102 protein-coding genes are annotated in these 99,758 nt (G+C 59.0%); 42 read left to right on the plus strand and 60 right to left on the minus strand.

Going from position 1 to position 99,758, the window contains the following annotated elements:
• The first annotated feature begins 85 nt into the window (after nt 1-85).
• The 4 genes from pta to I9185_RS18670 all read left to right on the plus strand — a co-directional run bounded on the left by pta (nt 86) and on the right by I9185_RS18670 (nt 5,734).
• Nucleotides 86-1,093: a phosphate acetyltransferase gene (pta, locus tag I9185_RS18655; protein WP_171724943.1), complete on the plus strand. Its 1,008-nt coding sequence runs from the start codon at nt 86-88 to the stop codon at nt 1,091-1,093.
• Nucleotides 1,094-1,183: 90 nt separating this feature from the next.
• On the plus strand, nt 1,184-4,003 hold the full coding sequence (locus I9185_RS18660; protein WP_210093805.1) for a molybdopterin oxidoreductase family protein: 2,820 nt from the start codon (nt 1,184-1,186) through the stop codon (nt 4,001-4,003).
• A 109-nt stretch (nt 4,004-4,112) separates the two neighbouring features.
• Complete coding sequence (locus tag I9185_RS18665) at nt 4,113-4,862, plus strand: 4Fe-4S dicluster domain-containing protein (protein WP_171172200.1); 750 nt, start codon at nt 4,113-4,115, stop codon at nt 4,860-4,862.
• Nucleotides 4,862-5,734: a DmsC/YnfH family molybdoenzyme membrane anchor subunit gene (locus tag I9185_RS18670; protein ID WP_171637691.1), complete on the plus strand. Its 873-nt coding sequence runs from the start codon at nt 4,862-4,864 to the stop codon at nt 5,732-5,734. The genes I9185_RS18665 and I9185_RS18670 overlap by 1 nt, the downstream gene beginning before the upstream one ends.
• Nucleotides 5,735-5,868: 134 nt before the next feature.
• Here the strand turns inward: I9185_RS18670 and dapA are convergent, their stop codons facing one another.
• Nucleotides 5,869-6,741 (minus strand): 4-hydroxy-tetrahydrodipicolinate synthase, encoded by an 873-nt coding sequence (dapA, locus tag I9185_RS18675; protein WP_171637693.1) that lies wholly within the window; start codon nt 6,739-6,741, stop codon nt 5,869-5,871.
• 134 nt (nt 6,742-6,875) lie between these two features.
• Between dapA and I9185_RS18680 the strand changes: the two genes are divergently transcribed.
• Nucleotides 6,876-8,849: a lytic transglycosylase domain-containing protein gene (locus I9185_RS18680; protein WP_210093806.1), complete on the plus strand. Its 1,974-nt coding sequence runs from the start codon at nt 6,876-6,878 to the stop codon at nt 8,847-8,849.
• On the opposite strand, the gene I9185_RS18685 is transcribed toward I9185_RS18680, so the two are convergent.
• Nucleotides 8,823-9,692 (minus strand): DMT family transporter, encoded by an 870-nt coding sequence (locus I9185_RS18685; RefSeq protein WP_210093807.1) that lies wholly within the window; start codon nt 9,690-9,692, stop codon nt 8,823-8,825. The genes I9185_RS18680 and I9185_RS18685 overlap by 27 nt on opposite strands.
• Nucleotides 9,689-10,354, minus strand: coding sequence for a tRNA (5-methylaminomethyl-2-thiouridine)(34)-methyltransferase MnmD (gene mnmD / locus I9185_RS18690; RefSeq protein WP_171642202.1), 666 nt, complete (start codon nt 10,352-10,354; stop codon nt 9,689-9,691). Before mnmD ends, I9185_RS18685 begins: the two co-directional genes overlap by 4 nt.
• Before the next feature lie 55 nt (nt 10,355-10,409).
• Between mnmD and I9185_RS18695 the strand changes: the two genes are divergently transcribed.
• A complete protein-coding gene (locus I9185_RS18695; RefSeq protein WP_210093808.1) occupies nt 10,410-11,444 on the plus strand; it encodes an FAD-dependent oxidoreductase in 1,035 nt (344 codons plus the stop codon).
• On the opposite strand, the gene I9185_RS18700 is transcribed toward I9185_RS18695, so the two are convergent.
• The 4 genes from I9185_RS18700 to I9185_RS18715 all read right to left on the minus strand — a co-directional run bounded on the left by I9185_RS18700 (nt 11,436) and on the right by I9185_RS18715 (nt 14,408).
• Complete coding sequence (locus tag I9185_RS18700) at nt 11,436-12,227, minus strand: acyl dehydratase (protein WP_210093809.1); 792 nt, start codon at nt 12,225-12,227, stop codon at nt 11,436-11,438. The two genes, I9185_RS18695 and I9185_RS18700, sit on opposite strands and share 9 nt — an antisense overlap.
• A 15-nt stretch (nt 12,228-12,242) precedes the next feature.
• Nucleotides 12,243-12,785, minus strand: coding sequence for an NAD(P)H-dependent oxidoreductase (locus I9185_RS18705; RefSeq protein ID WP_171637702.1), 543 nt, complete (start codon nt 12,783-12,785; stop codon nt 12,243-12,245).
• Nucleotides 12,786-12,917: 132 nt separating this feature from the next.
• Nucleotides 12,918-13,589, minus strand: a complete 672-nt coding sequence (locus tag I9185_RS18710) for an OmpA family protein (protein ID WP_210093810.1) — start codon at nt 13,587-13,589, stop codon at nt 12,918-12,920.
• Nucleotides 13,590-13,715: 126 nt separating this feature from the next.
• Nucleotides 13,716-14,408 carry a YafY family protein gene (locus I9185_RS18715; RefSeq protein WP_171637703.1) on the minus strand — a complete coding sequence of 231 codons (693 nt, stop codon included), beginning with the start codon at nt 14,406-14,408 and terminating at the stop codon, nt 13,716-13,718.
• A 106-nt stretch (nt 14,409-14,514) separates the two neighbouring features.
• Between I9185_RS18715 and I9185_RS18720 the strand changes: the two genes are divergently transcribed.
• Nucleotides 14,515-14,706, plus strand: a complete 192-nt coding sequence (locus tag I9185_RS18720) for a hypothetical protein (protein WP_170345624.1) — start codon at nt 14,515-14,517, stop codon at nt 14,704-14,706.
• A 2-nt stretch (nt 14,707-14,708) separates the two neighbouring features.
• Here the strand turns inward: I9185_RS18720 and I9185_RS18725 are convergent, their stop codons facing one another.
• Nucleotides 14,709-15,356 carry an RluA family pseudouridine synthase gene (locus tag I9185_RS18725; protein ID WP_210093811.1) on the minus strand — a complete coding sequence of 216 codons (648 nt, stop codon included), beginning with the start codon at nt 15,354-15,356 and terminating at the stop codon, nt 14,709-14,711.
• Nucleotides 15,357-15,452: 96 nt separating this feature from the next.
• Here I9185_RS18725 and I9185_RS18730 point away from each other — a divergent pair, with 96 nt between their 5' ends.
• Together I9185_RS18730 and I9185_RS18735 are read left to right on the plus strand one after the other, a co-directional pair.
• Nucleotides 15,453-15,863: a nuclear transport factor 2 family protein gene (locus I9185_RS18730; RefSeq protein WP_210093812.1), complete on the plus strand. Its 411-nt coding sequence runs from the start codon at nt 15,453-15,455 to the stop codon at nt 15,861-15,863.
• Nucleotides 15,864-15,865: 2 nt separating this feature from the next.
• The gene (locus I9185_RS18735) at nt 15,866-16,576 is read left to right on the plus strand and encodes an SGNH/GDSL hydrolase family protein (protein ID WP_171724933.1); all 711 of its coding nucleotides are present in this window, start codon (nt 15,866-15,868) and stop codon (nt 16,574-16,576) included.
• Here the strand turns inward: I9185_RS18735 and rarD are convergent.
• The 13 genes from rarD to I9185_RS18800 all read right to left on the minus strand — a co-directional run bounded on the left by rarD (nt 16,567) and on the right by I9185_RS18800 (nt 30,490).
• Nucleotides 16,567-17,472, minus strand: a complete 906-nt coding sequence (rarD, locus tag I9185_RS18740) for an EamA family transporter RarD (protein WP_171724932.1) — start codon at nt 17,470-17,472, stop codon at nt 16,567-16,569. The genes I9185_RS18735 and rarD overlap by 10 nt on opposite strands.
• Nucleotides 17,473-17,734: 262 nt before the next feature.
• Entirely contained in the window at nt 17,735-20,188 is a 2,454-nt protein-coding gene (locus I9185_RS18745) for an FAD-dependent oxidoreductase (protein WP_210093813.1), read from the minus strand.
• Between the two features lie 89 nt (nt 20,189-20,277).
• Nucleotides 20,278-21,255 carry a helix-turn-helix domain-containing protein gene (locus tag I9185_RS18750; RefSeq protein WP_171724930.1) on the minus strand — a complete coding sequence of 326 codons (978 nt, stop codon included), beginning with the start codon at nt 21,253-21,255 and terminating at the stop codon, nt 20,278-20,280.
• Between the two features lie 5 nt (nt 21,256-21,260).
• Complete coding sequence (locus tag I9185_RS18755; RefSeq protein WP_171724929.1) at nt 21,261-22,154, minus strand: homocysteine S-methyltransferase family protein; 894 nt, start codon at nt 22,152-22,154, stop codon at nt 21,261-21,263.
• An 11-nt stretch (nt 22,155-22,165) separates the two neighbouring features.
• Nucleotides 22,166-23,218, minus strand: a complete 1,053-nt coding sequence (locus I9185_RS18760; RefSeq protein ID WP_210093814.1) for an alcohol dehydrogenase family protein — start codon at nt 23,216-23,218, stop codon at nt 22,166-22,168.
• A gap of 55 nt (nt 23,219-23,273) precedes the next feature.
• Nucleotides 23,274-23,507, minus strand: a complete 234-nt coding sequence (locus I9185_RS18765) for a hypothetical protein (protein WP_210093815.1) — start codon at nt 23,505-23,507, stop codon at nt 23,274-23,276.
• A 15-nt stretch (nt 23,508-23,522) separates the two neighbouring features.
• Nucleotides 23,523-25,973, minus strand: a complete 2,451-nt coding sequence (locus I9185_RS18770) for an FAD-dependent oxidoreductase (protein WP_210093816.1) — start codon at nt 25,971-25,973, stop codon at nt 23,523-23,525.
• A 15-nt stretch (nt 25,974-25,988) separates the two neighbouring features.
• Nucleotides 25,989-26,369, minus strand: coding sequence for a GFA family protein (locus I9185_RS18775; protein WP_171724927.1), 381 nt, complete (start codon nt 26,367-26,369; stop codon nt 25,989-25,991).
• A gap of 4 nt (nt 26,370-26,373) precedes the next feature.
• Nucleotides 26,374-26,997: a LysE family transporter gene (locus I9185_RS18780; protein ID WP_171724926.1), complete on the minus strand. Its 624-nt coding sequence runs from the start codon at nt 26,995-26,997 to the stop codon at nt 26,374-26,376.
• Nucleotides 26,997-27,566, minus strand: coding sequence for an XRE family transcriptional regulator (locus I9185_RS18785; protein ID WP_171331727.1), 570 nt, complete (start codon nt 27,564-27,566; stop codon nt 26,997-26,999). Before I9185_RS18785 ends, I9185_RS18780 begins: the two co-directional genes overlap by 1 nt.
• Before the next feature lie 332 nt (nt 27,567-27,898).
• A complete protein-coding gene (locus I9185_RS18790) occupies nt 27,899-28,579 on the minus strand; it encodes a hypothetical protein (RefSeq protein ID WP_210093817.1) in 681 nt (226 codons plus the stop codon).
• Nucleotides 28,580-28,789: 210 nt separating this feature from the next.
• Nucleotides 28,790-29,245: a GAF domain-containing protein gene (locus I9185_RS18795; RefSeq protein ID WP_171724925.1), complete on the minus strand. Its 456-nt coding sequence runs from the start codon at nt 29,243-29,245 to the stop codon at nt 28,790-28,792.
• Between the two features lie 72 nt (nt 29,246-29,317).
• Complete coding sequence (locus I9185_RS18800) at nt 29,318-30,490, minus strand: acetyl-CoA C-acyltransferase (protein ID WP_171724924.1); 1,173 nt, start codon at nt 30,488-30,490, stop codon at nt 29,318-29,320.
• Nucleotides 30,491-30,592: 102 nt separating this feature from the next.
• Between I9185_RS18800 and I9185_RS18805 the strand changes: the two genes are divergently transcribed.
• The 3 genes from I9185_RS18805 (at nt 30,593) to ggt (ending at nt 33,196) form a co-directional block, all read left to right on the plus strand.
• Nucleotides 30,593-30,931: an STAS domain-containing protein gene (locus I9185_RS18805; RefSeq protein WP_171637735.1), complete on the plus strand. Its 339-nt coding sequence runs from the start codon at nt 30,593-30,595 to the stop codon at nt 30,929-30,931.
• 21 nt (nt 30,932-30,952) lie between these two features.
• On the plus strand, nt 30,953-31,402 hold the full coding sequence (locus I9185_RS18810) for an ATP-binding protein (RefSeq protein ID WP_171637737.1): 450 nt from the start codon (nt 30,953-30,955) through the stop codon (nt 31,400-31,402).
• A 216-nt stretch (nt 31,403-31,618) separates the two neighbouring features.
• Nucleotides 31,619-33,196: a gamma-glutamyltransferase gene (gene ggt, locus I9185_RS18815; protein WP_210093818.1), complete on the plus strand. Its 1,578-nt coding sequence runs from the start codon at nt 31,619-31,621 to the stop codon at nt 33,194-33,196.
• A 35-nt stretch (nt 33,197-33,231) separates the two neighbouring features.
• Here the strand turns inward: ggt and hspQ are convergent, their stop codons facing one another.
• Entirely contained in the window at nt 33,232-33,558 is a 327-nt protein-coding gene (gene hspQ, locus I9185_RS18820) for a heat shock protein HspQ (protein WP_050604943.1), read from the minus strand.
• An 80-nt stretch (nt 33,559-33,638) separates the two neighbouring features.
• Between hspQ and I9185_RS18825 the strand changes: the two genes are divergently transcribed.
• Both I9185_RS18825 and I9185_RS18830 read left to right on the plus strand, forming a co-directional pair.
• Nucleotides 33,639-34,520 carry an AEC family transporter gene (locus tag I9185_RS18825; protein WP_210093819.1) on the plus strand — a complete coding sequence of 294 codons (882 nt, stop codon included), beginning with the start codon at nt 33,639-33,641 and terminating at the stop codon, nt 34,518-34,520.
• A gap of 61 nt (nt 34,521-34,581) precedes the next feature.
• Nucleotides 34,582-35,163, plus strand: coding sequence for a lytic transglycosylase (locus I9185_RS18830; protein ID WP_152459251.1), 582 nt, complete (start codon nt 34,582-34,584; stop codon nt 35,161-35,163).
• A gap of 14 nt (nt 35,164-35,177) precedes the next feature.
• Here the strand turns inward: I9185_RS18830 and I9185_RS18835 are convergent, their stop codons facing one another.
• From I9185_RS18835 to I9185_RS18850, 4 genes are all read right to left on the minus strand, one after another.
• A complete protein-coding gene (locus I9185_RS18835) occupies nt 35,178-35,774 on the minus strand; it encodes an outer membrane lipoprotein carrier protein LolA (protein ID WP_170345603.1) in 597 nt (198 codons plus the stop codon).
• A gap of 39 nt (nt 35,775-35,813) precedes the next feature.
• Complete coding sequence (locus tag I9185_RS18840; protein ID WP_210093820.1) at nt 35,814-38,735, minus strand: DNA translocase FtsK; 2,922 nt, start codon at nt 38,733-38,735, stop codon at nt 35,814-35,816.
• Between the two features lie 14 nt (nt 38,736-38,749).
• Nucleotides 38,750-39,931: an aminotransferase class I/II-fold pyridoxal phosphate-dependent enzyme gene (locus I9185_RS18845; RefSeq protein ID WP_210093821.1), complete on the minus strand. Its 1,182-nt coding sequence runs from the start codon at nt 39,929-39,931 to the stop codon at nt 38,750-38,752.
• Nucleotides 39,932-40,039: 108 nt separating this feature from the next.
• Nucleotides 40,040-41,368 (minus strand): amidase family protein, encoded by a 1,329-nt coding sequence (locus I9185_RS18850; protein WP_210093822.1) that lies wholly within the window; start codon nt 41,366-41,368, stop codon nt 40,040-40,042.
• A 52-nt stretch (nt 41,369-41,420) separates the two neighbouring features.
• On the opposite strand from I9185_RS18850, the gene I9185_RS18855 reads away from it, so the two are divergent.
• Nucleotides 41,421-42,683 (plus strand): FAD-dependent monooxygenase, encoded by a 1,263-nt coding sequence (locus tag I9185_RS18855; RefSeq protein WP_245223640.1) that lies wholly within the window; start codon nt 41,421-41,423, stop codon nt 42,681-42,683.
• Here I9185_RS18855 and I9185_RS18860 read toward each other — a convergent pair.
• From I9185_RS18860 to I9185_RS18875, 4 genes are all read right to left on the minus strand, one after another.
• On the minus strand, nt 42,680-42,865 hold the full coding sequence (locus I9185_RS18860; protein WP_170345599.1) for a Trm112 family protein: 186 nt from the start codon (nt 42,863-42,865) through the stop codon (nt 42,680-42,682). The genes I9185_RS18855 and I9185_RS18860 overlap by 4 nt on opposite strands.
• On the minus strand, nt 42,862-43,503 hold the full coding sequence (locus tag I9185_RS18865; protein WP_210093823.1) for an LON peptidase substrate-binding domain-containing protein: 642 nt from the start codon (nt 43,501-43,503) through the stop codon (nt 42,862-42,864). Before I9185_RS18865 ends, I9185_RS18860 begins: the two co-directional genes overlap by 4 nt.
• A gap of 27 nt (nt 43,504-43,530) precedes the next feature.
• The gene (trxA, locus tag I9185_RS18870) at nt 43,531-44,445 is read right to left on the minus strand and encodes a thioredoxin (protein WP_210093824.1); all 915 of its coding nucleotides are present in this window, start codon (nt 44,443-44,445) and stop codon (nt 43,531-43,533) included.
• A 75-nt stretch (nt 44,446-44,520) separates the two neighbouring features.
• Nucleotides 44,521-45,309 (minus strand): exodeoxyribonuclease III, encoded by a 789-nt coding sequence (locus tag I9185_RS18875; protein WP_210093825.1) that lies wholly within the window; start codon nt 45,307-45,309, stop codon nt 44,521-44,523.
• Nucleotides 45,310-45,552: 243 nt separating this feature from the next.
• On the opposite strand from I9185_RS18875, the gene I9185_RS18880 reads away from it, so the two are divergent.
• Entirely contained in the window at nt 45,553-46,371 is an 819-nt protein-coding gene (locus I9185_RS18880; RefSeq protein WP_171637758.1) for a DUF2189 domain-containing protein, read from the plus strand.
• Nucleotides 46,372-46,588: 217 nt separating this feature from the next.
• On the opposite strand, the gene I9185_RS18885 is transcribed toward I9185_RS18880, so the two are convergent.
• Nucleotides 46,589-47,275, minus strand: coding sequence for a response regulator transcription factor (locus tag I9185_RS18885; protein ID WP_117872957.1), 687 nt, complete (start codon nt 47,273-47,275; stop codon nt 46,589-46,591).
• Nucleotides 47,276-47,437: 162 nt separating this feature from the next.
• On the opposite strand from I9185_RS18885, the gene ribA reads away from it, so the two are divergent.
• Nucleotides 47,438-48,529: a GTP cyclohydrolase II gene (gene ribA, locus I9185_RS18890; protein WP_152459261.1), complete on the plus strand. Its 1,092-nt coding sequence runs from the start codon at nt 47,438-47,440 to the stop codon at nt 48,527-48,529.
• Complete coding sequence (locus I9185_RS18895) at nt 48,526-49,026, plus strand: L,D-transpeptidase family protein (RefSeq protein WP_171637761.1); 501 nt, start codon at nt 48,526-48,528, stop codon at nt 49,024-49,026. The genes ribA and I9185_RS18895 overlap by 4 nt, the downstream gene beginning before the upstream one ends.
• On the opposite strand, the gene I9185_RS18900 is transcribed toward I9185_RS18895, so the two are convergent.
• Together I9185_RS18900 and I9185_RS18905 are read right to left on the minus strand one after the other, a co-directional pair.
• A complete protein-coding gene (locus I9185_RS18900; protein WP_209835449.1) occupies nt 49,010-49,669 on the minus strand; it encodes a YggS family pyridoxal phosphate-dependent enzyme in 660 nt (219 codons plus the stop codon). The two genes, I9185_RS18895 and I9185_RS18900, sit on opposite strands and share 17 nt — an antisense overlap.
• A 101-nt stretch (nt 49,670-49,770) precedes the next feature.
• Complete coding sequence (locus tag I9185_RS18905; RefSeq protein WP_210093826.1) at nt 49,771-50,856, minus strand: porin; 1,086 nt, start codon at nt 50,854-50,856, stop codon at nt 49,771-49,773.
• A gap of 285 nt (nt 50,857-51,141) precedes the next feature.
• On the opposite strand from I9185_RS18905, the gene I9185_RS18910 reads away from it, so the two are divergent.
• From I9185_RS18910 to holA, 4 genes are all read left to right on the plus strand, one after another.
• Entirely contained in the window at nt 51,142-51,624 is a 483-nt protein-coding gene (locus I9185_RS18910; protein WP_152459265.1) for a DUF3576 domain-containing protein, read from the plus strand.
• 72 nt (nt 51,625-51,696) lie between these two features.
• Nucleotides 51,697-54,234 (plus strand): leucine--tRNA ligase, encoded by a 2,538-nt coding sequence (leuS, locus tag I9185_RS18915; RefSeq protein WP_210093827.1) that lies wholly within the window; start codon nt 51,697-51,699, stop codon nt 54,232-54,234.
• Nucleotides 54,221-54,712 (plus strand): LPS assembly lipoprotein LptE, encoded by a 492-nt coding sequence (gene lptE / locus I9185_RS18920; protein ID WP_210093828.1) that lies wholly within the window; start codon nt 54,221-54,223, stop codon nt 54,710-54,712. Before leuS ends, lptE begins: the two co-directional genes overlap by 14 nt.
• Complete coding sequence (gene holA / locus I9185_RS18925) at nt 54,709-55,737, plus strand: DNA polymerase III subunit delta (RefSeq protein ID WP_210093829.1); 1,029 nt, start codon at nt 54,709-54,711, stop codon at nt 55,735-55,737. Before lptE ends, holA begins: the two co-directional genes overlap by 4 nt.
• A gap of 1 nt (nt 55,738) precedes the next feature.
• On the opposite strand, the gene I9185_RS18930 is transcribed toward holA, so the two are convergent.
• Entirely contained in the window at nt 55,739-56,923 is a 1,185-nt protein-coding gene (locus I9185_RS18930; protein WP_210093830.1) for a TIGR03862 family flavoprotein, read from the minus strand.
• A 48-nt stretch (nt 56,924-56,971) separates the two neighbouring features.
• On the opposite strand from I9185_RS18930, the gene I9185_RS18935 reads away from it, so the two are divergent.
• Nucleotides 56,972-57,268, plus strand: a complete 297-nt coding sequence (locus tag I9185_RS18935; protein WP_171637775.1) for an HNH endonuclease — start codon at nt 56,972-56,974, stop codon at nt 57,266-57,268.
• Here the strand turns inward: I9185_RS18935 and I9185_RS18940 are convergent, their stop codons facing one another.
• Genes I9185_RS18940 through I9185_RS18950 form a run of 3 tightly spaced genes read right to left on the minus strand, consistent with a single transcriptional unit; the run spans nt 57,269 to nt 59,351 of the window.
• Nucleotides 57,269-58,006 (minus strand): VOC family protein, encoded by a 738-nt coding sequence (locus I9185_RS18940; protein ID WP_210093831.1) that lies wholly within the window; start codon nt 58,004-58,006, stop codon nt 57,269-57,271.
• On the minus strand, nt 58,003-58,611 hold the full coding sequence (locus tag I9185_RS18945) for an enoyl-CoA hydratase/isomerase family protein (protein ID WP_171637777.1): 609 nt from the start codon (nt 58,609-58,611) through the stop codon (nt 58,003-58,005). Before I9185_RS18945 ends, I9185_RS18940 begins: the two co-directional genes overlap by 4 nt.
• On the minus strand, nt 58,608-59,351 hold the full coding sequence (locus tag I9185_RS18950) for an SDR family oxidoreductase (RefSeq protein WP_171637778.1): 744 nt from the start codon (nt 59,349-59,351) through the stop codon (nt 58,608-58,610). The genes I9185_RS18945 and I9185_RS18950 overlap by 4 nt, the downstream gene beginning before the upstream one ends.
• A gap of 140 nt (nt 59,352-59,491) precedes the next feature.
• Between I9185_RS18950 and I9185_RS18955 the strand changes: the two genes are divergently transcribed.
• The 5 genes from I9185_RS18955 (at nt 59,492) to lpxK (ending at nt 65,535) form a co-directional block, all read left to right on the plus strand.
• Nucleotides 59,492-61,006 carry a DUF2125 domain-containing protein gene (locus tag I9185_RS18955; RefSeq protein ID WP_210093832.1) on the plus strand — a complete coding sequence of 505 codons (1,515 nt, stop codon included), beginning with the start codon at nt 59,492-59,494 and terminating at the stop codon, nt 61,004-61,006.
• A 172-nt stretch (nt 61,007-61,178) separates the two neighbouring features.
• Nucleotides 61,179-62,525 carry a TldD/PmbA family protein gene (locus I9185_RS18960; RefSeq protein WP_210093833.1) on the plus strand — a complete coding sequence of 449 codons (1,347 nt, stop codon included), beginning with the start codon at nt 61,179-61,181 and terminating at the stop codon, nt 62,523-62,525.
• A complete protein-coding gene (locus I9185_RS18965; protein WP_171724904.1) occupies nt 62,512-63,312 on the plus strand; it encodes a 3'(2'),5'-bisphosphate nucleotidase CysQ in 801 nt (266 codons plus the stop codon). The genes I9185_RS18960 and I9185_RS18965 overlap by 14 nt, the downstream gene beginning before the upstream one ends.
• A complete protein-coding gene (locus tag I9185_RS18970; RefSeq protein ID WP_210093834.1) occupies nt 63,309-64,547 on the plus strand; it encodes a glycosyltransferase N-terminal domain-containing protein in 1,239 nt (412 codons plus the stop codon). The genes I9185_RS18965 and I9185_RS18970 overlap by 4 nt, the downstream gene beginning before the upstream one ends.
• On the plus strand, nt 64,534-65,535 hold the full coding sequence (gene lpxK, locus I9185_RS18975; protein ID WP_210093835.1) for a tetraacyldisaccharide 4'-kinase: 1,002 nt from the start codon (nt 64,534-64,536) through the stop codon (nt 65,533-65,535). Before I9185_RS18970 ends, lpxK begins: the two co-directional genes overlap by 14 nt.
• 39 nt (nt 65,536-65,574) lie before the next feature.
• On the opposite strand, the gene I9185_RS18980 is transcribed toward lpxK, so the two are convergent.
• A complete protein-coding gene (locus I9185_RS18980) occupies nt 65,575-66,237 on the minus strand; it encodes a DsbA family protein (protein ID WP_171724901.1) in 663 nt (220 codons plus the stop codon).
• Between the two features lie 13 nt (nt 66,238-66,250).
• A complete protein-coding gene (locus tag I9185_RS18985) occupies nt 66,251-66,757 on the minus strand; it encodes a DciA family protein (protein ID WP_210093836.1) in 507 nt (168 codons plus the stop codon).
• 81 nt (nt 66,758-66,838) lie between these two features.
• On the opposite strand from I9185_RS18985, the gene mutY reads away from it, so the two are divergent.
• Nucleotides 66,839-67,894, plus strand: coding sequence for an A/G-specific adenine glycosylase (gene mutY, locus I9185_RS18990; protein ID WP_210093837.1), 1,056 nt, complete (start codon nt 66,839-66,841; stop codon nt 67,892-67,894).
• A gap of 61 nt (nt 67,895-67,955) precedes the next feature.
• Nucleotides 67,956-69,092, plus strand: coding sequence for an alkane 1-monooxygenase (locus I9185_RS18995; RefSeq protein ID WP_210093838.1), 1,137 nt, complete (start codon nt 67,956-67,958; stop codon nt 69,090-69,092).
• Between the two features lie 79 nt (nt 69,093-69,171).
• On the opposite strand, the gene I9185_RS19000 is transcribed toward I9185_RS18995, so the two are convergent.
• The 4 genes from I9185_RS19000 to I9185_RS19015 form a co-directional block, all read right to left on the minus strand.
• The gene (locus I9185_RS19000; protein WP_171637795.1) at nt 69,172-70,554 is read right to left on the minus strand and encodes an adenylate/guanylate cyclase domain-containing protein; all 1,383 of its coding nucleotides are present in this window, start codon (nt 70,552-70,554) and stop codon (nt 69,172-69,174) included.
• A 140-nt stretch (nt 70,555-70,694) separates the two neighbouring features.
• Nucleotides 70,695-71,795 carry a site-specific DNA-methyltransferase gene (locus I9185_RS19005; RefSeq protein WP_170427508.1) on the minus strand — a complete coding sequence of 367 codons (1,101 nt, stop codon included), beginning with the start codon at nt 71,793-71,795 and terminating at the stop codon, nt 70,695-70,697.
• 107 nt (nt 71,796-71,902) lie between these two features.
• Nucleotides 71,903-72,520: a ribonuclease HII gene (locus I9185_RS19010; RefSeq protein ID WP_171637799.1), complete on the minus strand. Its 618-nt coding sequence runs from the start codon at nt 72,518-72,520 to the stop codon at nt 71,903-71,905.
• 110 nt (nt 72,521-72,630) lie between these two features.
• Nucleotides 72,631-73,089: a hypothetical protein gene (locus tag I9185_RS19015; protein WP_171637801.1), complete on the minus strand. Its 459-nt coding sequence runs from the start codon at nt 73,087-73,089 to the stop codon at nt 72,631-72,633.
• Nucleotides 73,090-73,265: 176 nt separating this feature from the next.
• Between I9185_RS19015 and I9185_RS19020 the strand changes: the two genes are divergently transcribed.
• The 3 genes from I9185_RS19020 (at nt 73,266) to I9185_RS19030 (ending at nt 75,907) form a co-directional block, all read left to right on the plus strand.
• Entirely contained in the window at nt 73,266-73,553 is a 288-nt protein-coding gene (locus I9185_RS19020) for a hypothetical protein (protein ID WP_210093839.1), read from the plus strand.
• The gene (locus I9185_RS19025) at nt 73,525-74,226 is read left to right on the plus strand and encodes a helix-turn-helix domain-containing protein (RefSeq protein WP_210093840.1); all 702 of its coding nucleotides are present in this window, start codon (nt 73,525-73,527) and stop codon (nt 74,224-74,226) included. Before I9185_RS19020 ends, I9185_RS19025 begins: the two co-directional genes overlap by 29 nt.
• Nucleotides 74,227-74,332: 106 nt before the next feature.
• On the plus strand, nt 74,333-75,907 hold the full coding sequence (locus tag I9185_RS19030) for a DUF427 domain-containing protein (RefSeq protein ID WP_210093841.1): 1,575 nt from the start codon (nt 74,333-74,335) through the stop codon (nt 75,905-75,907).
• Between the two features lie 101 nt (nt 75,908-76,008).
• On the opposite strand, the gene I9185_RS19035 is transcribed toward I9185_RS19030, so the two are convergent.
• The 6 genes from I9185_RS19035 to I9185_RS19060 all read right to left on the minus strand — a co-directional run bounded on the left by I9185_RS19035 (nt 76,009) and on the right by I9185_RS19060 (nt 79,697).
• A complete protein-coding gene (locus tag I9185_RS19035; RefSeq protein ID WP_171724894.1) occupies nt 76,009-76,803 on the minus strand; it encodes a DUF1217 domain-containing protein in 795 nt (264 codons plus the stop codon).
• Nucleotides 76,800-77,201 (minus strand): flagellar biosynthesis repressor FlbT, encoded by a 402-nt coding sequence (gene flbT / locus I9185_RS19040; protein WP_171637811.1) that lies wholly within the window; start codon nt 77,199-77,201, stop codon nt 76,800-76,802. The genes I9185_RS19035 and flbT overlap by 4 nt, the downstream gene beginning before the upstream one ends.
• Nucleotides 77,201-77,575 (minus strand): flagellar biosynthesis regulator FlaF, encoded by a 375-nt coding sequence (flaF, locus tag I9185_RS19045; protein ID WP_171637813.1) that lies wholly within the window; start codon nt 77,573-77,575, stop codon nt 77,201-77,203. Before flaF ends, flbT begins: the two co-directional genes overlap by 1 nt.
• A gap of 77 nt (nt 77,576-77,652) precedes the next feature.
• Nucleotides 77,653-78,864 (minus strand): flagellin, encoded by a 1,212-nt coding sequence (locus tag I9185_RS19050; RefSeq protein ID WP_171724893.1) that lies wholly within the window; start codon nt 78,862-78,864, stop codon nt 77,653-77,655.
• Nucleotides 78,865-79,072: 208 nt separating this feature from the next.
• A complete protein-coding gene (locus I9185_RS19055) occupies nt 79,073-79,432 on the minus strand; it encodes a flagellar biosynthesis protein FlgN (RefSeq protein WP_152459294.1) in 360 nt (119 codons plus the stop codon).
• Nucleotides 79,422-79,697: a rod-binding protein gene (locus tag I9185_RS19060; RefSeq protein WP_171637817.1), complete on the minus strand. Its 276-nt coding sequence runs from the start codon at nt 79,695-79,697 to the stop codon at nt 79,422-79,424. Before I9185_RS19060 ends, I9185_RS19055 begins: the two co-directional genes overlap by 11 nt.
• 110 nt (nt 79,698-79,807) lie before the next feature.
• Between I9185_RS19060 and I9185_RS19065 the strand changes: the two genes are divergently transcribed.
• Genes I9185_RS19065 through I9185_RS19075 form a run of 3 tightly spaced genes read left to right on the plus strand, consistent with a single transcriptional unit; the run spans nt 79,808 to nt 82,617 of the window.
• Nucleotides 79,808-81,031, plus strand: coding sequence for a flagellar hook-length control protein FliK (locus I9185_RS19065; protein WP_210093842.1), 1,224 nt, complete (start codon nt 79,808-79,810; stop codon nt 81,029-81,031).
• A gap of 3 nt (nt 81,032-81,034) precedes the next feature.
• Entirely contained in the window at nt 81,035-81,697 is a 663-nt protein-coding gene (locus tag I9185_RS19070) for a flagellar hook capping FlgD N-terminal domain-containing protein (RefSeq protein ID WP_171637821.1), read from the plus strand.
• Nucleotides 81,698-81,750: 53 nt separating this feature from the next.
• Nucleotides 81,751-82,617 (plus strand): aminoglycoside phosphotransferase family protein, encoded by an 867-nt coding sequence (locus I9185_RS19075; protein ID WP_171724891.1) that lies wholly within the window; start codon nt 81,751-81,753, stop codon nt 82,615-82,617.
• 9 nt (nt 82,618-82,626) lie between these two features.
• On the opposite strand, the gene I9185_RS19080 is transcribed toward I9185_RS19075, so the two are convergent.
• From I9185_RS19080 to I9185_RS19100, 5 genes are all read right to left on the minus strand, one after another.
• On the minus strand, nt 82,627-83,928 hold the full coding sequence (locus I9185_RS19080; protein WP_210093843.1) for an FAD-binding oxidoreductase: 1,302 nt from the start codon (nt 83,926-83,928) through the stop codon (nt 82,627-82,629).
• The gene (locus I9185_RS19085) at nt 83,925-84,743 is read right to left on the minus strand and encodes an ABC transporter permease subunit (RefSeq protein WP_152459300.1); all 819 of its coding nucleotides are present in this window, start codon (nt 84,741-84,743) and stop codon (nt 83,925-83,927) included. The genes I9185_RS19080 and I9185_RS19085 overlap by 4 nt, the downstream gene beginning before the upstream one ends.
• Nucleotides 84,740-85,630 (minus strand): ABC transporter permease subunit, encoded by an 891-nt coding sequence (locus I9185_RS19090; RefSeq protein WP_171637827.1) that lies wholly within the window; start codon nt 85,628-85,630, stop codon nt 84,740-84,742. The genes I9185_RS19085 and I9185_RS19090 overlap by 4 nt, the downstream gene beginning before the upstream one ends.
• The gene (locus I9185_RS19095; RefSeq protein ID WP_171205253.1) at nt 85,630-86,757 is read right to left on the minus strand and encodes an ABC transporter ATP-binding protein; all 1,128 of its coding nucleotides are present in this window, start codon (nt 86,755-86,757) and stop codon (nt 85,630-85,632) included. The genes I9185_RS19090 and I9185_RS19095 overlap by 1 nt, the downstream gene beginning before the upstream one ends.
• Nucleotides 86,758-86,832: 75 nt before the next feature.
• Nucleotides 86,833-87,918, minus strand: coding sequence for a polyamine ABC transporter substrate-binding protein (locus tag I9185_RS19100; RefSeq protein ID WP_171724889.1), 1,086 nt, complete (start codon nt 87,916-87,918; stop codon nt 86,833-86,835).
• 140 nt (nt 87,919-88,058) lie between these two features.
• On the opposite strand from I9185_RS19100, the gene I9185_RS19105 reads away from it, so the two are divergent.
• Together I9185_RS19105 and I9185_RS19110 are read left to right on the plus strand one after the other, a co-directional pair.
• Nucleotides 88,059-88,742 (plus strand): GntR family transcriptional regulator, encoded by a 684-nt coding sequence (locus tag I9185_RS19105; RefSeq protein ID WP_171637831.1) that lies wholly within the window; start codon nt 88,059-88,061, stop codon nt 88,740-88,742.
• 77 nt (nt 88,743-88,819) lie between these two features.
• The gene (locus I9185_RS19110) at nt 88,820-90,217 is read left to right on the plus strand and encodes an aspartate aminotransferase family protein (protein ID WP_152459305.1); all 1,398 of its coding nucleotides are present in this window, start codon (nt 88,820-88,822) and stop codon (nt 90,215-90,217) included.
• Nucleotides 90,218-90,270: 53 nt separating this feature from the next.
• Here the strand turns inward: I9185_RS19110 and I9185_RS19115 are convergent, their stop codons facing one another.
• Nucleotides 90,271-91,587, minus strand: coding sequence for a lytic murein transglycosylase (locus tag I9185_RS19115; RefSeq protein ID WP_210093844.1), 1,317 nt, complete (start codon nt 91,585-91,587; stop codon nt 90,271-90,273).
• 62 nt (nt 91,588-91,649) lie between these two features.
• The gene (locus I9185_RS19120) at nt 91,650-92,363 is read right to left on the minus strand and encodes a YafY family protein (RefSeq protein ID WP_171637837.1); all 714 of its coding nucleotides are present in this window, start codon (nt 92,361-92,363) and stop codon (nt 91,650-91,652) included.
• 85 nt (nt 92,364-92,448) lie between these two features.
• On the opposite strand from I9185_RS19120, the gene I9185_RS19125 reads away from it, so the two are divergent.
• Together I9185_RS19125 and I9185_RS19130 are read left to right on the plus strand one after the other, a co-directional pair.
• On the plus strand, nt 92,449-93,147 hold the full coding sequence (locus I9185_RS19125) for a glutathione S-transferase family protein (protein WP_210093845.1): 699 nt from the start codon (nt 92,449-92,451) through the stop codon (nt 93,145-93,147).
• Nucleotides 93,144-93,530 carry a DUF1801 domain-containing protein gene (locus I9185_RS19130; protein WP_210093846.1) on the plus strand — a complete coding sequence of 129 codons (387 nt, stop codon included), beginning with the start codon at nt 93,144-93,146 and terminating at the stop codon, nt 93,528-93,530. Before I9185_RS19125 ends, I9185_RS19130 begins: the two co-directional genes overlap by 4 nt.
• On the opposite strand, the gene rnr is transcribed toward I9185_RS19130, so the two are convergent.
• From rnr to dapE, 3 genes are read right to left on the minus strand one after another with little or no spacing between them, the layout of a single operon-like run.
• Nucleotides 93,521-95,779, minus strand: a complete 2,259-nt coding sequence (gene rnr, locus I9185_RS19135) for a ribonuclease R (RefSeq protein WP_210093847.1) — start codon at nt 95,777-95,779, stop codon at nt 93,521-93,523. The genes I9185_RS19130 and rnr overlap by 10 nt on opposite strands.
• Before the next feature lie 47 nt (nt 95,780-95,826).
• The gene (locus I9185_RS19140; RefSeq protein WP_210093848.1) at nt 95,827-96,402 is read right to left on the minus strand and encodes a TIGR04282 family arsenosugar biosynthesis glycosyltransferase; all 576 of its coding nucleotides are present in this window, start codon (nt 96,400-96,402) and stop codon (nt 95,827-95,829) included.
• A 3-nt stretch (nt 96,403-96,405) separates the two neighbouring features.
• Nucleotides 96,406-97,545, minus strand: a complete 1,140-nt coding sequence (gene dapE / locus I9185_RS19145) for a succinyl-diaminopimelate desuccinylase (RefSeq protein WP_210093849.1) — start codon at nt 97,543-97,545, stop codon at nt 96,406-96,408.
• A 210-nt stretch (nt 97,546-97,755) separates the two neighbouring features.
• On the opposite strand from dapE, the gene I9185_RS19150 reads away from it, so the two are divergent.
• Nucleotides 97,756-98,814, plus strand: coding sequence for a transporter substrate-binding domain-containing protein (locus I9185_RS19150; protein ID WP_210093850.1), 1,059 nt, complete (start codon nt 97,756-97,758; stop codon nt 98,812-98,814).
• On the opposite strand, the gene I9185_RS19155 is transcribed toward I9185_RS19150, so the two are convergent.
• Nucleotides 98,811-99,155, minus strand: a complete 345-nt coding sequence (locus tag I9185_RS19155; RefSeq protein WP_171637852.1) for a hypothetical protein — start codon at nt 99,153-99,155, stop codon at nt 98,811-98,813. The two genes, I9185_RS19150 and I9185_RS19155, sit on opposite strands and share 4 nt — an antisense overlap.
• A gap of 338 nt (nt 99,156-99,493) precedes the next feature.
• On the opposite strand from I9185_RS19155, the gene I9185_RS19160 reads away from it, so the two are divergent.
• A partial coding sequence (locus I9185_RS19160; protein WP_210093851.1) for a hypothetical protein occupies nt 99,494-99,758 on the plus strand: 265 nt, incomplete at its 3' end.

Here is a 99,758-nt window from a genome sequence, read left to right on the forward strand (position 1 = left end):
ATGAAAAAACCCGTCGCCGTCGCCGGAATCTCCGCCGATGACATGAAAGCTCAGGAAGCGTAATCAAAGGACGAGGCCACAGCGCATGACAATGACACCAATTGAACTGTTGCGTCAGAGCGCCCCGGCCTCGCGCCCTGTGATTTCTTTATGCGAAGGCAGTGATCCCCGCGTTGTTGCGGGGGCGCTGGCCGCCCAACAAGCCGGACTGGCCGATGTCATTCTGGTCGGTCCACAAGCCGAGGTCGACGCCGCCCTCAAAAACCAGAACGCCACTCGCTCTGACGGCGTCATGGTTCACGACCCGGCAACCTCGGACCTGACCGAAGAGTTTGCTCAAACCTATTTTGAACTGCGCCAACACAAGGGCGTCGATCCGGCCAAGGCCCGAGCCGCCGTTGAAACACCGCCAGTCTATGCCGCCATGCTGGTACGCAGCGGGCGGGCCACTGGAACCGTAGGTGGAGCCGTTCACACGACCGGAGACATTGTACGCGCGGCCATTCAGGTGATCGGCATGGCCCCCGATGCCGGAATGGTATCATCCTTTTTCCTGATGTACCCGCCGGAAGACGCTCAACCCGGAGCGCGGGCGATGCTCTATTCGGACTGCGGCCTGGTCATCGATCCCAGCCCTGACGAGTTGAGCAAAATTGCCGTCGCCTCGGCCAGATCGGCGCGCGCACTGCTGCGGGTTGACCCCAAGATCGCCATGCTCAGCTTTTCGACCAAAGGCAGCGCAAAGCATCCCGATGTCGACAAGGTGATCGAGGCCACTGAAACACTGCGTCAAAGTTCCCCGGATCTCGAGGTCGACGGCGAGCTTCAGTTCGACGCGGCCTTCGTGCCCTCGGTCGGGGATCGCAAATCGCCCGGATCTTCGGTCGCCGGTCAGGCCAACGTGATGATCTTTCCCAATCTCGACGCGGGCAATATCGGCTACAAGATCACGCAACGACTGGGGGGTTACACCGCAATCGGCCCGGTTCTGCAGGGGCTGGCCCGACCCGCCAACGATCTTTCCCGCGGATGCAGCGCCGAAGACGTGACCCAGATGATCGCCGTGACGGCACTGCAAGCTATCAGGGAATAAAACTCAGAACTCGCGTCGTCTTCAGAACGATGTTCTCAAATCGGAAGGAAAGTGAAACAATCCTCCCGACATAACCGACAGGACCCGCCAATGACCCATCAGCAGCCGATCCTTGAAACGTCTCCGAAAGTTTCGGACGAGGTCCGCAAAACCACCTGTTATATGTGCGCCTGCCGCTGCGGCATCAACGTTCACATTAAAGATGGCAAGGTAGCCTATATCGAAGGAAACCGGAACCACCCGGTCAACAAGGGTGTGTTGTGCGCCAAGGGCTCTGCCGGGATCATGCAGGTCAACGCCCCCTCTCGCCTGCGCAAACCGCTGAAGCGTGTCGGCCCACGCGGCTCGGGTGAATTTCGCGAAATCGAGTGGGACGAGGCGCTCAGCACTGCCGTGGGCTGGCTGAACGAACTGCATGAAACCGCACCGCAGAAGCTGGCTTTCTTCACTGGCCGCGACCAGAGCCAGAGCTTCACCAGTTTCTGGGCCCAGAATTTCGGCACTCCGAACTACGCAGCCCACGGCGGCTTCTGCTCGGTCAATATGGCGGCCGGTGGCATTTACACGATGGGCGGCGCTTTTTGGGAGTTTGGGCAACCCGACTGGGATCACACCAAACTGTTCATGCTGTTCGGCGTCGCCGAGGATCATGACAGCAACCCGATAAAAATGGGGATCGGCAAGATCAAGGCGCGCGGCGCACGGGTGATCGGAGTGAATCCGATCCGGTCGGGCTATAACGCAGTTGCCGATGACTGGGTCGGCATCACACCCGGAACAGACGGGCTGTTCATTTTGTCGCTGATCCACGTCCTGATGAAAGCTGGCAAGATCGATCTGGATTACCTGAGCCGCTATACCAATGCGCCGGTTCTGGTGAACGCAAGCGAGGGTGCGGAAAAGGGCCTGTTCCTGCGCGACGAGGATGGCAAGCCGCTGGTTATTGATCGCAAGACGGGCAAGCCAACCGCATTCGACAAGCCCGGCGTGCGCCCGGACCTGTCGGCGACCTATGACAAGGACGGTGTAACGCACCGTCCCGTTTTCCACTTGATGGCCGAGAAATACCTCAGCAACGAACACGCGCCCGAGGCGGTAGCCGATCGCTGCGGCATTCCCGCCAAACGTATCCGGGCTATTGCCGCCGAAATCGCCAGGGTCGCTTTTGACGAGGCGATCCAACTGAATCAAGAATGGGTTGATTTTCGGGGTGAAAAGCACTCGAAGATGATTGGTCGTCCCGTCAGCTTCCATGCCATGCGGGGCATTTCGGCCCATGCCAACGGATTCCAGACCTGCCGCGCACTGCACGTGCTTCAGATCCTGCTGGGAACAGTCGAGGTGCCGGGCGGTTTCCGCTTCAAGCCACCCTATCCCAAACCGGTCGAAGCACACCCGACGCCTCATGGCGACAGGCGTCCGGGACGCCCGCTGAACGGCCCGCATCTGGGCTTTCCACGTGGTCCCGAAGACCTGCTGCTGGACGACTGCGGCACGCCGCAACGCATCGACAAGGCATTCACCTGGGAAAACCCGATGTCCGCGCACGGGTTGATGCATATGGTGATTTCGAACGCGGCTGCCGGTGATCCCTACAAGATCGACACGCTGTTCATGTATATGGCGAACATGTCGTGGAACTCCTCCATGAACACAAAAGGTGTGATGGAGATGCTGACGGCCAAGGCCGAAGACGGCAATTACATCATCCCGCGCATCATCTACTCCGATGCCTATTCTTCTGAAATGGTGGCCTATGCCGACCTGATCCTGCCCGACACCACCTATCTTGAGCGGCACGACTGTATCTCCCTGCTGGATCGCCCGATCTGCGAGGCCGACGCCGCAGCAGACGCCATTCGCTGGCCGGTGGTCAAACCCGACCGTGACGTGCGTGGTTTCCAGTCGGTTCTGATCGAGCTGGCCAACCGTATGAGCCTGCCGGGTTTCACGAATGAAGACGGCAGCCCAAAGTGGAATGACTACGCAGATTACATTGTCAACCACGAACGACGCCCTGGCATCGGCCCGCTGGCCGGCTTCCGGGGTCCAGACGGCGACAAGGAAGGCCGCGGCGAGGTCAATCCGGATCAGCTGAACCGGTATATCGAAAACGGCGGATTTTATGTGGCGCATATCCCGGAAGGCGCGGATTACTACAAACCGTGGAACACCGCCTATCAGGACTGGGCCGTCGGGATGGGCATCTATGACAGCCCTCAGCCCTATCTGTTCCAACTCTATTCCGAACCGATGCGCCGGTTCCAGCTGGCTGCCGAAGGTCACGGAGACCGCCAGCCGCCCGAGCACCTGCGCCAGCGCATCAAGGACACCATGGATCCGTTGCCGATCTGGTACGAAACCGATCAGCAGGGCAATGAAGGCTTCACCGTCAACGCCCTGACGCAGCGCCCAATGGCCATGTATCACAGTTGGGGCACACAGAACGCATGGCTGCGCCAGTTGCACGGGCAAAACCCGCTGTACGTCCCGACCAAACTGATGCGGGAACACAACCTGCAAGACGGAGACTGGGCAAAAGTCAGCTCCCCCCACGGTGAGATCACCGTGCCGGTGATGGAGATGGCCGCGCTGAACGACAACACGGTCTGGACATGGAACGCCATCGGCAAACGCAAGGGCGCCTGGGCCTTGCAGGACGGCGCACCAGAAGCGACCAAAGGTTTCCTGCTCAATCACCTGATTCACGAATTGCTGCCGTCCAAAGATGATGGAATGCGCTGGGCCAACTCGGACCCGATCACTGGTCAGGCGGCATGGTTCGACCTGAAGGTCAAAATCGAAAAAGCCGACGCACCTGCCGATGCGCAAAGCCAGCCGAATTTCGACCCGATCAAATCTCCTGTCGGAACCGGCCCTGAGAACCTGGCCTGGAAGGTGGGCAAATGACCCGGATCCGCACTTCATCTGGCCAAAAATATCCCGGGGGTGAATTGAGCCGCAGGCTCAAGAGGGGGCTGGCCCCCTCACCTGCCCTCCACAGCAGAGGTTCACTGACATGACCCAGCTACCAAACTCCACTGACCGCAAGATGGGCCTGGTCATCGACCTGGACACCTGTGTCGGCTGCCACGCCTGCGTTATTTCCTGCAAAGGCTGGAACACAGAAAATTATGGCGCCCCTCTTTCGGATCAGGACGCCTACGGTGCAAACCCTTCGGGCACCTTTCTCAACCGCGTGCATTCCTACGAAGTGCAACCTGCCGATGGGCATGCCCAGCTGATCCACTTCCCGAAATCCTGCCTGCATTGCGAAGACGCGCCCTGTGTTACCGTTTGCCCCACCGGCGCCAGCTACAAGCGGGTCGAGGATGGCATCGTCCTGGTCAATGAAAGCGATTGCATCGGATGCGGCCTGTGCGCCTGGTCCTGCCCTTACGGTGCGCGGGAACTGGATGTGGCCGAAGGTGTGATGAAGAAATGCACACTTTGCGTGGACCGCATCTACAACGAAAACCTCCCCGAGGTCGACCGTATCCCCTCCTGTGTTCGCACCTGCCCTGCGGGCGCAAGGCACTTTGGTGATCTGGGCGACCCTGACAGCGATGTCAGCCAGCTGGTTGCAGAACGGGGTGGCATGGACCTGATGCCGGAAATGGGTACAAAACCCGTCAACAAATACCTGCCCCCGCGCCCCAAGGACACCGTGGAAGACCAGATCGACATACTGGCCCCCCTGCTGGCCCCCATCGCTGACGAGCCCAAAGGGTTCCTCGGCTGGCTCGACAAGACGTTGGAGAAACTCTGATGCATCCCGCACCCTCCGTCATTCTGTTCACCACCCTGTCCGGTCTGGGATTTGGACTGCTGTTCTTTCTTGGCCTGGGGTTTCCGGCTGTTTCGGGTTGGGTGGCTTTTGTGTTCTTCGCCATTGCCTATGGTCTGGCCGTCGGCGGGCTTTTGGCTTCGACCTTCCACCTGGGCCATCCGGAACGGGCCTTGAAAGCCTTCACTCAATGGAAAACCAGCTGGCTCAGCCGTGAAGGTTGGTGTGCCGTACTCGCGCTGGTCGTCATGGGGCTCTATGCAATTGGCGTGGTGTTTCTGGACCAGCGCTGGGGTTTTCTGGGCTGGATCGGCGCAGGGTTGTCGCTGGCCACAGTGTTCACGACATCGATGATCTACACGCAGCTCAAGACCATCCCACGCTGGAACATGAACCTGACACCTGCCATGTTCCTCAGCTTCAGCCTGGCCGGTGGTGCCTTGCTGGCAGGTCAGACAAGTGCAGCTCTGCCGCTGCTGCTGATCGCGGCGCTGGTGCAGATACTGTACTGGCGCAAAGGGGATCAGGCGTTTGCATCATCGGGAACTGATCTGGGTACAGCCACCGGGCTTGGCGCACGCGGTTCCGTCCGCGCCTTTGAGCCGCCCCATACCGGCACCAATTATCTGCTGCGAGAGTTTGTTCACGTGGTCGGGCGCAAACACGCCGAAAAACTGCGGCTGATCTCGTTCGTTCTGGCATTCGTGCTGCCGGTTCTGCTGTTGTTGTTGCCGTTCAATCACGTCTTCGCCCTGCTGGCCGTGGCCTCGCATCTGGCAGGTGTTGCAACGTCGCGCTGGCTGTTCTTTGCGCAGGCCGAACATGTCGTGGGGCTGTATTACGGCAAACGCTGAGGGGGCTCTGCCCCCGCCGCGGCAAGCCGCGACTCCCCCGGGATATTTTTAGCCAGATGAAGTCTGGATATATGGAGAAGAAAGGGCGGCGCTCGAGGTTCGAGGCCGCCCTTCGTTGTATTCTGAAATACCAGTCAGATCAGGCCAGCATGGGCCATTGCGGCCTCGATTGCATCCTTGGTGCTGTTTTCCAGCTCGGTCAGGGGTGAGCGGACTTCGGTGCTGCAAAGGCCCAGTTTGCTGAGTGCATATTTGGCACCGACCAGGCCCGGCTCGATGAAGATCGCCTCATGCAGCGGCATCAGTTTGTCCTGATACTCCAGCGCTTTTGCGTAATCCCCTGCCAGTGTCGCCTGCTGGAATTCGGCGCAGAGCCTGGGGGCCACGTTTGCGGTGACCGAAATGCAGCCAACACCGCCGTGTGCGTTGAAGCCAAGTGCGGTGGCGTCTTCGCCGGACAATTGGCAGAAATCTGCGCCGCAAGTTGCACGCTGCTGGCTGACACGGGCCAGATCGCCCGTTGCATCCTTGACCCCGACGATACGGGGAAGCTTGGCCAGTTCACCCATCGTGGCAGGTGTCATGTCAATGACTGAGCGGCCCGGAATGTTGTAGATGATGATCGGGATATCCGCGGCCGCATGCAGCGCCTCGAAATGCGCGATCAGGCCACGCTGAGTCGGTTTGTTGTAATACGGCGTAACGACCAGTGCCGCATCCGCTCCGACTTTTTCCGCGAACTGAACGAAGCGGACAGCTTCGACCGTGTTGTTCGACCCGGCACCGGCAATGACCGGAACGCGGCCCGCAGCGGTTTTGACGACCTCTTCGATCACTGTTTCATGCTCTTCGTGGCTGAGCGTCGGGCTTTCGCCGGTTGTTCCCACAGGCACCAGCCCGGTCGAGCCTTCGGATATCTGCCAGTCCACCAGATGTTTGAGCGTCTTCAGGTCCAACTCGCCGTTGTTGAACGGGGTGACGAGGGCTGGCATCGAGCCTTTGAACATGACACGCTCCTTCAAGGTGCATTTTGCAATTTTTACGCCGCGGTCCCTCACGTTTCCAGCTTTGTGAGTTGATCCCGGCGACGCACGGTTTATCCTCACAGGCTCTATCCTCGGTTGGTTGGGAAATGCAAGGGATGACACGCTTTCTGGCACTGTTGACTGCTGTGATTCTGTATTCGGTGACTGCGACGCATTCAGCACGGGCAGATGCTGCTGCTGATTTGCGCGCTGGACTTACCGAAATGCGCAAAGGCGACTGGAACGCAGCGTTGCGCGTATCCGGCCAGCGTGGTTCTGTATCGCGCGATATCATTGTCTGGCACTGGCTGCGCGAGGGCTTCGGCAGCTCTGGCGACGTGTTGGTGTTTCTCGAACGTCGCCCGGACTGGCCCGGGCTGGCATGGTTGCGCCGCAAGAGCGAGCCTGTTTTCACCGGTGCCGATCCAGACAGGGTTCTGAAATTCTATGCCGGCATGCCGCCTCAGACGGCAGAGGGCGCGTTGAACTTTGCCGTCGCTCTGAAAGCCAAGGGACGCATCGGAGAAGCGGAGGCCGACATTGTGACCGCTTGGCGCACCATGCCAATGGGTTCGGGTCTGCAAAAAAGCTATCTGGAGAACTTTGCCAAACTTCTGAAGCCGCATCACGCGGCGCGCTTGGACAGAATGCTGTGGGACGGTCATCTTGTAAGCGCCGGGCAGATGTTGCCTTTGGTCGGTTCAGACGAACGCAAACTGGCCGAAGCACGGATAGCATTGCAGAAACGCCAACCCGGTGTGGACACCAAGGTGGCAGCAGTTCCCAAGTCTCTGGCGGATGCGCCCGGGCTGGCCTTCGATCGTTTTGTCTGGCGCGACAAGAAAGAACTGGATGACAGCGCCGTCGATCTGATGCTGGCACGCTCTACCGGGCCTGACGCCCTGGGTGAGCCTGACAAATGGGCCGAGGGACGGCGCCGTCTTGCACGGCTTGAGATGCGATCGGGCCGTGCGGCGCGCGCATATGACGTGGCCGCCAATCATCACATGACCCCCGAAATGGGTTACGGCTATGCCGATCTTGAATGGCTGGCCGGTTTTCTGGCGCTTCGCAAACTGAATGATCCTGCCACCGCCATTCGCCACTTCCAGAACTTTTCGGACGCCGTGAAATCTCCGATCTCGAAAGGCCGTGGTGGCTATTGGCTTGGGCGCGCTTACGCGGCATTGGGTGACGCGGACAAGGCGTATGACGCCTATGCGATGGGGGCCGACTACCAGACCTCATTCTACGGTCTGTTAGCCGCAGAACGGATCGGACGACCGTTTGATGCAGAACTGGCCAATCCGCGGCGCGCGCCGCATTGGCGGCAGGCGGAATTTGCCGATTCCAGCGTTTTGGAGGCCGGATTGCTGTTGCTGAAAGCCGGAGAAGCAAACCTGTCCGAACGGTTCCTGACCCATCTGGTCGAAAGCCTTGATCCAGTACAGGCCAATCAATTGGGCGATCTGGTGATCGAACTGAAACAGCCGCATCTGGCCGTGATGATCGCCAAACGGGCGGCAACCACGGGCACCGTTCTGCCCGCAGCCTATTACCCGGTTCATCCCGTTGCAGATATGCGATTGCCGATGGCCAAGGAAATGACATTGGCCATCGCGCGCCGTGAAAGCGAGTTCGACCCGGTCGTCGTCAGCGGTGCGGGTGCACGCGGCCTGATGCAGGTAATGCCCGCCACGGCCAAGCTGGTCGCGGGCGAGCTGGGCATTCTCAGCGTCCATCAGACGGGACGATTGACCACGGACTGGCAATACAACGCAAAGCTTGGGGCCAACTATCTTTCTGGTCTGGCGGCCGATTTCAACGGCAACGTTGTGATGATGGCGGCGGGGTACAATGCGGGGCCACGGCGCCCGATCTCGTGGATGGAACGCTATGGTGATCCGCGCACAGGCGAGGTCGATATCGTCGACTGGATCGAGACGATCCCGTTCAACGAAACGCGAAACTACGTGATGCGCGTGACCGAAAGCCTGCCGGTCTACCGTGCCCGCCTGGGGCAACCCGCCCTTCCGGTTCCTTTCTCGCAGGAGCTGATCGGATCATCTCTGGCGGCGTTCGCGCCATAAGGTGAACAAACCTGCGGCCACGACGATGGTTGCGCCCGCCACGACTTCGGGGCGCAACGTTTCGCCAAAGATCGAAATACCCAGGATCGCGCTCCAGACCAGGTGAAAATATGCAAAGGGTTGAACCGCACTGGCTTCGGCCATCTCATAGCACTTGATCAACAGCCAGTGCCCGAACACCCCACTGACACAAAGCAGCGCCATCCAGAGCCAGTCGCCGCGCGCCATCGGCTCCCAGAACCACATGCCAAACACGGTCATCGCCACGGCACCGGCGACACCGGTCCAGAAAAAGCTGGTCGCCGCGCTGTCCTGACGGGCGACATATCGCGTCAAAAGACCATAGATCGCAAACAGCAAAGCGGAAATCAAAGGTATGACAGCCCATGGGTTAAAGACCCCGGCGCCCGGTTGCAGGATGATCAGAACGCCGATGCAGCCGACACCGATCGCGGCCCATCGCCGCCATCCGACCTTTTCGCCCAGCACCGGCCCGCTCAGCGCGGCGACAAGCAAAGGATAGCAGATGAAGACGGCCATACTGTCGATCAGGCCAAGGACCGTAAAGCCGAACACCGCAATGCAGATCTCGGCCGCCAGCAACAAGCCCCGCACGATCTGCAAACCCAACTGACTTGTCTTTGTGGCCGCCTTCAGCCCACCGGGGGCCCGCGCGGCCAGAGCGATAACAAAAGCCGCAAAGAACCAATAGCGGATCATGACCACCATGTAGGTGTTGTAGGTTCCGGCCAGATGGCGCGAGATACCGTCCTGCAACGCAAAGACAATTGTCGCGCCCACCATCAAAGCGATGCCCGCGCCGACATTGTTCTTCTGGGTCATGCTTTGTGTGCCCGTGTCATGTGCCGCTTGCGACCATAGCCGGGCATGCGGGTTACGTTGAAACCTGCACTCTCAAGTCCCCGGCGCACGAAACCCGCGGCCGTATACGTGGCCGCGGTACCGCCCGTGACAGTGTGGCTTGCCACGTCCTGCAACAGGTCCGCGCCCCACAATTCGGGGTTCTTGGCTGGTGAAAACCCGTCGAGGAACCAGGCATCTGCCATTCCGTCCCAGTTCGGCAATGTCTTGCGTGCATCGCCGATCACCACCTCAAACCGAAGCGAATCCAACATACATGTGCGCCCTGTCCAATGCGCCAAAAACCGGCTGCTCCACGGATGCAATTCGGGAAAGGCCCCAAGCGCGCGCTGCATGTCGTCCGGTGCCATGGGAAAGGCTTCGAAACTGGTAAAGCGCAATGGCCCTTTGTGACCGGATGCCTCCCATTCCGACCAGGCGGTCAGCAGGTTCAGGCCGGTGCCGAAACCCAACTCGGCAATATGAAACCCCGGTGCAAACCGCGCAGGCAAATCATTTCCCGCCAGAAACACATGGCGCGTCTCTTCCAGCCCGTTCTGCAACGAGTAATATGGGTCGTCGAAGCGGTCCGAGACCGGTATCTGATCTTCGGTCCACGTCAATTCGGCGCGCTGGTCTGCCATTGGGGAATCCTGTAGCTAAGCGTCGCGACACTGAACAAGGAAAAGGGAATTGGCAATGGTCGATGTGACGGTTCGCGGCGCAGGAATTTTCGGCCTGTCCATCGCCTGGATTTGTGCGCGCCGCGGTGCGAAAGTGCAGGTTGTCGATCCGTCCGGTCCCGGCGCCGGGTCCAGCGGAGGTCTGGTCGGCGCATTGGCCCCGCATGTGCCGGAAAACTGGAACGCCAAGAAAGCATTTCAGTTCGACAGTCTGATCATGGCTGAGCCATTCTGGCGACAGATCGAAGACACTGGCGGGGTCTCCCCCGGCTATGGCCAGCTGGGCCGCCTGCAGCCGATCCCGGACGCGCGTGGTCTGGAACTGGCCCGCCAGCGCGAAGGCACCGCAGATGAGCTTTGGCAAGGCCGGGCGGAATGGCGTGTCATCACCACGGCCCAAGCGGGTTCTTGGTGCCCACCCAGCCCCACAGGCTTTGTCATTCGCGATACGCTGACGGCACGAATGCACCCCCGGCGGGCCTGTGCCGCGCTGGTCGCAGCCCTGGAGGTCATGGGCGTCCACATTGTCAGTGAAGCCGAGGACAAGGGGCAGGTCATCCACGCCACGGGCCTTGTAGGATTGCAGGAACTGAACGACGCCTACGGCAAGACCGTCGGAAATGGTGTCAAAGGGCAGGCCGCCCTGTTGCGCTTCGACGCGGGGGAAGTGCCGCAACTATTCGCCGACGCGATTCACATTGTCCCGCATGCAGACGGAACACTTGCGATCGGATCGACCTCGGAACGGAATTATGAGGACCCGACCAGCACGGACGAAGCTCTGGACGACGTGATAGACCGCGCCACGCGCGTCCTGCCCCTGTTGCACGGGGCCGAGGTGATCGAACGCTGGGCCGGTGTGCGCCCGCGCAGCAAAAGCCGTGCGCCGATGTTGGGCGCCCATCCCCTGCATCAGGGGCAGTTCATCGCCAATGGCGGGTTCAAAATCGGTTTCGGCATGGCCCCCAAAATCGCCGAGGTCATGGCCGATCTTATGCTTGAAGATCGGGATACGATCCCTGATGAGTTCCGGCCCGAAGCCTCATTGTGACTGCACGACGGCTTGCATGCATTGCCGCCCGCCAGGGCCGCGCACCCACACGTTTTCACCCCTCCGGCACAACTGGGCAGTTTCGAAATGCATCAATGGCGAAGTCGCGCGGAACGAAAACGAGGCGAGCGGACCGATCAGGTCAACCGCGAAAAGCATCAGAAGCTGCGCCAGAAGCGGCCCGTGCACGACCAGCCCGCCATATCCTTCAACATCGCGCGCATAGTCCAGATCATAGTGAATACGGTGGCCATTGAAAGTCAGGGCCGAGTATCGAAACAACAACGTTGAATCGAACCCGACTTCGCGGCAATCGGTCTCATCGGTGCGCGCTCTGGGCGGTTGGGGCATTTCAGCATCCGGCGCAGGATCTTCGCGATAAACGAGATCCTGCCACTCTGTCACGCGCAACTGACCGTTCTGCCAGATCTCGTGCCGCAAAGTGACAAAGCCCAACAGGCCGGACCGCCCCACCTTGGCGCTTTGACTTTCAAGAACCGATTTCTTTTCAGCGGTGATCCCTGCGATCAGAGGAGCGTGAAAGGTCAACCGCCCGCCGGCCCACATTCTGCGCGGCAACCCCATATCCGGGATCAAGCCCCCAACCTTGGGATGCCCATCCCGACCCAATGCGGCGGCCGGTTGCGGGGTCCAGAAATAAAGCTGATGGAAGAAGGGCGGCAATTCCGAACCACTGGCGATCGTTGGCACACCACCCAGCGCGACCTGAAATGCGGCCGCGCGGGCCGGATCCAAGAGATCGGTCTGTCGCTCTTGCGTCATTTGCCTGACCCGCGATCAGAAACCGGCCTCGGCCCGGAGTTTCTGCATCAAGTCATGCAAGGACTTTTCGTACCGGTCCGAACGCAGCTTTCCCTGATCGTCGAATTCGTTCGAACTGTTCGCCAGATGGATTTCGGGCCCTTGCAGGATGCGCGGCTGAAATGGAACCATACAGGCCCGCAGGATCATCTGCGCCCGTTCCCCGCCTGCACGACCAGCGGCCGCCGACATTACCGCAACCGGTTTGTCGGCCCATGGATTGCCTTGCGTTCGGCTGACCCAGTCCAGCGCGTTTTTCAGAACGCCTGATGGACCCTTGTTGTACTCTGGTGTCGAAATGATCACCGCATCGGCCTGTGCGATCTGATTGGCTAGCGTATGAACCGCCTGGGGAATCCCTTCTTTGTCTTCCAGATCACCGTCGTAGAGGGGCAGGTTCAAATCCGCTTCGACAAAGCTTGCCGGATCGAACAACCGTGCCGCCTCGCGCAGAAGCTTACGGTTGGTCGCGTTCTGGCGCAGGGACCCGGACAGGCCAAGAAGGGTCGGTTGGGACATCGGGAAAGCTCCGTTTCTGTGTTTGGCGCAAGTTAGACCGAGATCACCCCGATCCAAACCCCATTTGACGCAAAGTCATTGCGCAAACCGAGCCGCCCATTGGGCGGCCCCGCTGTTCACGCCGCGCAGTGGTTACGCGTTCCCGCTGGGCACCACGACAATCTCGACACGCCGGTTTTGCGATTTTCCTTCCGGCGTCAGGTTGGACGCGACAGGGTTGTTTTCGCCCTGCCCGATCGTGCGAATACGGTTGTAGCCGACACCGTTGGCCTGAAGGATATCGGCCACGGCATTCGCGCGGCGCTCTGACAGGCCCTGATTGTAGGTTGCGTCGCCGTCGCTGTCAGTGTGCCCGATGATCTGCACGTTCGAATTCGGGTAGTTGACCAGATTCTGGCCCACTTTCACCAGATCAGACCGCAACGCCGGGCGCACAGTCGAACTGTCGGTGTCAAAGGTGATGTCATTCGGGACCGTCACAATCAGGCGATCGCCTGCGTTGACGATTGTAATTCCGTCATTTGCCAGTTGTTGGCGCAGCTCCGCAGCCTGCTTGTCCAGTTGATTGCCGATCACGCCGCCCCCGGCAGCACCGATTGCAGCACCGGCCAACGCGCCCAGACCGGGGTTCGAATTATTGGCAATCGCCCCGATTCCAGCGCCGACCAGCCCACCCAGAACGGCGCCCTGTTTGGCGTTCTGGTTCGGGTCGTCCTGTACTTTCAGCGTGCCCGGGTCGGTACAGGCCGCCAACACAAGGGCTGAACACAAACCTGTGGCCACGAAAAACTTGGAAATCGTCATGATATCACCTTCTGCTCCAGCACCCGTTATTCGGGCGTGCTTCGTTTTCCTCAGTATATCACTGTGCAGGCTTGGCGGCTCAAGCTACAATGCGGTGAAGTCGGCGAATACCCGCCAAACACTTATTCAAACCGCTTCAACGAACGTTTCTGCATTCTGCTGTTCCTGCCAGAGCTCGCGCAATGACCTGCTTTGTCCTGAAAAGCTATCTTCGGTGCATTCACTGGACCAGATACGGTCGGTGCGGAAATGGCGAAACCCGTTGCGCAATTCGCACCAGCCTGCCAACATCGTGCATTCGATGTGATAGATCAGCGCCACAGGGCGCACGACCCGAACCGTGCGTTCGCCTTCGCTATCTTCATAGGTGATACGGATTTTCCGCTCTGCCCTGATGGCTTCGCGGTAATGCGCGATCGAAACGCAACCCTTGTTTGGATCATCCGCCGGGGCACCCCATGGGGCAACCTGCAACCAATCCGCTGGGCAATGCAATGCGTCGATCTTCTGGCATATCCGGCTGGCGGCCCTTTGAAGGTGACTGTCGCCGGTACGCGCAAGAAGAGACAGGCCAACCCACAAGGCCTCAACTTCTTCTGCATCGAAATTGAGCGGCGGCAGATCATAGCCGCGCCGCATCACGTACCCGATACCGGCCTCACCTTCGATGGGCGTCCGTTGCGCCTGCAACTCGGCAATATCCCGATAAACCGTGCGCACGGACACCTCCAACCTTGCGGCCAGGGCCTCTGCCGTGACCGGAGCGCCCGCAGCCCGCAGGATCTGGATGATTTCAAACAATCGGGTCGAACGGCGCATTGCATCCTCCTGTCACCATGCTGACACCCTAGCACACCCCACTGACAAGAGGGTGTCAGGAGTGATGGGCCAGATTGAATTGGCATCGAAAGAAGGAGCACGAAAAATGCCATACCTCGACACCCATGTCATGATGACACTCAGGCTGGGGCAATGGTCTCAGGACCATACCCTGCGCGCCTTCGAGATCGAGCGCGAAATCGCCATGGCCCGGCAGTGCAAGCAGCCCGTTTCAAAGAAACGATCCAGACGATTTTCTTTGGGAAATCTGAAGATGCTCTGGACCAGCACGGCCTGAGATCAGAATTCGGGCCGGGCCCGAAACTTCATCGAAACCCCACCTTCCGGGTGTTTCAGGCGCAGCTCTTCCGAATGCAGCATCAATCTGGGGAAGTCCAGCGCATCGCCCGTCGCATAAAATGGATCGCCCAGGATCGGGTGGCCCAGCGCCTGCATATGAACGCGAAGTTGATGCGACCGGCCCGTTTTGGGAAACAGACGCACACGCGTCGTATTGCCTTCGGTCTTCACGACACGCCAGTCCGTCACGGCAGGTTTGCCCGTCGTATGGCAAACCATCTGTCTGGGCCGGTTGGGCCAGTCCACGATCAGAGGCAAGTCCACGGTGCCGGTCTTAGGTTCCAGCTGCCCCCAGACACGGGCGACATAGGTTTTGCGGGTCTGACGCTGCTCGAATTGCATGCTCAGGTTGCGCTGCGCGTGCGGCGTCTGGGCAAAGACCATGACACCGGACGTGTCCCGGTCCAGCCGGTGCACCAGCAGTGCTTGTGGAAATGCATCCTGCACCCGGGTCAACAGACAATCTGACAGATTCGCGCCCCGCCCCGGAACCGAAAGCAGGCCCGATGGTTTGTTCACCACGATCAGCTGTGCATCTTCATGCAACACATCCAGTGGGGTTTGAGGGGGTTCATAGGTGTCGCTCATGCAGGGTGCCTATCGCAGCTCGTGACCTCCCGCAACGTCGTCCTTGCATGCCCGCCGATGTTCGGTGACCTTCTCTTTAAAAGCAGAGGAGATGCCATGCACCCGACAATTGAACGCATGCAAGAGGTTGTCGCAAAGGGCGATGAGGCCTTGATCCATCAGCTCCTGGCCGAAGATGTGCAGTTCCTGCCGCCCACATACTACAGCACCTGGACAGGGCGCGCTCCGGTCGCTGCCGTTCTGGGGCATGTCGGGCAGGTGTTTTCAGATTTTCGTTATCGGCGCGTCATGGGCGACGGGAAAGACTGGGCATTGGAGTTTCAATGCAAAGTCGGTGATCTGGATGGTATCGGCGTGGATCTTGTTACATTGAATGACGACGGGTTGATCCAGGTTTTCGAGGTCGTCATGCGCCCCCACAAAACGGTAGGTGCCTTGCGCGATGCCATGATGGCGCGGGTCATGACAGACGCTCGTTTTCTGGAATTCAAAAACGCGCTGAGCTGACAATGCCTCGTTCCCTAGCTGCCGATCAGATTTTGCGGGTTCCGTTGCTTCCGGTGCTTGCCACGCAGGGGCTATCGGTGCGAAGGAACGCGCAGTTGCTGCCGGAACCGACTGGCCCGCGCGAAGGCCGCACAGGGCGCGGGCCACGTCTGCGGCTTTTGATCACCGGTGACAGCTCGGCTGCCGGAGTGGGCGCAGGCACGCAAGATCAGGCGTTATCCGGTCATCTGGTCAACCGTCTGGCCGGCCACTATGCGGTCGAATGGCGGCTGGAAGCGACAACCGGGCACACCACCCAGGACACGATCGACCGCCTGTCGCAAATGGACGGCGAGTTCGATGCTGTCGTTACGGCACTCGGAGTCAATGATGTCACCCGTGCCGTAACACGCCAGCAATTTGCGCGCCGTCAGACCCGCCTTATCCGCTTGCTTTCAGAAAACCTGGGGGCTCGTCGCATCGTCGTAACCGCTGTCCCGCAGATGAACAGGTTTCCGGCCCTACCACAGCCGCTGGCCTGGGTGCTTGGATGCCAGGCCGCGCGCCTGGATCAGGGGTTGCAAGAGGTTGCGGCTGCATTTCCGCATGTTCAACATCTGCCACTCGACCTGCCGGACGACCCGGCATTGGCTGCACCGGATGGCTACCATCCCAGCCCACGGGCGTATGCGCTCTGGGCGGATGCAGCCGCGCGTATGTTGCTTCAGGCCTGACCGCGCGCCTGCCGGATCATAGGGATCGAGTAAACGACCAGAGCCGCCCAGATCAGTGGGAACGCGATCATCCGGCCCGTGTCTATCTTCTCGCCGAACAGGGTTATCGCTGTAATGAAGATCATGGTCGGCGCGATGTATTGCAGGATGCCCATCGTGGACAGACGCACCAGTTTGGCGCCATTTGCATAAACCAGCAATGGCACCGCCGTCACGACCCCTGCACAGGACAACAACAAGGTGTCCGACATCGCGACACCGAAATGACCAGTGCCCCGCACACCCAGAAACGTGACATAGACCAGCGCCGGGATCAAAAGGATCAGGACCTCAAGCAGGAAACCCTGGTTCGGCCCAATCGGCAGCGAGCGCTTGAAGAACGCGTAGAATCCCCAACTGATCATCAACCCAAGAGCCGCCCAAGGCAAACGACCGGCTTCCACCACAAGTACCACCACACCCAGCGCGGCCAATCCGACCGCGAACAGTTGTGTCCGTGTCAGGGGTTCTCTCAACAGGATTGCCCCCAGCGCGATACTGAATAGGGGGTTGATGTAATACCCCAACGCCGCATCCAGTGCGTTGCCCGTGGAAATGGCCCATACGTAAATCGCCCAGTTCACGGAAATAAGCGCAGCGGTCAAAGCGGCCATACCCAACATCTTCGGATTGACAAGCGCGGCCTTCAGATCCCGGGTTCGGCCCAGGACAACCAGCAACAACCCGGCCACAGGCACTGACCAGATAACACGGTGCGCCACAACCTCGACCGCGCCCATATGATCCAGCGCTTTCATGTACAGAGGCAAGAACCCCCACAGGACATAGGCCGTGACTGCCAGCGCAAGCCCTTTTGGTGTGTCCGTGTTCTGTGAAGGTAGAAGCGTGTCTGCCACATCGGATCTCCGGTTGATACCGGTTCGGTTTAAGGCAGAAATGAACGGGTTGAAAACTCTGAAAACAGTGAAGTGTCACATAACAATGTTTGATGAGTTGTCAGACCACGCTTTTCAGGTGAGGTCTGAAATGCGAGGCTCTGCCTCGCGCTCCGGGATATTTGTGGCCAGATGAACAAGGGACCCGCTCTTCATCTGGCCGAAAATATCCCGGGGGAGTCGCCGAAGGCGGCGGGGGCAGCGCCCCCACCAAAACCCGTGGTCACACCTTCACCCGTTCGGATTTCGGATCATACATCGGCTTGAGCGACGCTTCGGCTTTGACCTTCACGCCACACACATCGATCTCGTAGCTCGAGGCCAGCACGTCGGCAGCCTTTTCCCCCTCGCAAGGCACATAGCCCATGCCAATCGCGCCTCCCAGCGTGTGGCCATAGTTGCCCGAGCTGAGATAGCCCACATACTCGCCATCGCGGATGATCGGTTCATTGTGGAACAGCAGCGGCTCGGGATCGGTCAGGCGGAATTGCACCAGGCGCGATTTCGGCCCGCTTTCCTTGCGAGCGATCACCGCCTCGCGGCCGATGAAGTCGCAGCCCTTGTCCACCTTGACGGCAAAGCCCAGCCCGGCGTCCACCACGTGATCTTCGCAGGTGATGTCATGGCCGAAATGGCGGAAACCCTTTTCGATCCGGCAGCTGTCCATCATGTGCATGCCGCAAAGCTTCAACCCCATGTCCTGCCCTGCCTCGTGCAGCGTTTCAAAGACGTGGCCCGCCATGTCGGACGAGACGTAGATCTCCCAACCCAGCTCGCCCACATAGGTGACGCGGTGGGCGCGGGCGAGGCCCATACCGATCTCGATCTCCTGCGCGGTGCCGAAGGGGTTTGCCGCGTTCGAGAAATCGTTGGGCGAAACCTTTTCCAGCAGGGCCCGCGTATTCGGACCCATCACCGCCAGAACGCCTTCACCCGCCGTGACATCGGTGATGACCACGTTGAAGTTCCCCGAATGACGCATCATCCACGCCTGGTCCGCCAGGCGCGTCGCCGCCGGGGTGACCACCAGATAGGCGGTCTCGGAAAGGCGGGTCACGGTGACATCCGCCTCGATCCCGCCGGAACGGTTCAGAAACTGCGTGTAGACGATCTTGCCATTGGGCACCGCATAATCGCCGCCACCGATATAGTTCATGAACTTCTCGACATCGGGGCCTTCGACCCGGATCTTGCCGAAGGAGGACATGTCATACATGCCCACGTTCTCGCGCGCCGCGCGGTGTTCGGTGGCCGAGTTCTCGAACCAGTTCTGACGCTTCCAGCTGTAGCTGTATTCGCGTTCCTGCCCTTCGTTGGCGAACCAGTTGGCGCGCTCCCACCCGGCCAGTTCGCCGAACACGGCACCGTGTTCATTCAGGTGGTGATGGAATGGCGTCCGGCGCACGCCCCGCGCCGTGGCTTTCTGGCGATAGGGATAGTGATCAGCGTAGAGCAATCCCAACGTTTCTTTTGAGCGTTCATAAAGGTATTTCTTATTGCCCTGAAACGGCTGCATCCGACCGATATCCACATCGCCCAGGTCAAAGGGTTTTTCACCGGCATCCATCCACTCGGCCAGCGACATGCCCGCGCCACCGGCGGACTGGATACCGATCGAGTTGAACCCGGCCGCGACCCAGACATTGTCCATCTCGGGTGCCAGACCCAGGTGATAGGCGTCGTCGGGAGTAAAGGATTCGGGGCCGTTGAAGAAGGTGTGAATACCCGCCTCGGACAGCATTGGCATCCGGTTGCACGCCGCTTCGAGGATCGGTTCGAAGTGGTCGAAATCCTCGGGCAGTTGGTCGAACTCGAAGCTGTCGGGAATACCGTTCATGGCCCAGGGTTTGGCATTGGGCTCGAATGCGCCCAACATCATTTTGCCCGCATCTTCCTTGTAGTAGGCGCATTCATCTGGCACCCGCAGAACCGGCATCTGGCTCAACCCTTCAATGGGTTCAGAGACGATGTAGAAATGCTCGCAGGCGTGCAGCGGCACATTCACGCCGGCCATCTTGCCTACCTCGCGCCCCCACATTCCCGCGCAATTGACAACCATATCACAGGCGATATGCCCTTGGGATTGCCCGTCATCACTGACCCAGTCGACACCGGTCGCGCGCCGTCCGTGCCGGGAAATCCCGGTCACCTTCACCCGTTCCTTGATCAACCCACCGCGTTGACGCGCACCCTTGGCCAACGCCAAGGCAATATTAGCAGGATCTGCCTGGCCATCGGTTGGCAACCAAACGCCACCTGCCACGCCGTCGAGGTTGATATGCTCATATCGCTCTTTGACTTCGGTCGGAGAAAGCTCTTCGACCGGCACGCCAAAGGCGCGGGCCATTGCCGCATTTCGGTGAAGCTCCTCCAACCGCTCACTGGTCAGGGCGACCGAAACGGACCCGACCTGACGTAGGCCGGTGGCGACACCGGTCTCTTCCTCAAGGCCCAGATAGAGCTCTGCGGAATAACGCGCCAGTTTGGTCATGTTGGAAGACGCGCGCAGTTGCCCGATCAGGCCCGCCGCGTGCCAGGTGGTGCCACTGGTCAGTTGCTTGCGTTCTAGCAGAACAACATCGGTCCAGCCCTTCTTGGTCAAATGATATGCAACCGAGCATCCGATGACGCCACCGCCGATGATGACCACTCGGGCCTTGCTGGGAAGATCAACCATCCTGAAATCTCCGCTGTGTCAGGTTTGGCACAGATTGCCATGAAAGATCGACGACAAATGCATCAAAAGCGTCACAGAATCCGCAGTTTTCACCGATGTGATGCGGCTCGCTTTTGCCGGCGTACGACAAAGGGCGTGACCCCGAAGAAGCTTTTGTACACGGACGAAAACCCGTTCGGAAAACCACAGGCCAATCCAATTTCGCGTACGCTCATCGTGGTGTTCAGCAACAGGTTATTTGCCTTGGCCAGTCGCATTTCCCGGTAGAATCCGTTGGGAGTGGTTCCAAAAAAGGTTTTGAACTTGCGCTCGAGGGACCGGTTCGACAGGTGCAGCGATTCGACGATCTGATTGATCGGCAGGGGGTCTTCGATATTGGCCTGCATGAGCTTTATGCACTGATCCAGCTTCGAATCGCCGGTCGCCGTCAACTTGGCCCCCGAGAACGGTTGCATCGAAGCGAAATCGCGGATGTTCTCATGCAGCATGATGTCGGCCACGGTCATCTTCGCAGGCCCCGAGATATGGCGCCCGATCACCGCCAAGGCGATATCCGTCGTGGCCTCCATCCCGGCGCATGTCACAACCGCGCCCTGTTCGGTTGCGATCGACAGCTTGGCTTCGAACCGGGCACCGCGTTCCCGCAGGAACGATGCGTTTTCCCAATGGGTTGCCAAGTCGGCTGTTCCCTGCTCGTCGATATAGCGGCTGGCGGCTTCGGCCAGCAGGAACACCTTGGCGTCCCGGAAGGTATAGTCCGACACCACCCGCCCCAACGACAAATCCGGATGGTCCGGATCTGAATTGCCGATTACGAACAGGTAATCCGCCCTTGGCTGTGACGGCACCGCTTCTGTTTGAACCACGGCGTCACTGCTGCTGGCAATCGGGCCACCTTTGAGCGAGCGATAGGTGAAGGAGAACGGAGGGCTTGGGCATACGCGGTTGGCCAGCCTCAATACCTCTACCAACGACGCCAGCTCCAACAGCACGAAACCCGGCGCGACAAGGATGTCGAAATGCCGGATGGCCTGCTTTGGAGCGTCCGAAGTAGATTTTGCCGCCATTTTCTTCAAACGATGTTATGACCGGCGGCCCGCAACCGGTTCGCCAGTTCTTCGATATGATCCGGCCCGATTTCGCAGCACCCGCCAACAATCGTTGCCCCCTGATTGATCCACCGCATCACCTGATCCGCATAAGCCCTGGGGCCAAGGTCATGCCGTTCTTGCAGGGAATCCACGGTCGGCGCATCCTGAAGGAAATCATCCGTAATATGCGTGAAGCCATTGGCGTAGGCCCCGTAAGGCCGGTTCATGCCGGACAGAACCTCGAGCGCCGCCGGGATCGCCTCGGGGCGCGAACAGTTGATTAACACGGCATCGGGCGAAAACTCCTCCATCAACGGTGCAATGTCCGCCAACGGTTCGCCGGACCTGAGAAGGCTGCCATCGTCATCATTGACCGACAGGGACAGCCAAACCGGTTTTCCGCATCCGACCGTGCCACGCAATGCGCCCTCGGCCTCTTGCACCGAGGACACGGTTTCGATCAAAAACAGATCGACCCGCGCGGCCATCATGGCCACAAGTTCAGCGAACTTTTCAGCCGCATCCGCAGGGTCCGGGTTAAGGTCGGGGCGATATGAAGCGAGCAATGGCCCCAGTGCACCCGCAATCCGCCCCCCGGTTGCCGAGCGGGCACGTTCGGCCTGCGTCAAGGCAGTGTCGATCAGGGTGGGCATCTGATCCTCCATCCCCACCCGCACCAGGCGAGAGCGATGCACGGCATAAGTATTGGTTGTCGCGACCGTCGCACCCCGGCTGAAATAGTCGCGGTGCACTTCCGCAACCAAATCGGGGTGATCGATCATCACGCGCGTCGACCACAGCGGTGTCGCCCGGTCGCCACTGCGTTTTACCAGTTCCTGCCCGATAGAGCCGTCCAAAAGAGTGATATCTGCCATGTCATTACTCCTCAGGGCACCAATACCAGTTTTCCCGGAAGAGTCTTTGACTGAAAATCAGCCTGTGCAATACCAATATCCTTCAACGGATAGGTCCGGGAAACCAGTGGCTTGATCCGTCCGGTATTCACCAGTTCGACAAGACGGGCAAAGACTTCGGGCGCCTGGTGCGTGCACCCATGTATGGTGATGTCGCGCAGATATATGTCCCGCAGATCAGCTTCGACAATCGGGCCTGCTATTGCCCCCGAAACGGCATAGTGCCCGCCGGATTTCAGGGAAAGGATCAGCGACGGCCAGGCCGGGCCACCCACAACATCGATCACCACATCGAACTTATCCTGCGGCAGCGGGTCGTTCCGGTCAAACGTATTCTCGGCCCCCTGGGATTTCACGATCTCGGCTTTCGTGCCCGCTGTTACAGCCCAAACCGACGCCCCGCGCAGGGCGGCCAGTTGCACCGCCGCCAGCCCGACGCCGCCCGAGGCGCCGGTGATCAGAACCTTGTGCCCGGCAGTCACGCCTGCGCGGGTCAGCAGGTTTTCCGCCGTCCCGAAGGCGCAAGGAATGGCGGCGATTTCCACGTCCGAAAGGGGCGAGGCGCTGACGTCATAGAGATCATCGGCTTCAACCAGACAATACTGGGCAAAGGCCCCATCGATTTCGGATCCAAGCGCAATGAAGCCCTGCGGGTTTCCCGGGCGCGGACGCGGCAGGTTTATCGGACAGGTCACGCGCTGCCCGGGTTTGAAGGCAACACCCGGCCCAACCTGTTCCACGATGCCACAAAGATCTCCGCCCTGAATGCGGGGAAAGTGCAATGCACCGCCCCAACCGCCCGCTTCGACCTTCTGATCAACGGCATCCGTCGCACCGGTGACGCCCGAGGAATACCAACCGACCCGTGTGTTGATATCCGTGTTGTTCACACCTGCGGCAGCGACCCGAACAAGAACTTGTCCTGCCCCGGGTTCAGGAACCGGAATATCATCACGCCATTCCAGAACCTCGGGTCCACCGTGACCGGTCAGGTAGACGCCCGACATGGTATTGGGAATCGTCATCTCAGACCTCACCATCAGAATGTTTCGGACCGTGGCTCGTGATCCTCAGCCCACATCAACGCGATCCACCATCAACAAAGAAACCAACCCCGCCTTCCGGAAAACAGAAAACCTCGGCATGGCTGTTGTGGCGATGAAGGCCAAGCGTACAGCTGGCCTTCACGTTGTCTTCCATCAAGGTGTAGGCCCCGCGCGTGCCCCAACCGGAAACCTTCACGAAGGTATGGTCGTTTTCCCAGTCAAAGTTGGGACCCTCACCGGGTTCCAGCCTGGAATATTGCGGACGCATGGGGGCCTCCTTAGGTCAGGCGCGCAGCCGCTCATTTGCGGGATCCCACAGCGGCTGATCCTGCTGCACCACGGCGCGACACTTCTGGCCGTAGATTTCCACCTCGAGTTCGGTACCGGGGTTTGCATGTTCTGACTTGATCATGCCCAGCGCGATGGATTTGCCGACACGGTACCCCCATGCGCCCGAAGTGGTCTCGCCCACGATCTGATCGCCCTGCCAGATGCACGACATGTAAGGCGCATCGCAATCACCTGCATCGACAGTCAGGGTGACGAACGACTTCTTCACGCCCTGCTGCTTTTCGTTCAGGATGGCGGCCTTTCCGGGGAAGTCCTGCGGCTTGTCCAGTTTGACAAACCGCTCCAAGCCCGCTTCCAGCAGCGAGTAGTCGGTGCTCAGATCACCCTTCCACGCGCGGTATCCCTTTTCGATGCGCAGTGAGTTCAGCGCATACATGCCGAACGGCTTGGCCCCGGCGGCAAGGATCGCGTCATAGATCGCGGGCATGTGCTCGTTCAGCGCGTGCACCTCCCAGCCCAGTTCGCCAGCAAAGGACACGCGGATCAGGTGGGCGGGTTGCCCGGCCACGGTGGCCGCCTGATGGGTCAGCCAGCCCAGCGAGAGGTCTGCATCGGTCAGGCCCGACAGGATCTCGCGCGATTTCGGCCCGGTCACGATCAGCGTGTCGCGGGCGGTGGTCACGTCCTCGACGGTGACGCCCGCAGGCATCGCGTTCCTCAGGATGTCGCGGTCGTGCCATTGCGCGGTGGCGGCGGTGATCATCACGAAATCATCCTCGCCCAGGCGCATGCAGGACATCTCGGTCAGGATGCGGCCACGGTCGTCGGCGATGTAGACCAGGTTGATCCGCCCCACCTTGGGCAGGCCACCGGTGACCAACCCGCGCAGCGCCTCGGCCGCGCCTTCGCCCTTGACGATGAAGCGCGAGAAACCCGGCAGGTCGAGCACGCCGCAATGGTCGCGCACGGCCTCGCATTCTTCCTTGATCCGCTGCTCCCACGGGCCGGACCGGCCCCAGGTGTGGGTGCCTTCCTCGGAGGTATCGTCGCCCGGCTGCGCGAACCAGTTGGCGCGCTCCCAGCCGTTGTAGACGCCCATGACGCCGCCCAGTTCCTTGACCTTGGCGTGAACCGGCGACAGCTTCTTGTCGCGCGCGGCGGGCCATTCATGATGCGGGAAGTGCATGGCGTATTCGTTGCCGTACACTTCCATACCCTTACGGTTGCAGTAGTCCTGATCGGTGTAGTCGGTAAAGCGGCGCGGATCGACGGCCCACATGTCCCATTCCGTGGCGCCATCCACGATCCATTCGGCCAGCACCTTGCCCGCGCCGCCGCCCTGGGCGATACCGAAGGTGAAGGTATGCGCCTCGAAGGCGTTCTTGACGCCGGGCATCGGGCCGATCAGCGGCAGGCCGTCGGGCGCATAGGGGATCGGCCCGTTGATCACGCGGCCCACGCCCGAGGTCGCCATCAGCGGCACCCGCTCCATCGCGTCGGTGACGATATCCTCGATGCGGTCCAGATCATCGTTCCAAAGCTGGAAGCTGAAATCCTCGGGCATCGGGTCATCCTCGGTCATCCAATGGCCCTTGCAGTTGGGCTCGTAGGGGCCGAGATTGAAGCCGTTCTTTTCCTGCCGCAGGTAGTAGGAGATATCCACGTCGCGCAGCAGCGGCAGCTTCCTGCCGCCGTTCTTCTTGGACCATTCTTCAACTTCCGGCACTTCGTCGGTCAGCAGATACTGGTGGCTCATGACCATTGCGGGCACGGTGCGGCCGCCATAGGGTTTGAACCACTCGCCGACGCGTTGCGCATAGTATCCGGCAGCGTTGACGACATAGTCGCAGTCGATGTCGCCCTTCTCGGTGTGGACGGTCCAGGTGCCGTCTTCATGCTGGGTGACGCCGGTGGCGGGGCAGAACCGGATGATCTTCTGCCCCATGTCGCGCGCGCCCTTGGCCAGCGCCTGGGTCAGCTGCGCGGGGTCGATATCGCCATCGGTCGGGTCATACAGAACACCCTCAAGATCATGAGTTTCCAGGAACGGGTAGCGTTCCTTGGCCTGCTCCGGCGTCCACATTTCCATCGGGATTCCCTGATAGCGGCCCATCGACATGGCCCGCTGGAACTCCTGCATCCGCTCTTTGCTGTGCGCCAGACGGATCGACCCCGAAACATGGTAGTTCATCGGATAGTCGACCTCTTCGCCCAGACGCGAATACAGCTCGGTCGAATAGCGCTGCATGTTCATGATCGCCCACGAGGTCGAGAAGGTCGGAACGTTACCGGCCGCGTGCCAGGTCGAGCCTGCGGTCAGTTCGTTCTTTTCCAGCAGAACGCAGTCGGTCCAGCCTTTCTTGGCCAGATGATACAGCGAGGAAGCCCCCACCACACCGCCACCGATAATGACCACGCGTGCTTTTGTCGGAAAATCACTCATGAGTTTTGGTCCCTGTTACTGTGCCCGTTGGGGCAGATCGTCCGTGATGTCGTAATAGTCGCCCTTGTCAGCCACAAAGATGTGCCTCGAGAGCTTTTGGCCCGTGGGCGCATCGAACGCGCCCATGGCAATCGAAATCGTGTCCTCTTCGGTATGTTGCCAGAAGAGGAATGAACCGCATTTGCTGCAAAACCCGCGCCGTGCGATGTCTGATGCACGGAACCACTTCAGCGTGTCGCGGGCCGAGAAACTCAGGTTGTCCTGATGGGTCGTGGTCGAGGCCCAGACGTGGCCGGATTGCTTTCGACACTGCCCGCAATGGCAGGCTGAAGGCGGAGAAAGGTCTCCGTCGATGGTGAAAGCAACTGAACCGCAAAGGCAGGACCCTCTGTACATAAGATTACCCCCTTGCCGCAGGCGCGGTGCTGGTTCCCAACAACACGCCGTAGATTATGAAACAGGCCGCCATCACCCGGCGCACCCAGATGTTGAATACTGCGCCTAGTGCCGCCTTGCCCATCAAAGCGCCCAAAACGGTAAAACCGGTATAGCTGAGCGTTGTGATTAATAGTGCGGTTGGCATAATCACGACCATCTGCTGCCAGATCGGCACGTCCGGCTGCACGAATTGCGAAAACGCGGCCAGATAGCCCGCGACGCTTTTTGGGTTGATCGTGGCCACTGCCAGCGCGTGCAGATAAACGTGCCGGGCCGGGCGTTCCGAGACCGGAGCGGGCTTGCCGGCATTCATCCATCCCCGCAGGCCCAACCAGATCAGAAAGCCCGCACCGACCAACTTGGCCACGAAAAACCCGGTCGGAGAAGCCGCAATCAGGGCTGTGACGCCCAGCGCGGATAGGATCAAAAACATGCTGGCCTGCGTCAGTATGGCCAATACACCCATCATGGCCTTTGGAAACGGCAGGCTCATCCCGTTCGAGATGCAGTTGACCGCGTTAGGCCCCGGTGTGGTGACGAATACCACCCAGAACAGCGCGAAAATGGACCACGCCTCGAATGACATCAGTACACCGGCGGAGCAATGACCCAGATGGCCACTGCAGGCTCTTCATAGGGGTTGGCCCATTGATAAGGTTCATGTTTGATCCGAAAACTGTCGCCCGGCCCCACCAGGAATTCACGCGACCCGATCGTCAGATTCAATCGACCTGAAATCATATAGCCCACTTCCTGAGTCGGGCGGTTGGCCGGTGTCTGCATCCGTGAATTTGGCTCGAAAGTGGAATGCACCATTTCGAAATCATCAGTCAGATCCGGCGACAGCAACTCTTCGATCAGCCCTTCTTCGCCCGACCCCATCGGGCGACGCGACCCGGCGCGCACAACGTAGCCCAATTCGTTCGCAGGGGCGGCTGAATGCGCAAACAGCATCGACATTGGCACGCCGAGGCATTCGGCAATCTGGCGCAGGTCCGAGATTGAAGGCTCGGACAAATCGCGCTCGACCTGGCTCAACCAACCGACAGAGCGATCCAGCCGAGTTGCGATCTCGGTCAGGGTCAACCCTCGGGCCTTGCGCAAGGCCCTCAGGTCAGCACCAAGGGTCGCGCTTTGGGGGGCTTGGCTGTTCACAGGCCGCTCCGAATCTTGTGAAATTCTTCCTTCGTTTTTCACGATGAAGCAAGCCGGTGAAATTTCCAAGCGTTTTTTCACGCCCGGTTTCATTTGGGTGTCGATCATCATCGTGTGCGAAAGACAGAATTGAGGAGCAGAAGGCGCACAGGCCCCTGAAACACCAGAAAAACCGCAGGGGCGCAGCAGCCGGATTTCAGTGTTTGCCGTACAAGGGCTTCATTTCAAAAAACAGCACATATCGTTGCCCCGTCGTGCTGCGGCGACATGCGAAACCCTTCGCGACAGAAACAGATCTGGAAAAACCTGGATCGTGCAAAGCCCGCCCGGCCTTAGAATTGAAGACCGGCAAAAACCTTCACTTCATCCAACACATGTTGAGGCCAACGACGGGTGAAACTGTCGGCGATCGTTTCGCGCTTTTCCGGCTCAAGCCCGGCAAGCAAGCTGGGAAAGCGGCGACGATTTCTGGGCAGCGTCCACATTTCGATACCATTTTCGAAACAGTAACGGGCAAAACGCACATCGACGAACTTCTCGCTGCCTTCCATGTATTCCAGTGTCGGGAACAGCGACCCGGACACCATGACGGTTCCGGTTCCCAGCTGGTGCACCCTGGTCGAGTAGGTCAGCCGTTGGTTCATACGCAACAACGTGCGCTGCCGTATCGACTTGGGCGTCGGGTTTGTGAACGTCGTGGCATGATAGCCGAAGACACGCTTTTCCAGTCCGACGCCCCGCGCCCGGCGTATGGTCTGACGGACATAGTTGTCCGCATATTCGATATCATCGTCGACCAGAAAAACGGTATCTGCCGGATCCGGTTGGAAAATGAACTTGCCGACATCCTTGTAATCCCGGTCGGGGATCACGGCGGTGACGTTGTCGAACTCACCCAGAAAATCGGGAACTTCCTGATATTCGTTCAGGCAGATGAAAACTCTGTCGACCTGATGCGCGATGCTTGCCACTGAATGGGGCAATACGCCGATGCGATCCGGGAATGTCGCCATATGGGCGCGTCTGATCCCTTTTCGAGGCGCTTCATCTGCGACCGTCGGATTGATGTCAGACTCTTGCATCCCTGAGAAACACCCCAAAACGAAACTTCGCTATGGATTCTGATAGGAGATCGCTTCGAAGCCTGCAAGATGAAGTCAGCCGGGCCCTTCATTCGCCCGGGAATCCCTTGGGTTGATGCACATCCGCAACGACCGCAGCGGTCAGTGCCCGGCAAACACTGCGGTCAAAATGCCTTCCAGATTTTGCGCATCCTGTTGCGTGAAAGCATCCGGCTGGTCGCTGTCAATGTCAAAAACGGCGATGACTTGTCCCGACGAATCCCGCACGGGCAGAACCAGTTCGGACCGGGTTGAGCTGGCGCAGGCGATGTGACCCGGAAACGCATCGACATCCGGCACCAGTTGCGTTTCGCCCGTTCTTGCGGCGGCACCGCAGACGCCCCGTTCGAACGGGATGACCAAACAACCATGCCCACCCTGATAAGGGCCGATCTTCAGAACGCCCGGTTCGGTGACACGATAAAACCCGGTCCAGTCAAACCGATCGTCGGAATGGTGAACCTCGCAGGCGACAGTCGCCATAAGAGCAACCTGGTCCGTTTCGCCTTCGGTCAGGGCCGCGATGGTTTTGGCAAGCGTTTCATAATCGGCAGTCATTGATTGCAACCCCTTCGGATGGTCGGGGGCACGGCCCCCGAACCCCCGGAGTATTTGGAAAAAGATGAAGGGTCAAACGCGTTCGATGGCAATGGCCGTGCCTTCCCCCCCGCCAATGCAGATCGCCGCGACGCCCCGTTTGAGGTTACGTTTTTCCAGCGCATTCAACAACGTAACGATGATGCGGGCACCCGAGGCACCGATGGGATGGCCTAGGGCGCAGGCACCGCCATTCACATTCACCTTGTCTCGTGGCAAGCCCATTTCGTGCATGAAAGCCATCGGCACAACCGCGAAGGCCTCGTTCACTTCCCACAGGTCGACGTCATCCTTGCTCCAGCCAATGCGTGACAAGAGCTTCTGCGCCGCCGGAACCGGAGCCGTCGTGAAAAGGCCGGGGGCCTGAGCATGACTCGCATGCCCCAAAATCCGGGCCCGAACCGTCATGCCCCGCGCTTCGGCGGTTTCTGCCGACGCAAGAACCAGCGCCGCCGCGCCGTCCGAAATCGAAGACGAGTTGGCGGCCGTCACCGTACCGTCCTTGCGGAACGCAGGCTTCAGCGTCGGGATCTTCTCGGGGCGGGCGGATTTTGGCTGCTCATCTGTCTCCAGCAGAATTTCACCTTTGCGCGTCCGGACGGTAACGGGTGTGATTTCCTGATCGAATGCGCCATTTTCCTGCGCAGACAGCGCGTTGGACAAAGATTGCAGCGCGTATTCATCCTGTGCTTCACGGGTGAACTGATACGCCTCGGCACAGTCTTCGGCGAAAGTCCCCATCAGGCGGCCTTTGTCATAGGCATCTTCAAGGCCGTCGAGGAACATGTGATCAACCACCTGACCGTGGCCAATGCGGGCACCGCCGCGCATCTTGGGAAGAAGATAGGGCGCGTTGGTCATGCTTTCCATGCCGCCCGCAACCATCGTATCTGCATGACCCAATGCAATTTGGTCGAAGGACATCATAGCGGCCTTCATCCCCGAACCGCACATTTTGTTCAGCGTCGTGGCGGGTACCTCTTCGCCCAATCCCGCCGCGAATCCGGCCTGCCGCGCAGGTGCCTGGCCCTGCCCCGCCGGCAAAACGCAGCCCATCAGCACTTCGTCGACCGTCTGCACCCCTGCCTGCTGCAAAGCCGCGCGGATTGCTTCGCCCCCGAGGTCAGCCGCAGCAACACCGTCAAACATGCCCTGAAACCCGCCCATCGGTGTACGGGCGGCCCCTGCTATAACAACGTCTCTCATCCGGGTTTTCCTCCTGCTTTCGGGCTCTTGAATACCGAATGGTAAGAATTGCCGTCTAGCGTATTTCTACGACTCAATTTCAGTTTGGAAGGCGGCAGGATCATGGGGTTGACCAGCAAGACAACCGGCGAAACTCAGATCATCACCGTTCATGCCGACCGGATCGATGCTGCAATGGCCATTCAGTTCAAGGAAGACATGCGCACCAATACCGAGGACAGCGCTCATCGCGTTGTGCTGGATCTGTCCGATGTCGAGTTCATTGACTCCAGCGGTCTGGGTGCAATCGTTGCTTCAATGAAACAGCTGGGAAAAGACCGGAGGCTTGATCTGGCCGGGTTGCAGCCAGTGGTCGAAAAAGTCTTTCGCCTGACACGCATGGATACGGTTTTCAGACTTTTTGAAACTCTGGATGACGCGTTGTCAGAGACAGACGCCTGACGGCAGCAGGGGATAGATGGCGTGGAGCCGATTGAAAACAAGACCTGCCTGGAATTGACCTTCCCTGCGACGGAATCAGAGGCCAGCGAGGGCATTGCAAAGCTTAGTGTCGGTCTGGCGGAACGGGGATTGCCCCCGCATAAAGCCGGCGATGTGAAGATTGCTTTGGCTGAAGCCATCAACAACGTCGTGGAACACGCTTACAATGGCATCGCCGCGGCCAAGGTTCAGGTCACCTGCCGGCTGGACAGGGATCTTCTGGACATCTTGATCTCGGATACGGGGCGCCCGCTGCCTGGATACCGACTTCCGGATGGCACCCCTGCTCCGATGGGAACGGATCTACAGGACCTCCCCGAAGGTGGGTTCGGCTGGTTCCTGATCCATCGCCTCACCAGTGATATCCGGTACGAGCGGCGCGGTGGATGCAATCGTCTGTCCCTGCGGTTTGATTTTGAACCCAACGGGTGATCGACCACAATTGGTCACAATAAGGTCATTTTCGAAACATTGTCGCGCCGCAAACAACCACCATACAGTGACTCGTAGCTCAGATAGCTTCCCTCGGCGCCACATATCACAGCCCCCACCCAGTGAATGGCGCCGAGGAACTTCCCATCCTGAAATCGCTGGACAATCGCTGATCAGTGAATAGCTTTCTCTTGTTCTAACGAGAGAGAATTCGCCATGCGTGATCTGCATAATCCGGGCCGATCCGAAGTTTTTGCCACGCAAGGCATGTGCGCGACGTCGCATCCGCTGGCGGCCAAAGTGGCCATCGATATCTTGGGCCAGGGCGGCAACGCGATGGATGCCGCGATTGCCGGGGCTGTTCTTTTGGGGATTTGCGAACCACAGATGACCGGATTGGGCGGCGATTGCTTCGTTCTGTTCAATCGTGCCGGCGAAAGCAGGATACGCGCGCTCAACGGATCGGGCCGCGCACCGGCTGCCGCGCAGTCCCAGATGTTGCGCAATCAGGGCCTGTCATCCGTACCTTTGGGCGTGCCGGATGCCGTGACCATTCCCGGAGCCGTCGATGCCTTTTGCCACCTGGCCCAGACCGAGGGTCGCCTGGGGTTGGGCGCGATTTTGAAACCGGCGATTCATTATGCTGAAGCGGGTGTTCCGGTGGCTCCTCGGGTCGCTTTCGATTGGAAATCAGGTGCCGCAACACTTCAGGGCGCCGCCCGCGACCACTATCTGATTGACGGGCAAGCCCCGTCGATCGGGCAGGTTTTCCGTGCGCCGGGACAGGCGAAGGTATTGCGCCAGATCGCGGCCCACGGGCGCGACGCGTTCTATTCAGGTGAAATCGCCGATGATATGATCACCGCGCTTTCGGAAAGGGGTGGTGTCCATTCCGCTGAGGATTTTCATCACACAAGATGTACTGAAACGCAGCCGATACATGGGGCCTACAAAGGTGTGGATCTGGTGGAACATCCGCCGAACGGCCAGGGCGCAACCGCGATTTTGCTACTGAATATCCTCAAGCATTTTGACATGGCCTCGATGGATCCATTCGGAGCGGAGCGTATTCATATCGAAGCCGAGGCCACCAAACTGGCCTATGACGCTCGAAACCGGTTCATCGCGGATCCCGACCACATGGCAAGAGTAGAGCGCTTTCTGGATCCGGATATCGCTGCCAGACTGGCTGTTTTGATCGACCCCCAAAAGGCGATGCCTGCTGCGGCGCCTCTGACCGAAGCGGTTCACAAGGACACGGTTTACATCACCGTCGTCGACCGCGACCAAATGGCTGTTTCGTTGATCTATTCGATCTTTCACAGCTTTGGATCCGGTATCGCGTCGGGAAAATACGGCATATTGCTGCAAAACCGCGGGGCAGGATTCACATTGCAGCCCGGCCACCCCAACGAACTGGGCGGCGGCAAACGCCCGATGCACACGATCATTCCGGGAATGTTGGCGCAGAACGGTCGGGTCACGATGCCATTTGGTGTCATGGGCGGCGCCTATCAGCCAACCGGACACGCGCGCTTCGTGTCAAATCTTGTCGATTTCGGGCTTGGGTTGCAGGAAAGCATCGATGCGCCACGCGCCTTCTTTGACGGATCGGTTCTGAAACTGGAGCGTGGCTACAGCGACGAGACCGCGAAACAATTGTCCGATATCGGCCATAATATTGAGATGCCGGAAACACCACTTGGCGGAGCGCAAGCGATCCGAATCCGAAAAGACGGTGTTTTGGAGGGTGCCAGCGACCCACGCAAGGATGGCTGCGCCCTTGGATACTGATCTGCGGCAGACCTACGCCCGCCGGTTCGGCGCACTTAGTTCAGGTGGAAATGCAGGGGGTATGCACCATCTTCGAACGGTCCGAACATATTGGGAATATCCGGGTGCTCGACCGGTTCGCCTGAATAGTCTGCAACCAGATTTTGTTCTGAAACATAAGCAACATAGAAGGATTGGTCGTTCTCGGCCAGCAGATGGTAGAACGGTTGCTCTTTCCTTGGGCGGCTGTCTTCCGGAATGGCCTGATACCATTCTTCGGTATTCGAAAACTCGGGATCCACGTCAAAAATCACCCCTCGAAAAGGGTGTTTCTTGTGACGAACCACCTGGCCCAAGCCGTATTTTGCACGTGTCTTTAGCATTGTATCAGCCCCCAACGCTTTTTTTACCCGTTTCTGGGCGGAAAAGCCAATCATTGATGTGAAAATCAGGGAAACAGTCTGTGAACCTTATACTGACAGTGTTCGAAATCGTGGCGCCGGTTTTTCTATTGGCGGCTGTTGGTTTTACATGGGTTAAGCTGGATTTCGAATACCGCCTGCAATTCGTCACCCGCTTTGCAACGATGCTGGCAATGCCCAGTCTGATCTTTGTTGCCCTGATGCAAACCGAGATCCCGGGCAATGATCTGTCACGCTTCACAATGGCGACACTGGTCGCAAATCTGCTGCTGGCGGTGTTGTTCTGGCTGATCGTTCGAGGGCTGAGACTGGACCCGCGAACATACCTGTCGCCTTTGATCTTCGGCAATACCGGAAATCTGGGCCTGCCGCTGTGCATCTTTGCCTTTGGTCAGATTGGTCTGGGATATGCTGTTGTCTTTCTGTCAGTTACCGCATTGTTTTCTTTCACTTACGGGATTTATCTGGTCGCCGGGAAAGGGGCGTGGGGACAGGTTGCGCGCCAACCAATGGCCTGGGCGACGATCCTTGGCGCAGTGTTTTTGTGGCAAGGATGGCAGACGCCGACATTTCTGACCAACACGCTGGAGCTTTTGGGGCAAATGGCCGTCCCGCTGATGTTGGTCACGTTGGGTGTGGCAATCGCCCGCCTGACTTCGCACAGCCTGGGGCGGGCGCTGTGGCTGTCAGCGCTGAAACTGGCGGTGTGCTTTGCGCTGGGATGGGGAATCGGACGATGGTTTGATCTGGATACGATCGCATTTGGCGTTCTGGTTCTTCAAATCTGTACGCCGGTTGCCGTAACCTCTTACCTGTTGGCCGAACGGTTTGGGGCCGATTCCGACGCCGTCGCCGGCATGGTCATGGTGTCCACCGTGCTTTCCGTTGCGGCGTTACCGGCTATTCTGGCTATCATTTTATAGCGATTGTGATTTCCTAAGCGCTCAATCTGCGCTAGAATACACAAAAAAAGGCACGAGGCACATGAGCAGAATTCTTTTCGTACTCCTAGGGGTGCTGCTTCTGGCATCCTGTGGGGGCGGCTCTAAACAGCCGCCCAGCAGATTAAACGATGCGTGCAGTATTGCGCGTGAAAAACCCGACTATATCAAAGCCTTCAAGAACACCGAGCGCAAATGGGGCGTTCCGGTTCACGTTCAGATGGCGACCATCTATCAGGAAAGCCGGTACAGGCATGATGCGCGCACTCCGCATAGATATGTATTGGGCGTCATCCCAATGGGCCGTCAAAGCAGCGCTTACGGCTATGGTCAGGCACTGGACGGCACGTGGGAACAATATCAGCGCGAAACAGGAAAACGTCGGGCCAAGCGCGATCGCATTCGCGACGCCTCGGATTTTATCGGCTGGTACATGAACAAAAGCTACGAGCGTAACGGTATCCACCCGGCAGATACGCGCAATCAGTACCTGGCCTATCACGAAGGCCATACAGGCTACGCCCGTGGCAGCTACAACAGCAAATCCTGGTTGTTGAACGTTGCCAATGACGTGGACGCACGCGCACAACTATATCAGGCACAGTTGGCGAACTGCCGGTATTGATACGTACAAGCGGGTCAGCGATTGCCTGACCCGCTTCTCTTTTTGTCCGAGAACAGCTTCTGATCAAGGCGACCGCCTTCATTCAGGGCGCCCAGCAATACCGTCGTCTGGCTGCCCGCATTGTCGTGAATCACCCACTTGCGCAGCTCGACCGGATTGTCCGTGAACATCAGTTCGATCCGACCCGCTTCGGGGTTCTTGGGATCCTGCGCGGTGACGACGGTGGCCGTGCCGTCAAAGCTGTGACCTACAACCATATTTGCCTGGCTCAGGTTCACGTTTCGCGCCAGCACGATGGACAGTGGTGTGCGCTTAAGCGGGTATTGCTCGGGCGGCTGGTTCGATTTCGGATCAAAGATCTGAACACTACCGGATCTTGCCAGCACCACGGCACTGTTGGGCGGGTCATATTCAAACCGCATCTTGCCGGGGCGCTGCATCCACAGCTTGCCGGTGCTCAGCGAGCCATCGTCATTCACCTGGGTGAATGTTGTCTGAACCGTCTTCAACCCGTTCAGGTAATTGGAAATCTGCGAGAGCGGCAGCTTCTCCGCCGCCCATGCGGCGGGTGCGGCCAGTGTCAAAGCAAGGGCAAAAGCAATCTGTTTCATGCGGTACAGATAGGTCTTCTGCCCTTGTTATTAAATATCCTATTGCTCGGGGACGAGGATTTCGCGTTTCCCGACATGATTTGCTGACGAAACAACACCTTCGTCTTCCATTTGCTCAACAAGCCGTGCAGCTTTGTTGTAGCCGATGGCAAGTTTTCGCTGAATATACGAGGTCGAGCATTTGCGATCCTTGATCACGATTGCCACCGCCTGATCGTACAACGCGTCCTCTCCGTTCGTATTGCCGCCAGTGTTCAGGCCCAAAACGGCATCGATATTGTCAGCCTTTTCTTCGGCCGGACCGTCGACAACACCGCCAATGTAGTCCGGTGGACCAAACTGTTTCAGGTGGTTGACGACTTCCTCGACCTCTTCATCCGAGACAAAGGGCCCGTGGCAGCGGGTAATCTTGGCACCGCCAGCCATGTAAAGCATGTCGCCCTGCCCCAGCAGCTGTTCGGCCCCCATTTCACCCAGAATGGTGCGGCTGTCGACTTTCGACGTCACCTGGAAGGAAATCCGCGTTGGGAAGTTCGCCTTGATCGTACCGGTGATCACGTCGACCGAGGGGCGCTGTGTGGCCATGATCAGGTGAATGCCCGAGGCCCGCGCCATCTGTGCCAGACGCTGGATGCAGGCTTCGATTTCCTTTCCCGCCACCATCATCAGGTCGGCCATCTCATCGACGATGACAACGATATAGGGCATCGCTTCGGGCGCGAATTCTTCAGTCTCGAACGTTGGTTCACCGGTTTCATCGTCAAACCCGGTTTGCACCGTGCGGCTGAACATCTCGCCTTTTGCCAACGCATCCTTCACCCGGCCGTTATAGCCTGCGATGTTGCGGACGCCCATTTTGGACATCTTGCGATAGCGATCTTCCATCTCGCCCACGACCCATTTCAGGGCGACCACCGCCTTTTTCGGGTCGGTCACAACAGGCGACAGCAGATGCGGGATACCGTCGTAGACCGACAGTTCCAACATTTTCGGGTCGATCATGATCAGGCGGCATTCATCCGGTGTCAGCTTGTACAGCAGTGACAGGATCATCGTGTTGATCGCCACTGATTTACCCGAACCCGTGGTTCCCGCAATCAGCAAGTGCGGCATCTTCGCCAGGTTCGCCACGACGGACTCGCCGCCGATATCCTTGCCCAAGGCCAACGGCAGTGCCTGGTTGCCATCGCCGAAATCACGGCTGGCCAGGATTTCGCGCAGAACCACCATTTCGCGATTTTCGTTCGGTAGTTCGATACCGATAACCGAACGGCCCGGTAGGGTCGAAACCCGCGCCGACAGGGCCGACATCGAACGTGCGATGTCATCGGCCAGGCCGATCACGCGGCTTGCCTTCAGCCCCGGAGCGGGCTCCAGTTCGTACATGGTGACGACCGGGCCCGGGCGAACGCTGACGATCTCACCCTTCACGCCGTAATCATCCAGCACGTTTTCCAGCATCCGCGCGTTTTCTTCCAAGGCTTCATCGCTCAGATGGTGGCGCTGAATGCTGGCCGGATTCGACAAAAGGCCCAGAGGTGGCAGTTCGAAATCCGAGTGCCGCTCTTCAAAGGATAGTGCAGGCTGTGCCTCGGCCTGTGCGCGGCGAGACGGTTGCGGTGTACGGCGTACCGGTTGCGCGACCACGGGCTTGCGCGGTTCGGCTACCGGGATTTTCATCGCCGGGCGCGGTTGCAAAACAGCTTCTTCGACATCCTCGAATACCTCATCCTCCACATCCGGCTCGGGCGCATAGGGGGTCTGCATAGGCGCGGGCGCGTTTTCAACCGGCGTGGATTCTTGCCACTCTGGCTTATCACCCGCTGTTACGGGTGGCTCGGGCGGCAGTCCTGCTGCTGTCACCGGCGGTTCCGCCGGCAAGCCATCGGGCTGGCTTGTGTTCAGGATCAGCGGCCCCGGGCGGCGGCCACGGCCTTTGGTCAGCGGAAGGTTCGGGTCGGGTTCGGGCGTCAACTCACCTGTGGCCACTTTGCGATTGCGCACAGCAGCCGAGATTTTCGAACGGATGCGATCCTCGCCCGGCATTTCGTCGAAACCCGCGATTGGTTCCGGATCGACCAGCTCTGGCTCGGGCATGGGATCGGGGCGTCTGATAAGTGACGGCATGCGCGCCAACAGACCGGACTTGACCGGAGGTTCGGGACTTTCCAGTTCGGGTTCTTCAAAGATTGGATCGGCATAAGCCAGATCATCCTCGAACACGGCTTCGGCCGCTGCGGTTCGCGCAAGTTTGCGCTCTTCCCATTGCGCGCGGCGATCTCGTGCTGCCTGCGCAGCCGAGGCTGCACCACGGCCCATCAGGGTCATCAGCATGTCATATGCCATCACCAGACCCAGCAAGAAGGCGCGGAAACCCCGCTTGACATCGGTTTTGGTGAAACCCAGCACAAAAATACCCAGCGCAATCATCCCGACCGCCATGGCCAGCGACATCAGCTTCACCAGAAAATGCGACGAAATCGGCAACAGCGTCAGCAATGCGCCCATGACCGTATCGCCGAACAAACCGCCCAGACCATAGCTGTGGGTCGCGCGCCAGCCTGCATCAGGAACGAGGGTCGCGGCATACACCGAGACGACGGCGATCCAGATCGGCGCAAAAATCAGACGCGCAATGGCGCGATCTTCCCCGAAATGGCCCGCAAACCGAAAACCCCAACCAATCAGAACCATTGCGATGCCCCAGCTTCCCCAGCCGACGATCATGAACAAGGGTGCGGCGATCGAGGCCCCAATCCGCCCCATCCAGTTCTGCACCGGCGCGTCGGTGGACACCATCCAGTTCGGATCATCGGGCGTGTAGGACCAGATCATCGCGGCCGCAGCCAAACCCAGCAGGATCAGGGCGATGCCAATCAACTCCTTGCTGCGTCGCTCCAGGGCTGCCTGCGTTGTGCTGTCCAGCAATGGATCGCGGTTGCGCGCGTTATATGATGCCATTTTGCCCTCGTACCTCACGAATAGATGCAGTCGCGGAGTGTGATCAGACCACGCTGCAACTCTGTTTTTGGGGCCACCAATGCAGCCCGGATAAATCCTTCGCCCGGGTTCTTTCCCGGATCGCCTTGTGAAAGATATGCGCCCGGCAGGACCCGGACACCGGTTTCCTTCCAGACTTTCAATGCGGTGTCTTCACCATTCTCGACCGGCAGCCACAGAAAGAATCCGGCCTCGGGCGCCATATAGCCCTGCACGCCTGCGAATACCTCATCCGCAATGGCGTATTTTTCCTGATACAGCGCGCGGTTTTCGCGAACGTGTTCCTCATCCGCCCAAACCTTTGCTGCGGCGGCTTGCAAGGGCAGAGGCAGAGGCGACCCGGCATAGGTGCGCAGCTGCTTGACCTGTTTGATCGTCTTTGGACCACCGGCGATAAACCCCGACCGCATACCGGCCAGATTCGAACGTTTAGAAAGTGAGTTGAACAGCGTGATCCGTTCAGGATCAGCGCCCAGTTCCTGCGCGACAGTCAGAATACCTGTCGGGGCTTCGTCACGGTAAATCTCGGAATAACACTCATCCGCAAAAATACGGAAATCGTACTGCTCGGCCAGACGGATCAGGTCGGCCCAATACTCGCGCGAGGCAACGGCCCCCTGCGGATTGGCGGGTGAACAGATATAGGCCACGGCGGTGCGGTTCAGCACGTCCGCAGGCAGGCCGGCATAGTCCGGCAGATGGCCCGTCGCGGCGGTGGCGGGCACAAAATAAGGCTGCGCGCCCACCGACAGCGAGGCGACCATGTAGACCTGATAAAACGGGTTCGGGCACAGGATGATCGGCTGCTGACCGTTCTTCTGTTCCGGGCACAAAGCCATGGCCGCGTTGTATAGCCCCTCGCGCGTGCCGTTCAGCGCCATCACGTTGGCATCAGGGTCCATCTGAACCCCATATCGCCGTTTGATCCAATCCGTGATCGCCGTGCGCAGGTCATCCGACCCTTCGTTCGGGGGATACCCTTGGAACCCTGCGGCGTTTTCCAAGATGACATCCGTCACCCAAGCCGGAAAATCATGTGTCGGCGCACCAATGGTCATGTGAACGACATCACCGCCCGGCTGGTGGTGATCCAACAGGGCGCGCAGACGCGGGAATGCATAAGCCGGTAGGTTCGAAAACCGCTCGGGGAAATCCATAATACTGCCTCAATATCGGGGTCATTGGCGCCCCGTTTTTTTGGCAGATTACAGCCCGGGTCCCTCTTCGTCCAGACAAAGAGGTTCCGAATCAGGGGATTGTGGCATTCAGGCCAGCACCGTTTCCGCTGCCGAACCCAGCCGCAACAACGCCTCTTCCGAGCCGGGATAGCCCAGCATCATCAACCCGCAGCCGGGCGTTCCGTTGGGCAGGCTCAGCGCCGCCAGCCCCATCAGATTGCCAATCCGCGTGTTCCGCAGGGCCAGAAGATTCTCGGTTACGTAATAGTCATGATCGCTGAGCAAGCGCTCCAGATTGGGCGGCAAAATCGGCGCTGTCGGCGCCAGAACCGCATCAAACCCGGCGGTTGCCGCGTCCCAGGCGCTGCGGCATGCCTTGAGTTTGGCCCAGGCCGCCACATAGTCGGGGCCCGAATAACCCATGCCAATGCGGAAGCGTTCGAGTATCTCGGGATACATCGCGTCGGGATTGGCCTTGATCACATCGCGCCACAGCCCATAGGCCTCGGTCGTGTATACGATGCTGGTCAACGTCATGGCCTCGTTCAACTCGGGCACTTCCAACGGCACGATCTCGGCCCCCGCGTCCGCAAGTTTGGCAACGGCTTCGTCATATGCTTTGCGCGGTGTGTCGCGCAGATCGTCTTTGGCGATGTTCTGCAAATCGGCAAAACGGCGTCCTTTCAGCGAAGCGCCACGCAGATCGGCAGGCGTCCCCCCCTCGAGCAGAGCCAGAACATGCGCCGCATCCTCGACCGAACGCGCCACAGGTCCAACCGTGTCAAACCGCAGGCAAAGCGGTACCACACCTTCCAGGCTGAGCCGCCCCGCAGTGGTTTTCAGCCCCACCAGATCATTCCATGCCGCCGGGATACGCACCGACCCGCCCGTGTCCGAGCCGATGCCACACGCCGCCAACCCCCAGGCGACCGAGGCCGCCGCCCCTGAAGACGACCCCCCGGGCACTGCTGCCTCGTCATGAATGCAGGGCGGGGTTTCGGTGATCGGATTCAACCCGAGGCCGGAAAAGGCCAGCTCGCTCATATGCGTCTTGCCCAGACAAACCGTTCCCATCTGAGTCGCGTTGCGCAGCACCAGAGCATCCGCTTCCGGTACGCGATCCTTCAACAGAGCCGAACCGGCCTCGGTCACGGTGCCGGCGGTGTCGAACAGGTCTTTCCAACTGATCGGGACCCCGTCCAGCAACGACCGGCGCAGGCCCAGTTGCGCGCGTTGCCGAGCGGCTTCAGCCTCAGCCCGGGCACGGTCATGGGTGACGCGGGCATAGATGCGGTCCCGATGCGGATGAGCGTCAATAGCGGACAGGTAGGTTTCCGTCAGTTCGACCGGATCGATCTGGCCCATGCCAATGCCACGGCCCAAATCACACGCGGTCATGGTCAACCAGTCCTGCATCTCATCCCTCCTGATTTTTAGGCTTTGGGTGACGGTAGCGACAGGACTGCACATGGACAATCCCGAAAGGGCGCGCATATTGCAGGGCATGACACAGGCTTCTGACATTCTGATCGTGGGCGGCGGGTTGAACGGCCCTGCTTTGGCGCTGGCACTGGCACAAACCGGTCATTCGGTCACGGTGATCGATGCGCTGGTCGAAAAGGCGCGCAAGAACGCGGCATTCGACGGGCGTGCCTATGCGCTGGCTCTGGCCTCACAGCGGTTGTTGGATGCCATCGGTATTTGGGACCGCGTCGCGCAGCACGCCCAACCGATGCTGGAAATCAAGGTCACAGATGGCCATGCCGGAACAGGACCATCACCTTTTTTCATGCATTTCGACCATGCCGAGATCGAAGAAGGCCCGATGGGGTACATGGTCGAGGATCGCCACCTGCGCCGTGCTTTTCTGGACGCGATGGCCGAAGAGCCGCGCATCACCCAGGTAAGCGGCAAATCCGTCGTTTCGCAACAGGCCGACACTGCCAACGTGACCGTGACGTTGGATGACGGCACAACCCTGGGCGGCATCCTGCTGGTTGGCTGTGACGGTCGCCGCAGCGGAACCGCGTCTCGGGCCGGCATCAAACGCACCGGTTGGGATTATGGCCAGACGGCATTGGTCTGCGCCATCGAACATGAGCTGCCGCATATTGGCATTGCGCATCAGTTTTTCATGCCACCCGGTCCGCTGGCGATTCTGCCGTTGACTGGCAATCGCAGTTCCATCGTCTGGAGCGAACGCACCGAAACCGCACAGCACATCAACGCCCTGCCCGAAGATGATTACGTGCAAGTGCTACGCCCGAGATTTGGCGATTTTCTTGGCAAAATCAGTCTGGCGGGTGATCGTTTCACTTACCCGCTGAACCTGACCATCGCCAATGCCTTCATCAGTGATCGCATGGCGCTGGTTGGGGATGCCGCGCACGGAATGCACCCCATTGCCGGTCAGGGCCTGAATGCTGGCCTGCGCGATGTCGGCGCTCTGGCTGAAGTTCTGACTTTGGCGGGACGGCGCGGCGAGGATATCGGCTCGCTCATGGTGCTGGAGCGCTATCAGGAATGGCGCCGTTTCGACACGGCCTCGCTGGCAATGGCGACAGATGTCTTCAACAAGATGTTTTCAAACGACAATCCGTTGCTGCGCCTTGGTCGTGACATTGGCATGGGAGTTGTCGGCGCTTTGCCCGGGCTGCGTCGCGGCTTCGTTCGCGAGGCTGCCGGGCTGACCGGCGATCTGCCCAAGCTGTTGCAAGGGCGCCCGATTTAATCCAGCTGCCGGGCCTCGTCGACCAGCATGACCGGAATCCCGTTGCGGATGGGAAAAGCCAAACCCGCCGCTTTTGAAACAAGTTCCCGCCTTTCGGCGTCATAGTGCAGGGTCGTATGTGTCTGCGGGCAGATCATCGCCTCGAGCATGTGACGATCAAAGGCGTGTTCAGGGTCGGTCATTGCAGTTTTTCCTCATTCGATCCGCCTCGCATGGCGAATTCAATCAGCGTCACCAACGTCTCGCGCCGGGTGCGCAGGCAAGGGGCTTCCAGCAGGGCCTGTTTGTCCTCGGGGTCGAAATCCAAAAGCATCGACAGGGAATTCACCAAAAGCTCATCCTCGGCATCTTTGAGCGAATCCCAGTCGGTGGACAATTGACGGGATGAAAAGAAACGCTCCAACAGTGTCAGGAACGCGTTGCGGTCAAACCCGTTGTCTTTCTCGGCCTTTCCCAGATCACGATCGAACCCGTCCCACGAGACCGCACACCTCCGGTAGGGCGTGAACGCGTCCAGCTCTGACAGGACCCTGAACCGGGATATACCGGTCAACGTGATCAGATACCGGCCATCTTCGGTTTCCGAAAACTGCGTCACCCGCCCTGCGCATCCAATACGGTGCAGTTTGTCCTCGTCTTTGACCGAAGGATTCGGCTGAACCATTGCGATCAACCGTTCCTTGGTTTTCAGCGCGTCGTCCAGCATCTGAAGATAGCGCGGCTCGAATATGTGAAGCGGCAAGCGCGAGCGGGGCAGCAGCAGTGCCCCGGGCAATGGAAAAACAGATACCGTTTCCGGCAGGTCGGCGGGATGCATCATGTACCCGACTCTAGCTCTGATGAGAGATTAGGCAAATATCATCGAACTGAGTTTGCGACGTCCGTTCAGAACAATCGGGTCATTGGGCTTGAGCGCATCGAAGATGGTGAAAAGCTGTGTCTTGGCTGCACCTCCATTCCATTCACGATCCCGGTGGAACAGTTCCAGCAATTGTGCCACGGCTTCTTCCACATTGCCGTTCGCGTGCAGCGCCTGCGCCAGATCAAAGCGGGCTTGATGGTTGTCCGGATCCGCCTCAACCGCTGCCGTCAGCTCGGCGACGGGGCCGGCATCTGCTGCCTGCTTTGCAAGCTCCAGCTGCGCATGTGCAGCCTCCAGCTCGGCCGATGTGGAGATCTCGGCCGGAGCACCGTTCAGGATCGCTTCTGCCTGCTCCAGATCACCGGTGGCGATATGCGCCCGCACCAGCCCACCATATGCAGCGGCGTGGTTCGGATCTTCGCCCAGAATTGCGGCAAAGGTCTGAGCCGCGTCCGCAGCCGCGCCTTCGGCAAGCATTTCCTCGGCAGCCTGCACAGCATCATCCAGTTGGCCCCCGGGGCTTTCCCCCCCTGCGGCTTCGATCACGCGGTCCACGAAGGCCTTGATCTCGGATCCCGGCAACGCGCCTTGAAACCCGTCCACAGGCTGGCCCTTGAAAAAGGCATAGACGGTCGGGATCGACTGGATGCGCATTTGCGCAGCAATTGTCTGCGCCTCATCCACATTGATCTTGACCATCTTCACCGCGCCTTTCGCGGCTGTCACAGCCTCTTCCAGCATCGGTCCAAGGGTTTTGCACGGGCCACACCAAGGTGCCCAGAAATCGACGATCACAGGTGTTTCCTGCGAGGTTTCCACCACATCGGCCATGAAAGTGGCCTCGGTCCCGTCTTTGATCAGATCGGTTGCTGGGGCGTTTCCGCCGTTCAGAAGGTCCATGGCAATCACTCTTTCGTTCGAACTTGCGCCCTATATGCAGCCGCTTGTCGCGGAAACCAAGGGCTGAGTTGCGGATCAGATGTCGAAACTGGCAAAGACCGGAGCGTGATCGCTGGGTTTTTCCCATCCACGGGCGTCCCGCAGAATACGGCTGGAATGGCCTGCGTTCGAGATATCGGCCGTAGCCCAGATATGGTCCAGCCGGCGCCCCTTGTCCGCCGCATCCCAGTCCCGGGCGCGATAGGACCACCAGCTGTAAAGCTGCCCTTCCGGGATGTCCTGACGGGTGATATCGACCCAGCCACCTGCTTCCTGTGTCTCGGCCAGATGCTCGACTTCGATGGGCGTGTGCGAGACGACCTTCAGCAGTTGTTTGTGTGACCAAACATCATCCTCGCGCGGGGCGATGTTCAGGTCGCCGACAAGGATGGATTTAGCCGGCTTTTCCGCACGGAACCAATCGCGCATATCAGTGAGATAGTCGAGCTTCTGGCCGAATTTCTCATTCACCTCCCGGTCCGGCACGTCGCCGCCCGCCGGGACATAGAAATTGTGGATAATGACACCATTTTCCAACCGCCCGGCAATATGGCGGGCATGTCCGAGACCCGCGAAATCCCTGTCGCCCACCTCTTCCATCGGCAGGCGCGACAGGATGGCGACACCGTTATACCCCTTCTGCCCGCGCGCGATCATGTGGGTGTAGCCCAGTTCGGAAAACCCTTCGGTCGGGATCTTCTCAACCGGTGATTTGCACTCTTGCAGGCACAATACATCAGGGGCTTCTTCTTGCAGCAATTTCAGCACGATAGGCTCGCGCAGGCGAACAGAATTGATGTTCCATGTGGCAAGGGTGAAAGGCATGTCGGGGATTCCTTTGTCGCGATTGGCGCAGGTTAACGTGGCACAACGCCAGTTGCCACGAGAAAAGGCAGCCCCGATGCCAGGACCACAGACCGGCAGTTAGGCGGGCGTCACATTCGTGCTTTCCCTTGCCCTGATATCTCGCCTGATGCAGACTTGTCTGCGAATGAGGAATGTCTGTTTCACCGCTGGGTCTGTTCGCGAACAGACCGGCCCGGCACCATGCTTTGGGAGGAGTGTGTCATGGCATCCGAGACCGCAGGTTCCACGCCACCAGAAAACCTGACGCCGCAGCAGCGGGACATGCCGCAGGTCAACAAGATCACGACGGATGACATCAGGGCGTCGCTGAAAGCCGGGTTTTCCGACTTTCTGGCCCGCCCTGTCCTGAGCGGCTTTTTCGGTCTGTTCTATGCAGTATTCGGAATTCTGCTGGTTTGGGTCCTGATCTGGCTTGGCCAGATCTGGATGATCATTCCCGCCATTGTCGGCTTTCCGCTGGTCGCACCTTTCGCCGCCGCCGGGCTTTATGAAATGTCGCGCCGCTTGCAAAAAGGCGAAAGCTTTGGCTGGGCTGAAATCCTCAGCGTCATGGCCAATCAACGCAAACGCGAATTGGGCTGGATGGCCTTTGTCACACTTTTCATTTTCTGGGTGTGGATCTACCAGGTTCGGCTTTGGCTGGCGATCACCCTTCAGAACGCATCTTTCTCGGATTTCGACGGGTTTTTGAACACCGTTTTCTTCACGCCGCAGGGCTGGATCTTCCTTGCCATTGGCACCTGTGTCGGCGCGTTCCTGTCAGCCGTACTGTTTTCGGTGACCGTCGTCGCCATGCCCTTGCTGCTGGACCGGGAAACCAACTTCATCTCTGCCATGTTGACCTCTTTGCGCGTCGTATCCGAAAGCCCGGCGGTCATGCTCGGCTGGGCGGCGATCATCTCGGTCACCATACTGCTGTCGCTGGTTCCAGCGTTTCTGGGCCTGATCTTTACCCTTCCGATCCTTGGCCACACCACGTGGCACCTTTACCAGCGCGCCGTTGCCCCGGCGGAAGGGTGAACCGCGGCAGAGCTCACCTCCGTCATTGGGCGAATATCGGTCAGTGCTGCTGTCTGCCTTCGTGTGGAAACCGCCCCTCAGCAGCGAAAAAAAGCCGGGCCATTCGGCCCGGCAGTCCAACAGGGAGGTACATGTCATAACCCGGACATGCACGGGTTGGGAGTAACCTAATTATGAGTACAGAGTATCACTTTGATCCACATCAATCCACAACCAGTTAAGACACGAGCCTATATCCACCCGATTCTGTGACCAAAAGGCGCGCATTGGACGGATCGGGCTCGATCTTCTGACGCAGACGATAGATGTGGGTTTCCAGCGTGTGGGTCGTGACCCCGGCATTGTATCCCCACACTTCGTGCAACAGCACATCCCGCGCCACGACACCATCGGTTGATCGGTACAGGAACTTGAGGATGTTGGTTTCCTTCTCGGTCAGACGGATCTTGCGGTCTTCTTCCGTGATCAGCATCTTCATCGCCGGCTTGAACGTATAGGGGCCAAGAACAAATACCGCGTCCTCGGATTGTTCGTGCTGCCGCAGCTGAGCGCGGATACGGGCCAGCAATACCGGAAATTTGAAGGGTTTGGAGACATAATCGTTCGCGCCGGCGTCCAGGCCCAAGATCGTATCGGCATCGCTGTCATGACCGGTCAGCATCAGAATCGGGCTTTTCACGCCCTGTTTACGCATCAGGCGGCACAATTCCCGCCCGTCGGTATCCGGCAGACCCACATCAAGAATGACCAGATCATAGATCGCTTCGCGTGCGCGCTCCATTGCGGACTGGCCGTCTGACGCTTCGAAAACGTCAAAGTCTTCGGTCATGACAAGTTGCTCGCTGAGCGCCTCACGCAGATCCTCGTCATCGTCCACCAACAGGATTTTCTTGAGTTGAGCCATTTCCCGATCCTCCAAACGCTTTTCCATCACTTGCGCGCGGAATATGCAATCAACAAGATTTGCTGCAACGGTTTCACGCCATCGTGTCAGAGTTGGCAGAAATGTTTCACATTTCCTTTCGAAACAGCTAGGAGAAGGGCTGAGCGTTATAGGGTAACATAGATGAGCCTCATTCCCGATATCACCGAACTTCTTGCCCGGGCCCGGGCCGATCTGCGCATGGGCGTTCCAGTGGTTCTGACCGATGACAGCGGCTTTAGCGTTGTGGCGATCTCTGCGGAAACGCTCAACCCGCAGCGCCTGGCCGATCTGAAAAAGCTCGGAGACCCGGTGGTGGCCATTACCGGGCGGCGGGCCGAAACACTCAAGGCGCGGGCCTATGACGGCGATCTTGCACGCGTTTCAATTCCCGCCGATGCAGACATCACTTGGGTGCAGGCGGTTGCTGATCCCTCTGACGATCTGAACGCGCCGATGAAAGGGCCGTTGATGACCGAGCGCCACGGTAACGCCAATTTGCACCGCATCGCGATTGCGTTGGCCAAGTCCGCGCGCATTCTTCCTGCCGCGGTCGTCGTGCCGGTCGAAGATGGCCGGGCCTTTGCGGTATCGCACGGCCTGACCTGCATTGACCACACGCGCGCCGCCCCGCATCTGGCGGACCGCAGCGCCCTGCACGAGGTGGTTGCCGCGCGTCTTCCGATGGAAGTATCCGAGGCCGGCCGTCTGCATGTTTTCCGCCCCGAAGATGGCGGAGAAGAACATTACGCAGTCGAAATAGGCCGCCCGGATCGGGACAAACCAGTGCTGGCCCGATTGCATTCCGCCTGTTTCACGGGCGATCTGATGGGCAGCCTGAAATGCGACTGCGGTCCGCAATTGCGGGGCGCACTGGCGCAAATGGGGGCCGAAGGGGCTGGCGTTCTTCTGTATCTGAACCAGGAAGGGCGTGGTATCGGGCTGGCCAACAAGATGCGTGCCTATTTTCTTCAAGATCAGGGTTTTGACACGGTAGAAGCAAACCACAGGCTGGGTTTCGAGGATGATGAGCGCGACTTCCGACTCGGGTCGGATATCCTGAAATCTCTGGGTTTCAACTCGGTGCGCCTGCTGACCAACAACCCTGCCAAGATCTCGATGATGGAACGCACAGGGATCGCCGTGACCGAGCGCGTTCCTTTGAAAGTGGGTGAAACCGCGCATAACCGGGGATACCTGGCCACGAAAGCCGCGAAATCCGGGCACCTGTTGTGACCCCAGACGATCTTGTGCTCACCCCGCGTGGTGTTCGCTTTCGTGGCAGGACGTTCCCCTGCTCGATTGGAAAAGGCGGATTGAGCAACACGAAACACGAGGGCGATGGGGCGACACCTACCGGATGCCATCGAATCGTCGGCATGCTCTACCGGCCTGACCGGCTGGTCGCCCCCAACTTCTGGGCGATCCCGATTGGGCCGCAGGACTTGTGGTCTGATGACGTCGAAGACAGCCACTATAATCACTTGGTGCTTGCCCCTTATGCGTTCAGTCATGAGAAACTGCGCCGGGCTGATCCGCTTTATGACCTGGTCCTGTTGACCGACTGGAACTGGCCGAATGCCGTTCCCGGCAAGGGATCGGCGATTTTTCTGCATCAGTGGCGCAGGCCCGGCTACCCCACCGAGGGCTGCATTGCCTTCCGTCGGGACCATCTGCACTGGATTGCAGGGCGAATTTCCCTTGGAACGCGCCTGATTATTCCTGAGGCTTGACCCGCTCGCCGAAAATGGCCGACCCGATACGAACATGGGTCGCGCCCAAGGCGATGGCCTGCTCGAAATCACCGCTCATCCCCATCGACAACCCCTCAAGCCCATTGCGGGCTGCGATCTTGGCCAAGAGGGCGAAATGCAAAGTGGGTTCTTCATCGACCGGCGGGATGCACATCAGCCCGCGTACCGGTAGATCCAGCGATCGGCATTCCGCGATAAACCCGTCCGCATCCGCAGGAAGAACGCCTGCCTTCTGGGCTTCTTCCCCCGTATTGACCTGAATGAAAAGGTCGGGGCAGTATCCCACCTCTTGCGCCAGCCGCGCCAGGGTTTTGGCCAGTTTGGGGCGATCGACCGAATGGATCGCATTGCACAGTTCCATCGCCTGCCTGGCCTTGTTGGTCTGCAACGGGCCGATGAGATGCAGATCGACGGCATCGAACTGCTCTTTGAAAGCGGGCCATTTGCTGGCCGCCTCCTGTACGCGATTCTCACCAAAACACCTGTGGCCCTGCTCCAGCACCGCCTGAACTCGCTCATTCGGTTGTACTTTGGATACAGCGATCAGTTTGACGGAACCGGCAGGGCGGTCCGATCTGGCTTCGGCATTTGCAATGCGTGCGGTGATTTCTTGCAACGACATGGGGCCCTCAATCTGTCTTTGGCGCAGAAAAACACCAAGTCGACGCAAAAGAAAAGGGCGAGTCCGAAGACCCGCCCTCAAACCTTGCGGTTCAGATCAGCTTAGAAGTTGAACTGAGCACCGAAGTCAGCAACGATTGTGTCGCTTGCGCAGCTGTCACAGTCGTTGCGGCCGATACCACCGCGCAGCGATGCACCGCCACCCAGGTCGTAGATCGCACCGATAGCAACCTGCTGAAGGTCAGCAGAGGCGTTACCGTCACCATAGGTGAACAGCAGGGTGGTTGCAGCGCCCAGGTTGTAGGCGGCCGACAGACCCCATGCAGTACCGTCGGTCGCTGCAACTTTGGTTGCGTCGTCCGCGACAAACAGAGTACCCGAGAAGTCACCCCATTCGCCACCCAGGGTCAGAACGGTCAGGCTCGGATCGCTGCCTGCACCTGCGTCGGTCTGACCATAGGCCAGAGCGGCAGTGATGTTGTTGAAGGTGTAGGTTGCGCTGATGTCCCAGCGGTCTGCATCGGTGAAGGTTGCCGGACCGGTCGGAACGCCAGCAGCAGTTGCGGGAACTGTAGCCAGTGTCGCTTGGTCGTACGAAGCGCCAAACGAGAAGTCGCCTACCGAATACTGGAAGAACACAGCGTTCGAACCCGAACCGGTCGACGAGTAACCCAGGAAGCTGTAGTTAACGCCCGAGTACTGACCTGCGAACAGTTCCAGACCTACTTCGTTGCCGTAGTAGTTTGCCAGGTTGTCGAAGGCACCTGCGACGTTGCCCGCGTCAACACGCAGACCACCGTAGATGACCGAGAAGCGTGCGCCGTTCAGGCCAGCGGAACCGGCTTCGCCGTTGCCGCTGTTTTCGTCGGCTTGCAGACGAACACGGCCTTCAAAGCGAACGCCACCATCGGTTTCTGCGATGCCGTCGATGTTCAGACGGAAACGCGAGACCAGGATAACGTCGTCGGTTTGGGTCGCAACGCTTGCGTTCGAAGTCTGAGTAACGACTGCGGTGCCGCCACCAGCAGTGCTAACAGTGGTCGGTGTGGTGCGAACAACGTCGTAGCTGCCTGTACGGTCTTCTTTGTAGCCGATACCAAAACGGCCGTAACCGCTGAAGTTAATCTCAGCTGCCGCAACGCCTGCGGTCGCGATCAGCGCCGTCGATGCGAAGAGAACTTTTTTCATCTTGTTTCCCTCGGTTTCATTCAAAAGAGTTATCTACTCGACACATGCCTCGGCATATGTCTCAGCACGGACACCGTTTCGCTCTTTTTGCCCCCATTGCGCAAGCTTGGCATAAACCCGGTCACGTCATTGGGGTCAGATTGGTGCAAGGATGCCACAGTTCGTTTTTGCCCGGATCAGGCTGACACGCTTACATTTCAGAAGAATAGGCTTGTTGCAGCGAGGGTCCTTGGCTAGGAGTATGCCCTGAATACTGCACAACAAGTGAAACAGGACCTGCTGACAATGCGCCTGCCTACGATTTTGGGATTAATCATGCTGACCACCACTATTGCGGCATGCGGGCAGAATCGAAGCACTTCGACATATTCCCCCAATCCCGCCAGCGGTAATTCCGATGAACGCGAGCTGAACGATCCTGAACGTACAACACTGTGGGACATTTTCGATCGCAGCACGGCCGAGCAGACCACCAATGTAAACCGGTACTTGTGGGCAGCTTCGCTGGACATTTTGAACTTCTTGCCTGTGCAGGAGGTCGATCCGTTTACCGGAGTGATCGTAACGGGTTACGGCACTCCTCCGGGCGGAGGACGGTCATACAGGGCGACCGTACACATCAGTGATCCGGCGCTTGCGGCCCGGTCTTTGTCCGTCGCCCTGCAATCCAGCGGGGGCGCCCCGGTAAGCGCGGCAACAACCCGTGCGGTGGAGGATGCGATTCTGTCCCGCGCGCGTCAGCTGCGCATCGCGGACAACAAGTTCTAGCACTCCGCCGAAAATCACACTAATACCACGCCGGGTTCCTACCCGGCGTTTTCATTCACGAAGGACCGCACAATGTCGCGCTATTCGGCCACCGAAATCGAAGCAAAATGGCAAGAAGCCTGGGACAAGGCAGGAATCTTCACCGCCAACCACAAGGCGGACAAGCCGAAATACTATGTGCTTGAGATGTTCCCCTACCCGTCCGGCCGAATCCATATGGGGCATGTGCGAAACTATACGATGGGCGACGTCATCGCGCGGCACAAGCTGGCCACCGGGCACAATGTTCTGCACCCCATGGGCTGGGACGCGTTCGGGATGCCGGCGGAAAACGCTGCCATGGCGATCGGCGGCCACCCCAAAGAGTGGACTTACGGCAATATCGCCGACATGCGCGCCCAGATGAAGCCACTGGGCCTGTCGATCGACTGGTCCCGTGAATTCGCCACATGTGATCCGGAATACTATGGCCAGCAGCAGGCGCTGTTCCTCGACATGCTCGAGGCCGGGCTGGTCTATCGCAAGAATGCCGTGGTGAACTGGGATCCGGTCGACATGACCGTTCTGGCCAATGAACAGGTGGAAAACGGGCGCGGCTGGCGCTCGGGTGCGCTGGTGGAACGGCGCGAGCTGACGCAGTGGTTCTTCAAGATCTCGGATTATTCCGAAGAACTGCTGAACGCTCTGGACACGCTGGAAAACTGGCCCGCCAAGGTTCGACTGATGCAGGAAAACTGGATCGGCAAGTCGCGCGGCCTGCAATTCGGGTTCGAGCGCACGGATGGTGGGGAACCGATCACTGTCTACACGACGCGCCCCGACACGCTGCTGGGCGCATCCTTCGTTGGGATATCGCCCGATCACCCGATCGCCAAACAGCTTGAGGCCGAAAACCCGGAAGTCGCTGAATTCGTTGCCGAATGCCGCAAGGGCGGCACCACGGAAGAGGCCATCGAAACCGGCGAAAAGCTGGGTTTGGACACCGGCATCCGCGTCAAGCATCCGTTGGACCCGAACTGGGAACTGCCGGTCTGGATCGCCAATTTCATCCTGATGGATTACGGCACCGGCGCGATCTTCGCCTGCCCGGCCCATGACCAGCGCGACCTTGATTTCTGCCGCAAATACGATCTGCCGGTGATCGATACGTTCTTTGCGCTGGACGACGACACACCGGTCGACAAGATCGCCTTTGTCCCGCCAAAGACCGAGAAAGTCCGCTGGGTGAACCATTTCGCAGGCCTGACCGAAGCAACCGGAGAAGAGGCGATCAACACCACCATCGATTTCGCCGAAAAAGCCGGTTGGGGCGAAGGGGTCACGAAATATCGCCTGCGCGACTGGGGCTTGAGCCGTCAGCGCTATTGGGGGTGTCCGATTCCGGTCGTTCACTGCGAAAGCTGTGGTGTGGTCCCTGAAAAGAAAGAGAACCTTCCGGTTCGCCTGCCCGATGATGTCACCTTCGACAAACCGGGCAACCCGCTGGACCGTCACCCGACCTGGCGCGACTGCGCCTGCCCGAATTGTGGCGCCCCTGCCAAGCGCGAGACCGACACGATGGACACGTTCGTGGATTCGTCATGGTATTTCGCCCGATTCACCGCTCCGCGCGCGGAAACACCCACCGATCTGGCCGAGGCGGAATACTGGATGAATGTAGACCAGTATATCGGCGGGATCGAACACGCGATTCTGCACTTGCTGTATTCGCGGTTCTTCGCCCGCGCGATGAACATCACCGGGCATTTGCCGGACAAAGCCATCGAACCCTTCGACGCGCTGTTCACCCAAGGCATGGTGACGCACGAGATCTACCAGACCCGCGATGCCAACGGTCGTCCGGTCTATCACCTGCCCGAAGAGGTCACGGACGGAAAACTGGCTGACGGCACACAGGTCGAGATCATCCCATCGGCCAAGATGTCAAAGTCCAAGAAGAACGTTGTCGATCCGGTCAGCATCATCTCGGCCTTCGGCGCAGATACCGCGCGCTGGTTCGTGCTGTCCGATTCGCCACCCGAACGGGACGTGGAATGGACGGCTGCGGGGGCCGAGGCCGCGTACAAGCATCTCAACCGTGTCTGGAACCTCTGCGACAAGATCGGCGCCATGGACCCGAATGCCACGGGTGAAGGCGATGAGGAACTGCTGCGCGAGATGCACAAAACCATCCGCGACGTGACATTGGGTGTTGAAAGCTTTGGCTTCAACGCGGCCATCGCCAAGCTTTATGCCTTCACCAACACGCTGGCGAAATCCAAGGCAGGTGCTGCGGCCCAAAAGCAGGCCATCAAAACGCTGGCACAGCTGATGTCGCCGATGACACCGCATCTGGCGGAAGATATTTGGGCCCATCAGGGCGGCGAAGGCCTTGTGGCCGTTGCGCCATGGCCCGTCGCCGACGAGGCGATGCTGGTTGATGACACCGTCACCTTGCCGATCCAGATCAACGGCAAGCGTCGCGCGGAAATCAGCGTGGCCAAGGATCTGGACAAAGCCGAGGTTGAAAAAATTGCGCTCAGCACCGAAGCTGTTCAAAAGGCGCTGGAAGGGAATGCGCCGAAGAAAGTGATCGTCGTTCCGGGCCGGATTGTGAATGTTGTCGTTTGATCGCAGAACGTTTTTGCTGATGCCGCTGGCGCTGGCCGCCTGCGGCTTTGAGCCCGTCTATGCACCTGGCGGATCGGGTTCGGCCTTGTATGGCCGCGTCGAGGTGTCGGCGCCCAACACCGTGGAAAGCTATTTGCTGGTGCAAGATCTGGAACAGCAACTGGGGCGAAGCGCCGGGTCGGTCAACGACTACAAGCTGGACGTTCAGGTTTCGACCGTGACGCGTGGCGCAGCAATCACCACCACAAACGAAACGCAACGCTACACCATCGACGGAAGCGCGCAATACACGCTGCGGTCCAACGCAACCGGTCAGATCATCGCCTCGGGCTCGGTGGCGGATTTTGTGTCATATTCTGCCGCAGGATCGACCGTTTCCACCTTGGCGGATGAGCGCGATGCCAAGAGACGGCTGATGATGATTCTGTCGGGTCAGATCATGAACCGTCTTTACGCCACACCGGGTCTGGCTGCATGAAGTTGAGCCCGCGCGAGGCTGAGGGGTATTTTGCCAAGCCGGACGCGGACAAGACAGGGCTGCTTATCTATGGCGCGGATGCGATGCGGGTTGCGCTCAAGCGGCAACAGGTGCTGGCCGCTCTGCTTGGCGCCCAAGCCGAAGAAGAAATGCGCCTGACCCGCATGCCCGGTGGCGATCTGCGTGGTGATCCCGCCCTGCTGCTGGACGCGGTCAAGGCGGTCGGCTTCTTTCCCGGCCCACGTGCCGTTTTCGTGGAAGACGCAACCGAAACCGCGGCGCCGGCAATTCTGGCCGCACTCGAAGATTGGGCCCCCGGAGACGCCCAGATCATCGTGACCTCGGGGCAATTGAAACCCAGCTCGAAAATCCGCAAGGCGTTCGAAGGCCACCCTGCCGCCTACGCAGTCGGCATTTATGACGACCCGCCCTCACGCGCCGAAGTGGAACGGGTTCTTGCCGAGTCGGGTATGAAAAACGTGCCCCGAGATGTCATGTCTGCAATCAGTGAATTGGCCGTCAGCCTCAGCCCCGGTGATTTCGCCCAAACGATTGAAAAACTGTCTCTTTACAAGCGCGGTGACAGCGCTGATTTGACGATCGAAGATATTGAGGCCTGCGCCCCGCGCTCGACCGAGGCGGCGCTGGATGATGTTCTCAACGTCGTTGCCGAAGGCCGCGCCGGTGAGATCGGGCCGCTGATCCGGAGGTTGCAGGCGCAGGGCACCAACGGCGTGACTCTGTGCATCGGAGCGATGCGGCATTTTCGGACACTCTATGCCTGCGCGTCCGATCCCGGCGGTGCTGCGCAGGGCATCGGTAAGCTGCGTCCACCGGTTTACGGCAAACGGCGTGACCGTATCCTGCGGCAGGCACAAGGTTGGGGCGCGACCAAGCTGCAAACCGCACTGACGGTTCTGACCGATACAGATTTGGCGCTGCGGTCGGCCGGGCAGACAGCCCCTGCCATGGCGCTGGTGGAACGCGCGATGATCCGATTGGCGATGTTGGCACGATCCCGCTAGGTCACTCAGCCTTTTCCAGCCAGTCGGCGGCAGACCGACCGGCCCAGCGCCCGGTCGCCAGGCAAGCCGTGAGCAGATAGCCCCCGGTCGGGGCCTCCCAGTCCAGCATTTCCCCAGCGCAGAACACACCCGGCAGGGCCGTCAGCATCAGCCCGTCATCCAGCGCTGCCTGTTTGACACCACCTGCGGTCGAAATGGCTTCGTCCATCGGGCGAAGGCCGACATGCCGGACAGGCAGCTTTTTCAACATGCTCACTTGCACGGATTGAGGGTGGCCACCGCGTTTTGCCATTTCATGAAACAGGGCGATTTTCTGAGCAGACAGATTCAGCGATTTCCTCATCCACTGGGACAGCGTTGTTTTCGACCGTTTCGCGGACAACCGCGCCAGCAGAGCCTGTTGGTCCAGATCTGGCGTCAGATCAGCAAACAACGGTGTCCCCGCGCGCAAGGCCGGTGTCAGCTTATACAGCCCTCCGCCTTCCAGACCGGTTCTGGAAATCGCAGCCTCTCCTCGGCTCTCCAAATCACCTGCCATCAATCGGATCGATTTCAATGCGGCCCCGAAATGGGGCTGCATATGTGGGCTCCAATCAACGGAAATGGCTGAGTTTGCGGGTTCAAAGGGTGCCAAAGCCACGTCTTTTCCGGCCAATATCTGCGCCCAGTGACCGTCCGAGCCAAGGCGGGCCCAGCTTGCACCGCCCAGTGCCAGCACGGTGACATCCGTCGAAACACTGCGCCGCCCGTCCGGAGTGTCAAACACCGGCGCATCACCGTCCCAGCCTGTCCAACGCCAGCGGGTCCTGATTTCGACCCCGGCCTTGCCCAATCGTGCCAACCAGGCCCGCAACAAGGGCGAGGCCTTCATTGCTTGGGGAAACACGCGCCCCGTCGAGCCGACAAACAGCGTCTGCCCCAACCCGCGCGCCCAGTGCTGAACAGCTTCGGCATCAAAGTCAGACATGATCGGGCGCAACCAATCTGCCGCTTCACCATAAGCGCGGATCAGGTCATCAAGCGGCTCGTCCTTGGTCAGGTTCAGCCCCGATTTCCCGGCCATCAGGAACTTGCGCGCGACCGAAGGTTTGGCCTCGGCCACCAACACGGAATGCCCGGCTGCGGCGAGCTGTTCGGCCGCCATCAACCCGGCGGGGCCTGCTCCGATCACCACTGCCTGCGCCATTCGCACCCTCTTGCCTTCGCCCGTCACAGGCGCAAGTTTCACATCATCATGACGAACAGCGATCCAATCTGCCCGCTTTGCGACCGCCCGATCCCCGACGGGGGTGGCAGCCTGCATCATCTGATCCCAAAACTCAAAGGAGGCAAGGGCGGACCTACCGTTCTGCTGCATCAGATCTGCCACAAAGAGGTGCACGCCACCCTGACCGAAGCCGAACTGGCACGCAGTTTCAACACGGTCGAGGCCCTGCGTGCGCATCCAAGGCTCGAGAAATTTCTGACTTGGGTTCGCAAACGCCCACCCGGATTTCGTTCGAAAGTTCCGGGCAAGCGGCGCGGGCGCTGATCAAACTGGCAGGATCTGGTCCCCGACAATATCTGTAAGAGGTTCGGACAGGCCTTCGATCACGATACCCTGAAAGTCCGGTACATGCACGAATTGTGCGCCCGCAACATGTTGGAATTCCAACGTCGTATAGGCGCGTTTCCACAGCCATTCGCGGTTTTCAACAGCCCAAAGATCAGGATTGGGCGGGGTTTCGTCCGTAAAAGCATAAAAATGCAGGTCAAAGCCGTAAGGGGCGACCTCCTGCATCGACAACAACGACATGCCCTGGGCGCGCCAGAACGCGTCTTCGGCGGCAATATCGCCGGTTCGAAGGGTAATCTGACCGATCCGAGCCTGCGCAAAAGGCGCGTCAGGGTCCGCTGCATGCGGCGGTCGGTTGCCTTCGAAATCATGTTGCAGCAGCTCGATGACGAACCCTTCGGGATCCGCAAGATGGCACATGTAGCCGATGTCCAGAAACTGATTCGGCTTGCTCACTGGAACGTCAAACCTGCGCAGATGAGCCGCAGCAAGATCGACATCCGGCACGGTGATTCCTATCTTCCAGTAGCGCTGCCCCTTGTCATGGGTGTACCCTCCTCCACCCGGCAGCAACAAAATATCTGCGTCTGCACCGTCATAGCCGACACGGTGGCCGGTTTCTGTTCGGCCAACGGACATGCCCAGAATGTCGCGATAAAACGCGGCCAGCCGATCCGGGTCAGCGACCCGCAGGCGCAGTGCAGACAGCCTCATGAGCACAACCTTGCGATTCCCGCCGCGATCTCGGGGTCGGCGTTCACGCTGTCGGCAACCAGATCGCGTGCGGTTTGCATCAGGTGATCGGGATCGACAATCCGGTCCACCAGGCCAAATTCATACGCCTCTTGCGCGGTGATCTTCTGACCCGCCATAAAGATCAACTTGGCCCTTGCCGGTCCGACCAGAGCCGCCAGCCGCGCGGGGTCGGACGGTTGTGGCAGAAACCCCAGCTTCATCACCGGATAGAAGAACTTGGCCGACGGCACGGCAATGCGCAGATCGCAGGCCAGTGCCATACCGTTGGCCCCGCCTGCCAAAGTGCCGTTCAGTGCGGCAACGGTCAGACAGGGCAACGCAGCAATGGCGCCGGACAGCCTTTCCCAGACATCCGATTTGGCCAGACCGGCGCGCGCTTCGTCCAGATCTGCCCCGGCGCTGAACACTTTGCCCGCGCCCGTCAGGATCAACGCCTTGGCCTCTGTCGCGGATTCGGCGATCTCGGCCAGTTCCGCCAGCATGGCCCCCGTCAGGGCGTTCGCCTTGCCGGGATTGTTGATCGTGACGGTCCACAGGCCACCTTCTTTGGTCAAATCGATCATATCAGCCCGGCCCGTTTGCGAATGTCTTCAAGCCGCAGCGAAATTTCAGTGCCAAGAAACTCATCGGCATCATCCGAGCACATCCACAACAGCGCCCGTGCGGGCCAGTCCGCAGGGATATGCACATCCCAGTCCAGCTGACTGACGGGATTAATGCCGCTGGCCTTGATCGACCGCTGCATATCGGTGGCCACCGTCCCCGGTGACAGGCCCATGGCGCGAATACCATTATGGGCTTCTTCCAGATGCAGACATTCCGTGAGCATCTTGGCCCCGGCCTTCGAGGCGCAATAATGGCTCCAGGCTTCGACCGGGTTCGACGCTGCACCGGACGAGATCGTCAGAATGCTCCCTCCTCCCGCAGCCCGCATCACCGGCAACGCCGCGCGCATCCCGTAGAAAATACCTTTCAGGTTGATGTCGATGGCCTTGCTCCACGCCTCGGTGTCAGCATTCGAGAGATGAAAGATCGGATCGATCACACCCGCGTTGCCGATCAGAACATCCAACCCACCGAACCGGTCCACGCATGTGGCCACGGCTTGTTCCACCTGCGCGAAATCGCTGACGTCACAGGCCAATGCGATGGCCTTATCGCCCAATGCGGCCGCCAGAGCGTCAATCTGATCCTGACTGCGAGCCACCAATGCGACATTGGCGCCGGCTGCGGCAAAAACGCGCCCTGCCTCGGCCCCAATTCCTCGGCTGGCCCCGGTTATGAGAACAGTTTTTCCTTGCATTTGCCCTTCCTCACGCATTGCAATCTCTGTCGGCTACAGCCGTAACGCGTAAACGGGGAAAGGGTCCAGCCCTTGCCCCCTTGACGATACCCGCCACAAAACCGACCATGCGCCACAAATTGATCAAGAAGGGTTACCTTATGTCCGTTTTCCTTCGCCGCAGCTGCGGCGCTGCCTTGGCTTATGCCGTTGCCACCCAAGGGGCGTTTGCCGATCTGTCGGCCGATGACGTCTGGTCCGATTGGCAGAGCTATTTCACCTCGATGGGTTACACCGTCACAGGAGACGAAAGCACTTCGGGCGACGTCACCACGATTTCCAACATGACACTTTCAGTGGCCCTTCCCGAAGAGGACGGACAGTTTCAGATGGTCATGCCGGAAATGACATTGACCGAAAATGGTGACGGGACCGTTACCATTGACCTGCCGGAAAGCTTTCCCATGGAAATCACCGGTCAGGCCGAAGACGAAAACTTCGCAGCCACTGTCACCTATTCCCACAGCCAACTGAACATGGTCGTGTCGGGCACACCGGACGACATGACCTATGACTACAAGGCTGACAATCTGGGCGTGAAACTGGATTCGATTGAGGTCGATGGCGAGGCGCTGCCCAATGATGTGTTTGGCATCGATGTCCAAGCAAGCGATCTGTCCGGCAGCTCGCGGATGCAGATCGGCGACAATCGGAACATCAGCCAGACGTTCAACGCAGCCACGTTAACTTATGATCTGAACTTTCAGGATCCTGAAAGCGGCGAAAACGGGTTGATCAACGGTCAACTCGATCAACTGGCATTTGAGGGCAACAACGTCGTCCCGCCGGATTTTGACTTTTCGGACCCAGAAGCCTTTTACAAGGCTGGTTTTTCGTTTGACGGCACCTTCACCTATGCCGCAGGCAGCACGGATCTGAGCGGGACCAGCGAAGGTCAGGCGTTCTCGATGAACAGCACGTCCGAAGGCGGGCGTTTTGCAGCCAGCATCGATGCAGAGCGTATCGTCTATGACATTGACCAGAACAGCACGAAAATGGCCGTTACCACGGCGGGCCTGCCGTTCCCGATCGAACTTTCGATGGCCAAGGCGGGCCTGAACTTCGAATTCCCCATCCAGCAATCGGACGAGGTTCAACCCTTCGGCTTTGGGCTGAACCTGACCGATTTCACCATGTCGGACGTATTGTGGGGCATTTTCGATCCTGCGGGCGCGCTGCCGCGTGATCCGGCGACGATTGCGCTGGATGCGACGGGAACCGCGAAAGTGCTGATGAATATCTTCGATCCTGAAATCGACGTCGAATCCGACGAAGCGCCGGGGGAACTGCACTCGCTGAAGATCAACGAACTGCTGGTTTCGCTGGTTGGCGCCAAACTGACCGGTACCGGTGATTTTGCTTTCGACAACACCAATACCGAAGAGTTTGATGGCCTGCCCAGCCCAAGCGGCGTGGCGAACCTTCAGCTGGTTGGCGCCAACCAGTTGATCGACACCCTGATCGGCATGGGAATCATCTCGGACGAAGACGCGCTGGGTGCCCGCATGATGATGGGTCTGATGGCAGTTCCGGGCGCAGAACCGGACACACTGAACTCGAAGATCGAGTTCACCGAAGACGGCCAGATCCTGGCGAATGGTCAGCGTATCAAGTGACAATCAACGGAAAGGGCCGCGCAACATGCGGCCCTTTCTCTGCCCTGCCAACCCTTGCCCAAACCTCTGAAACGGCACGGGTTCACCGCGATCCTCAACGCACAATCTGGTCACAGGTCTTGCGAGACGGGCGGTCCAAGGCTAGGTCCTTGGCAATCAACCCGGAGGCCTCATGACCTGCTCACCAGAAGAAATCAGCCATCACTTGCTTGACGTGGCCCGCAAGGCAGGCGCGGACGCGGCGGATGCCATCGTTATCGACGGATCCTCTGTTTCCGTCGAAGTGCGGGGCGGCGCGCTGGAACATGCCGAGCGCTCGGAAGGGACTGATTTGGGATTGCGGGTGTTTCTGGGCAAACGATCCGCCATTGTGTCCAGTTCCGACAGCCGCCCTGAAACCCTGCGCGCCATGGCGGAACGAGCTGTCGCAATGGCCAGGGAGGCCCCCGAAGATCCGTTTTCCGGGCTGGCTGACAAGGACCAGCTGGTCACAGACTGGAACATAGAGTCACTGGAATTGTCAGACCCCGCCCCGGCCCCGTCTGCCGAAGCCCTGATGCAGGATGCCCTGACGGCCGAGGCCGCAGCGCTGGCCGTCGCCGGCGTCACCCAGGTGTCGGATGCGGCCGCAAGCTATGGAACCCACCATGTGCATCTGGCCGCGACAAACGGGTTCACCGGCGGGTACGCGCGCAGCAGCCGGTCGGTTTCCTGTGTTGCGATCTCGGGCGAAGGCACCGGGATGGAACGGGACTATGACGGTGACAGCCGGACGTTCCAATCCGACCTGCGCAGCGCGGAAGAAATCGGGCGCACAGCAGGTGAACGCGCCACGCAACAGGTTGGTGCGCGCAAACCTGAGACGGGAAGTTTTCCGGTTCTCTTCGACGAACGGATCTCGTCTTCGCTCATCGGCCACCTTCTGGCCGCCAGCAATGGCGCGGCGATCGCACGGGGCGCATCTTGGATCAAGGATTGTTTGGGGCAGGACGTTCTGCCTGCGCATCTGTCCCTGATCGAAGACCCGCACCGCCCGCGCATTTCGGGCTCGCGTCCCTTTGATGCCGAGGGTCTGCCGACACGACGCCGGGCAATCGTGGAAAACGGCGTTCTGACCGGCTGGACGCTGGACCTGTCAAGCGGGCGAAAACTGGATATGGCGTCCACGGGAAATGCCGCGCGAGGGGTCTCGGGCCCGCCATCGCCCAGCAACTGGAACCTGAGCCTGACACAAGGTGACCAAAGCCGCGCCGACCTGCTGCGCGATATGGGAACCGGGTTGCTGGTCACGTCCATGATCGGTTCAACGATCAACCCCAATACCGGTGACTATTCAAGGGGTGCATCGGGCTTCTGGGTCGAGAATGGCGAGATCACGCATCCGGTCAATGAATGCACCATCGCAGGCAATCTGCGGGACATGCTGCGCCGGATCATCCCGGCGAACGATGCCCGCCCATACCTGTCGCGCGTGGTTCCGTCGCTTCTGATCGAAGGAATGACACTTGCCGGCAACTGATCTGCCCCTGCTGATCGAGGCGGCGCTGGAGGCCGGCAAGATCGCCACGCGCTATTCCGGCACGCAAGCACAGCGCTGGGACAAACCCGATGGCGCCGGCCCAGTGACCGAGGCGGATCTTGCCGTGAACACGATGCTAGAGGAGCGGTTGTGTTCGGCGCGACCGGGCTATGGCTGGCTTAGTGAAGAATCCGAGGATTCCACCGACCGGCTGGACCGCAACAGCACTTTCATAATCGACCCGATCGACGGCACCCGGAGCTTTGCAGAAGGCGCGCGCACCTGGGCACATTCCATAGCCGTCGCCGATAACGGCGTGGTGACGGCGGCGGTCATTTACCTGCCGATGCGGGATTTGCTGTACACGGCGGCCCAAGGTCAGGGCGCGTCTCTCAATGGTAAGACGATCACGACCTCGGACACCGCAGAGCTTTTGCAATCAGAAATTCTGGCCGCCAAGCCGAACCTTGACGCACGGCATTGGCGCAATGCGCAGGCGCCAGAATTCGAACGCGCGTATCGTCCGTCACTTGCCTATCGCATGGCTTTGGTTGCGCAGGGGCGGTTCGATGGCATGCTGACCCTGCGCCCCAGTTGGGAATGGGACATTGCCGCCGGCGACCTGATCATCCGAGAGGCCGGCGGCGTGTGTTCCGACCGTACGGGTCAACGGCTGATCTTCAACAACATGCATCCCAGGTTGAACGGCGTGATCGCCGCCAGCGCCTCGATTCATCAGCAACTGTCGGCACTGCTGGATCCGGCCGGGCCGGGAATCGGAACATGAGCAAACCGCGCTCACTCAGCTTGGCCGCCTACAGGGTGTTGTCATGGGGGTTGCGCAACGGGGTTGCGCCGCAATCCAACCTGCCGCGCCCCAAAGGTGAGTTGCTATGGATCCATGTTGCCACACCGGATCGGCTGCGGGCTGTGACCGACTTCTGCCGTCGGCTGTCGCAGGTCAGGGCCAAGCTGAATTTCCTGCTGACAGCCCCCCCGGATGAGGATCTGTCCAACTGGCCGGACAGCAGGTTCCCTTTGATCAACCTGCCACAGGAACAGAGTGGAGCCGCCCGCGAGTTTAACGAATACTGGCGTCCGAACATGGGGTTGTGGGTCGGTGGCGATCTGATGCCCAACATTGTCACGCGCGCTGACGAAAAAGCGATCCCGCTGGTCCTGTTCGACGCCCAATTCAGCGTCACTCTGTCCCGGAACGCCCGTTGGCTGCCGGACATCACACGGGTGACCTTTGACTGTTTCCACAAGATTCTCACGCCATCCGCCGAGACGGCTCGGCAGATCCGCCGCCTCGGAATCCAATCCGGAAAAGTTGCGGAATCACCGCCTTTGCGGATCAGCCCCAACCCTCGGCCCTGGCCAGAAGACGAACTTATCGAGACCACTCATACACTTGCCGGGCGCCCGGTTTGGCTGGCGGCATGGGTTCAGGACAAGGAGTTCATCTCGGTTCTGACAGCCCACCGTCAGGCACTGCGGATGCTGCATCGGCTGGTTCTGGTGTTGCACGTGGCAAACGAGCCGGAAGTCTCGCCGCTGAGACGGCGGCTGGAATCGATGGACCTGCGCTGCGTCAACTGGGATGAAGGGGACATGATTGAAGATACCACGCAGGTCGTCCTGACATCGGACCCCGAAAACCTGGGCCTGTGGCATCGCATGGCACCAGTGACCTTCATGGGCAGTTCACTGGAACGCGGCGCGGGCGGTCAGGATCCGTCCGAAGCAATCGCGCTGGGGTCTGCGATCATGTTCGGACCATATGTGCATCGCCATCAGGAATTCTATTCCAGCCTGCAACAGGTGAACGCCGCCAAAGAGGTTAAAACGGCAACCGAACTGGGCGACGCCGTTGTGCAGCTTCTGGCGCCGGATCAAGCTGCCGACATGGCGTTGGCGGGATGGCAATTGTTGACCGAAGGCGCACCGCAGGCTGACGCCCTGATCGAAATGGTGCAGGATATTCTGGATCAGCGGAGTGCGGATCATGCGGGCACCTGATTTCTGGAACACGACCCCGGACCAACCGGATCTTAGGGCGCGTATGCTGGCACCGTTGGGGCGCCTGTATGCAGCGGCAACCGCCCGTAGGATCGCCTCGGAATCCGGCGAAAAGCCGGGTGTGCCCGTGATCTGTATCGGCAACCTCAATGCTGGTGGAACCGGTAAGACACCAACGGTGATCTGGACCCTTGAACAGCTTCGAGGCGCCTGGCACGAACCACATGTCGTCACGCGGGGGCACGGAGGCTCTTTGGATGGGCCGGTGCAGGTTGATCCGGCCCGGCACACGGCTGCCGAAGTAGGAGACGAGCCGCTGCTTCTGGCGATGTTTGCCGAAGTCTGGGTTGCCAAGGACAGGGCGGCGGGCGCACGGGCCGCCGCAGCGGCGGGCGCCACGGCAATCGTGCTGGATGACGGTTTTCAAAACCCCTCGGTGGCCAAGGATTTCTCGATCATTGTTGTCGATGCTCAACGCGGGTTCGGAAACGGTTTGTGCCTGCCTGCCGGGCCACTGCGGGAACCGGTCGACATCGGATTGAAACGGGCCGACCTTGTGTTGTCTCTGGGCGATGAGGCCGCGCAAATGGCTTTCACCGGTCAGTGGGGCGACAAGTTGTCTGTTCCCCATGTCACCGGAGCAATCGAGCCCCTGCAAACCGGCATGGACTGGACCGGCACACGCGCTTTGGCATTTGCCGGTATCGGCCACCCCGAGAAGTTCTTCAAAACCCTGCGACAGCTGGGCGTAGACCTGGTCCGCGCCGAAGCCCTGGACGACCACCAGCCTCTGTCTCAGGCACTGATGGCCCGTCTGGAAAACGAGGCGCGCCAACTGGGTATTCAGATGATAACGACCGAGAAAGACGCCGTACGTCTGCCCCCGGCTTTTCGGAGCAAAGTGATCACTCTGCCGGTTCGTCTGCGAGTGGGCGAAACTGACAAGGTCCGCGACATGCTATTGAATGCAGCACCTGCACCAAAATAGGCCCGGTCGGCCCCTACAGGGCCAACCGGAAAAGGGTTTTTAGCCGCCCAGTTCGTCTTCGATCAGCTTTTTGAAGTCAGCGTAGGACTGGTTGTCGACTTTCTTGCCGTTCACAAGGAACGACGGGGTCGACTGAATACCATCTCGTTCGGCGTTTTCCTGATACCACGCAGCCAATGTCCGCGCCTTGGTACCGTCTTGCAGGCAAGCCTCAAGCTGGTCGCCATCGATGCCGGCCAAACGACCGATCTTGCGCAGCTCATCCACGATCTCGGCCGGACCACCTGCGCGTGTCCATTCTGCCTGCCCTTCATAGATCAGGTCTGTGATACCGAAGAACTTTTCGGGGCCAGCGCAGCGTGCAACCATCGATGCCCAAAGGCCGTAGCGGTCAAAATACACCTCACGATAGGTAAACTTGACCTTGCCGGTGTCGATGAAGTCTTTCTTGAGCTGCTTATACGCGCCTGTGTGGAAGTTTGCGCAGTGCGGGCAGGTATATGATGCATATTCGATGATTTCGACAGGTGCATCCTCAGCGCCCTGCACCATCTCGACGATCGTCGAAGTATCCAGGTCTGCCTCCTGCGCTTCGGCGGCACTGACCAGTGGAATGGTGACATTGGTGTTCGACCCTGTCAGCCAATAGCCGCCAGCGGCCACGGCGACGGCCGCACAGATTACGGTTGCAATACGGCTCATTTTCAGCCCTTTCTCAGCGTTTCTGTTTGGATAAAACGTTGCGCCCGAGACGTTCAAGGGCCGCGCGCAAATCTTCATCATTTACATTGCGTGACACTTTGTCAGCCTCGGCGGCAATGTCAGGCGCAATCTGGGGTTTGGTTTGCTTCGGCTTGTGGTCGAAACTGGCCTGCCCCTCGGCAAATCCGGTCGGAGCGGTCTGGGTAATGCGGACGCGGCTGATGGCGTTGTAGCCATAGACCGCATTCACCTTTCCGCGAATCTGTTCCTTCTGCATTTCCAGCATCGGAGCTTGTGGCCCGGTGGTCAGAACGGTCAGGGTCGCGCCAAAACCGCCCTTGCCATAACCCACTTTGACCGGGCGTGCGATGGCGGCGATTTCCTGGCCGACGATCTCGGCCCAATGGGTCAAGAGCCGCGACACGGCAAACCCCCGGCTTTCCCCGGCGCGCCTGATCTGATCGTTCAGCACGGACGCGGTGCGTTTGAACCCACGGGTCGAAGAACGTCTGCGTTGCATCTGGTTTCCAGCTCCTACACCTCTATTGTACTGAGCAGGGCACCGGGTGCCAGAGAAACCCGACAGGGAGATGGATAAAACTTGCGTGACTCTGCTGAATTGACCGTCAGTGATGCGTTGCTGGAGTGGTACGACCGCCACGCCCGCGAAATGCCTTGGCGCACGGGTCCGGCGGATCGCGCCGCCGGCATACGCCCCGATCCCTATCGGGTCTGGTTGTCCGAAGTGATGCTACAGCAAACAACAGTTGCCGCCGTTCGTGACTATTTCCTGCGTTTCACCACCCGTTGGCCCACGGTTCAGGCCCTGGCCGCCGCACCGGACGAACAGGTCATGGGGGAATGGGCCGGGCTTGGCTATTACGCCCGCGCCCGCAATCTGTTGAAATGCGCGCGTGCTGTCACGCAGGATCACGATGGCCGGTTTCCCGACAGCTTTGACGCCCTGCTGAAGCTACCCGGCATTGGCCCCTATACTGCGGCTGCGATCTCGGCCATTGCATTCGATCAGCCCGAAACCGTGCTGGATGGAAACGTCGAGCGTGTCATGGCCCGGCTCCACGACATTCACGACCCGTTACCCGGCTCCAAACCCCTGCTGAAGGAAAAGGCATCAGCCCTGACCCCGGCCGCACGCCCCGGCGATTACGCGCAGGCGGTCATGGATTTGGGGGCCACCATCTGTACGCCGAAGTCGCCGGCATGTGGCATCTGCCCCCTGCGTGACCCCTGTCAGAGCCGCGTCGCAGGCACCCAAGCCGACCTGCCACGAAAAACACCCAAAAAACCCAAGCCAACCCGCTATGGGCACGTGTATGTCGCGCGTATGGCAGACGGTGCCATGGTGCTGGAACGCCGGCCTGACAAAGGTCTGCTGGGCGGAATGCTGGGTTGGCCCGGATCAGAGTGGGACGATGCCCCGACCGAACGTGCCCCGTTCCCTGCGAATTGGAAGATGTTGCCGGGCGAAGTGCGCCACACATTTACACATTTCCACCTGATTTTGCAGATCTGGACCACGGATGCCGCTGATCACGACGTACCCGAACATCTGACGGTCGTCGACAAGCACAGCTTCAGGCCCGGCGACCTGCCAACAGTGATGCGAAAGGTCTTTGATCTGTGGAGAGGACAATAAGTCCGCTGTGCAAGTCTTCGGGCCATGTCTAGGGTATGTCCAAAAAGTCGGAGCAGAAAAGATGATCGCAACTGGCACATTGTCCCGCTGGCAATCTGCATCCCCTTTCTGGGTGTCGCTGCTGCTGATCCCGCTGGTCTGGTTTTCAGCTGCTACCGGTGGATGGTCACTGCTGCTGGTTCCTGCCGCAACCTGGTGGGCTTTTGCAGTGCTGGACCGGATCAGCGGGCTCAACACTCAAAACGCCGACCCCGAGACGCCGGACACGGCGCTGCAATGGTACATATTGCTGACAAAACTCTGGGTCCCGATCCAGTTCGTCACCCTTTTTGGTCTGATCTGGTACGCAACCCACGGCACCCATCTGTCAACGCTTGAGAAAATCGGCCTCTTCTTTGGCATGGGCGTCATTTCGGGCACGATTGGGATCAATTACAGCCACGAGTTGATGCACCAGAAAAGCCGTATGGAACGCTGGCTGGGGGACATCCTTCTTGCCATGGTGCTGTATTCTCATTTTCGGTCTGAGCACCTGTTGGTCCATCACCGCCATGTTGGCACCCCACGCGATCCGGTAACGGCGCGCTACAACGAAGGTTTCCATCGCTTCTATCCCCGCGTTCTGTGGCAATGCTGGGTTTCGGCCTTCAACGCCGAGCGCAACAAGCTGGCCCGCATCGGCAGACCGTGGACAGATCGTTCAAACCCGTTCTGGCGGTACTGGGCGCTGCAAGGTGGGATGCTGGCACTGGCCGGCCTGATCGGAGGATGGTCCGGCGTGGCGTTATTTCTGCTTCAGGCTGGTGTCGCGATCTGGCAGCTCGAGCTGGTCAATTACGTCGAACATTACGGCCTGACCCGAAAACACCTGGGCGACGGACGGTACGAGCATGTCCTGCCACGCCATTCCTGGAATGCCTCGCAGAAAGCTTCGAACTGGTTGCTGATCAATCTTCAGCGCCATTCGGACCACCATTACAAACCCAATCGCCGGTTTCCGCTGCTGCAACATCACGCGTCGGGCGCAGCCCCACAATTGCCCTATGGCTATCCCGTCATGACCGTGTTCGCTATGATCCCTCCGCTTTGGCGGCGGGTCATGAACCCGCGCGTTCGCGCGTGGCGACGCCACTATTATCCCGAGATCACCGACTGGCACCCCTACAGCAAATCTTTGAACCCCATGCCCAAAGCGTGACCGCAGCGCGCACTGGCGCGCTGCTTGACCCAACTGTCAGCACTGCATCTGCGATCCTGTTCTGACGGGCGGGAGGCCCTCAGCTTTTCATCACCCAGACATCCATCGGCGCCTCGACCCCTCGCACGGTTTGGTCGCGGCAGGCACCAAAACCGGCCATGACCTCCGGCGCCTGCGGGTTTTCTTCCTCAACCCGCAAACGCACGGCATCGCTGACAACGATACGCGCCTTGAAATCACGCGTCAGTGCCTCAAGCTTGGCCGCCACATTGACCGCATCGCCAATCACCGCGAATTCCAACCGGTTGGCACCGATATCCCCAAGTACGACCGAGCCGTAATGCACCCCAACGCCGACATGGATTTCGGGCTCTCCCACCCTGCGACGTTCCAGATTCCAACGGTCGATCACACCCACCATCGCACGCGCGCAGTCCAGGGCATTGCTCGCGTCCAGGGGCGTTGGCACCGGAGTGCCGAAGGTCGCCATCAAACCGTCGCCCAGATACTTGTCCAAGGTCCCGTGGTGCCGGAATACCTCGGTTTCCATACGGGCATGAAACCCGCGCAGAACCTCGATCACTTCATAGGGATCCCGCCCGGCGGCGTATTTGGTGAACCCGACGATATCGATGAACAGAACGGCCACATCTTCTTTGCGGACCTGTTTCAGCGGTTCATCGTTCTGGCTCAGCTCATCCACCACATTGGGCGAGAAATACCGCGACAGGTTGGCCCGTTCACGTTCCAATCCTGCGTTGTTCATCAACAATTGATTGAGACGCCGCATCGAAATGCCCAGCGTTACCGCGACCATTATGAATACGATCACTTGCTGGATACGTTGAGGGACCATGAAACTGTTGGGGTCCAACAGCTCGGCAACATCCGGATAGCCCTGCAAGGCCTCTGCAACCTTTTCGCTGATCCCCGGAATCGGCGTTGCCACCCACGAGGCAACGATCCAACCGATCGTCCACATCAATGCCGTCCACGAACCGATGGCAATGACCGTTCGCCAGGAATAAGCTAGGGTTCCAGCCGCCAGGATGACGAAAAAGTACTGAAAATTGTCGAACCGGTATTGCATGGCCAGAGGGCGAACATCGTCACTGAACGGGTTGGGCACGATCATTCCAAGGGTCATGATCAGCAGATCCACGAAGATCAAAAGAAGCTCGACCCGCGATTGCCCCACCCGACCGGAACGGCGGATCAGCCAACCGTTGGCGCAGATCAGCAGCAGAATGAAGTGATACCAAAGCACCTCCCATTGCGGGTTCAGGAAAACCAGAAGAACCCCGGTCAGTGCCATCGCCACCCAGCGCGCGCGGACGGCCAGTTCCAACCCTTCTCGCTTGTGCCGCTCCAACGCGGCCTCGGTGTATTTGTTGTCCAGATCGAACGTGTCAGGTTCCGTGAAAAACAGACTGCGGCGGGGCTGCGCGGTTGTCTCGGTCATGGCCGTGATCTTTCTTGCAGTGTCAGGGTCAACAACATGCAATCACTGTTGATCCGAAAACAAAAGACCCCGCCGTAGGATCGGCGGGGCAAGGCGTAGTGCCTAGTGTCAGGCCACAGGCACCGGCGGTGTTCTTTGTATCAGTTCATCTCGGCCCGGATCTGCTGGCGCAGAACGTCGATCGGAACCGTTTTGCCGTCACGCTTGAAGCACCAATAGGTCCAGCCATTGCAGGATGGCGCATTTTCCAGATGGGCGCCCACCTGATGGATCGAGCCTTTGACGTTGTCACCGACCAATGTGCCATCGGCCCTGACCTTGGCTTTGTGGCGCTGGTTCATGGAATACAACTCTTCGCCCGGGCGCAGCATGCCACGTTCGACCAGTTGCCCGAAGGGCACGCGCGGTTCGGCGCGTTTGCTGGCACTAACTTCCAGAGCCTCACGATCGAACTTGCGGACCTTGGCAATACGCTTCTCGGCCACCTTGCGGTAGCTTTCCTCGCGCTCGATCCCGATGAACTCGCGACCCAGCATTTTGGCGACTGCACCGGTTGTACCTGTGCCAAAGAACGGATCCAAAATCACATCGCCCGGATTGGTCGAGCCAATCAACACGCGGTGCAGCAGCGATTCCGGTTTTTGTGTCGGGTGTGCCTTGTCGCCGTTTTCATCTTTTAGACGCTCATGCCCGGTGCAGATCGGCAGCACCCAATCGCTGCGCATCTGCACGCCTTCGTTCAGAGCCTTTAGCGCCTCATAGTTGAAGGTGTATTTCGCGCCTTCGCGTTTGCTGGCCCAGATCATCGTCTCATGCGCGTTGGTAAAGCGCTTGCCCCGGAAATTCGGCATCGGATTCGACTTGCGCCAGACCACATCGTTGAGGATCCAATATCCTGCGTCCTGCAAAGCCGAGCCTACACGGAAAATATTGTGGTAAGAACCGATCACCCAGATAGCGCCGTTGGGCTTCAGCAGACGGTGTGCTGCCTTCAACCATTCGCGCGTGAACTGGTCATAGGCACCAAAGCTGGAAAACTGGTCCCAGTGATCATCAACCGCATCCACCTGAGAGTTATCCGGGCGGTGCAACTGGCCTTTCAGCTGCAAGTTATACGGAGGATCGGCGAAAATCAGGTCAACCGACGCCTCGGGCAGACTGTTCATCACTTCGATGCAGTCCCCGGATAGAATCGTGTTTAAAGGGAGCGCTTTTGCGCCCTTTTTGGTGGTCGTTGTCATATCACTGCCTCAAGTATCCACGGCGCTTTTGCGCTCATTTGGTTGAGACAAGGATGAGTCAAAGACGATTCGCCGTCAATTTCTTTTTTGAATCAGCGACTTACGATTTACTCTTGATACAAGATATTGTGCACTGGCTTGAACGAACGTCTATGGTGTGGGGTCACGCCAAGATTTTGCAGCGCTTCCTTGTGTTGTTTTGACGGATAGCCGGCGTTGGTTTCCCATCCATATCCCGGATGCTGTTGCGCCAAATCCACCATCACCTGATCGCGCCAGTTTTTCGCAAGGATCGAGGCGGCTGCAATCGACACCGATCGGGCATCCCCCTTCACGACGGCCTGCGACGGGATTTTCAGGCCGCGTGGAATCATATTCCCGTCGATCAGCAGGAAATCGGGGGCCGGCGACAGTGCCTCAACCGCGCGCAGCATCGCCAGATGCGATGCCCTGAGGATGTTGATCTCGTCAATCTCGGCGACCGAGGCTTCGGCCACGGCAAACTCGGCGCTGTGCCGGATCTCGGCATCCAGGGCGGCCCGACGTCTGGCCGTCAGCTTCTTGGAATCATTCAACCCTTCGGGGATGGCCTGTGGGTTCAGGATCACCGCTGCCGCGACGACCGGGCCGGCCAAAGGGCCGCGCCCGACCTCATCCACGCCCGCGATGCGGCAATGGCCCCGGCCCAGCAGCGCCTGTTCAAGTTCGAAATCTGGTTTTGTCATGCCTTTGGAAAACCGTGTTTCACACAGCGCCGCAAGAAAAAAAGAGAGGGCAGCCCACACCGCCCTCTCTCACACGGCGCTTCTTTGGCGCCGCTCCTGCTCAACCGGTGTTACTGGTAAACGACACGGTATCCTTTCTGGCGCAGGCACGCGGGTTCGTATGCCCGCTTGACCTTTTGCCCATTCCAGAAACCGACTTTGCACTCTTGCGGCAGGCTATTGGCATGTTTGTAGTGCTTCTTGAGGCATTTCGGCCCAAGCAGCGGATGATCCTGTGAATACCCGTTGAATGTGCGCAGGCAGCGCTGGGGCAGATCATAACGCGCCACGCGCGGCGGCAGAGGGCGCACCGGCTGCGGCGTGTAAGGTGCCGGGGTATAGGTTTGGTGGCGAGTCGCCCGATCCTTTTTCTTTTCCTTGTTGTAATAGTGAACCCCGGCCCCGATGATCGCGATGGCGGCCAGCCCGCCAAGAATGTCCTTTGCGTCCGCAGCCCGTGCCTGAGACGCAGACACCCCGGTTATTGCAACCGCGGTCGCAACGATGAATGCGATGAATTTCTTATGCATGATGCGTGTCCTTCATAGTGTTTGGGCGACCGTGTGACGGAGCGCGTCCTGATTGCCCTGACACTGGGGGCGACCGGCCCAGACAAGCAATAACGGCCCGGTGTTATCGGATATCAGAACCCGCAAACCCCTTGGGTTATTGAATATCGCGGCGACTCGTGCGCAGGATGCAGCCTATGAAACAGATCCTCTCTTCTCTGACCCTTGCGGTCCTGATATCGCTTGGCTCTGCTGCGTCTGCGGCGGATTGCTATGCGGATTACAAGGCCAAGAAAGACAACCCGCTGCGTTTGCATTATGGGGTTATCCAGGTCTCGAACTGCGACAAGGGCCAGGCCCAAGCAGAAATCGCCCAGCGCCTGAGCGCGTCAGGCTGGACCTTGCTTGAAGTGCAGTCCGTTTTCGGGCCGGAAGGGTTGGATCAGAGGAAAGGCAATGCCGGACAATTCTATCTCCGTTTCTGACGCACGCCGGTCGGGGGTCCGTCTGGTTGTGCTGGGCGTCGCAGCCATTATCGCCATTCTGATCACCGCTGCCGTTTTCCTGTTCTGGACCCTGCCGGACGCGAACGCATTCAACGCGCGGGTCGAGCGATTGTTCATCGAGACCGATCTGACTTCACAGACCGAGATTCGCCTGCTTGAAGTTCTGGCCCAGTCTGGCACCGCCTTCGCCGACACCCTGTCCAGCTATCGGATGGTGATCTATGTGCTTCTGGTTTTTGCCTGTGCCATGATGGCCTCGGCATTGGTCTTTCTGGTTATGCTGGTACTGCTGAACCGACGCATGGCGCAAATCGAACGCACCGGCATTCAGGTGACTTCGTTGCTGATCAGCCGCGAGGAAAACACCGTCTACCTCAACAACATGGATTTCAAACTCACGCCTGCCGCCATGGAAACCTTATCGGTTCTGGCTGAATCGCGACTGGATGATGAGGTTTTGTCCGGCGCCCAGATCGAGGCGATGATTTCCGGCCGTAATGAAGCCGATTGCGACGAAGCCGCAGGCGCGACGCGGATCAAACGGTTGCGGGATGCGCTTGGCAATCAGATGGTCAGTGAACTTCTGGTCAAAAACATCGCCAAAAAAGGGTACATGCTGTCCATCGAAAAAGACGTCATACAAATGGTCTGAACCTTGCTGCATGACCGTATGCGTTGGCACTTTTCCCTTCTGCGCCTCTTGGAATGTGGGATGCAAAGCCCCATTCTAGAAAAAACCCAGGCAAGGGAGGTCGCATATGAACGTCCACGCCGCACCAAAAATCAATGGGTATGGAATATCGGTTGAATCGCTGAATGGCAGAATTGCCATTTATCGCAATGATGTGCTTTTGGCTGAAAGCACAGATGCCAAGGTGATGTATGAAACGCGCCTGCCGCCCACGATCTATGTTCCCCGCGCGGATGTCTGTGTTGATTTGAGCGAAGAAACAGACCTGCAAACATTCTGCCCGTTCAAAGGCACTGCCACGTATCACGACATCAATCTGGGGTCCGAAAACCTGGCCAATTCTGTCTGGGCCTATGAGGAAGCCCTGCCCGAAAGCGCGGCCATTCAAGGCTGTATCGGCTTTGTGCCCGGCGCCTATACGAAGATCGATCTGGGCGACAACCGCCTTCGCGAACCTGAAGACGGCAACATCAGCGGGCCCCTGATTGATTGGTTGATGCGTGGTGCTTCGACCGCGGCAACGCCCGAAAGCTTTACCGAAGCGCTGGCCGAAAAGATGCTGGAGCATGGCATCGCAATACAAAGGCTGAGCATTCTGGCCTGGTCCCTTCACCCCCTGATCGCGGGAAAGCACTATATCTGGGAAAAAGATGAAGAAGAGATTCTGACCCGGGCTCCGACATACGAAATCTATGATCACCCAGCTTTCATCAACAGCCCCTTGCGGCATGTCTCGAACGGCCTGGGTGGCGTGCGGCAAAGGTTGAATGATGAAAACCCGCATAACAGCTTCCCGATCATGGAGGACCTGCGGGCCAAGGGCGCAACAGATTACGTGGCCATGCCCTTGCCGTTTTCCGACGGGCGCACCAATGTTCTGACGCTGACCTGCGATCACCCGGACGGGTTTACCACCGAAAATCTGGGCCTTGTCTTTGAATGTTCCTCGGTAATCGCCCGTTTCTACGAAGTGTTCATGCAGCGCGAAAACGCGCAGGTCCTGCTGGAAACCTATGTCGGCAAACGCACCGGCGCGCGCGTATTGGGCGGCGAAATCAGGCGGGGTGACGGGGATGAGATCGACGCCGCCATCATGTTCTGCGACCTCCGTAATTCAACGAGCCTGGAAGAGAAGCTGGGCCGGGGCGAGTATATCAATCTGCTGAACGAGTTCTTTGAAACGGTCTCGGGCATTGTTCATGACAACAACGGAGAAGTCCTGAAGTTCATTGGCGACGCTGTGCTTGCCGTCTTCCCGGCAACGGACGAGGATGCCAGTACGGCCCGCACCAATGCCCAGCGCTCGGCGATCAAAATCGTCGAAACTTTGGGAGAGCTGCGAAAAGTAGGTACGGACAGGCATTGCGACTGTTCGATCGGCGTCGCGTATGGGCGTGTCACCTACGGCAATGTGGGATCTCGCGAACGGCTTGATTTCACAGTTATCGGTCAGGCCGCAAACATCGCCGCACGTTTGGGCGAGTTCGGCAAGTCGCAAGGGCACCGCATTGTCGTTTCAGAAGACATCGAACCCGCCTGTTCCAATGCTGTACCGCTGGGAGACGTCAATCTGCACAATGTGTCCCGTCCCGTCAGATCATACGCTTTACGAACCGCAGCCGATGAGATTCTGAACGGTTGAGGCCTGTCGTTTGCAGTTCTGAAGAAACCCGCATTGCCTTGATCAACGTGACGCCCTTGCGATCATGCTTCACCGATCACTTCGATCCGGAGGCGTTCTGCTCAAACGGCCCCCAACAAGATCAATGCGGTCTGCGCCGGCGAGATCGTGTTCTGAAGTTGCGCAATCTGACTTCTGGCCAAATAGGTGTCGGTCAGTTTCTCAACAGACTGTGGGTTCGAAAACTGTGCCAGGTCATCCGAGCCGGTCAGTTTGAGCAACCTAGCCTTGAACTCGACCAGTTGTTTGTCAATGTCCAGCTGCGCAAAGGATGACGGCAGTCCAAGTGCCGTTTCCATCATGCTGCGCAAAGGTGGCAGCCCCATAAGATCAAACCACTTTGTGTCTGCGCTTGAGGTCCTGTTGGCAAGATCCGAAAGCTCTCGTTGTGCATAGAGCGAAATTCGCATCGTTTCATCCGACTCGCCAACGGCGATTTCAAACCTGGCCGTCAAATTGGCCTGGGCGATTTGCTCCATGTCGGACGTCCGCGCGGTTTTTCGGACAGCTCCGGGACCAAACCCAAAGGCGTCAGAAAATGCCCGGTATCGCTTGTCGGCCAAACGATTGGACAACGCGTCATCCGCCTGTGTCCCATCCTCGAGGATTTTGCGTATGAAAAACCGGTTGTCCAAATCTCCTTCCAAGCCGAACGCACCCAAAGCGACCTGCAACAACCTGCGATCCGTAACCAGCTCTTCAGCGGATTGGATTTTCCCGATGTTGTCCAGAAAATACTTTGTCTCTCTTTCATTTGCTGCTGACGACGAAAAACTCTGGAGCTGACTTTCATAGGTACGTTGCAGGAACCGCCAGCCCACGATTCCGCCGCTTGGAATGACGGGTTGGAATGTCATTGCTGGTAAGCCATCAGCCGCTCTTCGCGCGGCAGAAGCGAGCGAAGCGATTTGAGGCACTTGTAATAATGCTCTGCAACCAGGGCATCCGTGGCTTCGGCCAAGACCCGACGGCTATCTGCATCCGTAAAAACCTGGCTCAGCTCTTCCACGCGGCGCAACAGTTGCTGACGTGCTTGGCAAGGTTCGATGTCCCCTGACAATACAAGCTGCGCGGCATAACAGACGCGGCGCACCGGCGTATTCACCTCATCCGGATGAATCGCGTCCCGCAATCGAAGTACATTTGCCTGGGGCGTCATAATCGAAAACCGGCCGCGGCGATCGCCGTTCTCAATTACGACCCCGTTGATCAGAACCCTTTCTTTCGGGGCAAGCTTTAGGACCAGACCGCTCATCAAGTTGCCCTCATTTGGCGCAACCCGCGCAGTACGGCCGTGTTGATTTCCACCAACGGCTCAACGGTTGCGCCGTCTCCCAGAACGCGGCTGCTGTGTTGTTCGGTGAATTCGGCAAGGTAGAAGATCCTGGCTCTCAGGTCGTTGGGCAGGGCATTCTCGGAATCGGCAACGCCGGTTGCGAGCACCCCCCATAGCCGCCGGTTTTCGTGCACGGCCTGAACAAAACCCGAAAAATCCGTTGCCTTTTGTGCTGTTGCTGCCTTCAGGCGCCGTGTGATCCTTGAAATCGCTTCGTATTCTGTGTCTCGAGGCGTCCGAGTCGGCGCGGTGGTTTGCGCATAAGTTTGATGGGCTAGGGTTTGCGGTGTCACTTGAAATCCTTCCAAAGGGCCGTCATCAGGCAGTCATTGATGGGGCGCGAAGAACGCGCCCCAACCGATTTCGCGAATTAGCGGAACAGCGACAGAATCGACTGCGGTGCCTGATTGGCGATCGAAAGCGACTGTGTTGCCAACTGTTGCTGAACCTGAAGCGCCTGTAGCCGCGCCGAAGTCTCTTCCATGTCCGCGTCGACCAGAGACCCGATACCTGACTTGAACGAGTCGGACAGGTTCGAGATGAACTCTTTCTGAGTTTCGATCCGGCCTTGGGAGGAACCGAAAGCAGCTGATGCATCGATCGAAGTATCGATCAGCGATTCAACGGCGGCCAGGGCAGCGGTCGCACCCGCACCGGTCGATACATCAATGCCGGCCAGCGCGCCAAGACCACCTGCGCCGGCGTTCACGAATTGAGCCGAGAATGAAATGTCAGAGCCCGTACCGTTGGTGATGGACAGGGTTCCTGCTGTACCCGAGTCATAGTCGACGGTCAGACCGGTAATCCCAAGCTCTTCAATCTTCGATTTCAATCCAACGGCAACCAGATCACCGGTTGTTGTCGCGGCGGCGTCTTCGGCAGACACGGTATAGGACACGACCTGATCGTTGATCGCGACGACAACCTTGTCGCCGGCGGCAAATGCACCGCTGGATTCGTCGGTGACCAGCGCGGTCGCAGCAGTCGCGCCGTTGTCGATGGTTGCGCCGACGCGATCGTTGCCTGCCGATGCGCCGGTCGAACCGTCAAAAACCTGCTTGGTGACATAACCGCCGGTTGACAGGTTCTGCCCTGCAACGGTGATCGACGATGCGGTCACGGCCCCGGTATTGTCACGATCCAACGACGCCAGAACCGAAGCGGAACCAGCAGAGCCGTCAACCAGGTTCAGGCCATTGAACTGCGCTGCGCTGACAACGGACGCAATCTGATCTTTCAGAGCAGTCACATCATCATTGATTTTGCCTCGATCAACGTTGTCTTCCTGCGCGGCGACGATCTTGCCTTTCATCTGGGTCAGCAGATCAGTGACGGTTTCTGCGGCATTCCGGGCAACGGCGACGGTCGATTCGCCAAGCGCGAGGCTGTCCTTGATGGCGTTGAAACCTTTGACGTCCGACTCCATCACTTTGGAAATCGCCCATACTGCCGAGTTGTCCTTGGCCGTTGCGACATCCTTGCCGGTCGAGATCGCGTTCTGGGTCATTGCCAGGTTCTTGTTGACCGACTTGAGGGTTTGCAGCGCAACCATCGCGCCATTGTTTGTCAGAATGCTGGACATAGCTTTCATCCTTTTCGTTCGGGCCATTTTGCCCATGTTCACCCCGCACTATTTGCGGGCATTGGTGTCTTTCTGACCTGTGCGACGCGCCGCGTGGCCGTTCGCGCCACCTGTTGATCTCAGGTGCAACACCACTTTTGAACTCGATCCCCTAACGGAGTGCTAAAGCGTCCGGCCCAGAAATTTCGGATTTGAATCAAACTTCTGCCTATGCCCGCTTTTCCAGCTTTGCCGTGCTGCGCACCGCGAATTCACTTCGCTGTCCGTCTGCACCATAGGTGCTAAATTCCTGCCGAACGCGCCGCAATTCAGCCATTCGGCTGGCGACCGCCCGGATGCCTTCAGCCGCGCTGTTCAGCAGCGCCTGATTGCGCTCGGCTTTCTGTTGAACGCGAATCAGTGCCTCACTTTCCAGCACCTGAAGATCATTGATTGCCCCGATCAGCTTTTCTTTTTCAGGCACCATGCTGGACAAACGGTCCAGATCCCCCTGCACAAGTGCTGCACGTTCCAAATCCAGGACTTCTTCCAAAGACTTGATCAACGCTTTATCGGCCTTAGAAGTCATCGGTTTTCTCCATCAGTGACTTGAACAGAATTTCGGAAAGGCCCACGCCGCCGGACCGGGCCAGTTGCTGCGCCTGATGTTGAACAAGCATCGAAGAAAACTGATCCTCACCGGCGCCACCGCCAAAGGACTGACGGGTCTTTCCCAACCCGGCAGATTTCAGCGTTTCGGCCAGAAACGCGGCCTCCAGCTCTATGGCGGCGTTTTTCAGCCGGGTCTGGGGTGACTGTAATTGAGATACGTGAGGAAGGGTGGAAACCTTCATGGCATTCTCCGAATTTGCTTCGAACTTTCTCGATCAAAGGTGAAAGCGGTTAAAATAAACGTAACTTCCTACAGGCAGTGTTCCGACCAGTCACACGGAGCCGGAGCAAAATGCCCAACCCCCTAACGCTGGCGAACGCAACGCCGACCACAACCGAGAAAGCCGTCACATCTCGTAAGGCTCCGGGCCAAAACACTGGCTCGGAGAGCTTTCAGGATATCCTCGGGCAAGAGGTTGGTGCCACCGGCCGCCCTGAAGGCGAAAACGCTGCCATCAATGCCGAGCTGAAAATTGTCGAATCAGAGCCCGAATTTGTGCCGGAGACAACGGCCGAGGCATCTGAAACGGCCCATCCCACCCCGATTTCAGAACACATCGGCGAACAGCAACCCCCTTCTGCATTTCTGGAAACCCCGGACCTGGACGAGGTAAAGGTGGTGCCGGTTCAGTTGGCGGAGGTAAATCAAGCACCCTCGGAAACTCTGAAACAACCACCGGTATCAGTACCAAAAGGTTTGCCCACACAAAGCGACACGCCTTCCCAGATTCCGGCGCTCTCGCAGAAGGCGCTGGGTCCGACGACCCAACCTGTGCAAGTGACAGCCATGACCGAAATCGGCCAGATGTTTCATCAGCTTGCAAAGCCCACAGGCACGGTCGAACAAATGGGGGCCGTCCCCTTTCCGCTGGACCCTGAAAAGAAGCCGTTGCCCGAAGTGAACATTCCGACGCCCAAACCGTCAGCGCCTGACCGGGCGCCCTCGGTGGCGCAGCTTCAGCTGATGGCAACTGCCGTTGAAGCCGAACCCGTGGAACCCGTTATCGAAGCTGAGGCCCTGCCGGCCGCCAGAGAGGAACCTTTGCCGCTGACCTCGCGTGAGTCCGCGCCTCAAATTACGGTTCCGTCCACTGCTGCCCGAACGGAAATCGCCCGGTCGATTGCTGGTCAGCTGTCAGCAGCTGTCCAGACTCGTATCGGATCAGGAGCAACGGAAATAGCGCTGAATCCGGAAGAGCTTGGGCGTGTGTCGATTGTTCTGAACGGTCGGGAGGACGGCCTGCAAATCACCATTGCGACCGAGCGCCCGGAAACCCTCGAATTAATGCGGCGTCATTTGTCCGTTCTGACAGAAGAGTTTCAGAAGCTGGGTTATGGGGATCTGAGCTTTGACCTGGGAACCTCTTGGGGTTCTAGCGCACATCAAAAGGATGCAAACGACGCTGACACACAATCCCCTTCACATTCTGAAGCTGCGCCGCATGAACGGATTGATCACACAACTTCCCAAACACAGTATCTGGCCTCGGGCCAAGGCATCGACATGAGGTTTTGACCAATGATTACGCCTGTCAACACCGCGCAGCCCTTTGCGGATCAACAAAAGGCCGGGGCATCTCAGAAATCCGCGATTACGTCCGACTTTGAGACTTTCTTGCTGATGCTAACGGCGCAGGCAAAGAATCAGGATCCGCTGGAGCCGATGGATTCGACCGAATATGCGTCTCAGTTGGCGCAGTTCTCGATGGTCGAGCAACAAGTCCAGACCAATGACCTCTTGTCCAACCTGGCCAACGCATTGGGCGGCACAAAACTGAACGAGCTTGCAAGCTGGGTGGGCATGGACGTCCGTTCGACATCAGCCTTTCACTTTGCCGGCCAGCCCGTGACATTGTTTGCCCAGGCCGACCCTGATGCGGACGCGACGAAATTGGTGATCCGCGACAGTGACGGCACGGTGATCGATAATGTCACCGTGCCCACGACAACTGAGGAGTTTGTTTGGGCCGGAGTGGATTCTTCAGGCAATCCATTGGCATCAGGCAACTACACCGCAACTCTGGAAAGCTACAAGGGCGACAAGTTGCTCTCCGAAAAACCTGTCGCCGCCTACAATCGCGTCGTCGAAGCACAGGTTGGCGACGATGCTGTTTTGCTGACCTTGCAGGGCGGTCAGGTGGTTCCCGCAACTCAGGTCACCGCAGTCCGAACTGGTGCTTGATCTGTCGGGCGGGACGGGCCAAACCTTGGCAAATCGACTCGCCATAAGAAGTGATGGAACCTCTGCCCGACCTGCCTGCCCCCCCTCGTGATCTGGTTGACCATCTCCACGCGCAAGGATTGGTCAACGCGCATCCCCGGTTCGAGACCTTGTACGGCGGGCGCACCAACAGGGTGTGGAAGGTCAAGGGCCGCGACAGTGACAAAGTCCTGAAACTCTACAGCACAGCGTTGCGCAATCCTTTGTTTCGCAATGATGCAGAGTTGGAGGCCCAATGTCTGAAGGCGCTTGGCACCACGGGCTTCGTGCCAAGGTTGCGGGCCACAGGGCAATACAAAGAAGCCCGTTGGGTGTTTTACGACCACGCCCCCGGAGCTCCCTGGCGGCAGGATTCAGCCCAGGTTGGCGCCTTGCTGCGCAAGCTTCATACCCTGCCCATTGCCGTCCAGGCGCCAGCCGGATGCAATGGCAGCGCAGACTTGCGCGCTCATGGAAAAAGAATTCTGCAAGGCTGCACGTCAAACGGGCGCGACGAACTCGCTGATTTGCAACCTTCAAATTCGGTCGCACCCACGCAACAGACGTGCCTGATCCATGGCGACCCCGTGGCAGGCAATATCCTGGTGGCGACCGGTGGTCTGACCTTGATCGACTGGCAATGCCCGGCCCAGGGCGATCCCTGCGAAGACCTTGCGCTGTTTTTGTCGCCTGCTATGCAGCAGCTTTACCGAGGCTCACCGCTGTCGAAGAAAGAGGAAGACCAGTTTCTTTCGGCCTACGGCAGGCCCAAAATCGTCGCGCGCTATGAACAGCTCAGGCCATGGTATGCGTGGCGCATGGCGACGTATTGCCTCTGGCGCGCTGAAAATGGTGCGCCCGATTACGCGACAGGTTTGAACTTGGAAACCGCAATTCTGTAACGCCCCGCCTCATCGCAGGTCGGCCAGTGCCAGCATGGCGTAGGCTGGCGGCATGAGCACACGGCGCCAGCGACCCAAAGGAAACCGACCCGGTGTTTGCGTCATCACGGCCGGCAGCCTGGAGTCCTGCCCCAGAACCAACCGCGCCAATGCTCGACCGCAATACGTGCCCATGGCGACGCCGTTGCCGTGATATGCAAAACCGGCGAACATCCCCGGTTGATCCGGAACGGGGCCGACAAAAGGTGTCAGGGCCCGCGACAGGCACACCAAACCGGACCAGATATGAGTGACCTCGACCGTCGACCAAGCAGGAAACATATGTTTGAAATCCTGCTGAACCTTTCGCCGAATGGCTGCTTCAGCTTCGGCCGATGACCGCAGGCCGCCCCTCATACCAAACAGAAAGCGCCCGTCCGGCATCAGGCGGAAATAGTGCAACAGATTGCGCGTGTCATAGCACATCTGATCCGATGTCCATCCCTGTGCCATCTGTTCGGTTTGGCCAAGGGGTCGCGTTACCATGACGGTCGACTGGGCAGGCATGTATCGTCCGCACATCCAGGCCGGGATATCCTCGCTGGAGTAGCCGTTGGTACACACCAACACCGCCTGCGCTTTGACTGGCCCGCTCTGCGTTTGCAACACAAAGCCGGACGCCGTTTTTTCAACGCTCAGAACTGGGGAATTCCGGAACAGATGCGCGCCCATTGCTTCGGCGGCTCGGGCAATCCCGAACAGGTATTTGCGGGGATTCAACCCGAAACCAACCGGCGAAGTGTATCCACCATGAAACGCGCCACCCATGCCCTTCGCGGGCAGGTCTCTGGCTTCGTGCAGGGTTCCCGCCTCGTCGGCATTGCGGCGCAGCATGTCCATCGCCCGCCTGGAATGCGCCAGCTGGGTTTCCCCGCTGGAGTGGGTATCCGCATCGATCTGATGCTGTGCCAACAGATCAGCGACCAGTCGGACCGCTTCCTGTTCCGCTGCCGCATAGTCCAAAGCAGCATCGCGGCCAAATCGGCGCTGCATGGATGCGTGGCCAAGTTTTGAGCCGCCAAGACAGCAAAACCCGCCATTTCGGCCCGAGGCACCCCACCCCGGTGCGCCGGCTTCGAAAACCGCAACCGAAGCATCTTCAGCCAAATGCAGAGCAGCCGAAACGCCTGTAAATCCACCGCCAATAATGGCCACATCCACATGCATGTCGCCCTGGAAGTTCGGCCAATCCGGGCTGGCAACAGTTTCGTCCCACCAACAGCCGTCGCGAGGTTCGCTGCCATAGGCGTAGTCTGGAAAAATCCGCTTCATTCGGTGCGCGCTGCGGCCATTTCGTCCTGCTGCTGACGTACCATCGCGCGTTTGGTCACAAGCGAGGCCGTGATTACCCCGACCGTCACCACAGCGATCATGATCGTCGACAACGCGTTGATTTCCGGGCTGACACCAAGGCGCACGGCCGAGAATATCTTGATCGGCAATGTCGTCGCCGACGGCCCCGAAGTGAAGGATGCAATCACCAGATCATCAAGTGACAAGGTGAAGGCCAGCAACCAGCCCGAGATTACCGCAGGTGCGATGATCGGCAGGGTAACAAGACGGAAGGCTTGCGCGGGCGAACACCCAAGGTCCAGCGCAGCCTCTTCCAGCGACCGGTCAAAGGTGATGAGGCGCGAGGATACGACAACGGAAACGAAACACATCGAAAAGGTCGTATGCGCCAGAACGATGGTCAGAATACCCCGATCCAGGCCGATGCCAATAAACAGCAAAAGCAGCGACAGGCCGGTGATCACTTCGGGCATGACCAGCGGTGCATAGATCATGCCGGAAAACAGTGTCCGGCCAAAGAAACGCCCGCTGCGGACCAGTACATAAGCGGCGGCCGTTCCAAGAATTGTCGCCAGCGTCGACGAAAAGACCGCGACCCGGATCGTGACCCAGGCGGCATCAAGGAACGCTTCGTTCCGCAGCAGCTCTCCGTACCATTTCGTCGAAAACCCGGCCCAGACCGTGACCAGCTTGCTTTCGTTGAAGCTGAAGACGATCAGGATGATCATCGGGATGTACAGAAACGCAAAACCCAGCGTCAGCGAAACCGTGTTGAACCAGCTCAATCTGTTCATCCCTCGGCCTCCGCCTGTTTCTGCTGGTTGCGCTGGAACAGCACGATGGGAATGACAAGGATCAGCAGCAGCACGATGGCCACCGCACTTGCCACCGGCCAGTCACGGTTCGAAAAGAACTCTTCCCACAGAACCTTGCCGATCATCAGCGTACCGGAACCACCCAGAAGGGATGGGATCACGAATTCACCGATCACAGGGATCATCACCAGGAAACACCCTGCAATGATACCGGGTTTGGATAGCGGGATGGTCACCAACCAGAAGGCCTGCAAACGGGAACACCCCAGATCCTCGGCCGCTTCGATCAATGATCCGTCCAACCGTTCCAACGCAGAATAGATCGGCAGGATCATGAAAGGCAGGTAGGTGTAGACAATGCCGATATAGACGGCAGTTGACGTGTTCAGGATCGTCAGCGGCGTCGAGATGATACCGGTCCACAGCAAGATCTGGTTGAGGTACCCTTCGTTCGACAGAATGCCCATCCAAGCGTAAACCCGGATCAGGAACGAAGTCCAGAAGGGCAGGATGACCAGCATCATCAGTGTCGGTCGCCATTCCTGAGGCGCGCGGGCCATGCCGTAGGCAATGGGATAGCCCACCAGCAGTGTCAGGAAGGTCGAAATCAAAGCGATCTTGACGCTGGACAGGTAGGCTTTCCAATACAGGTCGTCCTCGGTCAGCCAGACATAATTCTCCAGATCAAGCTGGCTGAAAAACTCCTTTATCCCCGCCCAACCGGCAGACAGGTCCAAAGTCGGAGCATAAGGGGGTATGGCAAGCGCGGTATCCGACAGCGAAATCTTCAGAACGATGAAGAACGGCACCAGAAACAGTGCCAACAGCCAGACGTAAGGAATGGCGATCAGAACGGCGCGGCGCATCAGTTGGCCAACAGAACCGCAGCCGTGGCTGTCCAGGACAGCCAGACCGGGTCTTCCCAGGTGAAAGAACGGCGCGAGATGCGGCGGGTGTTGGCCGTCTGCGCCTTGATGATTGTGCCGTTTGCCAATTCAACGTGATAGGTGGACAGATTGCCCAGATAGGCAATGTCGTGAACCTTGCCCTGCACGGCGTTGACCGCATCGACGGGCCGTTCGGCAGAGATTGTCACTTTCTCGGGGCGGATCGCCAGATGGCAGGGCTGGCCGTCTGAGAAACCGGCAGGCGAAGATGCCGTGAACGGGGCCTGACCTTCGGCCCAATCGATCTGATAGGCGTCCTCTCCGGATGGAGTCGCGCGGCCTTCGATTATGTTCACATCTCCGATGAAGTCAGCGACATAAACAGATTCAGGGTTTTCATAGATGCGATCCGGGGTGGCCACTTGCTTTAACTGGCCTTGATCCATCACCGCGACGCGGGTGGCGACTGTCATCGCCTCTTCCTGATCATGAGTGACGATGACAAAGGTGGTGCCGGTCTTTTCCTGGATATCCATCAATTCGAACTGGGTATCCTGACGCAGCTTCTTGTCCAACGCGCCCAGCGGTTCATCCAGCAGCAGAAGCTTGGGCGCTTTGGCCAACGAGCGCGCCAGCGCGACGCGCTGCCTCTGACCGCCCGAGATCTGATGCGGTTTGCGACGGGCGAACTGTTCCAGCCGGGTCAGGCGCAGCATCTCTTCGACCCGATCTTCCAGATCGTGCTTGGGCATGTTGTCTCGGCGCAGACCGAAAGCGATGTTTTCCCAGACACTCAGATGCGGGAACAGGGCATAGGACTGGAACATCATGTTCACGGCCCGTTTGTTCGGCGGGATGGGGTCAATATCCTGCCCGCCCAGCAGGATATGGCCTTCGGTCGGGGTCTCGAACCCGGCCAACATCCGCATCATCGTTGTTTTGCCGCACCCAGAAGGGCCTAGCAGGGCAAAAAACTCACGTTCGAAAATATCCAGAGACAGGTTGTCGATCGCCGTGAACTCGCCAAAGCGCTTGGTCACGTTCTGGAACTGGATCAAGGGTTTCGCCTGTGGGTCATTCCACGGCGCAAAAACGTCAGAACTCAAAGCAGCCCCCGCATGGTCAGTTTGGACAATAGTGCGGCGGGGCGATCGCCAGACCGCCCCGCGCTTTTGACCGGATCAGGTGCCTGACTTGATCTTGGTCCAAAGACGGGTCACGACCCGCTGTGTCTTCGCGGGGTACGGAGTCGTGATGTACAGGTTCTGCATCGTGGCTTCATCCGGATAAATTGCCGGATCGCCGATCACGTCTTCCTCAAGAAACTCCTGAGACGCCTTGTTGCCGTTGGCGTAGTATACGTAGTTGGACGCAGCAGCCATGTTGTTGGCATCCAGAATGAAATTCAGGAACTTGTGCGCACCTTCCGGATTCGGCGCGTCGGCAGGAATTGCCATCTGGTCGAACCACATCAACGACCCTTCTGCGAACGGGTGGTATTCGATGTTCACACCGTTGTCGGCTTCGGCCGCGCGGTCCCGCGCCTGCAAAATATCACCGGACCAACCCACGGCTACGCAAATATCGCCATTGGCCAGCGCGTTGATGTATTCCGAACTGTGAAACTTCTGGATGTAGGGGCGAACGCTTGTCAGAACGTCTTCGACCTTCTTGATCACTTCCGGGTCATGGCTGTCGGGGTCTTCACCGATGTACTGCAAGGTCATCGGTATCATTTCGGCTGGCGCATCAAGTAAGTGAACGCCACACGAGGCCAACTTTTCCATATTTTCTGGCTTCAGAACCAAATCCATGCTGTTCAGGGCCACGTCGTCACCCAAGACTTCCCTGACCTTGTCGACGTTCACGCCGATGCCCGTCGTTCCCCACATGTAGTTGATCGAGTAGGCATTGTTCGGATCATATCCTGCGGTACGCTTCTGAATCACGTCCCACAAATTTTCCGCATTCGGCAACTTGGCCATGTCCAGTTCCTGAAACGCGCCCGCCTGAATCTGGCGTTGCAGGAATGTGCCCGACGGCACCACCACATCGTATCCCGAACCACCGGCCAGCATCTTGGTTTCCAAAACCTCATTGCTGTCGAACACATCGTAAATCAGGGTCAGACCGGTTTCTTCCTCGAATTTGCTTAGCAATTCTTCGTCGATATAGTCGGACCAGTTATAAACACGCACCTCTTCGGCGAATGCCGCCGAAGTCCCCAATGCGATGACCGCTGTCATGGTCAGCGTTTTGATTGTCATATTCTTCTCCCTGCAAGTGTACGGCTATTTTCCCGTTTTTTTGGATTTGATCAAGTTTTGCGTTTTCCCTCGATCCAGCGTATGGTTTCACGAGGTCTGTCACCTGACAAGTCAGGGTTAGTCGAAATGGGAAGAACCGATTGGATTTGATCAAAAATAAGGCATCTGCGTCGATAGTCGACAAAGGGAAACAGCCCGCGCATGAGCAGGTTTATCAAACGCTCAGATCACAGATCCTGTTCGGCGAATTGGTTCCGGGCCAGCCTGTCACGATCCAGGGCCTAACTGATTCGCTGGGTGTTGGCATGACACCGGTGCGCGAAGCCATCCGCCGGTTGATCTCGGACGGGGCATTGGTGTTCCAGGGCAATCGGCGTGTAAGTGTGCCGCTGCTGTCCCCGGGCGATATCCAGGAAATGATCTTTGCAAGAACCTCAATAGAATCAGAGCTTTCAAGGCGCGCGACGTCGAATTTGCAGGCCGAGGATATCGATCATCTTGAGCGCCTCGACACGCATTTGGACCGTATGATCGCCGACGGGGATGTGGGCGGATATCTGCGTCTGAACCAGGCGTTCCACGAAACGCTGTACTCTCATGCAAACGCACCGATTCTCAGTGATCTCGCCGAAAGGCTTTGGTTGCGGTTCGGCCCTTCGCTGCGTGTCGTGTGTGGTCGATTCGGGACTCAAAGCCTGCCGGATCGACACAAGGATATCATTTCCGCCTTGCGCGAAGGCGACGCCGAAAAAGCGGCAAAGGCAACGGCTCAGGACATCGAACAAGGCATGGAATTGATGTCGGACGCCCTGACTTCCGCTTAACTCAGCCTGATTCGATTGACAGCGATGAATTTGATCATATTGTGATCCGCAACTGCGTTCTTGTAGGAGATTCTCCGATGTCCACCATAACCAACCATATGCCGACCGCCGAATTGCAGGCGCTGGATGCGGCGCATCACATCCATCCTTTCTCGGCCAATGGTGCGCTGGGGCAGGAAGGGGCCCGCGTGATTACACGCGCCAGCGGGGTTTACCTGACCGACAGCGAAGGTGAGGAAATTCTGGACGCAATGGCAGGTCTTTGGTGCGTCAATATCGGTTATGGCCGCGATGAGCTGGCCGATGTCGCGGCGCGTCAGATGCGCGAACTGCCCTACTACAACACCTTCTTCAAGACGACCCATGTGCCCGCAATCGCACTGGCGGCCAAAATCGCCGAACTGGCACCAGGTGATCTGAACCATGTCTTTTTCGCAGCTGGCGGGTCCGAGGCAAACGACACCAACATCCGCCTCGTGCGCACATACTGGGCCGAGAAGGGGCAGCCGGACAAAAATATCATCATCAGCAGGAAAAACGCGTATCACGGGTCTTCTGTCGGGTCGGCTTCGCTGGGCGGCATGGCAGGTATGCATGCGCAGGGCGGCATTCCGATCCCGAACATTCACCACATCAACCAACCGAACTGGTGGGCCGAAGGCGGCGACATGTCGCCCGAGGAATTCGGCCTGGCCCGCGCGCGCGAGCTGGAAGAGGCCATACAGGAGCTGGGCGAGGACCGTGTCGCGGCCTTTATCGCCGAGCCGGTTCAGGGTGCAGGCGGCGTGATCGTGGCGCCCGATACCTACTGGCCGGAAATTCAGCGCATCTGCGACAAATACGATATCCTGTTGATTGCAGACGAGGTGATCTGTGGGTTCGGCCGAACCGGCAACTGGTTCGGATCGCAAACCGTGGGCATCAAACCGCATATCATGACCATCGCCAAGGGGCTCAGCTCGGGCTATGCGCCGATCGGCGGGTCCATCGTGAATGATGAGATCGCCGAAGTGATCGGCGGGACGGAATTTAACCACGGGTACACCTATTCCGGCCACCCCGTCGCCGCTGCCGTGGCGCTTGAAAACCTGCGCATTTTGGAAGAAGAGAAGATCGTCGAGCATGTGCGCGATGTTGCCGCCCCCTATCTGAAACAGAAATGGGAGGCGCTGGCCGATCACCCGCTGGTGGGTGAGGCGAAGATCGTCGGAATGATGGCCTCCATCGCTCTGACACCCGACAAAGCCAGCCGCGCCAAGTTCGCGTCCGAGCCCGGCACGGTCGGCTATATCTGCCGTGACCGTTGCTTTGCCAACAATCTGATCATGCGTCATGTGGGCGACCGCATGATCATCTCGCCGCCGCTGATCCTGACCCCGGCAGATATCGACGAGATGTTTGTGCGGATTTACAAATCTCTGGACGAAGCACAGGCGGAAATCATCGCTCAGGGGCTGATGAAAGCCGCATCCTGAGATCAGAAAAAGGTTCTATTAAGGGGCGGCCCGTCTGGGTCGCCTCTTATCGTTCACCGCAACCGCTCCAAAAGTGTCGCAGTTGGATAGCCGTCCGGCACCAAGCCCTGCGCCAGTTGGTAGGCGCGAACCGCATTGATGGTATTCGGCCCTGTACGCCCATCGATACCCTTTGTATCGAACCCCGCATTGGTCAGGCGGGTTTGCAGTTCTTTCTTCTCGGTGAAGCTTAGCGCCCGCTCCCCTCGGGGCCAGTCGGACTGAAACGGTGCGCCACCCGCAAGCCGGTCGGACAGGTGTCCGATACCGATCACGTAAGCGTCGGCCCCGTTATAGGCCTCGATCACGCTGAAATTGTCGAAAATCATCAGCGCCACGCCATGCCTCCCGGCGGGCAAAAGGATTGCGGCTTGCCCGTGATCCAGGACCGGTTTGCCGTCACGCCCGACCACGCCACGCGCCGCCCAATCTGACGGCAGCAGGGTGAAGTCCCGTTTGGCGGTGGCATAGTCAAACCCTTCGGGCAAGCGCACCTCGACGCCCCAGGGCTGCCCCTTTTTCCAACCGTGTCGCGCCAGATAGGACGCGGCCGAGGCCAGCGCATCCGTCGGATCATCCGACCAGATGTCTCGCCGACCATCGCCATCGAAATCAACTGCGTGATCCAGATACGAAGTTGGCATGAATTGCGTGTGCCCCATCGCACCTGCCCAGCTGCCCAGCATGTTTTTGGCGCTGACATCGCCTGCCTGCACGATCCTCAGCGCGGCGATCAACTGCGTTTCAAAGAACTGCGCCCGCCGTGCATCAAAGGCCAGCGTCGCCAAGGAACTCAGCGTCCGGTTGCTGCCACGATAAGAGCCGAATGATGTTTCCAACCCCCAGATCGCCGTGACCACTTCCTTTTCTACGCCATATACCGCCTCGATTTGCTGCAACACCTGCCGATGTCGTTGCATCGCGGCACGACCATTGGAAACGCGCGTGTCCGAGACGGCGGAATCCAGATACGCCCAGATCGGTTTCGAAAATTCAGCCTGATTGCGGTCTCGTTTCAGGATGTCCTCGTCAAAGATCATGTCCGGGAACACCCTGTTCAATGTTCTTTCCGATATACCCTGCTGCTTCGCGCGCTCGTGAAACGCGCCGAGCCAGGCCTGAAACCGTGCGGTCACGGCCGCGGACACCCGCAAAGCCTCAACCGTCGGGCGCGGGACCGGACGGATCGAAACCGCCACATCCGCCGAGGCCAGCTTTATCGTTTTGCCGGACACTGCACTGTCTGGCCAAGTCGTATTTTCTGATATGTCCGCCTGCACCATGGATGCCCACAATGCGACGGTCATGACGCCGCCTACGCATTTTTGCATTCCGATTTTTCCTGATTACTGCTCGACCTCAGGGTAGCGCAAAATCGGCGAATCACAAAGTCTCAGGCGTCCTCATCGCGTTCTTGCGCGTCGCGCGCTGCGCGGATTTGCGCCAAAACTTCGCGCAGCATGGGCACCCGGTAAGGTCTAAAGCTTTGATCTGTCACGGACATGTCCTGCATGCGATCCAACCGGAAGACGCGAAAATCCTGTCTCAGATGGCACCAGCCGAGCAACACATTTGATCGATCCATATAGACGATGCTCAGCGGGTTGACCCGTCTTTGTGTGGCACCGCCCTTTGCGTCCGTATACGAGAACTCGATCGCGCGTTCGTCCCACGTCGCCTGCCGCAAAATGGCCACGTCGATTGTTGGCGCGGGCGGGCGATTGAACCGTGTTGCCGCCAGAACCGCGTGGCTCAGCCGATGGGACTGACGCTGTGGCAATCGCCCCTGCAATTTCCGCAGGGCGGCGCTGGCTGCATCTGACAAGGCCGGGTCACCAATCACCTGAACTTCGCGCAGGCCAAGAACCAGGGCCTCAAGCTCGTCATCGGTGAAACCCAATGGCGGCAAAGTGGCATCTTCGATCAGGGTGAATCCAAACCCTGCCTCACCGTCGATAACGGCCCCCAGACCACGCAGCGCGTCAATATCCCTGTGTATCGTTCTGGCAGAAACACCCAGATCCTGCGCCAGTTGTTCAGACGTTCTGGGCGATGGGCCAGAACGCAGGGCTTGCATCAGTTGGAACAATCGGGCGGTGCGGGACATGATGAACCCTAGCCTATCCCTAATGACAAAAACTGTCATCAGCTCGGTTTACTCATCCGGCACGTCAAATATACGGAGCCACGCGATGCTGACCCTTCTCACCTATCCTTCCGCCTTCGGACTGTTCAGCGCCAGTCCGTTCTGCGTCAAGACAGCCTTGATGCTTCAGCACTCCGGTCAGGTCTGGCAGCGTTCGGACATGCTTGACCCCCGCAGGATGCCGCATCAAAAACTGCCAGTGCTGCGGACGCCAGAGCGGTTGATTCCGGACAGCGATCTGATCCGCGATTGGCTGGAACAGAAGGGGGCGGAGTTCGATCAGGGGCTTTCGGATGTGGAAAAAGCGCAATCCCGCGCGCTGGTACGAATGGCCGAAGAGCATCTGTATTTCCACATCGTTCTGGACCGCTGGGGCAATGACGAGGTCTGGCCAATCCTTCGCGAAACCTTTTTCACCGGAATTCCGACCCTGATCCGAAAGCCGGCGTCCAATGCGATCCGAAAATCCGTTCTGAAAGGAATCAGGTCACAAGGGATCGGCCGGTTCTCGTTGCCTGAGCGCCTGGACCGGGTCGAACGCGATCTCGAGGCGATCTCGGCCCATCTGTGGCAATCCCGCTTCCTGCTGGCGGATCAACCGACTTCAGCAGATATGAGCGTCGGCCCAATGCTCGCCGCCATGCGCGCAACGCCTGCCGATACCCCACTGACCCGAAGGATCAAACAAGATAATCTGTTGAACAGTTACGTAGACCGGATGGAACAGGCGATACCGATTGCATGAAACCTTTTGATGACCCCACAGTCGCCTCGGCCTTTGAAGCCATGCCCCCGCAAGCACGCGCGGGGGCCCTGGCGCTTCGCGATCTGATACTGAATACAGCAGAGTCTCTGCCCACCGCCACTCCATTGCGAGAAGAGCTGCGCTGGGGCCAGCCCGCCTATCTTGCCCCCAAAGGGTCAACGATCCGGCTGGGGGCTCACAAATCCGCGGATTTCGCACTGTTCGTGCACTGCCAAAGCCGATTGATCGGTGATTTCACCACGGCCTTTCCGGGCGAGGACCGAATCGACGGGAACCGGGCCATTCTGTTCGATGACCCGAGCCAGATCGATGAAACCCGCCATGGCTGGCTGATTGCCCGGGCGCTGACCTATCACCTTTGACGGCGCTTGCGTTCGACCTTGCGCTTGATCTTGTCCTTCTTGCGCTTGGTGCTGGCTGCCTTGCGTCGCGTCGACCGCTTGGCGGGCCCGCGCCCGCGCGGCAGGGCCTGATCGTCGATGGACAGCAGTTCCAGCTCCAACCCGCCGGTCACAGGTGTCGCCTCGGTCAGCCTCACCGTGACCCGCTGGCCGATGGCGATGATCAGCCCGGAATCCGAGCCCATCAGCGTTCCGGCCTCTCGATCAAAATGGAAGAATTCGCGCCCCAAAGACCGCACCGGCACCAGGCCATCCGCGCCCGTTTCGTCCATTTTCACGAAGGCCCCGAACCGGGCAATGCCACTGATCCGCCCGGTGAATTCGTTGCCCACACGTTCGCTGAGATAGGCCGCCAGATAGCGGTCGGTCGTATCGCGCTCGGCCATCATCGAGCGGCGTTCGGTATCCGAAATATGCGTGGCCGTTTCTTCGAGCCGGGCAATTTCGTCCTCGGTCAGCCCGTCCTTGCCCCAGCCATGGGCCGAGATAAGCGCCCGGTGCACGATCAGGTCTGCATAGCGCCGGATGGGCGAGGTGAAATGCGCGTAATTACGCAGCGCCAGCCCGAAATGGCCGAAGTTTTCCGGGCTGTAATAGGCCTGCGCCATCGACCGCAAGGTGCTGAGATTGATCAGCTCGGCATCCTCGGTGCCGGCGGCGGCATTCAGCAGCGCGTTCAGGTGACGGGTCTGGAGCACCTGCCCCTTGGCCAGATTCAGCCCGGCGGCCTGCGCCGTCTCGCGCAGGCTTTCCAGTTTTTCGGGCGCGGGTTCTTCGTGCACCCGGAACAGCAGCGGGCTGCGCTTGGCGATCAGCGTCTCGGCGGCGGCCACGTTGGCCAGGATCATGAATTCCTCGATCAGCCGGTGCGCGTCCAGCCGGTCACGGAAGGCCACGCTTTCGACCTCGCCCTTGTCGTTCAGAACGATCTTGCGCTCCGGCAGGTCCAGCTCCAGCGGCTGGCGATCAGCACGGGCCTTTTTCAGCGCCGCATATGCAGCATAAAGCGGTTTCAGAACGCTCTCCAGCAGCGGGCCAGTCCGGTCATTGGGGGTGCCGTCGATGGCCTCTTGTACCTCGGCATAGTACAACGAGGCCGCCGAGCGCATCAGCCCGCGCACGAACCGGTGACCGATCTTGTTGCCATCCGCGTCGATCTGCATCCGCACCGCGATACAGGCGCGCGGCACGCCTTCGTGCAGCGAACACAGATCACCCGACAGACGGTCGGGCAGCATCGGCACGACGCGGTCGGGGAAATAGCTGGAATTGCCGCGCTTGCGCGCCTCGCGGTCCAGCGCGGTGTCGGGCCGCACATAGGCGGCGACATCAGCAATGGCGACCCAGATCACATGACCGCCCGGGTTTTTCGGGTCGTCATCAGCATGGGCATAACAGGCGTCGTCATGATCGCGCGCGTCCGAGGGATCGATCGTCAGCAAAGGCATATCCCGCAGATCCTCGCGGCCTTTCAGGCCGACAGGTTTGGCCTTGTCGGCCTCGGCAATCACCTTGTCGGGGAAATCATCCGGGATGCCGTGCTGATGGATCGCGATCAACGAAACGGCCTTGGGCGCAGTAGGGTCGCCCAGCCGTTCCACGATACGCGCGCGTGGCAGCCCCATGCGGTTTTTCGGCCCGGCTTGCTCGGCCTCGACCAGTTCGCCGTCCCTGGCGCCCAGCGCAGCGCCCTCGGCCACCAGCCATTCGGTCGATCCGGCCTTGTCGATCGGCACGATCCGCCCGCCTTCGGCCCCTTTGCGGAAGATACCCACGATTTTCCGAGGGTTCGTTCCGATACGGCGGATCAGGCGGGCTTCGTAATTGTGATCTTCCTCATGCACCACGGTCAGACGAGCCAGAATGCGATCACCTTCGCCCAGCGCCGGGTCGCTGGCGCGAGCGATGATCAGAACGATGGGCTCGACCCCCTCGCCATGCCATTCCAGCGGCCGCGCGAACAGGTCGCCATCGGCACTCGGCGCCTTTACCTGCAACACGCTGACCGGCGGCAGGCGATCCGGGTCGCGGTAACTGCGCTTGCGCTTCTCAAGATGGCCTTCGGCCTCAAGCTCTTTGAGGATACGTTTCAGATCAATCCGATCCGCGCCCTTGATGCCAAAGGCTTTGGCGATATCGCGTTTTGAGGTCAGGGTGGGGTTCGCCGAGATCCAGTCCAGGACCTCCTGCTTGGTAGGGATGCGAGTCATACGTCCGGCCTAGCACGCGTTTGCGACCGCGTCATGACCAAAAAGCCTCAGGGGTCAAGATCGGCAACCGTATCCACATCGCGCAGCTGATCAAGCAATGACACCCGACCGCCAGAAATCGAGGCCAGCGTGTCAGCCAATGCGTGTTCCGTCGACCAGCGCACGTTTTGGAACAGACTTGCCGGCAAGGCTGCATATCGTTGCGCGCCGACCAGCCAATAGCCACCATCCGGGGCTGGCCCAAACACCATTTGAGAACACCCCAATGCGTTGAAAGCACGGGCAATATGGCGGCGCGAAATGCCCGGAATGTCCGCACCGATCAGGCAAACCGGGCCCTTGGGCATCCCGCGCAGCATCCGCCCCATACGATCCCCCAGGTCCCCACGCCCCTGCGCGGCGCGCGGCAGGTCAGCGGGCCATACCCGGCTGTTCAGACCCTGCTGATCGGGTGAGACGGCCAAAACGATTCGCCAACGGGGATCACGCAGCCGCCGGATCAAGGTCCGAGTCTGGTGCCGAAACCACCACGCCGCCGCGACCATGCCGATTTCTCGCCCAAGCCGCGTTTTGACGCGGCCCGGTTGAGGTTCCTTCACCATGATCACCAATGTGTGCTGCATGGATCAGGCGAAATAATCGGCCAGGATGCGGCTATAAATCGATTTGAGCTGCTGGATCTGGGCCACCTCGACGCACTCGTCAACCTGATGCATCGTGCGACCGACCAGACCGAACTCTACAACCGGGCAATGGTTCTTGATGAAACGCGCATCCGACGTACCACCGGTCGTCGAAAGCTCGGGCGTTGCGCCTGTTTCCGCCTCTGCCGCCTTGGCCACCAGATCCGACAAGGGCCCCGGCGGGGTCAGAAAGCTTTCGCCCGAAATCTTGATTGCGACATCTATTTCAACGCCGAACCGAGCGGCCACCTGATCTGCTTCCGACTTCAGCCAGTCACTCAGGCTGGCCCCGGAATGCAGATCATTGAATCGAATATTCACCGTTCCCTTGCACTGCGCCGGGATTACGTTAGTGGCCGCATTCCCGGTGTCGATTGTCACCACTGCCAATGTCGAAGCATCGAAGTGGTCCGTGCCCTGATCCAGTTCGTGCCCCGCCAGCCGATCCATCAGCTGCGCCATGGCTGGCAACGGGTTTTTGGCACGATGCGGATAGGCCGAATGCCCCTGAACCCCGGTGATCGTAAACCATGCGGTCATCGACCCCCGACGGCCGATCTTCATCATTTCACCCATCTTGTTCGGGCAAGTGGGCTCACCCACCACACAGACAGACATATGTTCATCGGCGCCGTCCATGTAATCCAGCAAGGCGGTCGTGCCATCCAGCGCGTCGCCTTCCTCGTCGCCGGTAATCGTCAGAATGATGGCTCCGTCCGGCGGGGTGTCGCGCACGAAATCAATCGCCGCAGCCGCAAATGCCGCAACACCGGATTTCATATCCGTTGCCCCACGCCCATACATCACACCATCCCGTATTTCGGCCCCGAAAGGCGGCATCGTCCACGCGGCCTCGTCGCCGACCGGCACAACATCAGTATGGCCGTTGAACCCGAAACAGCGCGGATGGCCTTTCCGGCCCCACCGTGCGAACAGGTTGCTGACGCCACCACGGTCGACACGCGTGCATTCAAACCCCGCATCCGCCAGCACCGACCCCAGCAGAACCAGCGCGCCACCCTCGGCAGGTGTGACCGATGGGCAACGGATCAGATCGGCTGTCAAATGGACGGGGTCGGTCATGCAATGGCCTCTGGAACAGTGTCTTTCGCGGGTTCGCGCACAGATTCAACGAATTGGCCGATTTTCCAACCCCAATTCGCAAAAATATCATTTCACCCAACTGAGCAGATATTAAAGCGACACCCTAACAAATCATGGCGGTTTACCCGGCGACCATCTTGCCGCCCGCTGCACAATCGCGTTACAGGGCCGCGAAACAGGTGAATGAAAATGAAGCGCGCATTCTTCGCACTGATCTGCCTGACTTTCGCCGTCCAAGCGCAGCAGAGCATGGCACAGTCCCTAACGGTCACGACGGTGACCCGCCCCCCGTTTTCCTATGTCGAGGACGGTGCGGAAACCGGCTTTTCGATGGATCTGCTCGCCGCGCTGGCAGAGGCGCTGAACTGGGACTATTCCATCAATCGGGTCGGTTCATTCTCGGAAATGCTAGAGGCGGTTCAGAATGGGTCCGCAGATCTTGCAGTTGCCAATATCTCGATTACTGCGCTGCGGGAAACGCAAATGGACTTCAGCCAGCCGATCTTTGAGGCGGGCCTACAGATCATGGTCCCATCGGAAGCCGCGCGCCAGCCTTCGCTGCTGCATGCGCTGCTCTCAAAAGAGCTGTTTATCGCCATCGGCCTGGCCTTCGCCATTCTGTTGGGCGGCGGCATGTTGATGTGGAGCTTTGAGCGCCGTGCCCAACCCTATTTCGACCGCAAGCTGAACGAGGCCTGGTTTCCCTCGTTCTGGTGGGCGCTGAACCTTGTCGTGAACGGCGGGTTCGAAGAGAGGATGCCGCGCACGCCCTTCGGCCGACTTCTGGGTGTCGTTCTGGTTGTTTCGTCACTGTTCATCGTGTCCGTTTTCACGGCCCGCATCACGTCGGTGATGACAGTGGATGCGATCACGGGCAGCGTGAATTCGGTGAATGACTTGTATGGCAAAAACGTCGGGACAATCTCGGATTCGACCGCAGCAAGTTTTCTGAACCGGCGTGAGATTGAATTCACCGGCTATCCCGGGCTGGAGCAGATGCTGGATGCGTTCCAGTCCAAACAACTGGATGCCGTCGTATTCGACGCGCCGATCCTGTCTTACTATGCGGCCCATGAAGGCCGGCGAACGGCGTCGATGACAGGCGGCGTCTTCCTGCGCGAGAACTATGGCATCGCTTTCCCGACCGGGTCGCCTCTGGTCGAGGATGTCAACCAGGCCCTGCTTTCGTTGCGTGAAGACGGTACTTATGACGAAATCTATCGCAAGTGGTTCGGTATGCGGAACTAGGCCGGCGCCTCGTCCCCGAAGAACGGTGTCATCTGCGCGACGATCACGGCGTTTTCATCCAGGGCACGCTGCATCAGGGCACGTTCGTCAGGTTCGATGTCATGTCCCTGTGCCTCACGCTCGGCCAGGGTCCCGTAGCCGGTGACATCCAAAGGCGCGGTGTCGGCCTGCTTCAGAATAGCCACCGTCTCGCGCACGGCCTCGGCTTCGTCCACGCCGCTGGCGTAGCAGATCAGTGCCGCCCCGGTCGCACCGTCCGGCAGCCCGTCGCCGTCCTTGCGGCCGATCTGGACCAGAAGGGTATAGACTTGCTGACGAGAGGGCTTCTTTTGCTTTTCCATGGGCCCTGCATTACGCGCGGTGTTTTGGAGGGTCAACTGCTTCCATCGATCCAGGCTTTGAGCGTGGGATCTTCCGCAGCCCCCTGCCAGGCCCACAAGCCTAGAGGATTTGCAGGAATGCGACTCAGCAAAGCCCCTTCCCCATTTTCGCCCAAAAATTGAGCCGCGCTTCAACTCCATTCCTTAAGTTGAATCGGGCACATTTTTGCCACATTTTGACCTCAATTTTAGCCATTTCCTGCTGAGTTCGACGCGTTTCCTGCCTTTCACAACGGTGAAGAGAAGCCAACCCTAGGATGGTCCCACTGCGTAAGTCATTTTTTTACAGGAGAATTAAAATGAGTGTTCTGTCCAAGTTAATGATGACAACTGCAAGTGTGATTGTGCTTTCCGGAGTACCTGCTGTCGCCGTGCTGTCTTTTGTGACGCCAAGTGCAGCTTACGCCCAAGACGGCGGTGGCGATAGCGAAGACGGGGGCGATAACGAAAGCGGCGGCGACAACGAAGGCGGCGACGATAACGAAGGCGGCGGCGATAACGAAAGCGGCGGCGACAACGAAGGCGGCGACGATAACGAAAGCGGCGGCGACAACGAAGGCGGCG

This window comes from Ruegeria sp. HKCCSP346, assembly GCF_017872595.1.
GTDB lineage: Bacteria > Pseudomonadota > Alphaproteobacteria > Rhodobacterales > Rhodobacteraceae > Ruegeria.

Bases quoted from the DNA above. Each gene is read 5' to 3' on its own strand.
- pta (WP_171724943.1), top strand. From the start codon at position 86: ATGACAATGACACCAATTGAACTGTTGCGTCAGAGCGCCCCGGCCTCG.
- I9185_RS18660 (WP_210093805.1), top strand. From the start codon at position 1,184: ATGACCCATCAGCAGCCGATCCTTGAAACGTCTCCGAAAGTTTCGGAC.
- I9185_RS18665 (WP_171172200.1), top strand. From the start codon at position 4,113: ATGACCCAGCTACCAAACTCCACTGACCGCAAGATGGGCCTGGTCATC.
- I9185_RS18670 (WP_171637691.1), top strand. From the start codon at position 4,862: ATGCATCCCGCACCCTCCGTCATTCTGTTCACCACCCTGTCCGGTCTG.
- dapA (WP_171637693.1), bottom strand. From the start codon at position 6,741: ATGTTCAAAGGCTCGATGCCAGCCCTCGTCACCCCGTTCAACAACGGC.
- I9185_RS18680 (WP_210093806.1), top strand. From the start codon at position 6,876: ATGACACGCTTTCTGGCACTGTTGACTGCTGTGATTCTGTATTCGGTG.
- I9185_RS18685 (WP_210093807.1), bottom strand. From the start codon at position 9,692: ATGACCCAGAAGAACAATGTCGGCGCGGGCATCGCTTTGATGGTGGGC.
- mnmD (WP_171642202.1), bottom strand. From the start codon at position 10,354: ATGGCAGACCAGCGCGCCGAATTGACGTGGACCGAAGATCAGATACCG.
- I9185_RS18695 (WP_210093808.1), top strand. From the start codon at position 10,410: ATGGTCGATGTGACGGTTCGCGGCGCAGGAATTTTCGGCCTGTCCATC.
- I9185_RS18700 (WP_210093809.1), bottom strand. From the start codon at position 12,227: ATGACGCAAGAGCGACAGACCGATCTCTTGGATCCGGCCCGCGCGGCC.
- I9185_RS18705 (WP_171637702.1), bottom strand. From the start codon at position 12,785: ATGTCCCAACCGACCCTTCTTGGCCTGTCCGGGTCCCTGCGCCAGAAC.
- I9185_RS18710 (WP_210093810.1), bottom strand. From the start codon at position 13,589: ATGACGATTTCCAAGTTTTTCGTGGCCACAGGTTTGTGTTCAGCCCTT.
- I9185_RS18715 (WP_171637703.1), bottom strand. From the start codon at position 14,408: ATGCGCCGTTCGACCCGATTGTTTGAAATCATCCAGATCCTGCGGGCT.
- I9185_RS18720 (WP_170345624.1), top strand. From the start codon at position 14,515: ATGCCATACCTCGACACCCATGTCATGATGACACTCAGGCTGGGGCAA.
- I9185_RS18725 (WP_210093811.1), bottom strand. From the start codon at position 15,356: ATGAGCGACACCTATGAACCCCCTCAAACCCCACTGGATGTGTTGCAT.
- I9185_RS18730 (WP_210093812.1), top strand. From the start codon at position 15,453: ATGCACCCGACAATTGAACGCATGCAAGAGGTTGTCGCAAAGGGCGAT.
- I9185_RS18735 (WP_171724933.1), top strand. From the start codon at position 15,866: ATGCCTCGTTCCCTAGCTGCCGATCAGATTTTGCGGGTTCCGTTGCTT.
- I9185_RS18745 (WP_210093813.1), bottom strand. From the start codon at position 20,188: ATGGTTGATCTTCCCAGCAAGGCCCGAGTGGTCATCATCGGCGGTGGC.
- I9185_RS18750 (WP_171724930.1), bottom strand. From the start codon at position 21,255: ATGGCGGCAAAATCTACTTCGGACGCTCCAAAGCAGGCCATCCGGCAT.
- I9185_RS18755 (WP_171724929.1), bottom strand. From the start codon at position 22,154: ATGGCAGATATCACTCTTTTGGACGGCTCTATCGGGCAGGAACTGGTA.
- I9185_RS18760 (WP_210093814.1), bottom strand. From the start codon at position 23,218: ATGACGATTCCCAATACCATGTCGGGCGTCTACCTGACCGGTCACGGT.
- I9185_RS18765 (WP_210093815.1), bottom strand. From the start codon at position 23,507: ATGCGTCCGCAATATTCCAGGCTGGAACCCGGTGAGGGTCCCAACTTT.
- I9185_RS18770 (WP_210093816.1), bottom strand. From the start codon at position 25,973: ATGAGTGATTTTCCGACAAAAGCACGCGTGGTCATTATCGGTGGCGGT.
- I9185_RS18775 (WP_171724927.1), bottom strand. From the start codon at position 26,369: ATGTACAGAGGGTCCTGCCTTTGCGGTTCAGTTGCTTTCACCATCGAC.
- I9185_RS18780 (WP_171724926.1), bottom strand. From the start codon at position 26,997: ATGTCATTCGAGGCGTGGTCCATTTTCGCGCTGTTCTGGGTGGTATTC.
- I9185_RS18790 (WP_210093817.1), bottom strand. From the start codon at position 28,579: ATGGCGACATTCCCGGATCGCATCGGCGTATTGCCCCATTCAGTGGCA.
- I9185_RS18795 (WP_171724925.1), bottom strand. From the start codon at position 29,245: ATGACTGCCGATTATGAAACGCTTGCCAAAACCATCGCGGCCCTGACC.
- I9185_RS18800 (WP_171724924.1), bottom strand. From the start codon at position 30,490: ATGAGAGACGTTGTTATAGCAGGGGCCGCCCGTACACCGATGGGCGGG.
- I9185_RS18805 (WP_171637735.1), top strand. From the start codon at position 30,593: ATGGGGTTGACCAGCAAGACAACCGGCGAAACTCAGATCATCACCGTT.
- ggt (WP_210093818.1), top strand. From the start codon at position 31,619: ATGCGTGATCTGCATAATCCGGGCCGATCCGAAGTTTTTGCCACGCAA.
- hspQ (WP_050604943.1), bottom strand. From the start codon at position 33,558: ATGCTAAAGACACGTGCAAAATACGGCTTGGGCCAGGTGGTTCGTCAC.
- I9185_RS18830 (WP_152459251.1), top strand. From the start codon at position 34,582: ATGAGCAGAATTCTTTTCGTACTCCTAGGGGTGCTGCTTCTGGCATCC.
- I9185_RS18835 (WP_170345603.1), bottom strand. From the start codon at position 35,774: ATGAAACAGATTGCTTTTGCCCTTGCTTTGACACTGGCCGCACCCGCC.
- I9185_RS18840 (WP_210093820.1), bottom strand. From the start codon at position 38,735: ATGGCATCATATAACGCGCGCAACCGCGATCCATTGCTGGACAGCACA.
- I9185_RS18845 (WP_210093821.1), bottom strand. From the start codon at position 39,931: ATGGATTTCCCCGAGCGGTTTTCGAACCTACCGGCTTATGCATTCCCG.
- I9185_RS18850 (WP_210093822.1), bottom strand. From the start codon at position 41,368: ATGCAGGACTGGTTGACCATGACCGCGTGTGATTTGGGCCGTGGCATT.
- I9185_RS18855 (WP_245223640.1), top strand. From the start codon at position 41,421: ATGGACAATCCCGAAAGGGCGCGCATATTGCAGGGCATGACACAGGCT.
- I9185_RS18860 (WP_170345599.1), bottom strand. From the start codon at position 42,865: ATGACCGACCCTGAACACGCCTTTGATCGTCACATGCTCGAGGCGATG.
- I9185_RS18865 (WP_210093823.1), bottom strand. From the start codon at position 43,503: ATGATGCATCCCGCCGACCTGCCGGAAACGGTATCTGTTTTTCCATTG.
- trxA (WP_210093824.1), bottom strand. From the start codon at position 44,445: ATGGACCTTCTGAACGGCGGAAACGCCCCAGCAACCGATCTGATCAAA.
- I9185_RS18875 (WP_210093825.1), bottom strand. From the start codon at position 45,309: ATGCCTTTCACCCTTGCCACATGGAACATCAATTCTGTTCGCCTGCGC.
- I9185_RS18880 (WP_171637758.1), top strand. From the start codon at position 45,553: ATGGCATCCGAGACCGCAGGTTCCACGCCACCAGAAAACCTGACGCCG.
- I9185_RS18885 (WP_117872957.1), bottom strand. From the start codon at position 47,275: ATGGCTCAACTCAAGAAAATCCTGTTGGTGGACGATGACGAGGATCTG.
- ribA (WP_152459261.1), top strand. From the start codon at position 47,438: ATGAGCCTCATTCCCGATATCACCGAACTTCTTGCCCGGGCCCGGGCC.
- I9185_RS18900 (WP_209835449.1), bottom strand. From the start codon at position 49,669: ATGTCGTTGCAAGAAATCACCGCACGCATTGCAAATGCCGAAGCCAGA.
- I9185_RS18905 (WP_210093826.1), bottom strand. From the start codon at position 50,856: ATGAAAAAAGTTCTCTTCGCATCGACGGCGCTGATCGCGACCGCAGGC.
- I9185_RS18910 (WP_152459265.1), top strand. From the start codon at position 51,142: ATGCGCCTGCCTACGATTTTGGGATTAATCATGCTGACCACCACTATT.
- leuS (WP_210093827.1), top strand. From the start codon at position 51,697: ATGTCGCGCTATTCGGCCACCGAAATCGAAGCAAAATGGCAAGAAGCC.
- lptE (WP_210093828.1), top strand. From the start codon at position 54,221: ATGTTGTCGTTTGATCGCAGAACGTTTTTGCTGATGCCGCTGGCGCTG.
- holA (WP_210093829.1), top strand. From the start codon at position 54,709: ATGAAGTTGAGCCCGCGCGAGGCTGAGGGGTATTTTGCCAAGCCGGAC.
- I9185_RS18930 (WP_210093830.1), bottom strand. From the start codon at position 56,923: ATGGCGCAGGCAGTGGTGATCGGAGCAGGCCCCGCCGGGTTGATGGCG.
- I9185_RS18935 (WP_171637775.1), top strand. From the start codon at position 56,972: ATGACGAACAGCGATCCAATCTGCCCGCTTTGCGACCGCCCGATCCCC.
- I9185_RS18940 (WP_210093831.1), bottom strand. From the start codon at position 58,006: ATGAGGCTGTCTGCACTGCGCCTGCGGGTCGCTGACCCGGATCGGCTG.
- I9185_RS18945 (WP_171637777.1), bottom strand. From the start codon at position 58,611: ATGATCGATTTGACCAAAGAAGGTGGCCTGTGGACCGTCACGATCAAC.
- I9185_RS18950 (WP_171637778.1), bottom strand. From the start codon at position 59,351: ATGCAAGGAAAAACTGTTCTCATAACCGGGGCCAGCCGAGGAATTGGG.
- I9185_RS18955 (WP_210093832.1), top strand. From the start codon at position 59,492: ATGTCCGTTTTCCTTCGCCGCAGCTGCGGCGCTGCCTTGGCTTATGCC.
- I9185_RS18960 (WP_210093833.1), top strand. From the start codon at position 61,179: ATGACCTGCTCACCAGAAGAAATCAGCCATCACTTGCTTGACGTGGCC.
- I9185_RS18970 (WP_210093834.1), top strand. From the start codon at position 63,309: ATGAGCAAACCGCGCTCACTCAGCTTGGCCGCCTACAGGGTGTTGTCA.
- lpxK (WP_210093835.1), top strand. From the start codon at position 64,534: ATGCGGGCACCTGATTTCTGGAACACGACCCCGGACCAACCGGATCTT.
- I9185_RS18980 (WP_171724901.1), bottom strand. From the start codon at position 66,237: ATGAGCCGTATTGCAACCGTAATCTGTGCGGCCGTCGCCGTGGCCGCT.
- I9185_RS18985 (WP_210093836.1), bottom strand. From the start codon at position 66,757: ATGCAACGCAGACGTTCTTCGACCCGTGGGTTCAAACGCACCGCGTCC.
- I9185_RS18995 (WP_210093838.1), top strand. From the start codon at position 67,956: ATGATCGCAACTGGCACATTGTCCCGCTGGCAATCTGCATCCCCTTTC.
- I9185_RS19000 (WP_171637795.1), bottom strand. From the start codon at position 70,554: ATGACCGAGACAACCGCGCAGCCCCGCCGCAGTCTGTTTTTCACGGAA.
- I9185_RS19005 (WP_170427508.1), bottom strand. From the start codon at position 71,795: ATGACAACGACCACCAAAAAGGGCGCAAAAGCGCTCCCTTTAAACACG.
- I9185_RS19010 (WP_171637799.1), bottom strand. From the start codon at position 72,520: ATGACAAAACCAGATTTCGAACTTGAACAGGCGCTGCTGGGCCGGGGC.
- I9185_RS19015 (WP_171637801.1), bottom strand. From the start codon at position 73,089: ATGCATAAGAAATTCATCGCATTCATCGTTGCGACCGCGGTTGCAATA.
- I9185_RS19020 (WP_210093839.1), top strand. From the start codon at position 73,266: ATGAAACAGATCCTCTCTTCTCTGACCCTTGCGGTCCTGATATCGCTT.
- I9185_RS19025 (WP_210093840.1), top strand. From the start codon at position 73,525: ATGCCGGACAATTCTATCTCCGTTTCTGACGCACGCCGGTCGGGGGTC.
- I9185_RS19030 (WP_210093841.1), top strand. From the start codon at position 74,333: ATGAACGTCCACGCCGCACCAAAAATCAATGGGTATGGAATATCGGTT.
- I9185_RS19035 (WP_171724894.1), bottom strand. From the start codon at position 76,803: ATGACATTCCAACCCGTCATTCCAAGCGGCGGAATCGTGGGCTGGCGG.
- flbT (WP_171637811.1), bottom strand. From the start codon at position 77,201: ATGAGCGGTCTGGTCCTAAAGCTTGCCCCGAAAGAAAGGGTTCTGATC.
- I9185_RS19050 (WP_171724893.1), bottom strand. From the start codon at position 78,864: ATGTCCAGCATTCTGACAAACAATGGCGCGATGGTTGCGCTGCAAACC.
- I9185_RS19055 (WP_152459294.1), bottom strand. From the start codon at position 79,432: ATGACTTCTAAGGCCGATAAAGCGTTGATCAAGTCTTTGGAAGAAGTC.
- I9185_RS19060 (WP_171637817.1), bottom strand. From the start codon at position 79,697: ATGAAGGTTTCCACCCTTCCTCACGTATCTCAATTACAGTCACCCCAG.
- I9185_RS19065 (WP_210093842.1), top strand. From the start codon at position 79,808: ATGCCCAACCCCCTAACGCTGGCGAACGCAACGCCGACCACAACCGAG.
- I9185_RS19070 (WP_171637821.1), top strand. From the start codon at position 81,035: ATGATTACGCCTGTCAACACCGCGCAGCCCTTTGCGGATCAACAAAAG.
- I9185_RS19075 (WP_171724891.1), top strand. From the start codon at position 81,751: ATGGAACCTCTGCCCGACCTGCCTGCCCCCCCTCGTGATCTGGTTGAC.
- I9185_RS19080 (WP_210093843.1), bottom strand. From the start codon at position 83,928: ATGAAGCGGATTTTTCCAGACTACGCCTATGGCAGCGAACCTCGCGAC.
- I9185_RS19085 (WP_152459300.1), bottom strand. From the start codon at position 84,743: ATGAACAGATTGAGCTGGTTCAACACGGTTTCGCTGACGCTGGGTTTT.
- I9185_RS19090 (WP_171637827.1), bottom strand. From the start codon at position 85,630: ATGCGCCGCGCCGTTCTGATCGCCATTCCTTACGTCTGGCTGTTGGCA.
- I9185_RS19100 (WP_171724889.1), bottom strand. From the start codon at position 87,918: ATGACAATCAAAACGCTGACCATGACAGCGGTCATCGCATTGGGGACT.
- I9185_RS19110 (WP_152459305.1), top strand. From the start codon at position 88,820: ATGTCCACCATAACCAACCATATGCCGACCGCCGAATTGCAGGCGCTG.
- I9185_RS19115 (WP_210093844.1), bottom strand. From the start codon at position 91,587: ATGCAAAAATGCGTAGGCGGCGTCATGACCGTCGCATTGTGGGCATCC.
- I9185_RS19120 (WP_171637837.1), bottom strand. From the start codon at position 92,363: ATGTCCCGCACCGCCCGATTGTTCCAACTGATGCAAGCCCTGCGTTCT.
- I9185_RS19125 (WP_210093845.1), top strand. From the start codon at position 92,449: ATGCTGACCCTTCTCACCTATCCTTCCGCCTTCGGACTGTTCAGCGCC.
- I9185_RS19130 (WP_210093846.1), top strand. From the start codon at position 93,144: ATGAAACCTTTTGATGACCCCACAGTCGCCTCGGCCTTTGAAGCCATG.
- rnr (WP_210093847.1), bottom strand. From the start codon at position 95,779: ATGACTCGCATCCCTACCAAGCAGGAGGTCCTGGACTGGATCTCGGCG.
- I9185_RS19140 (WP_210093848.1), bottom strand. From the start codon at position 96,402: ATGCAGCACACATTGGTGATCATGGTGAAGGAACCTCAACCGGGCCGC.
- dapE (WP_210093849.1), bottom strand. From the start codon at position 97,545: ATGACCGACCCCGTCCATTTGACAGCCGATCTGATCCGTTGCCCATCG.
- I9185_RS19150 (WP_210093850.1), top strand. From the start codon at position 97,756: ATGAAGCGCGCATTCTTCGCACTGATCTGCCTGACTTTCGCCGTCCAA.
- I9185_RS19155 (WP_171637852.1), bottom strand. From the start codon at position 99,155: ATGGAAAAGCAAAAGAAGCCCTCTCGTCAGCAAGTCTATACCCTTCTG.